This window comes from Aliivibrio fischeri (assembly GCA_038993745.2).
GTDB classification, from domain to species: Bacteria; Pseudomonadota; Gammaproteobacteria; order Enterobacterales; family Vibrionaceae; genus Aliivibrio; species Aliivibrio fischeri_B.
Genome location: CP160629.1, coordinates 2,016,023 through 2,131,365 on the forward strand (window position 1 = coordinate 2,016,023; position 115,343 = coordinate 2,131,365).

At 38.8% G+C, this 115,343-nt stretch carries 97 protein-coding genes, 1 tRNA gene and 13 pseudogenes (2 of these 111 running past the window's edge); 37 read left to right on the top strand and 74 right to left on the bottom strand.

Going from position 1 to position 115,343, the window contains the following annotated elements:
- The 5 genes and pseudogenes from fabD to yceD form a co-directional block, all read right to left on the bottom strand.
- Positions 1 to 58: the beginning of an ACP S-malonyltransferase gene (gene fabD / locus AAFX60_009760; GenBank protein XDF77011.1), read on the bottom strand. 866 nt of this gene lie to the left of the window's left edge; 58 of the gene's 924 nt are visible here — the first part of the coding sequence; its start codon is at positions 56 to 58; its stop codon lies beyond the left edge, outside the window.
- A 66-nt stretch (positions 59 to 124) separates the two neighbouring features.
- Positions 125 to 1,078: a beta-ketoacyl-ACP synthase III gene (locus AAFX60_009765; GenBank protein ID XDF77012.1), complete on the bottom strand. Its 954-nt coding sequence runs from the start codon at positions 1,076 to 1,078 to the stop codon at positions 125 to 127.
- Between the two features lie 5 nt (positions 1,079 to 1,083).
- Positions 1,084 to 2,108 (bottom strand): annotated as a pseudogene (plsX, locus tag AAFX60_009770) (phosphate acyltransferase PlsX).
- A gap of 10 nt (positions 2,109 to 2,118) precedes the next feature.
- Entirely contained in the window at positions 2,119 to 2,289 is a 171-nt protein-coding gene (gene rpmF, locus AAFX60_009775) for a 50S ribosomal protein L32 (GenBank protein ID XDF77013.1), read from the bottom strand.
- Between the two features lie 16 nt (positions 2,290 to 2,305).
- Positions 2,306 to 2,827 carry a 23S rRNA accumulation protein YceD gene (gene yceD / locus AAFX60_009780; protein ID XDF77014.1) on the bottom strand — a complete coding sequence of 174 codons (522 nt, stop codon included), beginning with the start codon at positions 2,825 to 2,827 and terminating at the stop codon, positions 2,306 to 2,308.
- Positions 2,828 to 2,961: 134 nt separating this feature from the next.
- Between yceD and AAFX60_009785 the strand changes: the two genes are divergently transcribed.
- Entirely contained in the window at positions 2,962 to 3,543 is a 582-nt protein-coding gene (locus tag AAFX60_009785; GenBank protein XDF77015.1) for a Maf family protein, read from the top strand.
- Positions 3,544 to 3,623: 80 nt separating this feature from the next.
- On the opposite strand, the gene rluC is transcribed toward AAFX60_009785, so the two are convergent.
- Entirely contained in the window at positions 3,624 to 4,571 is a 948-nt protein-coding gene (rluC, locus tag AAFX60_009790; GenBank protein XDF77016.1) for a 23S rRNA pseudouridine(955/2504/2580) synthase RluC, read from the bottom strand.
- Between the two features lie 443 nt (positions 4,572 to 5,014).
- Between rluC and rne the strand changes: the two are divergent.
- The 3 genes and pseudogenes from rne (at position 5,015) to cobO (ending at position 10,429) form a co-directional block, all read left to right on the top strand.
- A pseudogene (gene rne / locus AAFX60_009795) lies at positions 5,015 to 8,001 on the top strand (ribonuclease E).
- Between the two features lie 176 nt (positions 8,002 to 8,177).
- Positions 8,178 to 9,725 (top strand): SulP family inorganic anion transporter, encoded by a 1,548-nt coding sequence (locus AAFX60_009800; protein XDF77017.1) that lies wholly within the window; start codon positions 8,178 to 8,180, stop codon positions 9,723 to 9,725.
- Between the two features lie 99 nt (positions 9,726 to 9,824).
- A pseudogene (gene cobO, locus AAFX60_009805) lies at positions 9,825 to 10,429 on the top strand (cob(I)yrinic acid a,c-diamide adenosyltransferase).
- A gap of 71 nt (positions 10,430 to 10,500) precedes the next feature.
- Here the strand turns inward: cobO and AAFX60_009810 are convergent.
- The 3 genes and pseudogenes from AAFX60_009810 to apbC form a co-directional block, all read right to left on the bottom strand.
- Positions 10,501 to 12,634, bottom strand: a pseudogene (locus AAFX60_009810) (AsmA family protein).
- Between the two features lie 174 nt (positions 12,635 to 12,808).
- Positions 12,809 to 13,456, bottom strand: a complete 648-nt coding sequence (gene udk / locus AAFX60_009815; protein XDF77018.1) for a uridine kinase — start codon at positions 13,454 to 13,456, stop codon at positions 12,809 to 12,811.
- A 104-nt stretch (positions 13,457 to 13,560) separates the two neighbouring features.
- Positions 13,561 to 14,627 (bottom strand): annotated as a pseudogene (apbC, locus tag AAFX60_009820) (iron-sulfur cluster carrier protein ApbC).
- 132 nt (positions 14,628 to 14,759) lie between these two features.
- Here apbC and metG point away from each other — a divergent pair.
- A complete protein-coding gene (gene metG / locus AAFX60_009825; GenBank protein ID XDF77019.1) occupies positions 14,760 to 16,820 on the top strand; it encodes a methionine--tRNA ligase in 2,061 nt (686 codons plus the stop codon).
- A gap of 124 nt (positions 16,821 to 16,944) precedes the next feature.
- Here the strand turns inward: metG and pyrF are convergent, their stop codons facing one another.
- The 7 genes and pseudogenes from pyrF to aroA all read right to left on the bottom strand — a co-directional run bounded on the left by pyrF (position 16,945) and on the right by aroA (position 23,580).
- The gene (pyrF, locus tag AAFX60_009830) at positions 16,945 to 17,649 is read right to left on the bottom strand and encodes an orotidine-5'-phosphate decarboxylase (GenBank protein ID XDF77020.1); all 705 of its coding nucleotides are present in this window, start codon (positions 17,647 to 17,649) and stop codon (positions 16,945 to 16,947) included.
- Between the two features lie 111 nt (positions 17,650 to 17,760).
- The gene (gene lapB / locus AAFX60_009835; GenBank protein ID XDF77021.1) at positions 17,761 to 18,930 is read right to left on the bottom strand and encodes a lipopolysaccharide assembly protein LapB; all 1,170 of its coding nucleotides are present in this window, start codon (positions 18,928 to 18,930) and stop codon (positions 17,761 to 17,763) included.
- A gap of 7 nt (positions 18,931 to 18,937) precedes the next feature.
- On the bottom strand, positions 18,938 to 19,222 hold the full coding sequence (locus AAFX60_009840; protein XDF77022.1) for a lipopolysaccharide assembly protein LapA domain-containing protein: 285 nt from the start codon (positions 19,220 to 19,222) through the stop codon (positions 18,938 to 18,940).
- 134 nt (positions 19,223 to 19,356) lie between these two features.
- Positions 19,357 to 19,638: an integration host factor subunit beta gene (gene ihfB, locus AAFX60_009845; protein ID XDF77023.1), complete on the bottom strand. Its 282-nt coding sequence runs from the start codon at positions 19,636 to 19,638 to the stop codon at positions 19,357 to 19,359.
- A 60-nt stretch (positions 19,639 to 19,698) separates the two neighbouring features.
- On the bottom strand, positions 19,699 to 21,372 hold the full coding sequence (gene rpsA, locus AAFX60_009850) for a 30S ribosomal protein S1 (GenBank protein ID XDF77024.1): 1,674 nt from the start codon (positions 21,370 to 21,372) through the stop codon (positions 19,699 to 19,701).
- A 95-nt stretch (positions 21,373 to 21,467) separates the two neighbouring features.
- Positions 21,468 to 22,141, bottom strand: a pseudogene (gene cmk / locus AAFX60_009855) ((d)CMP kinase).
- Between the two features lie 158 nt (positions 22,142 to 22,299).
- Positions 22,300 to 23,580: a 3-phosphoshikimate 1-carboxyvinyltransferase gene (gene aroA / locus AAFX60_009860; protein XDF77025.1), complete on the bottom strand. Its 1,281-nt coding sequence runs from the start codon at positions 23,578 to 23,580 to the stop codon at positions 22,300 to 22,302.
- Positions 23,581 to 23,766: 186 nt separating this feature from the next.
- Between aroA and aat the strand changes: the two genes are divergently transcribed.
- The 3 genes from aat to infA all read left to right on the top strand — a co-directional run bounded on the left by aat (position 23,767) and on the right by infA (position 25,483).
- On the top strand, positions 23,767 to 24,486 hold the full coding sequence (gene aat, locus AAFX60_009865; GenBank protein ID XDF77026.1) for a leucyl/phenylalanyl-tRNA--protein transferase: 720 nt from the start codon (positions 23,767 to 23,769) through the stop codon (positions 24,484 to 24,486).
- Positions 24,483 to 25,175 (top strand): arginyltransferase, encoded by a 693-nt coding sequence (locus AAFX60_009870; protein XDF77027.1) that lies wholly within the window; start codon positions 24,483 to 24,485, stop codon positions 25,173 to 25,175. The genes aat and AAFX60_009870 overlap by 4 nt, the downstream gene beginning before the upstream one ends.
- 89 nt (positions 25,176 to 25,264) lie before the next feature.
- Positions 25,265 to 25,483: a translation initiation factor IF-1 gene (infA, locus tag AAFX60_009875; protein ID XDF77028.1), complete on the top strand. Its 219-nt coding sequence runs from the start codon at positions 25,265 to 25,267 to the stop codon at positions 25,481 to 25,483.
- A 121-nt stretch (positions 25,484 to 25,604) separates the two neighbouring features.
- Here the strand turns inward: infA and clpA are convergent.
- A pseudogene (clpA, locus tag AAFX60_009880) lies at positions 25,605 to 27,855 on the bottom strand (ATP-dependent Clp protease ATP-binding subunit ClpA).
- Between the two features lie 42 nt (positions 27,856 to 27,897).
- Positions 27,898 to 28,216: pseudogene (gene clpS, locus AAFX60_009885) on the bottom strand (ATP-dependent Clp protease adapter ClpS).
- Positions 28,217 to 28,614: 398 nt separating this feature from the next.
- Between clpS and cspD the strand changes: the two are divergent.
- Positions 28,615 to 28,836: a cold shock domain-containing protein CspD gene (cspD, locus tag AAFX60_009890; protein XDF77029.1), complete on the top strand. Its 222-nt coding sequence runs from the start codon at positions 28,615 to 28,617 to the stop codon at positions 28,834 to 28,836.
- Positions 28,837 to 28,945: 109 nt separating this feature from the next.
- Positions 28,946 to 29,488: a DUF4136 domain-containing protein gene (locus AAFX60_009895; protein ID XDF77030.1), complete on the top strand. Its 543-nt coding sequence runs from the start codon at positions 28,946 to 28,948 to the stop codon at positions 29,486 to 29,488.
- Between the two features lie 52 nt (positions 29,489 to 29,540).
- On the opposite strand, the gene AAFX60_009900 is transcribed toward AAFX60_009895, so the two are convergent.
- Positions 29,541 to 30,998, bottom strand: a complete 1,458-nt coding sequence (locus AAFX60_009900; protein ID XDF77031.1) for a protein adenylyltransferase SelO — start codon at positions 30,996 to 30,998, stop codon at positions 29,541 to 29,543.
- A 111-nt stretch (positions 30,999 to 31,109) separates the two neighbouring features.
- Positions 31,110 to 31,186 (bottom strand) — tRNA-Arg (locus tag AAFX60_009905).
- 266 nt (positions 31,187 to 31,452) lie between these two features.
- Here AAFX60_009905 and folD point away from each other — a divergent pair.
- From folD to AAFX60_009925, 4 genes are all read left to right on the top strand, one after another.
- Positions 31,453 to 32,310: a bifunctional methylenetetrahydrofolate dehydrogenase/methenyltetrahydrofolate cyclohydrolase FolD gene (folD, locus tag AAFX60_009910; GenBank protein ID XDF77032.1), complete on the top strand. Its 858-nt coding sequence runs from the start codon at positions 31,453 to 31,455 to the stop codon at positions 32,308 to 32,310.
- 185 nt (positions 32,311 to 32,495) lie between these two features.
- Positions 32,496 to 34,430 (top strand): PrkA family serine protein kinase, encoded by a 1,935-nt coding sequence (locus tag AAFX60_009915; GenBank protein XDF77033.1) that lies wholly within the window; start codon positions 32,496 to 32,498, stop codon positions 34,428 to 34,430.
- A gap of 130 nt (positions 34,431 to 34,560) precedes the next feature.
- On the top strand, positions 34,561 to 35,832 hold the full coding sequence (locus tag AAFX60_009920) for a YeaH/YhbH family protein (protein ID XDF77034.1): 1,272 nt from the start codon (positions 34,561 to 34,563) through the stop codon (positions 35,830 to 35,832).
- Positions 35,833 to 35,842: 10 nt separating this feature from the next.
- Positions 35,843 to 37,360, top strand: a complete 1,518-nt coding sequence (locus AAFX60_009925; GenBank protein ID XDF78919.1) for a SpoVR family protein — start codon at positions 35,843 to 35,845, stop codon at positions 37,358 to 37,360.
- An 80-nt stretch (positions 37,361 to 37,440) separates the two neighbouring features.
- Here the strand turns inward: AAFX60_009925 and AAFX60_009930 are convergent, their stop codons facing one another.
- Positions 37,441 to 39,669 (bottom strand): NADP-dependent isocitrate dehydrogenase, encoded by a 2,229-nt coding sequence (locus AAFX60_009930; protein ID XDF77035.1) that lies wholly within the window; start codon positions 39,667 to 39,669, stop codon positions 37,441 to 37,443.
- A gap of 204 nt (positions 39,670 to 39,873) precedes the next feature.
- Here AAFX60_009930 and AAFX60_009935 point away from each other — a divergent pair, with 204 nt between their 5' ends.
- Together AAFX60_009935 and AAFX60_009940 are read left to right on the top strand one after the other, a co-directional pair.
- A complete protein-coding gene (locus AAFX60_009935; GenBank protein XDF77036.1) occupies positions 39,874 to 40,494 on the top strand; it encodes a pseudouridine synthase in 621 nt (206 codons plus the stop codon).
- Positions 40,495 to 40,596: 102 nt separating this feature from the next.
- Complete coding sequence (locus AAFX60_009940) at positions 40,597 to 40,770, top strand: lipoprotein (protein ID XDF77037.1); 174 nt, start codon at positions 40,597 to 40,599, stop codon at positions 40,768 to 40,770.
- Between the two features lie 92 nt (positions 40,771 to 40,862).
- Here AAFX60_009940 and AAFX60_009945 read toward each other — a convergent pair whose 3' ends face one another.
- A complete protein-coding gene (locus tag AAFX60_009945) occupies positions 40,863 to 41,135 on the bottom strand; it encodes a hypothetical protein (GenBank protein ID XDF77038.1) in 273 nt (90 codons plus the stop codon).
- A 287-nt stretch (positions 41,136 to 41,422) separates the two neighbouring features.
- Here AAFX60_009945 and AAFX60_009950 point away from each other — a divergent pair, with 287 nt between their 5' ends.
- Positions 41,423 to 43,042, top strand: coding sequence for a methyl-accepting chemotaxis protein (locus AAFX60_009950; protein XDF77039.1), 1,620 nt, complete (start codon positions 41,423 to 41,425; stop codon positions 43,040 to 43,042).
- 75 nt (positions 43,043 to 43,117) lie between these two features.
- Here the strand turns inward: AAFX60_009950 and AAFX60_009955 are convergent, their stop codons facing one another.
- Genes AAFX60_009955 through norV form a run of 4 tightly spaced genes read right to left on the bottom strand, consistent with a single transcriptional unit; the run spans position 43,118 to position 46,933 of the window.
- Complete coding sequence (locus AAFX60_009955; protein XDF77040.1) at positions 43,118 to 43,453, bottom strand: DUF1971 domain-containing protein; 336 nt, start codon at positions 43,451 to 43,453, stop codon at positions 43,118 to 43,120.
- Positions 43,454 to 43,498: 45 nt separating this feature from the next.
- The gene (locus AAFX60_009960; GenBank protein XDF77041.1) at positions 43,499 to 44,272 is read right to left on the bottom strand and encodes a ferredoxin--NADP reductase; all 774 of its coding nucleotides are present in this window, start codon (positions 44,270 to 44,272) and stop codon (positions 43,499 to 43,501) included.
- 13 nt (positions 44,273 to 44,285) lie between these two features.
- Positions 44,286 to 45,431 carry an NADH:flavorubredoxin reductase NorW gene (gene norW / locus AAFX60_009965; GenBank protein ID XDF77042.1) on the bottom strand — a complete coding sequence of 382 codons (1,146 nt, stop codon included), beginning with the start codon at positions 45,429 to 45,431 and terminating at the stop codon, positions 44,286 to 44,288.
- Positions 45,432 to 45,442: 11 nt separating this feature from the next.
- Positions 45,443 to 46,933 carry an anaerobic nitric oxide reductase flavorubredoxin gene (gene norV / locus AAFX60_009970; protein ID XDF77043.1) on the bottom strand — a complete coding sequence of 497 codons (1,491 nt, stop codon included), beginning with the start codon at positions 46,931 to 46,933 and terminating at the stop codon, positions 45,443 to 45,445.
- Between the two features lie 188 nt (positions 46,934 to 47,121).
- Between norV and norR the strand changes: the two genes are divergently transcribed.
- From norR to purB, 4 genes are all read left to right on the top strand, one after another.
- Positions 47,122 to 48,660 carry a nitric oxide reductase transcriptional regulator NorR gene (gene norR / locus AAFX60_009975; GenBank protein ID XDF77044.1) on the top strand — a complete coding sequence of 513 codons (1,539 nt, stop codon included), beginning with the start codon at positions 47,122 to 47,124 and terminating at the stop codon, positions 48,658 to 48,660.
- Between the two features lie 115 nt (positions 48,661 to 48,775).
- Positions 48,776 to 49,900, top strand: coding sequence for a tRNA 2-thiouridine(34) synthase MnmA (gene mnmA / locus AAFX60_009980; GenBank protein ID XDF77045.1), 1,125 nt, complete (start codon positions 48,776 to 48,778; stop codon positions 49,898 to 49,900).
- A gap of 11 nt (positions 49,901 to 49,911) precedes the next feature.
- Positions 49,912 to 50,529 (top strand): high frequency lysogenization protein HflD, encoded by a 618-nt coding sequence (gene hflD, locus AAFX60_009985; protein XDF77046.1) that lies wholly within the window; start codon positions 49,912 to 49,914, stop codon positions 50,527 to 50,529.
- Positions 50,530 to 50,598: 69 nt separating this feature from the next.
- Entirely contained in the window at positions 50,599 to 51,969 is a 1,371-nt protein-coding gene (gene purB, locus AAFX60_009990; GenBank protein ID XDF77047.1) for an adenylosuccinate lyase, read from the top strand.
- Positions 51,970 to 52,036: 67 nt separating this feature from the next.
- Here the strand turns inward: purB and AAFX60_009995 are convergent, their stop codons facing one another.
- The gene (locus AAFX60_009995) at positions 52,037 to 52,891 is read right to left on the bottom strand and encodes an AraC family transcriptional regulator (GenBank protein ID XDF77048.1); all 855 of its coding nucleotides are present in this window, start codon (positions 52,889 to 52,891) and stop codon (positions 52,037 to 52,039) included.
- A gap of 165 nt (positions 52,892 to 53,056) precedes the next feature.
- Here AAFX60_009995 and AAFX60_010000 point away from each other — a divergent pair, with 165 nt between their 5' ends.
- A complete protein-coding gene (locus AAFX60_010000; protein ID XDF77049.1) occupies positions 53,057 to 53,251 on the top strand; it encodes a hypothetical protein in 195 nt (64 codons plus the stop codon).
- A gap of 65 nt (positions 53,252 to 53,316) precedes the next feature.
- Here the strand turns inward: AAFX60_010000 and AAFX60_010005 are convergent, their stop codons facing one another.
- Entirely contained in the window at positions 53,317 to 53,745 is a 429-nt protein-coding gene (locus AAFX60_010005; protein ID XDF77050.1) for a hypothetical protein, read from the bottom strand.
- 240 nt (positions 53,746 to 53,985) lie between these two features.
- Here AAFX60_010005 and AAFX60_010010 point away from each other — a divergent pair, with 240 nt between their 5' ends.
- Positions 53,986 to 56,079: a methyl-accepting chemotaxis protein gene (locus tag AAFX60_010010; protein ID XDF77051.1), complete on the top strand. Its 2,094-nt coding sequence runs from the start codon at positions 53,986 to 53,988 to the stop codon at positions 56,077 to 56,079.
- A 125-nt stretch (positions 56,080 to 56,204) separates the two neighbouring features.
- Positions 56,205 to 57,401, top strand: coding sequence for a DEAD/DEAH box helicase (locus AAFX60_010015; GenBank protein XDF77052.1), 1,197 nt, complete (start codon positions 56,205 to 56,207; stop codon positions 57,399 to 57,401).
- Between the two features lie 86 nt (positions 57,402 to 57,487).
- On the opposite strand, the gene AAFX60_010020 is transcribed toward AAFX60_010015, so the two are convergent.
- Positions 57,488 to 58,375, bottom strand: a complete 888-nt coding sequence (locus AAFX60_010020; GenBank protein ID XDF77053.1) for a patatin-like phospholipase family protein — start codon at positions 58,373 to 58,375, stop codon at positions 57,488 to 57,490.
- 26 nt (positions 58,376 to 58,401) lie between these two features.
- Complete coding sequence (gene ybaK / locus AAFX60_010025; GenBank protein XDF77054.1) at positions 58,402 to 58,872, bottom strand: Cys-tRNA(Pro) deacylase; 471 nt, start codon at positions 58,870 to 58,872, stop codon at positions 58,402 to 58,404.
- A gap of 508 nt (positions 58,873 to 59,380) precedes the next feature.
- Here ybaK and AAFX60_010030 point away from each other — a divergent pair.
- Complete coding sequence (locus tag AAFX60_010030) at positions 59,381 to 61,129, top strand: formate--tetrahydrofolate ligase (GenBank protein ID XDF77055.1); 1,749 nt, start codon at positions 59,381 to 59,383, stop codon at positions 61,127 to 61,129.
- A gap of 104 nt (positions 61,130 to 61,233) precedes the next feature.
- A complete protein-coding gene (locus AAFX60_010035) occupies positions 61,234 to 61,734 on the top strand; it encodes a YfbU family protein (protein ID XDF77056.1) in 501 nt (166 codons plus the stop codon).
- 191 nt (positions 61,735 to 61,925) lie between these two features.
- On the opposite strand, the gene AAFX60_010040 is transcribed toward AAFX60_010035, so the two are convergent.
- Complete coding sequence (locus AAFX60_010040; GenBank protein XDF77057.1) at positions 61,926 to 62,987, bottom strand: porin; 1,062 nt, start codon at positions 62,985 to 62,987, stop codon at positions 61,926 to 61,928.
- A 496-nt stretch (positions 62,988 to 63,483) separates the two neighbouring features.
- On the opposite strand from AAFX60_010040, the gene rlmA reads away from it, so the two are divergent.
- Both rlmA and AAFX60_010050 read left to right on the top strand, forming a co-directional pair.
- The gene (rlmA, locus tag AAFX60_010045; GenBank protein ID XDF77058.1) at positions 63,484 to 64,293 is read left to right on the top strand and encodes a 23S rRNA (guanine(745)-N(1))-methyltransferase; all 810 of its coding nucleotides are present in this window, start codon (positions 63,484 to 63,486) and stop codon (positions 64,291 to 64,293) included.
- Between the two features lie 260 nt (positions 64,294 to 64,553).
- The gene (locus AAFX60_010050; GenBank protein ID XDF77059.1) at positions 64,554 to 65,156 is read left to right on the top strand and encodes an outer membrane beta-barrel protein; all 603 of its coding nucleotides are present in this window, start codon (positions 64,554 to 64,556) and stop codon (positions 65,154 to 65,156) included.
- On the opposite strand, the gene clcA is transcribed toward AAFX60_010050, so the two are convergent.
- Complete coding sequence (gene clcA / locus AAFX60_010055) at positions 65,139 to 66,545, bottom strand: H(+)/Cl(-) exchange transporter ClcA (protein ID XDF77060.1); 1,407 nt, start codon at positions 66,543 to 66,545, stop codon at positions 65,139 to 65,141. The genes AAFX60_010050 and clcA overlap by 18 nt on opposite strands.
- A 271-nt stretch (positions 66,546 to 66,816) precedes the next feature.
- Positions 66,817 to 67,758 (bottom strand): lauroyl-Kdo(2)-lipid IV(A) myristoyltransferase, encoded by a 942-nt coding sequence (gene lpxM / locus AAFX60_010060; GenBank protein XDF77061.1) that lies wholly within the window; start codon positions 67,756 to 67,758, stop codon positions 66,817 to 66,819.
- A gap of 78 nt (positions 67,759 to 67,836) precedes the next feature.
- Between lpxM and AAFX60_010065 the strand changes: the two genes are divergently transcribed.
- Entirely contained in the window at positions 67,837 to 68,262 is a 426-nt protein-coding gene (locus AAFX60_010065) for an HIT family protein (GenBank protein XDF77062.1), read from the top strand.
- Between the two features lie 79 nt (positions 68,263 to 68,341).
- Here the strand turns inward: AAFX60_010065 and AAFX60_010070 are convergent, their stop codons facing one another.
- Both AAFX60_010070 and AAFX60_010075 read right to left on the bottom strand, forming a co-directional pair.
- Positions 68,342 to 68,602: a YfcL family protein gene (locus tag AAFX60_010070; protein XDF77063.1), complete on the bottom strand. Its 261-nt coding sequence runs from the start codon at positions 68,600 to 68,602 to the stop codon at positions 68,342 to 68,344.
- A gap of 7 nt (positions 68,603 to 68,609) precedes the next feature.
- Positions 68,610 to 69,140, bottom strand: coding sequence for an elongation factor P hydroxylase (locus tag AAFX60_010075; GenBank protein XDF77064.1), 531 nt, complete (start codon positions 69,138 to 69,140; stop codon positions 68,610 to 68,612).
- A gap of 198 nt (positions 69,141 to 69,338) precedes the next feature.
- Between AAFX60_010075 and AAFX60_010080 the strand changes: the two genes are divergently transcribed.
- Together AAFX60_010080 and AAFX60_010085 are read left to right on the top strand one after the other, a co-directional pair.
- Positions 69,339 to 69,863, top strand: a complete 525-nt coding sequence (locus AAFX60_010080; GenBank protein XDF78920.1) for an MgtC/SapB family protein — start codon at positions 69,339 to 69,341, stop codon at positions 69,861 to 69,863.
- A gap of 105 nt (positions 69,864 to 69,968) precedes the next feature.
- The gene (locus tag AAFX60_010085) at positions 69,969 to 70,610 is read left to right on the top strand and encodes a trimeric intracellular cation channel family protein (protein XDF77065.1); all 642 of its coding nucleotides are present in this window, start codon (positions 69,969 to 69,971) and stop codon (positions 70,608 to 70,610) included.
- Positions 70,611 to 70,771: 161 nt separating this feature from the next.
- Here the strand turns inward: AAFX60_010085 and aroC are convergent, their stop codons facing one another.
- Both aroC and prmB read right to left on the bottom strand, forming a co-directional pair.
- Entirely contained in the window at positions 70,772 to 71,857 is a 1,086-nt protein-coding gene (aroC, locus tag AAFX60_010090) for a chorismate synthase (protein XDF77066.1), read from the bottom strand.
- A 559-nt stretch (positions 71,858 to 72,416) separates the two neighbouring features.
- Positions 72,417 to 73,349, bottom strand: coding sequence for a 50S ribosomal protein L3 N(5)-glutamine methyltransferase (gene prmB / locus AAFX60_010095; protein ID XDF77067.1), 933 nt, complete (start codon positions 73,347 to 73,349; stop codon positions 72,417 to 72,419).
- A gap of 52 nt (positions 73,350 to 73,401) precedes the next feature.
- On the opposite strand from prmB, the gene smrB reads away from it, so the two are divergent.
- Complete coding sequence (smrB, locus tag AAFX60_010100) at positions 73,402 to 73,935, top strand: endonuclease SmrB (GenBank protein ID XDF77068.1); 534 nt, start codon at positions 73,402 to 73,404, stop codon at positions 73,933 to 73,935.
- 63 nt (positions 73,936 to 73,998) lie between these two features.
- Here smrB and sixA read toward each other — a convergent pair whose 3' ends face one another.
- Positions 73,999 to 74,469 (bottom strand): phosphohistidine phosphatase SixA, encoded by a 471-nt coding sequence (gene sixA / locus AAFX60_010105; protein XDF77069.1) that lies wholly within the window; start codon positions 74,467 to 74,469, stop codon positions 73,999 to 74,001.
- 244 nt (positions 74,470 to 74,713) lie between these two features.
- Between sixA and AAFX60_010110 the strand changes: the two genes are divergently transcribed.
- On the top strand, positions 74,714 to 77,491 hold the full coding sequence (locus AAFX60_010110) for an insulinase family protein (protein ID XDF77070.1): 2,778 nt from the start codon (positions 74,714 to 74,716) through the stop codon (positions 77,489 to 77,491).
- Between the two features lie 67 nt (positions 77,492 to 77,558).
- Here AAFX60_010110 and fadJ read toward each other — a convergent pair whose 3' ends face one another.
- Positions 77,559 to 79,658 (bottom strand): fatty acid oxidation complex subunit alpha FadJ, encoded by a 2,100-nt coding sequence (gene fadJ, locus AAFX60_010115; GenBank protein ID XDF77071.1) that lies wholly within the window; start codon positions 79,656 to 79,658, stop codon positions 77,559 to 77,561.
- Positions 79,658 to 80,986: pseudogene (fadI, locus tag AAFX60_010120) on the bottom strand (acetyl-CoA C-acyltransferase FadI). Before fadI ends, fadJ begins: the two are co-directional and overlap by 1 nt.
- A gap of 880 nt (positions 80,987 to 81,866) precedes the next feature.
- Here fadI and AAFX60_010125 point away from each other — a divergent pair.
- The 3 genes and pseudogenes from AAFX60_010125 to AAFX60_010135 all read left to right on the top strand — a co-directional run bounded on the left by AAFX60_010125 (position 81,867) and on the right by AAFX60_010135 (position 85,743).
- Positions 81,867 to 83,128: pseudogene (locus AAFX60_010125) on the top strand (OmpP1/FadL family transporter).
- Positions 83,129 to 83,650: 522 nt separating this feature from the next.
- Positions 83,651 to 84,976: an outer membrane protein transport protein gene (locus AAFX60_010130; GenBank protein XDF77072.1), complete on the top strand. Its 1,326-nt coding sequence runs from the start codon at positions 83,651 to 83,653 to the stop codon at positions 84,974 to 84,976.
- A 161-nt stretch (positions 84,977 to 85,137) separates the two neighbouring features.
- A complete protein-coding gene (locus AAFX60_010135; GenBank protein ID XDF77073.1) occupies positions 85,138 to 85,743 on the top strand; it encodes a DUF2238 domain-containing protein in 606 nt (201 codons plus the stop codon).
- 75 nt (positions 85,744 to 85,818) lie between these two features.
- Here AAFX60_010135 and AAFX60_010140 read toward each other — a convergent pair whose 3' ends face one another.
- The 22 genes and pseudogenes from AAFX60_010140 to flhA all read right to left on the bottom strand — a co-directional run bounded on the left by AAFX60_010140 (position 85,819) and on the right by flhA (position 106,629).
- Positions 85,819 to 86,601 (bottom strand): MlaA family lipoprotein, encoded by a 783-nt coding sequence (locus AAFX60_010140; protein XDF77074.1) that lies wholly within the window; start codon positions 86,599 to 86,601, stop codon positions 85,819 to 85,821.
- Between the two features lie 158 nt (positions 86,602 to 86,759).
- Positions 86,760 to 87,976, bottom strand: a pseudogene (gene ccmI / locus AAFX60_010145) (c-type cytochrome biogenesis protein CcmI).
- Positions 87,973 to 88,488 carry a cytochrome c-type biogenesis protein gene (locus tag AAFX60_010150; protein XDF77075.1) on the bottom strand — a complete coding sequence of 172 codons (516 nt, stop codon included), beginning with the start codon at positions 88,486 to 88,488 and terminating at the stop codon, positions 87,973 to 87,975. Before AAFX60_010150 ends, ccmI begins: the two are co-directional and overlap by 4 nt.
- Positions 88,488 to 89,039: a DsbE family thiol:disulfide interchange protein gene (locus AAFX60_010155; GenBank protein XDF77076.1), complete on the bottom strand. Its 552-nt coding sequence runs from the start codon at positions 89,037 to 89,039 to the stop codon at positions 88,488 to 88,490. Before AAFX60_010155 ends, AAFX60_010150 begins: the two co-directional genes overlap by 1 nt.
- Before the next feature lie 3 nt (positions 89,040 to 89,042).
- Entirely contained in the window at positions 89,043 to 91,001 is a 1,959-nt protein-coding gene (locus AAFX60_010160; protein XDF77077.1) for a heme lyase CcmF/NrfE family subunit, read from the bottom strand.
- Positions 90,998 to 91,483: a cytochrome c maturation protein CcmE gene (ccmE, locus tag AAFX60_010165; protein ID XDF77078.1), complete on the bottom strand. Its 486-nt coding sequence runs from the start codon at positions 91,481 to 91,483 to the stop codon at positions 90,998 to 91,000. The genes AAFX60_010160 and ccmE overlap by 4 nt, the downstream gene beginning before the upstream one ends.
- On the bottom strand, positions 91,480 to 91,686 hold the full coding sequence (gene ccmD / locus AAFX60_010170; GenBank protein XDF77079.1) for a heme exporter protein CcmD: 207 nt from the start codon (positions 91,684 to 91,686) through the stop codon (positions 91,480 to 91,482). Before ccmD ends, ccmE begins: the two co-directional genes overlap by 4 nt.
- Positions 91,687 to 91,709: 23 nt before the next feature.
- The gene (locus tag AAFX60_010175; GenBank protein ID XDF77080.1) at positions 91,710 to 92,462 is read right to left on the bottom strand and encodes a heme ABC transporter permease; all 753 of its coding nucleotides are present in this window, start codon (positions 92,460 to 92,462) and stop codon (positions 91,710 to 91,712) included.
- A gap of 43 nt (positions 92,463 to 92,505) precedes the next feature.
- Positions 92,506 to 93,174, bottom strand: a complete 669-nt coding sequence (gene ccmB, locus AAFX60_010180) for a heme exporter protein CcmB (protein ID XDF77081.1) — start codon at positions 93,172 to 93,174, stop codon at positions 92,506 to 92,508.
- Complete coding sequence (gene ccmA, locus AAFX60_010185) at positions 93,175 to 93,789, bottom strand: cytochrome c biogenesis heme-transporting ATPase CcmA (GenBank protein XDF77082.1); 615 nt, start codon at positions 93,787 to 93,789, stop codon at positions 93,175 to 93,177.
- A 280-nt stretch (positions 93,790 to 94,069) separates the two neighbouring features.
- Entirely contained in the window at positions 94,070 to 94,531 is a 462-nt protein-coding gene (locus AAFX60_010190; protein XDF77083.1) for a DUF2802 domain-containing protein, read from the bottom strand.
- Positions 94,531 to 95,025, bottom strand: a complete 495-nt coding sequence (locus AAFX60_010195; protein XDF77084.1) for a chemotaxis protein CheW — start codon at positions 95,023 to 95,025, stop codon at positions 94,531 to 94,533. Before AAFX60_010195 ends, AAFX60_010190 begins: the two co-directional genes overlap by 1 nt.
- A 28-nt stretch (positions 95,026 to 95,053) precedes the next feature.
- Positions 95,054 to 96,112, bottom strand: coding sequence for a chemotaxis protein CheW (locus AAFX60_010200; GenBank protein ID XDF77085.1), 1,059 nt, complete (start codon positions 96,110 to 96,112; stop codon positions 95,054 to 95,056).
- Positions 96,112 to 96,878 (bottom strand): annotated as a pseudogene (locus AAFX60_010205) (ParA family protein). The gene AAFX60_010200 and the pseudogene AAFX60_010205 overlap by 1 nt, the downstream one beginning before the upstream one ends.
- A gap of 8 nt (positions 96,879 to 96,886) precedes the next feature.
- The gene (locus AAFX60_010210; protein XDF77086.1) at positions 96,887 to 98,017 is read right to left on the bottom strand and encodes a chemotaxis response regulator protein-glutamate methylesterase; all 1,131 of its coding nucleotides are present in this window, start codon (positions 98,015 to 98,017) and stop codon (positions 96,887 to 96,889) included.
- Between the two features lie 15 nt (positions 98,018 to 98,032).
- Complete coding sequence (locus tag AAFX60_010215) at positions 98,033 to 100,240, bottom strand: chemotaxis protein CheA (protein ID XDF77087.1); 2,208 nt, start codon at positions 100,238 to 100,240, stop codon at positions 98,033 to 98,035.
- Positions 100,241 to 100,249: 9 nt separating this feature from the next.
- A complete protein-coding gene (locus AAFX60_010220) occupies positions 100,250 to 100,966 on the bottom strand; it encodes a protein phosphatase CheZ (protein XDF77088.1) in 717 nt (238 codons plus the stop codon).
- 31 nt (positions 100,967 to 100,997) lie between these two features.
- Positions 100,998 to 101,378, bottom strand: coding sequence for a chemotaxis response regulator CheY (gene cheY, locus AAFX60_010225; protein ID XDF77089.1), 381 nt, complete (start codon positions 101,376 to 101,378; stop codon positions 100,998 to 101,000).
- 36 nt (positions 101,379 to 101,414) lie between these two features.
- Positions 101,415 to 102,146, bottom strand: coding sequence for an RNA polymerase sigma factor FliA (locus AAFX60_010230; protein ID XDF77090.1), 732 nt, complete (start codon positions 102,144 to 102,146; stop codon positions 101,415 to 101,417).
- Positions 102,139 to 103,029: a MinD/ParA family protein gene (locus AAFX60_010235; protein ID XDF77091.1), complete on the bottom strand. Its 891-nt coding sequence runs from the start codon at positions 103,027 to 103,029 to the stop codon at positions 102,139 to 102,141. The genes AAFX60_010230 and AAFX60_010235 overlap by 8 nt, the downstream gene beginning before the upstream one ends.
- On the bottom strand, positions 103,026 to 104,504 hold the full coding sequence (flhF, locus tag AAFX60_010240; GenBank protein ID XDF77092.1) for a flagellar biosynthesis protein FlhF: 1,479 nt from the start codon (positions 104,502 to 104,504) through the stop codon (positions 103,026 to 103,028). Before flhF ends, AAFX60_010235 begins: the two co-directional genes overlap by 4 nt.
- A gap of 33 nt (positions 104,505 to 104,537) precedes the next feature.
- Positions 104,538 to 106,629 (bottom strand): annotated as a pseudogene (gene flhA, locus AAFX60_010245) (flagellar biosynthesis protein FlhA).
- 268 nt (positions 106,630 to 106,897) lie between these two features.
- Between flhA and AAFX60_010250 the strand changes: the two are divergent.
- Complete coding sequence (locus AAFX60_010250) at positions 106,898 to 107,575, top strand: flagellar brake protein (protein ID XDF77093.1); 678 nt, start codon at positions 106,898 to 106,900, stop codon at positions 107,573 to 107,575.
- Between the two features lie 13 nt (positions 107,576 to 107,588).
- Here the strand turns inward: AAFX60_010250 and flhB are convergent, their stop codons facing one another.
- The 12 genes from flhB to fliI all read right to left on the bottom strand — a co-directional run.
- Positions 107,589 to 108,719, bottom strand: coding sequence for a flagellar biosynthesis protein FlhB (flhB, locus tag AAFX60_010255; protein ID XDF77094.1), 1,131 nt, complete (start codon positions 108,717 to 108,719; stop codon positions 107,589 to 107,591).
- 45 nt (positions 108,720 to 108,764) lie between these two features.
- Positions 108,765 to 109,547, bottom strand: coding sequence for a flagellar biosynthetic protein FliR (gene fliR / locus AAFX60_010260; protein ID XDF77095.1), 783 nt, complete (start codon positions 109,545 to 109,547; stop codon positions 108,765 to 108,767).
- A gap of 37 nt (positions 109,548 to 109,584) precedes the next feature.
- Positions 109,585 to 109,854 (bottom strand): flagellar biosynthesis protein FliQ, encoded by a 270-nt coding sequence (fliQ, locus tag AAFX60_010265; GenBank protein ID XDF77096.1) that lies wholly within the window; start codon positions 109,852 to 109,854, stop codon positions 109,585 to 109,587.
- A 9-nt stretch (positions 109,855 to 109,863) separates the two neighbouring features.
- A complete protein-coding gene (gene fliP / locus AAFX60_010270; GenBank protein XDF78921.1) occupies positions 109,864 to 110,679 on the bottom strand; it encodes a flagellar type III secretion system pore protein FliP in 816 nt (271 codons plus the stop codon).
- 40 nt (positions 110,680 to 110,719) lie between these two features.
- The gene (gene fliO, locus AAFX60_010275; protein XDF77097.1) at positions 110,720 to 111,106 is read right to left on the bottom strand and encodes a flagellar biosynthetic protein FliO; all 387 of its coding nucleotides are present in this window, start codon (positions 111,104 to 111,106) and stop codon (positions 110,720 to 110,722) included.
- A gap of 23 nt (positions 111,107 to 111,129) precedes the next feature.
- Positions 111,130 to 111,522 carry a flagellar motor switch protein FliN gene (fliN, locus tag AAFX60_010280; GenBank protein ID XDF78922.1) on the bottom strand — a complete coding sequence of 131 codons (393 nt, stop codon included), beginning with the start codon at positions 111,520 to 111,522 and terminating at the stop codon, positions 111,130 to 111,132.
- A 19-nt stretch (positions 111,523 to 111,541) separates the two neighbouring features.
- Positions 111,542 to 112,576, bottom strand: coding sequence for a flagellar motor switch protein FliM (gene fliM, locus AAFX60_010285; GenBank protein ID XDF77098.1), 1,035 nt, complete (start codon positions 112,574 to 112,576; stop codon positions 111,542 to 111,544).
- Between the two features lie 7 nt (positions 112,577 to 112,583).
- On the bottom strand, positions 112,584 to 113,069 hold the full coding sequence (gene fliL / locus AAFX60_010290) for a flagellar basal body-associated protein FliL (protein XDF77099.1): 486 nt from the start codon (positions 113,067 to 113,069) through the stop codon (positions 112,584 to 112,586).
- A 64-nt stretch (positions 113,070 to 113,133) separates the two neighbouring features.
- Entirely contained in the window at positions 113,134 to 114,072 is a 939-nt protein-coding gene (locus AAFX60_010295) for a flagellar hook-length control protein FliK (protein ID XDF77100.1), read from the bottom strand.
- A 17-nt stretch (positions 114,073 to 114,089) separates the two neighbouring features.
- A complete protein-coding gene (locus AAFX60_010300) occupies positions 114,090 to 114,383 on the bottom strand; it encodes a hypothetical protein (protein ID XDF77101.1) in 294 nt (97 codons plus the stop codon).
- 171 nt (positions 114,384 to 114,554) lie between these two features.
- Entirely contained in the window at positions 114,555 to 114,938 is a 384-nt protein-coding gene (gene fliJ / locus AAFX60_010305; GenBank protein ID XDF78923.1) for a flagellar export protein FliJ, read from the bottom strand.
- Between the two features lie 69 nt (positions 114,939 to 115,007).
- Positions 115,008 to 115,343: the end of a flagellar protein export ATPase FliI gene (fliI, locus tag AAFX60_010310; GenBank protein XDF77102.1), read on the bottom strand. It continues 984 nt past the right edge of the window; the window shows 336 of its 1,320 coding nt (coding positions 985-1,320); its start codon lies off the right edge, out of view — the gene reads right to left on this strand; the stop codon is at positions 115,008 to 115,010.

Here is a 115,343-nt window from a genome sequence, read left to right on the forward strand (position 1 = left end):
CAAGCATGCCAACAGCTTGAGAGCCTTGGCCTGGAAAAACGATAGCAAAATTGCTCATGAATATTATTTCCTTTAAATAAGCTTATTTAAGAGGGTTAACCACACATAGGGTTAACCTCTAAATTTAAAACTTAACCAGAGCCGAGCCCCAAGTAAACCCACCACCAAATGCTTCAAGTAGTAAAGTTTGACCTCGTTGAATTCGGCCATCACGTACTGCTTCATCTAACGCTGTAGGAACAGTCGCAGCTGAAGTGTTACCGTGGCGGTCTAGAGTTACAACAACTTGATCCATCGACATTGATAGTTTCTTTGCTGTCGCTTTAATAATTCGTAAGTTAGCTTGATGAGGAACCAACCAATCAAGTTCAGATTTATCCATCTGATTTTCTTGAAGTGTTTCTTTTACCAAGTTAGACAGTTGAGTTACTGCTACTTTAAATACTTCATTACCAGCCATATATAGCCACTTGTCTGCTTCTTCATTCTTACGAGAAGGAACAGGTAATGAAAGTAATTCACCAAACTTACCATCAGCATGTAAATGTGTTGAGATAATGCCAGGTTCTTCACTTTGCCCTAAGACAACAGCGCCTGCACCATCACCAAATAAAATGATAGTTGAGCGGTCTTCTGGATCACAAGTATGAGAAACAGCATCAGAACCAATAACAAGCACGTTCTTTGCCATGCCAGTTTTAATGTGTTGGTCTGCAACGCTTAATGCATAAACAAAACCTGAACATGCTGCTGATAAATCAAATGCAGGACAGCCTTGAATACCTAATAAACCTTGAACTTCACACGCTGCAGATGGAAATGAGTACGTAGGCGTACTTGTTGCCAAAATAATAAGATCAATATCGTTCTTATCAATACCAGCCATTTCAATTGCATTTACAGAAGCAAGGTGAGCCATTGTAGCTACCGATTCATCTTCACCAGCAATGCGACGTTCACTAATACCAGTTCGAGCTAAGATCCACTCATCACTAGTATCGACCATTTTTTCTAAATCCGCATTTGAGCGAATTTGTGCTGGTAAATAGCTACCAGTACCTAAAATTTTGCTATACATGAAGACTAATAATGCCTCTCGAGTAAAACTGCCTCCAAGCGATCACTAATACGGTTAGGTATTTGTCGCTTGACCTCATGAACCGCTTCCTTGATGGCATTGTTAAAGGCAGATACATCTGCGCTTCCATGACTTTTAACAACAATGCCGCGCAATCCTATCAGACTTGCGCCGTTATACTGGTCGGGTTCAGCCCTTTTAAGCAAGAAATGACATCACCAAAGAGCCATTTCGCTATAAATTGTTTAAATTTTGATGTGATCAGGTGTGATTTTAGTTGATCTAAAAATAAATGCGCTACACCTTCACTTGTTTTCAAGCAAACATTCCCAACAAAGCCATCACACACTACTACATCTGCAATGCCTTGATAAAGCTTATCACCTTCAATATAGCCGATAAATTCAATATCTTGGCATTGATTTAACATTTCAGCGCAACGTTTAATCTGATCGTTACCCTTAATCTCTTCTTCACCAATATTTAATAATGCGACTTTAGCTTTACGTTTCAATGTTTGCTCAGCTAATTCTGAACCCATTACTGCGAACTGAAAAAGGGTTTCAGCATCGCACGAAACATTAGCACCAAGATCTAACATCCAAGTTCTTTGATTATTTTTAGTTGGTAAAGGGCTAATTAGCGCAGGACGTTCGACACCAGGAAGAAGCTTTAATGTAAATCGAGATAATCCCATCAGCGCACCTGTATTGCCGGCACTAATGCACGCATCAGCTTCTTTATTTGCGACCATGTCAATGGCCATTCGCATTGAGCTTCCGCGACTGTGACGTAGGGCTTTTGAAGGTTGTGTGTTATTGCCTATAACGCTCTCGCTATGAACAATAGAAAATCTTGAGTTGGGGATATAATTTAGATGTGTCAGTTGTGTAGAAATCGCGTCACGATCTCCAATAACTGTAATTTTTAGCTCTGGGAATTGTGACAATGCCTGCACGGCGGCAGGCACTGTAACTTGGGGACCGAAATCCCCACCCATCGCATCAATTGCAATGGTTAGCTGCTGCAAAGCGTCAACCTTACTTGTTGATTACCTTGCGGCCACGGTAGTAACCGTCAGCTGTAACGTTGTGACGAAGGTGAGTTTCGCCACTTGTTGCGTCTACAGATACTGCACTTGTAGTTAGTGCATCGTGTGAACGACGCATGCCACGCATTGAACGTGATTTCTTGCTCTTTTGTACGGCCATGGACCCTACTCCTCAATTACTGTTGTTTTAAAGATTTTAAAACATCAAACGGATTCGGTTTCTCTTCCTCTTCAGGAATTTCGCCAAATACCAAATTGTTAGATTTGACCTGACAATCTTCAATGTCATGCATAGCGACTTGCGGCAACGCTAGAATAAACTCGTCAGTTACCAGCTCAACGAGATCGACTTCACCAAACTCATTTAAATCTACAAGCTCATAGTCCTCAGGAACTAAAGCTGCCTTCTCTTCGCTTAAAAAAGGCGTGTAGGTAAATGATACGCTTAGATGATGTTCGAAATTTTCATTACAGCGTTGACATTCCAACAACACATCGACGTCAGCTTTACCAGAGATAACGGCTAGTCGTTGTTCGTCAACTTTAAATGACAAAGTGACTTCAGCATCACTTTTCACATCTACAGTAGATTCAGCTAAACGCTTTAAAATACTAGACTGGATGATTCCATCGTAGTCCATTCTTTTTTGAGCAGTTCGAGCAGCATCAACTGTTCGTGGTAATTTTACCTTTTGCATAGGGCGCGCATCTTATCTTTCTAAAGCCTTCGAGTCAAAGAAAAATGGCACAAATTTATGCTTTTTTTCTTCCCAGTTGCTATTTCAGCAGAGTTGCTAATAATAAACGAAAAATTTGAGAAGAAGAACCCATTATGCAATCAAAACTTATTCTTGCCTCTACATCCCCATTCCGTAAAGAGATCTTGTCAAAGATCCAACTGGATTTTGATGCAATTTCACCCGTTTGTGATGAAACTCCGCTGAAAAATGAATCACCTATCAATTTAGTGACTCGTTTAGCAGAGACAAAAGCAAATTCATGTGGCATTGAAGATCCAAATTATTTGATAATTGGATCCGACCAAGTTTGTGTCATTAACGAAAAAATTATCGGTAAACCACTTACTCGTGAAAAAGCAGTACAACAACTCGAAGAAGCAAGTGGTCAGAAAATCACATTTTATACAGGCCTTTCCGTATTTAATACCACAACCAAACAAGCAGAAACCATCTGTGAAGAGTTCAATGTTTATTTCAGAAAACTAAGCCGTCAACAAATTGAAAACTATGTAGACAAAGAAGAACCGTTTTATTGTGCTGGCAGTTTTAAATGTGAAGGTTTAGGTATTGCTTTATTTGAGAAGTTAGAAGGAAAAGATCCAAATACGCTAATTGGATTACCGCTAATCTCGCTTATCGATATGTTAGAGAAACAAGGCCTTAACGTTTTGTAATTAATAAAAAAAGCGATAAGTAACAATCTACTTATCGCTTCTAGCATTTCAATTAATTCTATTAAACTTACATCGTTAGATTAATTTTTACTGCGTAAGCCTTTTAATACTCGTTCTAATTTTGCTTCCATTGGTGCACTAATATCCATTAACTCTTCCGTTGCTGGATGAGTGAACTTGATGTTTGCAGCATGCAAAAATAGACGGTCTAAACCAAATTGGCCTGTATACGCATCAAATCGACGATCACCATAACGGTCATCCCAACCAATTGGGTGTCCCGTATATTGCGTATGAACACGAATTTGGTGCGTACGACCTGTAATTGGACTTGCTTGAATAAGTGTTGCTTGTTCGAATTTCTCAAGCACCTTAAATCGAGTCTCAGATGGTTTTCCGTTTGGATTGACACGAACAATACTATTCACTTCGTTTTTTAGTAGTGGAGCATTAACAACCTTGCAGCTGTTCTTCCATTGTCCCATCACTAGTGCAAAGTAATATTTTTGTACCGTTTTATTTCTAAACTGTTCTTGAAGTCGACGTAGAGCTGAGCGTTTCTTCGCAACCAATAAGATACCAGACGTATCACGGTCAATTCGGTGTACTAATTCTAAAAAACGAGCATCAGGTCGCAAAGCTCGTAATGCTTCGATCGCACCAAATTTTAAACCGCTACCACCGTGCACCGCTGTACCTGATGGTTTATTTAAAATTAATACATGATCATCTTCATAAATAATACAATGTTCAAGCTCTGCTACTTTGCCTAATTTTACATTAGGAAGATCTGGTGCAGTTGATTCCGGCACTTTTACTGGAGGGATACGAACTACGTCCCCTTCTTGCAGTTTATATTCAGGCTTAATACGTTTTTTATTTACGCGCACTTCTCCCTTACGCACGATTCGATAAATCATACTTTTAGGGACATTTTTTAAGCGGGCAAGAAGAAAATTATCGATTCGTTGCCCTGCAAAATCGTCATCAATATCGACGAATTGCACTTTTGGTTTATCATCATTCATTGGGGCATTCTACTGCTATATTCTCATTTGATGAAATTTTTTTAACTCAGATCTAAATAATGAAGATTGCTGCGATTTCATCTGACTGTTATAGTTGCACTCTGAAATTAGCCCAGATGGCTATTTCTTCACCTTGGTGAGCATAAAAGCACCAACACGAACTAAAAATATACTGCTCAAACGCAGTGATGCAGCAATTGGCGTAAGACATCTGTACTGCTTTGAGTTTTTTTGCTTGTTATGCCTAAACCATTTTTGATGTTTTAACGACCGTGAATTATTGCGGATCAGCACTGTTAATTAATGGTGTTGATGTGGATTGTGCCCTAGAGCATCCCTGAGTTCCAGCCGTGAGGCTGCACATGTAATCAGCCTTGGGATCTGGCACCATTTAAAATGGATTAAGATACACAAGCTCGACAATTTGTAATGAGTATTCACTAATGAAAAGAATGTTGATTAACGCAACCCAAAAGGAAGAGTTGCGCGTCGCATTAGTTGATGGCCAACGCCTTTTCGATCTCGATATCGAAAGTCCTGGTCACGAATCTAAAAAAGCTAATATTTATAAAGGCAAAATCACACGTATCGAACCAAGCTTGGAAGCAGCTTTTGTTGATTACGGCGCTGATCGCCATGGTTTCCTTCCCCTTAAGGAAATCGCAAAAGAATATTTCCCACAAGGCTACACATATCAAGGTCGTCCAAACATTAAGGACGTTTTGAAAGAAGGCCAAGAAGTTATTGTTCAAGTTGAAAAAGAAGAGCGCGGAAACAAAGGCGCAGCTTTAACAACGTTCATCTCTCTTGCTGGTAGTTACCTTGTTCTTATGCCAAACAACCCTCGTGCAGGCGGTATTTCTCGTCGTATCGAAGGTGAAGAGCGCACTCAATTAAAAGCAGCATTAAGCACATTAGAACTACCTCAAGGTATGGGACTAATTGTACGTACTGCAGGTGTTGGCAAATCAGCTGAAGAACTTGAGTGGGATTTAAATGTTCTACTGAACCACTGGGAAGCGGTTAAACACGCTTCTGAATCAAACCAAGCTCCATTCCTAATTCACCAAGAAAGTAACGTAATTGTTCGCGCAATTCGTGATTACTTACGTCGTGATATTGGTGAAATCTTAATTGATAGCCCGAAAATCTTTGATCGTGCTCGTCAACATATTCAACTTATTCGTCCAGATTTCTTATCTCGCGTTAAGCTGTATGAAGGCGAAGTTCCTCTGTTTAGTCACTACCAAATCGAAAGCCAAATTGAATCGGCATTTGAGCGTGAAGTTCGCCTTCCATCTGGTGGCTCTATTGTTATTGACCCAACAGAAGCTTTAACATCAATTGATATCAACTCTGCTCGTGCAACGAAAGGCGGTGATATTGAAGAAACGGCACTAAATACTAACCTTGAAGCTGCTGACGAAATCGCACGTCAATTACGTTTACGTGACTTAGGTGGTTTAGTAGTTATCGACTTTATCGACATGACGCCAGTTCGTCACCAACGTGAAGTTGAAAACCGTATGCGTGAAGCCGTTCGTATGGATCGTGCTCGTGTTCAAATTGGTCGTATTTCTCGTTTCGGTCTTCTAGAAATGTCTCGCCAACGCTTAAGCCCGTCTTTAGCAGAAGCAAGCCACCATATTTGTCCTCGTTGTACGGGTACTGGTGTGGTTCGTGATAACGAATCTCTAGCACTGTCTGTTCTACGTTTAATTGAAGAAGAATCATTAAAAGACAATACAACACAAGTTCTTGCTGTTGTGCCTGTTTCTATTGCTTCTTATTTATTAAATGAAAAACGTCGTTCAGTTCAACACATTGAAAAATTCCATGATGTTCGCGTAATTATTGTTCCTAACTCTGATATGGAAACGCCTCACTTTGAAGTGATCCGTATCCGTGATGGTGAAGAGCAAGAGATGCTGTCTTACCTTCTTCCTAAGAAGCTAGAAGCGCTACGTGAAGCTGAATCAAAAGAAGCTCCAGTTGTAAATATTGCTCCTAAGAAACGTGAAGAACCTGTTCTTCAAGGTTTCAGTGCACCAACTCAGGCTGCGCCAGTTGCTAAAGCACAACCAGAGAAAAAAGCAGAAGCAAAAACTGAAGAAAAACCTGGCATTATTAGCCGTTTCTTCAAAGCAATTGCTAACTTCTTCTCAGCTCCTGAAGTATCAGAGAAAACTGAAAAGAAAGTTGAAGAAGAGAAACCAGCTCAACCTCAACGTCGTAATCAAAATCGCAATAATGACCGTCGCCGTAATAACGAAAATGGTCGTAATAACCGCAACAATCGTCGTAATGGTAACGATAACCGTAACGAAAACCGTCGTGGTAAAAAGCAAGACGATGCGAATGCAACAACAACAGGTAAGCAAGCTAAAGCAAATGATAATAAGCCAACTAAACAGCCTAAAGTACGCAAAGAAATTGCAGAACAAGGTCTTAAATTAGCGGCTGATGCTCAACAAGCTCCTGCACAAAACACTGAAAAGCAAACTGAAAAACGTGAAAAAACGGCTCAAGTAAAACAGCGTCGTCAACGTCGTCAATTGCAGAAAAAGTACGTACAGGTAAAGCGGTTGAAGCTGAAAATGATGCAGTTGTAGCAGCACAAGTTGAAGCTCAACAATCAAACACTGAAGTAAATACTGAGAAAAACACTGAGCGTAAAGAAGGCCAACGTCGTAACCGTCGTTCACCTCGTCACCTTCGTGCAAGCGGTCAACGTCGCCGTCGTCGCGATCGTCGCCCTGTAAACCCTTCTCGTTTATCTTCTGGTGTTGCATCACCTGAAATGGCAATGGGCAAAGCTTATCCTGATTTCGCGCGTATTCTGGAAATGAAGCAAGCGAAACAACGCCAACAAGAGAAATTCGTAGATAACGAAACTCAAGCGGCTCAAGATAAAGCACCAAAAGTTAACGTTCAAATCGGTGGCGTTGCTTTCCCTGAAATGGCCATGGGTAAAGTATTACTTCCTTATGTTGAAGCATCTGTTGCTCCGATTAAAGAAGCGGTACAAGCACCTGTTGTTGAAGAAGTGAAAGAGACAACTCCAGCACCAGTTGAAGTTGCTGTGACTGAAGCTCCAATTGCTACTCCTGTAGTAAACGTCGTAGCAGAAACACCTGTTGAACCAGCGGTAGCAGAAGTAAATGAAGTTGCTGTTGCTGAAGCTGCTGTAAAACCCGTTGTTGAAGTTGAAGAAGTACAACCTATTGTTGAAACTAAGGTTGCTCCAAAAACTCAATACAAGGGACATGCTTCTTCTGGTATGACAAAAGCAACAGGTCCAACAGAGATTAAAGAAATCACTGTGACTGCTGCTGAGTTCAGAGCAGAACGCTTTACTCCAAAACAAGCGGGTAGCCAAACAGCCACTTCTCAAGCAAGTGCTGCGATGGCAAAAACTGCCGGTTTATAATTTTTTAGGCAAACGCCTTTAAAACAAATAACCAATAAAATTAAGCAAGTTACGTTTCGACGTAACTTGCTTTTTTTATATCTAATTCCGAATAAACATTGAAGTTCATCACGCTTTTCTGTACGATTCGCCGCACACTATGCTTGAAAAACAACCAAAGAAGATATCTAAAAAACATGTTTGAATTTCCAAAATTTTCTAATCATTCTGTAAAGAATGATGTCTTATCAGGTCTAACCGTTGCGCTAGCCTTGGTACCTGAAGCTGTAGCTTTTGCCTTTGTTGCAGGTGTTGACCCAATGGTAGGCTTATATGCTGCCTTCATCGTAGGTTTAATTACTTCTCTTATTGGCGGTCGTCCAGGTATGATCTCTGGTGCAACGGGTGCTATGGCTGTGGTAATGGTTAGCTTAGTTTCTGTTCACGGCGTTCAATACCTTTTTGCAGCCATTATGCTCGCCGGTATTCTTCAAATTTCAGCTGGTTTATTTAAGCTTGGTAAATTCATTCGTATCGTGCCTCACCCTGTAATGATCGGATTTGTAAACGGCCTTGCTATTGTTATCTTCCTTGCTCAACTTGGTCAGTTTAAAGCGCCCGATGCATTAGGTAATCTGGATTGGCTTCAAGGCGATCAAATGATGTTAATGCTTGGTCTTGTTGCTGTAACTATGGCTATCATTCATTTCTTACCAAAGTTAACAACTGCAGTTCCATCTTCATTGGTTGCTATTATTGTTGTTACAGGCTTAGTGCAAGGTTTAGATTTAGACACTCGTACTGTAGTAGATTTTCTACGTACAATGAGTGGTAATGATTCAGCAACACTAGCAGGCTCTTTACCAACATTTGCATTACCGGTTGTTCCTCTGTCATTAGAAACACTTTACATCATCTTCCCATATGCGCTTATCTTAGCGGCAATTGGTCTTATCGAATCCCTTCTAACACTAACGGTAATTGATGAGATGACAGGTACTCGTGGTCAATCAAATCGTGAGTGTGTTGGTCAAGGTGTTGCAAACGTAACATGTTCTGTATTTGGCGCTATGGGCGGCTGTGCAATGATTGGTCAATCAATGATTAACGTAAACTCTGGTGGTCGTGGTCGTTTATCTGGCATCGTAGCTGCTGTAATGCTGTTAGTCTTCATCCTATTTGCTTCTTCACTAATTGAGATGATCCCTCTAGCTGCTCTTGTTGGTGTTATGTTCATGGTAGTTATTGGTACATTTGAATGGGCAACATTCAAACTGGCACGTCGTGTACCAAAACAAGACTTCTTCGTGATTGTACTTGTAACCGTTGTTACTGTGTTTACTGACCTTGCTGTAGCAGTAGCTGTTGGTGTTATTGCATCAGCACTTATGTTTGCATGGCAACACGCTAAACACATCTTCTCTACAAACTCTGTAAACGAAGAAGGTTCTAAAGTTTATGAGATTAATGGTCCAATTTTCTTTGGTTCAGCAGCAAACTTCTTAGAGTTATTCGACGTTGAAAATGATCCTCAAGATATCATTATTGACTTCGCAGCATCACGTGTTGTTGACCATTCAGCTATTGAAGCCGTTGATACTATCGCTGAGCGTTACTCTAAAGCAGGTAAAAAAGTACATCTTCGTCACTTAAGCCAAGATTGCCATGCTCTTCTAAACAAAGCAGGTAGCTTAGTTGAAATCAATGTACAAGAAGACCCTATCTATAAAGTTGTGAGCCAATAAATAGGCACATAGCTCAAATTTATTGATAGACTTTAAAAATCCCGATATGGTTCTCCTGTCGGGATTTTTATATTCACCTTTCTTTTAATGGAATAAAACATGACTGAACAAGATAAAAAAGACGAACGTTATAAACAGCGACAAGAAAAAATTAAAAACAACGTTGATAAACGTGTGGCCGAGGCTCAAGAAGAAAAAGGTCTACTCTTGATCATTACAGGGAATGGTAAAGGAAAAACCACATCAGGCTTTGGTACTGTCGCTAGAGCGGTTGGTCATGGACTTAATTGCATAGTTGCTCAATTTATCAAAGGCACTTGGGATTGCGGTGAACGAAACTTATTAGAAATGCATAACGTGCCATTCTATGTAATGAAAACTGGCTTTACTTGGAATACTCAAGATAAAGAATCAGATACAAAAGCAGCTCAAGCCGTATGGGCAGAATGTAAAAAAGCGCTCGAAGATGAGTCTATCGATTTAGTCTTGCTTGATGAAATGACGTATATGGTCACCTATGGCTATATTGATTTGGAAGAAGTAAAAACAGCGCTATCTAATCGCCCTAAAATGCAATCTGTCGTAATTACAGGCGAGCAGCCCATCGTGAGTTAATTGAAATGGCAGATACCGTTTCTGAAGTGCGAAGTGTTAAACATGCATTCGATTCAGGTATTAAGGCGTTAAAAGGCATTGATTGGTAATGCCTAAAACAAAAATGGCCTACTCTCTTAATGATGTAGGCCATTTCTTTATATGATGCTATAAATCAAACTTAATTAAAAAGTCCTTTAAGTAATTTATTTGCCGCATCTTTTACTTTTTCATCTTTAATCTTATCGCCATATTTTTCTTCTAGCTTCTCAATACCACGATCAATTTCTTTTTGTGCTTTTTGTTTCATCACATCATCGAATTCAAGTTTATATTTAGGGTTTGTCCAAGATCCCGTTACTCGAATTGGTATCGTCACATCTTTTAGATCGTCAATATCCTTACCGCCCTGCCCCTTTAATGTGCCCACAATAGACGTTTTAATCAGCATATTTGCTGTTTCATTCACATAATGTGCAGAACCTTCACCATGAATTCGAAGTAAAGGAGAGACCATCTTGATATTTTTAGTTGTTGCATTACCGTTTGCTAGATAAAAGTCAGCAGTAAGGGCACTAAAATCTGTTTTTTCAGCTTCTTCGCTTCCTTTAACTTTTCACCTTTAACCTTTGCATAAGTCGTACGGATTAATAACGGAATGTTAATACCATTTACAGCACCATCAGCAAAGTTAATCGAAACTTTCCTTTAAGGTTCTGCTTAAGTGCTGTTGGTTTTAAACTTTTCCCTGATGCATTAATCGCTATATTACCTGTACCTTCTACAAGACTTTCACCCATAACATCGGTTAATAAAGGGGCAACTTTTACTCCTTTAATCGTCTGTTTAACACTATAAGTCGGTACTGATTTTCGAGCATCAAGTGTTGCTGTCATATCAATTCCACCACTGTATAAATCAGAATGAAATTTCGTTAATTTCAGTACACCACGATTAACAGAGAACACAGACGTCACATTCTGCATTTTTGCGTTATTAGCTTTAAATTTATCAATAATGATTGAACCCGCAACATCTAATGTTTTCAATGCACTTAAGTCAGGTTCCACTTCTTTTACTGGTGTAGATGACGCTTTTGTTGATGTCGTTGAATCTACTGTTTTAGATGACTCATCTTTTGGTAACGTTGCTAGTAAAGCATCAACATCAATACTTGGGCTACGTAGATCAAAGCGAACTTTAGGAATATCATTTAATTGAACGCTTAGCTTACCAGTAAAATCGGTATCGACCGCTGATAAAGCAAGCTTGTCTATCTTCAAGAACGATTTGTTTAGATCAAAGGAACTATTAAATCCAATAACAGCAGTCACATCTTCATTTGGAATGCCTTTTCCCTTCACATTGTTAGTACTTGTGAATTCCTTGATTTTAATTAGGTCTAACGCTTTTGGTACATAAAGAGCAAATGTTGAATTCGAATTAACCTCTAAATTATTTGCTTTACCTTTTGCTTTTAAAACTAAATTAGCCCATTTATCAAAAGAAAATTGATCAATAGTAAAGGTAATATCATTAAATTTATTTACGGCATCTGCATACGATGCATTAAATTCAACATTCTTAAATGAAGCATCATCTAGCGTTTCAGCTATATTAAGCTCTGTTTTCCCTTTTAGTGCGACTTTTTGCTTACCTAAGTCCCCTTTTAAATCAAAATTTAATTCGGCCCACTGCCCTGGAATGAACTGTGAAAGGGATAAATTCATATCACTAAAGTGAATTTTTGAACCTGCTTTATCATCTTGGATAAGCACTTCAGCATTAGTTAAAGCAATACCTTGTAAAGAGACTTTCCAACCATTGAACTCTGTACTTGTTGCTGATGATGCTTCTGGATTAACGTCAGTCTCTTCTGCTGGAGCCGTTGGATTATTATTTTCTACTGTTGATGTTTCTTTTTTAGCGACAAGACCATCTAAATTAGTAACTCCATTTTTTAATGTGTGTAACGTAAATGAAGCACCATCTAACGTGATAAGACCAATACTGACTTCCTGTTGAAATAACGGGCGTACATTAAGATCAAGTATTGCATTATCAAATGACACTAAATTAGGCTCAACAAACCCTTCAGGGTTACTTAATGCCATTTTTCCGATCGAAAAGCCTATTGATGGAAAAAAGCGCCATTCAATATCACCATCTATCGTTAATTGACGACCAGTTTGAGCTTCAACTTGCTCTGTGATTAACGGTTTAAATTCATTAGGGTTAACAAGTAACACTAATACCAATACAGCACCGATTACTGCAATAAACGGTATACTAATTAATAGGGCTATTTTCTTCACGGCCAAAATCCATCTAATTGTTCTTAAATAGTAACGATAGTGTTAAGTATGCCATCAGTTAAGCATAATAAACATGAGCTTATCGATAGTTATATATTGGAGTATAGCGAAATTATACGATATGAGACAAAAAAAAGGCCGACATAATTGTCGGCCCTTTTAAAGATAAATTTCTTACGCTTTTAATAAGCGTGAGATATGTGCTTTTAGTACATCAATCGCAATGCGGTTTTTACCACCACGTGGAACGATAATGTCAGCGTGCTGTTTTGATGGGTCAATAAATTGCATGAACATTGGACGTACTGTTTTTTGGTATTGCTCAAAAACAGATTCCATTGTACGGCCACGCTCTTCGACATCACGTCGAGCACGACGTAATAGGCAGATATCTAAAGGAGTATCCATAAATACACTTGCATGCATTAAATTACGTAAACGTGGATCTGTTAGTAATAAAATACCTTCAAGAATAATTACTTTCTTTGGAGTCATTACATCAACTTCAGAAGTACGAGTATGCTCTGTATAGCTGTAAGTTGGAATATTAACCGCTTCACCACGCATAAGTTGCTCTAAATGCTCACAAAGCAATTCATGATCCAATGCATTTGGGTGATCGTAATTTGTTTTGACTCTTTCTTCCATGGTCAGGTGGCTTTGGTCCTTGTAGTAACTGTCTTCAGTTATTACACCAATCTGATGATCGCCAACTTTTGCTCGTAGTTCATTATAAATTGTTGAAGCAATCAAGCTTTTACCTGAAGCTGATGCGCCTGCAATACCTACGATAATACAGTGATGATTACTGTTCTCTGACATAAAAGATACCTAAAAGTGTGCGATATACGGATATTTAATAAAACCGCCTGATTATAGGGATTACTAGTGATACTTTCCAGCTCAAATTTCACTTAAGTGTGATCCTACAATGACTTGAACATTATTTGGTCAGGAATCACCTCTCCTTGCCAGTATAGTCGACTTGATACTTGTTCTGCCAAGTTAATATACAATTTACTGTGAGGACTTATTGGATTAATAGCCACGCTAGGCGTCCCAGAATCCGTTTCACTTCGTATATCGATATGTAATGGTAATTGAGATAATAATGGATCGAGTAACGTTGAGCCATAGTTAATGCGCCACCAGTTCCAAAAATCGCTTCTTGATGCCCACAATTAGAGCAAATATGAATACTCATGTTTTCGACCACACCAATAACAGGCACATCTACTTTCGTAAACATATTCACACCTTTAATCGCATCAGTTAATGCTAGATCTTGTGGTGTCGTAACAATTACAGCTCCTGTCGTCGGCACTTGTTGAGACAATGTAAGTTGAATATCACCAGTACCTGGTGGCATATCAATAATAAGATAATCCAAATCTGGCCACCATGTTTCATTAAGAAGCTGAGATAAAGCTTTAGATGCCATAGGGCCGCGCCACACTGCCGCTTCGCCTTTTTCGACTAAGTAACCAATTGAATTACTGTATAGTCCATGCGCCTCGATTGGCATCATTCTATTATTATCAACAATCGCTGGTTTCTTATCTTCAACACCCAGCATCAAAGGTACAGAAGGACCGTATATATCTGCATCCAATATACCAACACGTGCACCTAAATGGTGTAGAGCTAATGCTAAATTCACAGCCGTCGTTGATTTACCGACTCCACCTTTACCTGAACTCACCGCAATGATATTTTTTACGCCTTTAACTGCTGGCTGATTTGTTTTTAAAGACGAGGTTTTAGATGAGACGGATACAGAGAGATCGGGCAACGCCAACTCAAGTTTTTGTCCTTCTAACCAGTGGTTAAAATCAGTTTGTAGGCTCTTTGATACAAAAGGAAAAACAACATTAATATTTCCTGTAGCTTCAATCGATACCACATTTGAAATATCAGCCCAACCTTCACAAAGTTGCGAATGCGTAAACGTATTTAACCAATTTTTAATCTCTACCATCGTTTGAAATGCCATCTTCAATGCTCCACGGTTATTTTTACTCATCCTATCACTAATTGAACCATTGATCCTCTATGCTTTCTAACTTGGTTCAGGTACTATTTATCTCTTAAATTTTCACCCATCACATTAAGCGAAAGAGAAGATATGGCTACAGATCCAAGAAAAATTCTGGTTACATGTGCCCTACCGTATGCAAACGGTTCCATCCACTTAGGCCACATGCTTGAGCATATCCAAGCGGATATCTGGGTTCGTTACCAACGTTTACGCGGCAACGACGTTAACTTTATTTGTGCAGATGATGCTCACGGCACACCAATCATGCTTAAAGCTCAACAGATGGGTATTTCTCCAGAAGAAATGATCGCAGCCGTTAGCGAAGAGCACCAAAAAGATTTCGCTGGCTTTGATATCAGCTTTGATAACTATCACAGCACGCACAGTGATGAAAACCGCGAATTAGCTTCTCACATCTACCTTGAGCTAAAGAAAAACGGCTTTATTACAAGTCGCACAATTTCTCAGCTGTTCGATCCAGAAAAAGAGATGTTCTTACCTGATCGTTTCGTAAAAGGTACTTGTCCTAAATGTAAAGCAGAAGACCAATACGGTGATAACTGCGACAACTGTGGCGAAACATACAGCCCAACAGATTTAATTAATCCAAAATCAGCAGTTTCTGGTGCGACTCCAGTAATGAAAGATTCTGAGCATTTCTTCTTTGACCTGCCTCAGTTTGAAAGCATGCTTAAAGAGTGGACTCGTTCTGGTTCTCTACAATCAGAAACAGCAAACAAGATGCAAGAGTGGTTTGAATCAGGCCTACAGCAATGGGATATCTCTCGTGATGCACCATACTTTGGCTTTGAGATCCCAGGCGAAACGAATAAATTCTTCTACGTTTGGCTAGATGCTCCGATTGGTTATATGGGCTCATTCAAAAACCTATGTAATAAGCGTGACGATTTAAACTTTGATGAATACTGGAAGAAAGACAGTACAACAGAGCTTTATCATTTCATTGGTAAAGACATTGTTTACTTCCACAGCCTATTCTGGCCTGCAATGCTTGATGGCGCAGGTTTCCGTAAGCCAAATAACGTATTCGTTCACGGTTACGTAACGGTTAACGGTGCGAAAATGTCTAAATCTAAAGGCACTTTCATTAAAGCTGGTACTTACTTAAATCACTTAGATCCTGAGTGTCTACGTTACTACTATGCAGCGAAACTAAACAGCCGTATTGATGATCTTGATTTAAACCTTGAAGATTTCACTCAACGTGTAAACTCTGATGTAGTTAACAAGATTGTTAACTTAGCTTCTCGTAACGCTGGTTTCATTACTAAACGCTTTGATGGCAAACTTGCAGATAACTTTGCAGAGCCTGAGCTTTACAATGAATTTATTGCGGCTGCAGATCGTATTGCTGAGCTATATGAAACTCGTGAATTTGGTCGTGCTATCCGTGAAATTACAGCACTAGCTGATAAAGCAAACCAATACATTGATGAGAAAGCACCTTGGGTTCTTGCAAAAGAAGAAGGTAAAGAACAAGAACTACAAGAAGTGTCTTCTGTAGGCATTAACTTGTTCCGTGTATTAATGGCTTACTTAAAACCTGTAATGCCAGAACTTGCAGCTCGTACTGAAGCGTTCTTAAATGAAACACTAACGTGGGAAGGCGTTGCACAACCACTAGTTGCTCATGAGATCACTAAGTTTAAAGCATTATTCGCGCGTATTGATCCTAAGAAAGTTGAAGCTATGATTGAAGCGTCTAAAGAAGACGCAGCAATCGAAATGGCAGCAAAAGAAAAGGCAGAAGCGGAAAAAGAAAAAGCAAGTCAAACTGAGCTAGATAAAGATCCAATCGCAGATGAGATTGAGTTCGATGCATTCGAAGCGGTTGATATGCGTATTGCACGTATTATCTCTTGTGAGGAAGTACCAAAGGCAAACAAACTGCTTAAATTCCAACTAGACATCGGTGGCGAAACTCGTCAAGTATTCTCTGGTATTAAATCAGCATACAAACCTGAAGAGCTAGAAGGCAAACTAACTGTTATGGTTGCCAACCTAAAACCTCGTAAAATGAAGTTTGGTATGTCTGAAGGTATGATCCTAGCTGCAGGCCCTGGTGGTAAAGAGCTTTGGATTTTAGAACCACACGAAGGCGCTCAACCTGGTATGCGTGTAATGTAATTCTTCTTTTTAGAAGATAATACCAATCGTAGTAAATCACTTACTTACTGTGATTGGTATAACTTACAAACAAAAATAGAGACCAAATGGTCTCTATTTTTTTATGTATTAATGATATTACCCGTTATAAAACTGAAGCGAGAGAAAGATTAATCTCATTAAGGACCTGTGATGGATTCTCCGCTTGTGTAATCGGACGACCTATAACTAGGTAGTCAGAACCTGCTGTAATCGCATCTACTGGCGTCATAATACGCTTTTGGTCACCAACATCAGCACCTACTGGACGAATTCCTGGTGTTACTAGCTGGAACTCTTTACCTAAATCAGCTTTTAGCATTGATGCCTCTTGAGCTGAACATACGACACCATCTAAACCGCTGTTTTTCGTTAATGCTGCTAAACGTTTTACTTGTTCTTGTGGTGCAATGTCTAAACCAATGCCAGCTAAGTCTTGCTGCTCCATGCTCGTTAACACCGTCACACCAATTAATAATGGACGGTCACTACCATAAGGTTCTAATATTTCACGCGAGGCACTCATCATACGCTCACCACCACTCGCATGAACGTTAACCATCCATACACCCATTTCTGCTGCCGCTCTTACCGCTTTTGAACAGGTATTTGGAATATCATGAAACTTTAAATCTAGAAAAACAGAAAAACCACGTTTATGAAGTTCTTTAACAAACTCAGGGCCAAATAAAGTAAACATCTCTTTGCCTACTTTTAAACGACATGAACTTGGATCAATTTTATCAACAAACGTTAACGCATCTGCTTGATTATCATAATCCAGTGCCACGATCACCTTTTGGTCTTTCATTTTCTCTCCTTTAAAAATTTATACCAATCTCATCAATTCATCATGAGGATTAGTCGTACTCACGGTCTTTTCTTACATTCAAAAAAAGAGGCACTCAGAGCGCCTCTTCAATTATTCACCATCTAAGCCTCTAATAGGCTTAATCACTCCCCATCCTTTACAAGATGGACATTGCCAAAACAATCGATGAGCAGAGAAACCACACTTACTGCAGCGGTAATTAGGTTTCATTTTCAATTGCTCGCCTACTAGGGTTTGCAAACTAGTTAAACTGGCTTTCGCCCTACCATCTTCAGCTTCATCGGTATGGTAGCCCATCAGACGATAAAAGCCCTTCATTGTCGGGTTCTTAAGAAGCTGTTTAGTCATATACCCTTGTGCTAAAGCGACACCTTCATGCTTGGCAATCAAATTTGAAAGCATCAATTCCGCACTAGCACCTGCTCCTTTTGAAATAGCTTCTTTTAAAAATTGAAGTAATGCGCCTTCTCTGTCTAGTTTTTCATAACATTCAGCAAGCAATGGTAATGCTTCACTGACAAAATCAATGTCTTGATCCAGTACTGACTCAAGGTGAGCAAGAGCACTTTTATAATTCTCTTCCTCCATAAGAAGTTTCGCCATCATAATAGAGGCTCGTACACATTGATTATCAGAAGATAAGGCTTTTTTAAGATTCTGTTTTGCTTTATTCAAATTCTCATCTGCAAGCTCTTGCATTGCGAGTTCACAATAATAGTGAGCAATATCAAGCTTGAGTTTTTTACGCCCCATACGAACCAAACTATTCGCAAATTGAATCGCTTGCTCCCACTCTCGAGTCTGTTGATGAATAGCAACTAATTGCAGTAAAGCGGCTTCTCTGTGATCAGGCTCTTCAAGCAGCTGCTCAAATATTTTTTCAGCACGATCAAGAATACCTGAGACCATATAATCTTTTGCTAACTGCTGTAAGGCTATATTTCGTTGGTCTATCGTAAGGTTCGGACGTGCGATGAGGTTTTGATGAATTTTGATGGCGCGATCGACTTCACCTCTTCGTCTAAAAAGATTACCTAATGCAAGGTGGGTGTCTATGGTATCGCTATCTACTTGAAGTAATTCTATGAAATGATCGACTGCTTTATCTGATTGATCAGACAGCAATAGATTCAAACCCGCCACGTATTGACGTGACAGGTGATTCGTTTCTTTTTGGCGTTGTTGTCTCGCACTCCTATTACCCATATACCAGCCATAACCGGCAGCAATAGGTAATAATAGGAATAGCAGTTCTAACATTCAGTCACTACCCTTTCGTTGACTCAATTCGCAACTTATCAAGCTCAGCCGTTTTTTTATCTAAGCGTTTGCGAAGGCGGCGTTGAGTCATGCTCGCTTTTAGATACATGCTGCCACAAATTAACCAGCCTAAACCAAAGCCAGTTGCAAAGAAAATACCCAATAATGTGGACAGTTGAAAATCACCTTGAGCTAACAGGTAATTAAAATTAACAATAGCTTGATTCTGTGCACCAATAGCCAGTGAGATCAAAAATAAAACAAGTAATAAAATGGCAACGATAATTTTCACTGGTATTCCCTCCAGTTAATTGAGTATCTAAAAGTTTTTATTTTACAGCTCTAAAGATACACCTAAATGCATTGAAAATGAACATAAAAAAACGGCATACTCAAAAGTATGCCGTTTTTGTATGCCAATTAGCATTAGCTATAATTCACACGTTCACGCAGTTCTTTACCTGGTTTAAAGTGTGGAACGAACTTACCGTCCAGCTCTACCTTATCACCAGTTTTAGGATTACGACCTAAACGTGGCTCTCGATAGTGTAGAGAAAAACTACCAAAACCACGAATCTCTATACGATCACCGCCTTCTAGCGTTGTTGCCATCTGCTCAAGGATTTCCTTGACTGTATCTTCCACCTGCTTAGCAGAAAGTTGAGGCTTTTTACTACACAGTTGTTCAATCAGTTCAGATTTTGTCATAAATGACCTCTCTTACGTTATCGAAAGAAAAGGGAGCAATGTTGCTCCCTTCTAATTTACTTATTCGCCTTTAGCTGCTTTGAAAGCGTCAGCCATTGCGTTACCGAAACCACCGTCTTCAGACTTAGTGTTCAGTGAAGCCATTGCTTCTTGCTCGTCAGCTTCATCTTTAGCTTTGATAGATAGGTTAACTACGCGGTTCTTACGGTCTACACCAGTGAACTTCGCTTCAACGCTATCGCCAACGCTTAGGATTAGAGATGCATCTTCAACACGGTCACGAGATAGCTCAGAAGTACGGATGTAACCTTCTACGCTGTCTGCAAGAGTGATTGTAGCGCCTTTAGCGTCAACAGCTGAAACAGTACCGTTTACTAGAGTACCTTTCTTGTTGTCTGCTAGGTAGTTGTTAAATGGGTCTTCTTCCATTTGTTTAACACCTAGAGAAATACGCTCACGCTCTGCATCTACTGCTAGAACAACAGCAGAGATTTCGTCGCCTTTCTTGTACTCACGTACCGCGTCTTCACCTGTAGCATTCCAAGAAATGTCAGATAGGTGAACTAGACCGTCGATGCCGCCGTCAAGACCGATGAAGATACCAAAGTCAGTGATAGATTTGATCTTACCAGTAACTTTGTCGCCTTTAGCTTGCGCTTCAGCGAATGTCTGCCATGGGTTAGCTTTACATTGTTTTAGACCTAGAGAGATACGACGACGTTCTTCGTCAATCTCAAGAACCATAACCTCAACTTCGTCGCCTACATTAACAACTTTAGAAGGGTGGATGTTCTTGTTAGTCCAATCCATTTCAGAAACGTGTACTAGACCTTCAACGCCTTCTTCGATTTCAACGAAGCAGCCGTAGTCAGTTAGGTTAGTAACACGACCAGAAAGCTTGTGACCTTCTGGGTAACGCTTAGCGATAGCTACCCATGGATCTTCGCCTAGTTGCTTAAGACCTAGAGAAACACGAGTGCGCTCACGATCGAACTTAAGAACTTTAACGTTGATCTCGTCACCAACATTTACGATCTCAGATGGGTGTTTAACACGTTTCCAAGCCATATCTGTGATGTGTAGTAGACCGTCTACGCCACCTAGGTCAACGAATGCACCGTAGTCAGTAAGGTTCTTAACGATACCTTTAACTTCCATGCCTTCTTGTAGAGAAGCAAGTAGCTCATCACGTTCAACACTGTTTTCAGATTCGATAACAGCACGACGTGAAACAACAACGTTGTTACGTTTTTGGTCAAGCTTGATTACTTTGAACTCTAGCTCTTTGCCTTCAAGGTGAAGAGTGTCACGTACTGGACGTACATCAACAAGAGAACCAGGTAGGAATGCACGGATACCGTTAAGTTCAACTGTGAAGCCGCCTTTAACTTTACCGTTGATAACACCCATAACTGTTTCAGCATCTTCGTATGCTTTTTCAAGTTGGATCCACGCTTCGTGACGCTTCGCTTTCTCACGAGAAAGTTGAGTTTCACCGAAACCGTCTTCAACAGCGTCAAGAGCAACGTCTACTTCAGAACCAACTTCAACTTCAAGTTCGCCAGCAGCGTTCTTGAATTGTTCAGCTGGGATAGCTGCTTCAGACTTAAGGCCAGCGTCAACAAGAACGAAACCGTTCTCGATAGCTACTACAGTACCTTTAACGATGCTGCCTTGTTGGAATTCAGTTTCATTTAGAAACTCTTCAAAGAGTTGAGCAAAAGATTCAGTCATTATTTGATCTTCAAATTTAAACGTCCATGGGTATCCTACCGCATGGGGTTGATAGTAAGGTTAGTTATCATCCTTGCAACTAACTAAGTTTAATATTATAGCTTAGATTCAATAAAAGTAATGGCTTGCGCGACAACTTCATCAATATTCATTGACGTTGAATCTAAAACTAAAGCGTCTTCCGCAGGACGTAATGGTGCGACAGCGCGATTGCGATCTCGATCATCACGTTCTTGAATTTCGCTTAAAAGACGGTCAAATTTAACATCTAACCCTTCTGTTGCAACTGCTTCATTCGGCGATTCGCACGTTCTTCAGCACTTGCATCTAAAAATATCTTAACTTCAGCGTTAGGGAACACAACCGTTCCCATATCTCGACCATCAGCAATCAAGCCAGGTTGAGCAGAAAATGCACGCTGGCGACGTAATAACGCTTCACGAACTTGAGGTAACGCCGCTACTTTCGATGCAGCCATGCCAGTTTCTTCTTTACGAAGCTCTGCAGATACGTCTTCACCTTCAAGGATTACTTTAACCAATTCACCTTCAGCTTTGAATTGCACATCCAAATTAGCAGCTAAAGGAACAAGTGCATCTTCTGAATTAAGATCAACACCATGGTGAATAGCAGCCAATGCTAGCACTCGGTAAATAGCGCCAGAGTCTAATAAATTATAACCTAGCTTTTCTGCAAGTAACATGCACAGCGTGCCTTTACCTGCTCCACTTGGACCATCAACAGTAACGACTGGTGAATGAGTAGTCATGGAGTTCTCCAATTAATTATTGTGATTGGTTTCTACGGGCAGCATTATACCCAAGTAAGATTATTTATATACTCTTGATTATGAAAAACTAAAAAAGCTCTGAATTTTGATACAGAGCTTTCATTGAATAGTAAGGTAATAATTTAAAATACAATAAATTAGCAGCTTAATTCTTTTAATTTATCAAAATAATCAGGGAATGTTTTCGATGTACAACCTGGATCATTAATCGTTACAGGAGTATCACTCAATGCAACTAAAGAAAAACACATCGCCATGCGGTGGTCATCATAAGTGTCAATCGATGCATGCTGTAATGAAGCAGGCGGTGTAATTGTAATATAATCTTCCCCTTCCTCCACTACTGCACCCACTTTTCTTAACTCGGTTGCCATCGCAGCCAAACGATCAGTTTCTTTTACACGCCAATTGTATACGTTACGAATCGAGGTCGTTCCTTTTGCAAATAATGCAGTGGTTGCAATTGTCATTGCAGCATCAGGAATATGGTTGAAATCCATATCAATGGCATTAAGTTCACCTTTACGAGCGATAACATAATCATCGCCCCATTCAATTTCAGTCCCCATTGCAGCTAATGCATCTGCAAATTGAACATCGCCTTGAATACTCTTTTTACCAATACCCGTTACTTTTACTTCTCCACCCTTAATTGCAGCGGCAGCAAGAAAATATGATGCCGATGAAGCATCACCTTCTACAAGAAAATCCCCAGGAGCTACATAAGTTTGATTCGCAGGAACGACAAACGTTTGATAGTTCTGATTCTCAATTTTTACACCAAATGTTGCCATGATATCTAATGTGATATCAATGTATGGTTTTGATACTAAATCACCAACAATCTTAATCGTTGTTTCTTGTGTAGATAATGGCGCTGCCATTAAAAATGCAGTAAGAAATTGGCTAGAAATCGAGCCATCAATTTCCACTGTTCCACCATGTAGGCCAGTACCTTTAATTTTCAGCGGTGGATAATTTTCATTTTCTAAATATTCTACATCTGCTCCAGCAGCTTTAAGAGCAGTTACAAGGTGACCGATTGGGCGCTCTTTCATGCGAGGTTCGCCTGTTAGAACAAACTCACCTTGGCCTAAACATAGTGCCGCAGCCAATGGGCGCATCGCCGTTCCAGCATTACCTAAAAAAAGCTCTAATGCTTCATTAGGTTCAAACGCTCGTCCTAATCCTGTTACTTCACATTCTGTTTTATCTGCTGATAATTTATATTCAACGCCCAATGCTTTAAGTGCATTCAACATATGACGAATATCATCGCTATCTAGTAGATTCGTTAATTTTGTAGTTCCTGAAGCTAATGCAGCTAAAAGTAGCGCTCGGTTAGATACACTTTTTGAACCCGGCAAATTGATTTGCCCATTAATTTTTGAGATAGGTTGAAGAGTTAAGCTTTCCATGTTTGCGTAAAAATTCCTGTACAAATAAATAATAATGTCATGATCAATATTTCATGACTGCTTCAGCTTTAATTGTTATTTTTTGTTATTCTTCATACTTTCAGAGTAACGAAAACCAACGCGATGTGCCAGAGGCAATATCGTCTCTATTGACCTAAAAATAATGAATAGTGATTTCTTTTATCTATGACTATCTACTTACCTGAGCTTATTCCATCTCATTCGACAGTTTTTCCTGATATAGAGAACGCATTAAATAACCCAGATGGATTACTCATTATGGGAGGGGACTTATCTTCCAAACAACTAATTAGTGCATATCAACACGGTATTTTCCCTTGGTACAGTAATGGAGATCCTATACTTTGGTGGAGTCCAAGCGTTCGAGGCGTCTTTTTTCCTGAGCAATTTTCACCATCTAAAAGCTTAAAAAAGTTCTTCAGAAAATCGAACTACAACGTAACCCTTAATAAAGCCACTTACCAAGTTATTGACCTCTGTGCATCTACCAGACCAAAAGAAGAAACATGGATCATGCCAGAAATGATCAATGCCTATAAGAAACTGGCTGATCTTGGCTATTGTCACTCTGTTGAGGTATGGAATGAGGATGAATTAATTGGTGGTTTATATGGATTACAAATCGGTCAAATTTTTTGTGGTGAGTCTATGTTTTCATTGCAAACAAACGCATCCAAAATTGCATTATGGAAATTTTGCGAACATTTTGTATCATTCAATGGAAAGCTTATTGACTGCCAAATGATGAATCCTCATTTAGAGAGTCTTGGGGCCAAAGAAATGAAACGCTGTGATTTCAAAACATTACTTGAAGAACTCAGCACTAAATCAACAATAGCAAACTGTTACTTACCTCAAATATTAGGGGATAATTCACTTTCATGAGTCAGTATTCACTTCAAGTTGGTTTAACACCCGAAGGGCCTTGTAGCTACCTACCTAAACAAAAAGAAAGACTCGCTGTTGTAATGGAACAAGAATTACACACAGCACTAGGCTATCAAGCATTAATTTGCCTCGGCTTTCGTCGTAGTGGTGAGACGATTTATAAACCGATGTGTGAGCATTGTGATGCTTGTAAACCACTAAGAATTAACGCAAATCAATTTAAACCAAGTAAAAGTCAAAAAAGATTATTAAATAAACTTTCCTCTTTTAGGTGGGAACTAAAATCAGAAATGGATGGAAATTGGTTCGATTTGTATGAGCGTTACATCAATACTCGCCATAAGACTGGAAGCATGTATCCTGCAAATCAAAAACAATTTTTTGAATTTTCACACAGTCATTGGTTAACGAATCAATTTTTACATATTTATGAAAACGAAACTCTAGTAGCCATTGCTGTTAGTGATGTTCTATCTGACTCTATCAGTGCTATGTATACATTTTTTGAACCAGAACATCCTTTATCTCTAGGAACGATCTCCGTTCTCATTCAGCTAAAATTATGCAAAGAGTTATCTAAAGAGTGGCTTTATCCTGGTTATCAAATAGACGATTGCCCAGCAATGAAGTATAAAGATCAATATAAACCGAACCAAAAGCTAGTAAATATGGTCTGGCAGGGTTAAAATGCAGCCCAAACTTTACATACATCATTTTTAAGGGCATTATTAGCCGCTTAAAAATCAGCCAAAGCTATCTATATAAAGAGGATTCAATGGCAAAAGAAGACGCAATTGAACTGCAAGGCACAGTTCTAGATACACTACCAAACACAATGTTTCGCGTAGAATTAGAAAACGGTCACGTTGTTACTGCTCATATCTCAGGTAAAATGCGTAAAAACTACATCCGTATTCTTACTGGTGACAAAGTAACAGTTGAAATGACTCCTTATGATTTATCTAAAGGCCGTATCGTCTTCCGTGCGCGTTAATTTGTCATTCTATTAGTTTAACGCTTTAAACTAATAAAAAAACAATAACAAAAACCCAGTCAATGACTGGGTTTTTTATTAGCTTTTAAAACAAGCTAGCTATAGCAATAGAATTGGTTTATTAATGAACCGCTTCAGTTTCACTTGTGAATTCAAATACAAGCTCATCTTTTTTAAGCTTCACTCGTACTGTGCCACCATCAACCAAATCACCAAATAGTAATTCATTTGCCATTGGTTTTTTAAGGTTTTCTTGAATAACTCGAGCCATTGGGCGTGCACCCATCGCTTTGTCATAGCCTTTTTCAGCAAGCCATGCTTTAGCTTCTTTGGATACTTCCATTGATACACCACGAGCATCTAACTGTGCTTGTAGCTCTGCAATGAATTTCTCAACAACAAGTGAAATCACATCTTTACTTAGATGTTCAAACCAAATGATATTATCCAAACGGTTTCTAAATTCTGGAGTAAATACTTTCTTAATTGCCGCCATTGCATCAGTAGAGTGATCTTGTTGGATTAAACCAATCGATTTTTTAACCGTCTCTTGAACACCTGCATTGGTCGTCATAACAAAAATTACGTTACGGAAATCCGCTTTACGTCCATTGTTATCTGTCAACGTACCATTATCCATTACTTGTAACAGCAGGTTAAAGATATCTGGATGTGCTTTTTCAAGTTCATCAAGAAGAACAACAGAATGTGGATGTTTAATTACCGCATCAGTTAATAAACCACCTTGCTCGTAACCAACATAACCCGGAGGCGCACCAATTAAGCGACTAACGGTATGCTGCTCACCATATTCAGACATATCAAAGCGCAGTAATTCAATACCTAATGCTTTTGCTAATTGAACAGTAACTTCTGTTTTACCAACCCTGTCGGCCCAGCAAATAAGAATGAACCAACTGGTTTATTCTCTGCACCAAGACCAGCACGACTTAATTTAATTGCTTCACATAGTGCATCGATCCCTGATCTTGCCCAAATACCAGCATTTTCAATTTGTCATCGAGTTTTTTCAGAACATCTTTATCACTTGAGGATACAGATTTTTCTGGAATTCGAGCCATTTTAGCGACCATAGATTCAATATCAGCAACATTGATGGTCTTTTTACGGCGACTCGCAGGTGTTAGACGGCAACGAGCACCGGCTTCATCAATTACATCAATCGCTTTATCTGGAAGATGACGTTCATTAATATATTTAGCTGATAGCTCTACCGCAGCACGAAGCGCTTTATTGGTATAACGCACTTCATGATGTTCTTCATACTTACTTTTCAAACCGATCAGAATTTTTGTCGTATCGTCTAAAGATGGTTCTAAAATATCAATCTTTTGGAAACGACGAGCTAATGCACGCTCTTTTTCAAAAATAGTACTGTGCTCTTGATAAGTAGTAGAACCAATACAGCGTAATTTACCACTACTTAATAACGGTTTGATTAAGTTAGCTGCATCAACTTGACCACCAGAAGCAGCACCCGCTCCTATAATCGTGTGAATTTCATCAATAAATAAAACCGCATGTTCTTCTTTTTCAAGCTGTTTTAAAATCGCTTTAAAACGTTTTTCAAAATCACCACGGTATTTAGTGCCAGCAAGTAATGAACCAATATCCAGTGAATAAATAACACAATCTTTAATTACATCTGGTACTTGCTCTTCAACAATACGCCAAGCAAGGCCTTCTGCAATCGCCGTTTTACCAACACCAGCTTCACCCACTAATAGAGGGTTATTTTTGCGACGACGACATAGTACTTGAATGGTTCGCTCAAGCTCTTGATCACGTCCAATAAGCGGATCGATACCACCATTTTTAGCAACTTGGTTTAAGTTAGTAGCAAAACTCTCTAACTTATCTTCAGCATTAGCCTCAACAGCTGCTTCAACATTATTTGGTTCACTATTCTCATCTCGATTTTCTGGTGCACCATGAGAGATGAAATTAACAATATCTAGACGGCTAATATCATTCTTTTTAAGGAGATATGCTGCATGTGATTCTTGCTCGCTAAAAATAGCGACCAATACGTTGGCACCAGTAACTTCACTTCGACCTGATGATTGAACATGAAAAACTGCCCGTTGTAATACACGCTGAAAGCTAAGCGTAGGCTGAGTTTCACGACTTTCATCGTCCAGAGGAATTAATGGGGTTGTCTGTGTAATAAATTCGTCGATTTCAGTTGCCAAGGCATCTAAATCAGTATGACAAGCAATAAGCGCTTCGTGAGCTGATGGGTTCTCCAGCAGAGCGAATAGCAAGTGCTCCACTGTCATGAATTCATGACGCTTTTCTCGCGCACGAGCAAACGCAGTGTTCAAACTCGCTTCTAATTCTTTATTTAGCATAGGAACCTCCCAAAACACCAAATTATGGTGTAACGAACAAACTTACGCTTGCTCCATTGTACACAGTAGTGGGTGCTCATTATCACGCGAGTAAGTATTCACCTGCGCAACTTTAGTTTCTGCAACTTCAGCAGTGAACGTCCCACATACTGCTTTCCCTTCATAATGCACTGTTAGCATTAATTGTGTTGCTTTTCCAAGTCCATGGAAAAAATTTATCTAAAACTTCGACAACAAACTCCATTGGAGTGTAATCATCGTTATTTAAAACCACTTTATACATAGATGGTGGTCTTAACTCTGTTTTCTCTCGTTCCAAAACATCTGAATCAGGAGAAATCCATTCATATAGTTTACTCATGTCGACAACTAAATTAGTAAAAAAATAATCTGATACTTCAAGGTATCCCCTTACTATTCAGACTAATCTAGACGAGAGATTACATCAAACAAAAGATACTATTTTAAAGTCTTTATCACTTATTTTTTTGCTAATTGGATAGAAATTCATCGAAACAATAAATAAAGAATAGGGCCTTTTGTTCAAGTTCTCCACTATATTTATCAATCTGATATTATTGATAAATATGTTAATCTTAAATGTGATATTGGGTATAAATGTTAAAAAAGTGACAACTTTGTACTTGACTCACATTTTATATTTAATAGAGTGTACTTGTAGTGGTTATCAATTGAACAGATAAATGATTAATTCATAACCATTGTGCTAGGTAATTAAAATGCAGAGGGATGTATAGCATGGCAACAGGTACAGTAAAGTGGTTCAATAACGCCAAAGGGTTTGGCTTCATTTGTCCTGAAGGAGAGGATGGTGATATTTTTGCTCATTACTCCACCATTGAAATGGAAGGGTATCGAACTCTAAAAGCAGGACAAGCCGTCACTTACGAAATCCACGAAGGCCCAAAAGGTTTTCACGCAAGTGAAATTAAATTACTCGAAGGTGAAAACGCAAAATAGCTGCTTTATTTTCAAGTTTATAAAAAAGGTGAGTCGACATGCTCACCTTTTTTGAACCAATCGTTTCAAAACCACTCCAATCTTAATTCACTTCTGTTAGGTCTCTATTTTGAAATATCTATTTACTTTCGTTCTACTTTTGACGCTAAACGGTTGTGTTACTGAAACACATCAAGAGAAAAGCACAGTAAACCTTGTGACAACAGGCGATATCAATACGGTAATAACGGGAAGAACTTTCTTTAGTTGGCATCCTGATATTAACGCCAACTACCTTAATAAAAAGTTAAATAAAAATGATACTGAAGAAAAATTCATTCTTGCTTTAAAAAATGAATTAAAGAAAAAAGGGTTTACTTACACGGATGATCTACAAAAAGCCGATTTTTATATTGGTTATGGTTTAGGTGTAGATACTAAGATCAGTGATGATCAAATTCTAAATAAAACAGGATTATCTGCGGGTATAGAACCACATGGCATCGATGAAAATGACAGTGATAAAGCCAGTGTTTTTATTGCAATCTATTTACCAACCCAACTGACGCCGCAATGGACAATATTAGCCCAAGGCTATACAGATAGTGAGCAAACAGATGCAATGGACGAATTACTTCAGCTCATGTTTCACAGCTTAGAAGAAAAAAACTAAGTGTAAAAAGCAGCAATCATTGCCGCTTTACTGCATCATAAATTTCTTTGCTCTATGATGAACAACTGATTTCCATTCTCTTCCCCCACTCTGGTGGTAATTCAGCATAACGCTCAAAGTCAGGATGTTCATCAAATGGCGATGCCAATAGCGTAGATAAAATTTTAACATCACTAAAATCCCCCTCATTTGCTTTAACAATTGCTTGCTGAGCTAAATAGTTTCTTAAAACATATTTCGGGTTCATTTTTCTCATTTTTGAGCAACGCATATCGAAGCTATCTGCTTCTAACTTACATCGTGTTAGATACAAGTCTATCCATAATGTTGCGGCTTCTCTATCAACAAATAAGTCAACTACCGTTTGTTTATCTTGAGAATCTAGGTAAGACAACGCCCTCATAAATCGAGTGTAATCCACCACATTTTGCGACAGTAACTCAAACATAGATTCAAATAGACGGGTATCCCCTTCTTGTTTAGAAAGCAGCCCCAATTTTTTTCGCATCAATTGACTAAAATAATCATGCAATTTTATTTCATATTGCTCTAATGCTTTTTCTAAATCTGACTTATCAATTAATGGAGAAAGCGAATGTGCCAAGGCCGATAAGTTCCATAAGCCAATTCTAGGTTGTTGATTAAAGGCATAACGCCCTTGATAGTCAGAATGGTTACAGATATAACCAGGTTCATAATCATCAAGAAAGCCAAAAGGACCATAATCGAACGTTTGGCCAATAATCGACATATTATCGGTATTCATAACACCATGGGCAAATCCCACAGCCTGCCATTGCGCAATCATATAAGCAGTTCTATCGACAATATTATTAAACATTGCGAGATATGGCTTATCTTCACCTAAACAACAAGGGAAATGCCATTCAATCACTTTATCCGCTAATAACTTTAGCTCTTCCAATAAATTTGAATAAAACAGATGCTCAAAATGACCAAATCGAATATGAGTTTCAGCCATTCTAATGAGTAGAGCCCCAGTCTCATAGCCTTCTCTAAATACCGGAGTATCACTCGTCATCATTCCTAATGCTCGTGTAGTAGGAATACCAAGCCCAGCCATCGCTTCACTACATAAATACTCACGAATTGTAGAGCGTAATACAGCTCGGCCATCACCAGAACGCGAGTAAGGCGTTAAACCAGCTCCTTTTAAATGAAGATCAAAACTATTCCCTTTTTTATCTTTTATTTCTGCTAGTAAAAGTCCTCTTCCATCACCAAGGTCTGGGTTATAACTACCAAATTGATGCCCTGCATATTTCATGGCTAGTGGAGCAAAGACGGGCGGCACTGTTTCACCCGAAAACACATCTAACAGCTCAGAATGATTATGTACGTTCTCAGGTAAATCAAACTGTTTAGCTAATTCACTGTTCCATATAAGCCAACGAGAATTATCTAAGGGGGTCGGTTGTACATACGTGAAAAAACAGCGAGGCAATCTTGAATAGCGAGTAGTAATTGAAAGTGAATTCCAAAAAGACATAAGAGTAATCCATTAACTATGCAATGAACTAACGCTAGCATATTGATAAATAATATGACAGAAATGAAAAAAGCCGCACTAACCATAAGGTTAATGCGGCTTTTCCAATTTTGGCGCGCCCTGTAGGATTCGAACCTACGACCACATCCTTAGAAGGGACGTGCTCTATCCAGCTGAGCTAAGGGCGCTTTGTGTGGTAGGATTATACGAATATCCGAAATCAGATCAATCCTTTTCTTATCATTATCTTACTGAGTGATGAAAAATGAGTCACTTTGCTCACTTTATAGCAACAAGAAAACCATTCTGAGTAAAAAACCTACAAATATCATTGATATTACGATGTTTTGGTACTTAAAAAACCTCGAACGCAAACGTTTGCTCTATAGCTATTATGAATTAATTCTGCGACAATACTTAGGTCAACCAGTAACTGCCCTTTAGAAGGATCACTATGACCGCTCAAATTATCGATGGAAAACTCATTTCTCAAACCGTTCGCTCTGAAGTCGGGGCTCGTGTTAAAGCTCGTGTAGAAGCAGGATTACGTGCTCCAGGCCTTGCAGTTGTATTAGTTGGACAAGACCCAGCATCTCAAGTTTATGTAGGTAGTAAGCGTCGTGCCTGTGAAGAAGTCGGTTTCGTTTCAAAGTCATATGACCTTCCAACGACCACATCTGAATCAGAACTTCTTAACCTAATTGATGAACTAAACCAAGATCCGGAAATTGATGGTATTTTGGTTCAATTGCCTCTTCCTGCTGGAATGGATAGCACTAAAATTTTAGAGCATATCGATCCTGAAAAAGACGTTGATGGTTTCCACCCATATAACGTAGGTCGATTATCACAACGTATTCCAAAACTGCGTTCTTGTACACCAAAAGGGATCATCACTCTACTTGACCGCTACAACATTCAAGTTCGTGGTATGCATGCCGTTGTTGTTGGTGCTTCAAATATTGTTGGTCGACCAATGACACTTGAATTACTTCTTGCTGGTTGTACAACCACCACTTGTCATCGCTTTACAAAAGATTTGGAAAGCCATATTCGTCAAGCTGATTTGGTTGTGGTCGCCGTCGGTAAACCAAATTTCATTCCAGGTGAATGGATTAAAGAAGGTGCTGTCGTTGTTGATGTAGGTATTAATCGACTGGATTCAGGTAAGTTAATTGGCGATGTCGAGTATGACGTAGCCAAAACAAAAGCAAGTTATATTACTCCAGTACCAGGTGGAGTTGGTCCAATGACAGTAGCGACACTTATCGAAAACACCCTACTTGCCTGTGAGCAATACCACAGCAAATAACTTTTAATAGTTACAAAACTATCAATTAGCGAGCAATTTTACTGCTCGCTTTTTTATATCTGCGCTTCCCCACACTTCTTGACCAAATTTCACTCTATTTTCAGTTTTTTCTTGGACAAAATAAGCATTTAGTTACTAGGCTTAGTATGCGTAATTTAAAAAACGGATGACAAGAGGAAATGGATATGAGTATTTTTGACCACTATCAAGCCCGTTATGAAGCGGCAAAAGATGAAGAGATGTCACTGCAAGATTTCTTATCACTATGTAGTAATGACAAAAGTGCTTATGCTAATGCAGCAGAAAGACTACTGCTAGCCATTGGAGAGCCTGAGGTCATCGATACTGCACTTGATCCGCAACTCAGTCGCATTTTCTCTAATCGTGTTATTTCTCGCTATGAAACCTTCAAAGATTTCTATGGTATGGAAGAGCCAATAGAACAAATTGTTTCTTACTTAAAGCATGCTGCTCAAGGTCTTGAAGAGCGTAAGCAAGTGCTTTATTTATTAGGCCCAGTAGGCGGTGGTAAGTCTTCACTTGCTGAAAAACTAAAAAGCTTAATGCAAAAATTACCTATTTATGTACTTAGCGCAAATGGGGAACGCAGCCCAGTTAACGATCACCCTTTCTGTTTATTTGATGTCAATGAAGATGGTGAACTACTCAAAAACGAATACGGTATTGAACCACGTAACCTACGTTCCATTATGTCTCCTTGGGCAGCAAAACGACTGCATGAATTTGGTGGTGACATAACAAAATTTAAAGTCATTAAAGTTCACCCATCGATTCTTGACCAAATCGGTATCGCAAAAACAGAACCGGGCGATGAAAATAATCAAGACATTTCCTCTCTTGTAGGTAAGGTCGATATTCGTCAATTAGAGCATTTCGCCCAAGATGATCCTGATGCTTATAGCTATTCGGGGTCATTATGTAAAGCGAACCAAGGCCTAATGGAATTCGTAGAGATGTTTAAGGCGCCGATTAAAGTGCTCCATCCTCTTTTAACTGCAACCCAAGAAGGTAACTTTAATGGGACAGAAGGACTGTCAGCGTTACCATTTGATGGGATGATCCTTGCTCACTCAAACGAATCAGAATGGCAAACATTCCGAAATAACAAAAACAACGAAGCCTTTTTAGATAGGGTTTATATCGTAAAAGTCCCTTATTGTTTACGTGTATCGGAAGAAATGAAGATATACCAAAAACTACTAGAACACAGTGAATTGTCTCATGCACCTTGCTCTCCTAGTACATTAGATATTCTAGCGCAATTCTCAATATTATCGCGTCTAAAAGAACCAGAGAATTCATCTCTCTTCTCTAAAATGCGAGTTTATGACGGTGAAACCCTAAAAGACACCGATCCAAAAGCTAAAAGTTACCAAGAGTATCGAGATTTTGCTGGTGTTGATGAAGGTATGTCAGGCTTATCAACTCGATTCGCCTTTAAGATCCTCTCTCGTGTATTTAACTTTGATCAAACCGAAGTCGCAGCCAACCCTGTTCATCTTTTTTATGTAATAGAACAACAAATAGAAAGAGAACAATTTGCGCAAGACATTGCAGATAAATACACCGAGTTCTTAAAAGGGTTCCTAATCCCTAAATATGTCGAGTTTATCGGAAAAGAAATTCAAACCGCTTATCTTGAATCTTATTCAGAATATGGTCAGAACATTTTCGACCGTTACGTAACCTATGCTGATTTTTGGATTCAAGATCAAGAGTATCGTGACCCTGAAACTGGCCAATTATTTGACCGTTCAGCACTTAACGATGAATTAGAAAAAATAGAAAAAACAGCCGGGATCAGCAATCCAAAAGATTTCCGTAATGAAATCGTGAATTTTGTTCTTAGAGCAAAAGCAAACAACAACGGACAAAACCCAACCTGGACCAGTTACGAAAAACTGCGTGTAGTTATTGAGAAGAAAATGTTCTCCAATACAGAAGATCTTCTTCCAGTTATCTCCTTTAACGGAAAAACCTCAACCGACGATCAGAAAAAACATGATGATTTTGTAGCTCGAATGATGGAAAAAGGCTACACCAAAAAACAAGTAAGACTATTAGCAGAATGGTACTTACGTGTTCGTAAATCATCATAAAAATAAACAGGACGTTACAGCCCATAGCTGATTATGGGCTGATCTAATAACATTTTAGCTAATTTGTTGTCTATATAAGTAAGTTCCTTTAGACAATCGCTAAGGTGATATGAATCAGGAGGGCAATATTATGGCTCAATTTATTGACCGAAGGTTGAATGGTAAAAAGAAAAGTACCGTCAATAGACAGCGCTTTATTCGTCGCCATAAAGACCAAATAAAACGTGCGGTTTCTGATGCTGTAAATCAACGTTCAGTAACCAATACAGAAAGTGGTGAAAGTATCTCTATTCCAAAGGGAGATATATCTGAGCCTGTTTTTCATCAAGGTCAAGGTGGTATTCGTGAACGTGTATTACCCGGCAATGACCAATTTATTAAAGGTGATAAAATTGAACGTCCTCAAGGAGGAAATGGTGGCGGAGGTGCTGGTGATGGAGATGCCAGTGCGGATGGCGAAGGTCAAGACGACTTTATTTTTCAAATTTCGAAAGATGAATACCTTGATATTCTTTTTGAAGAGCTTGAATTGCCTAACCTTGAGAAAAACCAAGTTCAAAAAATAACAGAATGGGAAACCCATCGAGCAGGTTATCAAACCGCCGGTGTCCCTTCTAATATTGATATCGTCCGTTCTCTACAGCAATCACTTGCTCGTAGAACTGCCATGACAGCGGGTAAAAAACGATTACTCTCCGAATTAGAACAAGAATTAGAAACCATTAAAAACAGCGAACCAAGTCAACCGCTTGCTGTTCGTAAAATGCAGGAACAAATAGAAGAACTTCGAGAAAGAATTAAACATGTTCCTTATATTGACTCATTTGATTTGCGTTATAAAAACTACGAGCGAACCCCTATCCCATCCAGTCAAGCGGTAATGTTTTGCTTAATGGATGTATCTGGGTCTATGGATCAAGCAACCAAAGACATCGCAAAACGTTTTTATGTCCTGCTTTATCTCTTTTTAACTCGAACTTATGAAAACGTAGAAGTCGTTTTTATTCGCCACCATACTCAGGCGAAAGAAGTAAATGAACACGATTTCTTCTACTCTCAAGAAACCGGTGGGACCATGGTTTCAAGCGCATTGAAACTCATGAGAGACATCGTTGCTGAACGTTTTCCTGCAAATGAGTGGAATATTTATGCCGCACAAGCCTCTGATGGTGATAATTGGGCTGATGACTCACCAAAATGTAAAGAGTTGCTGACGTCATCCATTCTTCCAACTTGCCAATATTACTCATATATCGAAATCACAAAACGTCATCACCAAACATTGTGGACTGAGTACGACAAGTTGGCACAAGGCTTTGATAATTTTGCCATGAAAAATATTCGTTCCGTTGAAGATATTTACCCAATATTCAGAGAATTATTTCAAAAGCAGCTGGCTTAAGGAGGCAATGATGAAAAGGACGACAAAGCTACCTGATGGGCCAGATTGGACCTTTCAAATGCTTGAAGAATATCATGTAGAAATTAAGCGTGTTGCCGAGCATTACCGTTTGGATACTTACCCAAACCAAATCGAGATCATCACAGCTGAACAAATGATGGATGCTTACTCTAGTGTTGGTATGCCTATTAATTATCATCACTGGTCATTTGGTAAAAAATTCATCCAAACAGAACAAAACTATAAGCACGGTCAAATGGGACTCGCTTATGAAATCGTTATTAACTCCTCCCCCTGTATTGCCTATTTAATGGAAGAGAACACTATTACAATGCAAGCCTTAGTCATGGCACATGCTTGCTATGGTCATAACTCATTTTTTAAAGGTAATTACCTATTTCAAACTTGGACTGACGCCAGTTCGATTGTCGATTATTTATTGTTTGCTCAACAATACTTAACCAAGTGTGAAGAAAAATACGGTGTTGATGAAGTAGAAAAAATTCTCGATTCTTGTCATGCCTTAATGAACTATGGCGTAGATAGATATAAACGCCCTGAAAAAATCTCAATAGCAGAAGAAAAAATTCGTCAAGAAGACAGAGAAGCCTATCTTCAATCTCAAGTAAATGACCTATGGCGAACCGTTCCAAAATCAAAAGAAGAAAGTAGCGAAGAAAAAATTCGCTTCCCATCTGAACCACAAGAAAACATTCTTTATTTTATTGAGAAGCACGCCCCACTCCTTGAGTCATGGCAACGAGAAATTGTTCGGATTGTACGAAAAATTAGCCAGTACTTTTATCCACAAAAACAAACCCAAGTAATGAATGAGGGTTGGGCAACCTTTTGGCACTATACGATCCTTAACCACCTTTATGACGAAGGGTTAGTGTCTGAAAAGTTTATTCTAGAGTTCTTACACAGCCATACAAATGTTGTTGCTCAACCGAGTTATAACAGTCCTTATTACAGCGGAATTAATCCTTATGCTCTTGGTTTCGCTATGTTTCAAGATATTCGTAGAATATGTGAAGAACCGACAGATGAAGACAGAGAGTGGTTTCCTGATTTAGCAGGAACCGATTGGTTAGATGCCGTACATTTTGCTATGCATAATTTTAAAGATGAGAGTTTCATTAGCCAATACTTATCACCCAAGTTAATACGAGAGTTTAAACTGTTCTCCATCTTAGATAATGATAAAAACAAACATATTGAAGTCAGCGCAATTCATGATGATACAGGCTATCGTGAAATCAGAGAGAAGCTTGCTGCTCAATATAACTTAAGTAACCTAGAGCCGAATATACAAGTATGGAATGTAGATGTACGAGGTGATCGTTCGATGATTCTACGCCATATCCCTCATAATCGTATTCCTTTAGATAAAAGCCATGAAGAAGTAATGAAGCATCTTCATCGTTTGTGGGGATTTGATGTGATTTTGGAAGAAGTGATTTCATTTAATCGAGCAGAAATAATATCTTCTTGTCCGAAGCGTAATTACTACAATACGAGTATTTAAATACTGAAATAGACATAACAAAAAGCCTTGAGGTATCACTACCTCAAGGCTTTATTATATCAATCTAATGCGTTAATCAATTAAAGTGACGACAATGCTGCATTCAATGTTGCACTTGGACGCATCTCTTTTGCTGCTAACTCTGCGACAGGTTGAAAGTAACCGCCAACGTTACCAGCGACACCTTGTGCCGCATTAAGCTCATCAACAATTTTTGCTTCATTTGATGTTAATGTCTCAGCCAGTGAGCCAAAATAAGTTTGAAGCTCTGCATCTTTTGTTTGCGCAGCAAGTTCTTGAGCCCAGTACATCGCTAAGTAGAAATGGCTACCACGGTTGTCTAACTCACCGACACGACGTGATGGTGATTTATTGGTTTCTAAGAATTTCGATGTTGCTGCATCTAATGTATCTGCCAGAATTTGTGCTTTTGCATTACCTGTTGTCACACTTAAATGCTCAAACGAAGCAGCAAGCGCTAAAAATTCACCTAAAGAATCCCAACGTAAATGATTTTCTTTTTCAAACTGTTGAACGTGTTTTGGTGCTGAACCACCCGCTCCAGTTTCAAATAGACCACCACCATTCATAAGAGGAACAATCGACAGCATTTTTGCTGATGTACCTAGCTCAAGAATTGGGAATAAATCAGTCAGATAATCACGTAATACATTACCTGTTACCGAAATAGTATCTTCGCCTTTAACAATGCGCTCTAATGAGAACTGAGTCGCCTCTACTGGCGCTAAAATACGAATATCTAGCCCCGTTGTATCGTGATCTGCAAGGTAAATATTTACCTTTTTAATCAGCTCCGCATCATGCGAACGATTAGCGTCAAGCCAAAAAACAGCAGGTGTTCCAGTTGCACGCGCACGATTTACCGCTAATTTCACCCAATCTTGAATTGGTGCATCCTTAGCTTGGCACATACGCCAAATGTCACCTTCAGCAACAGCATGCTCAATAAGCGCATGACCTGCACCATCAATCACTCGAACTGTACCTGCAGCAGGAAGAATGAATGTTTTATCATGAGAGCCATACTCTTCTGCTTTTTGTGCCATTAAACCAACATTAGGTACTGAACCCATTGTTGTTGGATCAAATGCACCATTTGCTTTACAGAAATCAATTACCGCTTGGTAAACACCCGCATAACAACGATCTGGGATCATCGCTTTCGTGTCTTTGAGTTGACCATCAGGTCCCCACATTTGACCAGAAGTTCGCAACGCTGCTGGCATAGAAGCATCAATAATCACATCACTAGGAACATGAAGGTTTGTAATTCCACGATCTGAATCCACCATCGCAAGCTCAGGTTGGTATTCATATACCGCAGCTAAATCAGCTTCAATTTGTGATTTTTCAACTTCAGGTAAAGAGGCAATTTTAGAATAAACATCGCCAATGCCATTATTCGCATCAACACCCAGTTTTTCAAAAGTCGCTGCGTGCTTTTCAAATACATCTTTGTAGAATACTTTTACGGCATGACCAAAGATCACTGGATCAGACACTTTCATCATAGTTGCTTTCATATGTAGCGAAAGTAACACATCTTCTTCTTTTGCTTTTTTAGTCTCAGCGTCAAAGAATTCAACCAGTGCTTTTTTACTTAAGCGAGAACCATCAATGATCTCTTTATCTTGCAATGCAAGACCTTCTTTAAGCACTGTGATATCGCCATTTTCAGCCACAAACTCAATACTAACATTCGTTGCACCATCAATAGTTACTGATTGTTCACTTGAATAAAAATCACCGTCACTCATGCTTGCTACGTGTGATTTTGAATCCGAAGACCACGCCCCCATTGAATGAGGATTATTACGAGCGTATTGCTTAACAGCTCCAGGAGCACGACGATCAGAGTTACCTTCACGTAATACTGGGTTTACTGCAGACCCTTTAATTTTATCATAAACCGCTTTAACGGCTTTTTCTTCATCCGTTTTTGCTTCTTCTGGGTAGTTAGGCAAAGCATAGCCTTTCGCTTGAAGCTCTTTAATTACAGCATGAAGTTGAGGTATAGATGCACTGATATTTGGAAGTTTAATGATGTTTGCTTCTGGTGTTTTTGCTAGTTCACCAAGCTCTGCTAATGCATCACCAATGCGCTGCTCTTCAGTTAAATATTCAGGAAAGTTAGCAATTACACGGCCAGCAAGAGAAATGTCGCGTGTATCAACATCAATGTCTGATGATGCTGCAAATGCTTGAATAATTGGAAGAAGTGAATGTGTCGCCAATGCTGGCGCTTCATCAGTGATAGTATAGATAATCTTAGATTTTTGCGTTGTCATTTAATTTCCCTATTTAATCCACAAAACCCACAACAAAACGTATAATAGGTTCTGTAATTTACCGACTTTGATACCAATTCTAATCATTCATTACATTGGTATTATTTTTATTAGTCTCTTGTTTCACGCGCACACTATAGCGAAAAGCGGTGAACTTTAAAACTAAACACCACAAAAGCTTTACAAATCTGCAAGGTAGTTAACATGACATTCAAACGCTCCCCTAATTGGAAAAAACCGGCTTTTAAGAAAAAAAACACACAAAAGCCACGCCCTGCACCTAAAGATCGTAAAGTTATTATCTTTAATAAACCTTTTGATGTATTGAGTCAATTTACTGATGACCAACATCGCCAGACCCTCGCAGATTTTATTTCTGTTAAAGACGTTTATGCTGCAGGCCGTCTTGATCGCGATAGCGAAGGTTTATTAATTTTAACTAATGATGGAGTGTTACAAGCTCGATTAACTCAACCAGAATCTAAATCACCAAAAACTTATTGGGTACAAGTTGAAGGCGCACCTACTGAAGATGATTTAGATAAATTACGTCAAGGGGTTGAGCTAAAAGATGGCATGACGTTGCCAGCAAAAGTAGAAATCATACCGGAACCAAACGTGTGGGAACGCAATCCACCTGTTCGTTTTCGTGCCGCTATTCCAACAACATGGATTTCAATTACGATCATTGAAGGTCGTAACCGACAAGTTCGCCGTATGACAGCAAACATTGGTTTCCCTACCTTACGCTTAATACGCTATTCAATGGGAGATTGGACAATAAAAGATGTGGCTCACGGCACTTGGAAAGAAGTATCACTTTAAAAACAATAAATTAAATTGTAATAAAAACGTTAATTTTACTATCTGTTTACTGCTTTTTAAATTAGACTGACTACATTAATTATAAAAAATAAAGGGATCATTATGAACACTATGATTAAAGCAGTAGGACTCACTAGCGTACTCTTGCTTAGTGCTTGTGCTCCAGCAGATAGAGCTGATATTAACTCAACAGAATTGACTAATGAGCATTATAAAAATCAAGAAAAGCAGCAGCAAAACTGTATGCTAACTGGTGAAATTGGCTGTGCTGACTAACGTATGACTTTATAAAAAGGCCTGATAGTTCTAACACTATCAGGCCTTTTTATTTCAATATCAAAGACAATTACTGCCTACAAATATTGGAATTATTCATCACCCATGAAGCTCATATCTGGCAATGATTCTAAGTTTTCTTTATAACGCTTTTGATTAAACTCCGCGCCATTTTTCATTACATCAAAGACTTCAATTGCAAGCGCACACGCCATCATTTCAATCGCTTCTTCACGTGGGTTACCCGTCATAACTAAGCGCATTAATGTTTCTTTAACTGCAATTGGGTTACCGTCTTCAATTTGATTTTTTACGGTTTCAATCAGTGTTTCTTCCGTCATGAAATCGTCTAGTTGTTCTGTCATGGATACTACTCACTTAATAATTTTGTCTACTATGCCATAGAAAAAGTAAAAAAACGCATTCATTTGGAAAATATTAACAGTAGAAAAATCGATTTTAACATCAAGTATCCATATAAAAACAAAATGCAACAGAAGTTAGACATGCAAAAAAAATATCGGAAAAAATCTCAGAAAATAAAAACGCTCACTTTTAGTGCAAACACTCTAAATAATTAAAGGGTGAATATTCCCTTTTCATTTTTTATAAATACAATCCGCATCTCATTTTTCAGCCTCTGACATTTTATATGTTTACTTTTCTAAAAGACGTTAAATTAAAAACACAATTACTAGGTTTAAGTTGGATCACTATTAGCTTTTTCTTTTTAGTCATTTATATCTCATTTAAATATTTTGAAACTGCACAAAAAGAATCAAGTCTTCAAATATCAAATGCAGTAAATACAATCAATTTTGTAAATGACCAAGAAGTAACTCAACTGTGGGTTATACGTGTTCATTATTTTCGTTCACTTCAAGATAATAAATACCGTCAAACCTATACAAACGCATTAAATACTTGGTATGCCGACGTTAACAAATCATTTAAAGATGACGGTCAACAATCAACTAAAGAACGAAAAATGGCGTTTGATGCTTACTATCAACACATGACACAAACAGAAACCGTACTAGACAATTACGCTAATGGCTTAATATCAAAAAACGAACTTAGACAATGGCAAGACAAAGCAAGTATGTTAGGCATGGATGTGGTCGATAAATTAAATTTATTTACTACTGAGCTTTCTAATCGTGTTGATGATTCGATATCAAATTCTGAAGAAAAGTTTTCTTCCTTAATTACCATGTTCAGTATGATTAGTTTTCTTTTCTCTGTATTAATGCTTGCTATTTCATTTGTATTATCAAACTCAATTGTTAATCCAATTATTTCTATAAAAGATGCAATGCTGAAAATTGCAGAGGGTGATTTATCATCAAAGCAACCAGAAGATAATGGTTCAAATGAACTCGCTCAATTGACTTATAGTATAAATCAAACAGTTGATAAATTAGCTACCATAGCTCAAGGCTCCCATTCTATTGCAGAAAATGTATCTTCAGCTTCACTAGCATTAACAAACGTGATGGAAGAATCAACAGTCAATGTCCAAATTGAATTAGAGCAAATTGAGCAAGTTGCGACAGCCGTAAATGAATTATCTCAAACCGCAACAGAAGTTAGCCTTAATGCTTCTAATGCAGAAAAAGCAACCGTCAATGCAAATAATAGCATTTCAGAAGGTTACGATGCATTAGAGCGTTCAAAACACATTGCTGAAAAAATTAATGATTCGGTAAAAGAATCAGCAACGATAGTAAATCAATTGCGTGAATATTCTTCTGATATTGGTTCAGTCGTTGAAGTGATTAATAACATTTCTGAACAAACGAATTTATTAGCACTTAATGCAGCTATTGAAGCAGCGAGAGCTGGTGAACAAGGAAGAGGATTTGCGGTTGTTGCAGATGAAGTTCGAGCATTAGCGGCAAAAACTCAACATTCAACGGTTAGTATTCAAGAGATTATTTCCAAATTACAAGAACAAGCTGAGAAGGCAGATCAGCATATGACTGAAAATTCACATTTAGTCGGAGAATCTCAATTCATCGCAGAAGAAGTGAATACAACGTTCAATCAAATCTCGAACGCTGTACTTCATATTTCAGAAATGAATACACTTGTTGCAACAGCTTCTGAAGAGCAGGCGTGTGTAACTCAAGAAATAACAAAAAATATCATGTTAACTTCAGAAATGGTTAATCAAAATGCTGAGAGCATCAAAAAGAATGCTCAGGAAAGTGAAATATTAGCTCGACAGTCTGAAGAACAAAAACACCTTCTATCTTTCTTTAAAATCTAATACTAAGTATTTCTCACCATCAATGCTCACAGGAGCATTGATGGCTGAAATACATACTCGATGCAAAAGTATAAACTATTTCGTATTGAACATTTTTTTACCGCTTTTATCTTGATCAGACCAAAAATTAATATTGAATTGAGCATCGTCACTTAACTCAATACGATGCCAATATTGAGGTGGGCTTGTAGCAAACTGTCCTGCATTAATAACAACTTTAATCTCAGGTTCTGTTGCTTCTGAATTTGCAAATCCATAATAAGTGACAACCCCTTCCATAACACAGATCTGTCCGAATACATCTACAGCTGTATTATGATGAGTTAGTAGTGCCTCAGGTACATTATCTTTAGTAAAGAATGGCGTTGAACGTTGAATTGTCCAATTTTTTGGGATACGTAAATGACTCATAATATTTCTCCAAATTGTTTTGTATGATTCAAACAAAGCGAATCACTACCAATAATTTTCTGAGCTAAATTGCCCAAGTTTCCGACGTAAATGCTTTTCAAAACCTAATTCTTTTAGTGCATCAGATGTGTCTTTAACCATGTTTGGGTTACCACAAATATATAAGAAGCTAGATGTTTTACTAAGTTGAAGTTCTGCTCTCTTTTCAAGCTCTCCGTTGAGTAATAAAGACGGGATTCGTCCACATAAAGCTCCGCTGACATATTCTCTAGAAACAATTGGTACATAATGAAACCTCTTGTTATATCGTTTAGATAACTGTTCAATTCGTTGTTGATAAATCAGTTCAGACTCTGTTCTTACCGCATGAACTAACACAAAATTGTTAAAGCGTATTTCAAGTTCTGGTGTTTCTAATATCGATATAAATGGGCCAATGGCAGTACCTGTTGAAAGCAACCAAAAATCATCTGCATTTTTAGGAACTTCATCAATAGTCATAAAACCACTGGCGTCTTTACCTACAAAAATCTCGTCACCAGAATTCAGTTTTTGCAAACAAGGAGATAACTCTCCCTTCTGATCGGCTATGATCAGAAATTCCATTCGCTCTCGTCCTTCAATATGCTCAGGGTTATTTACGATTGAATAAGCCCTTCTTACCCAGTCACCTTTATCATTTAATAATGCCAACTTGGTAAACTGTCCCGCTTGATAAGCATTGATTGGCGCTTCAACAAACAGACTAAATAATCTATCAGTCCAATCATGGCGTTTTAAGACAACGCCTTTAATTAAGCCATGAGGAATTTCTGTCATAGTTCACCTCTTTTTAATTCGTTGTATTTAACTCTCTAAATAGTGGGAAAGCATTTTTAACTCGCTCATTTGTCACTACAAATCCCGTTAATTGATTATTTATGTTGTAAGCTTTAGCACACAAGCCTTGTGTATCAATATCAACAGACCATCGCTCGATATCAGTGGATGTATTGCCAGCTAACTGTATTGGATAATTAGGTGTTTTCACTTTCACCATCATATTAGGCAGAGAAAGAGCAGTATCTGTACCTAATAGTGTTTTGGCTAATGCATTCGCGCTTAATAAAATAGGTTGAAGATACGCCATAACTTTGCCTTCAATTTCCGCACAGTCACCTAAAGCATAGATATTATTAGCTGATGTTTGTAAATTTAAATCCACCACAATTCCCCGATTAACCATGAGATTTGCTTCTGTTGCTAATTTCGTATTAGGTTTTAATCCTGCTGCCGATATTACACAATCAACATAATATGAATGACCATTACTGGTTGTTACTCTGTAACCTTGTTCTTGCTTATTTACGGCTTGCACACAATCAGATAAATTGACAGTAATTCCCTTTTCTTTACAAGCTTTCTCTAGCGGTAAAGAGATAAAATCAGGCACCATATTGGCTAATAAATGGGTATTTGGTTCAACTAAGGTCACCATTTTTCCTGCATTTGCCAAATCCATTGCGAGCTCTGTACCTATTAAACCACCACCAATAACAAGTACTTTTTTAGACTCCAGTACTTTTTGTTGAATACCAGCAAATTCTTTTAGGCTATTTAACGTCAGGATATCTCCACATCCATCACCATGAAAAGGTGGAATAAATGTTTGAGAGCCTGTCGCTAAGACCAATTTTCCATAAGCATATTGCTCACCATTTGCAGTAATGGCTTGGCTCTCAGTATCTATCGACTCAACCCAAGTGTGCCTATGCAGAATGACATTGTATTGCTCAGCAAAATCCCCTCCAGATAATGTAACTACCTCTTCTGGACTTTGTTGTTTTGAAAATACGTGACTCAAATCTGGCTTGTTATAATCGTCACCGCTGTCATTCGTAAAGACATGAATCGGGCAATCATTGTTAGTTCGACGAATGGTTTTAATTAATTGGTAAGAGGCAAATCCACTACCGATAATCACTATAGGTAAATTCATGATCGTTTCTCCTAAATAATTTCCACAAATACGTCTTTACCTAAATGACATTCAGGGCATAAGAAATCATCAGGAACTGAAGACCACGGTGTATTTGGTTCTACACCTTGATTCGATTCACCAATTTCAGGGTCATAGACCCAATTACAGACCGAGCAAAGCATGCACTGTTTTGCATCTTTTGATGACGTCACTTCTGTCGCCGTTTTTTCTAGTTCGGCACTTGGTTTAACAAGAACAACCGGTTCCTCTATTGTCTGAATTTTTTTATCGACATTAATTGTATTAAATGTCGTTGTTAATGGTGCTAACGCCCACTGTTTTGCAATAAATTGTCCATGTTCTCGACATAACTGCATTGCTTTACCATCTGGACGCCATTTCGCTTTTAAACCTACTGCGGTTTCAAAACCAGCATCGGTTAAACGTGAATGGATTCGATCAACAGCACCACCATTCCAACCGTAACTACCAAATGCTCCAGCTTTTTTTGCTCTAAATCTAAGACCAGTAATCTCTTCTAACATGCCCGCAATTTTAGGCATCATTACATTATTCATGGTTGATGAACCTACAAGGATCCCTTTTGAGCGGAACACACTGGTTAAAATATCATTCTTATCTTGGCGAGAAACATTGAATACTTTGACTGCAACAGCAGGGTCTACATCGTGAATACCTTGGGCAATAGCATCAGCCATCATTCGAGTGTTGTTTGACATAGAATCATAAAAAATCGTAATACGATCTTCTTGATAATTATCAGCCCACTCTAAATATTGATGAATAATTTGAGTAGGGTTATCTCGCCATACACAACCGTGAGAAGTTGCAATCATATCGACAGGTAAATTAAAGCTTAATACTTCTTTAATTTTAGCGGTAACCAAAGCACTGAATGGCGTAAGAATATTCGCGTAATAACGTAAACATTGCTCCATCAATTCTGTTTGATCTACCTCGTCATTAAATAAACGTTCATCGCAATAATGTTGACCAAATGCATCGTTACTAAACAGAATTGCATCACCAGTTAAATAGGTCATCATGCTATCTGGCCAATGAAGCATAGGTGCTTCAACAAAGATCAATTGCTTTCCATTACCAATATCCAATGCATCACCTGTCTTAATTGGATTAAAATTCCACTCTGGGTGATGATGATGTCCGACAATGGAATCAATCGCATTTTCAGTGCAGTAAATTGGAGTACCAGGGATTTTCTCCATTAATGCAGCAAGCGCTCCTGAATGATCTTCTTCAGCATGGTTAATGACAATGTAATCAATGCTCGCAAGATCAATTTCCATTTCTAAATTTTGAATAAATTGATGACTAAAACGATGATCGACCGTATCAATAAGCACGGTTTTTTCTTCTTGAATAAGATAGCTGTTATAACTTGTACCCTTGGTCATTTTGAATTCAGTACCATGGAAATCAGATACTTCCCAATCGCGTTGTCCAACCCAGTTAACATTGTTTTTAATATGAATAGTCATTGTTTTTTCTCATTTAATTATTAGCGTTGCTATACATATTGCATCGCGCATGCCAACTTTTATCTCATTGTTTTACAAGGAAATAAAAATAAAACCACCCACAACAATGTCATTATGACAATTATTTACTTTTGTCAAAACGACACTATAATTGTCAAATTAACACTGTTTATATCTACGAGGTTTCAATGAAAAATATTAAAGATGAATGGGTTCAAATTGCATTGGATCTCACCTCTGGATTATCAAGCAAAGATCGTTTTGAACGTTTGTTATCAACGATCAGAAATGCCTTAAAATGCGATGCTTCCGCTCTTCTATTATTTAAAAATCAGTATTTTTCTCCTCTTGCTACCAATGGCTTAGACGACGATGTCATTGGTCGTCGTTTTGCTATTTCTCAACATCCTCGTTTAGAGGCGATTGCCCGAGCTGGAGACATTGTTCGATTTCCTTCAGATAGTGATTTACCTGATCCTTATGATGGTTTGATTGCTAATGAAAAAAGTCAGTTGCAGGTCCACTCATGTATTGGTTTACCTCTACTGGTTAATGAACGATTAATTGGAGCGGTCACAATAGATGCATTTGACCCTACTCAATTTGATACATTTACAAACAAAGAGTTAAGAATAATCAGTGCATTAGCAGCAACTAGCTTGCATACCGCTTTATTGATGGAAAGATTAGAAAATCAATCGGGAGAAAACTCAAATAACTCATCATTTGAGCGATCATCTGATAATCATGTTGAAATGATTGGTGAATCCCTCGCAATGCAAGAGTTGCAAGCCAACATTAACGCCGTTGCTAATACAGAATTATCCGTATTAATTACGGGCGAAACCGGTGTGGGTAAAGAACTGGTTGCGAGTGCTTTACATCAGAGATCAGCACGAGCGCAACAAAACTTAGTGTATTTAAACTGCGCGGCATTACCTGAATCCGTTGCAGAAAGTGAACTATTTGGACACGTTAAAGGTGCTTTTACAGGGGCGATCAGTAACAGAAAAGGGAAATTTGAATCGGCTGACAATGGTACGCTATTTCTGGATGAGATAGGCGAGTTATCATTGGCTCTGCAGGCTAAATTACTGCGTGTTTTACAATATGGTGATATTCAACGTATTGGTGATGACAACCATATTAAGGTAAATACACGAATTATCGCAGCAACCAACAAAACACTGAGTGATGAGGTAAAAAATGGTGATTTTCGTGCTGACTTATATCATCGATTGAGTGTCTTCCCTATTTTTGTTCCACCGCTTAGAGACAGGGGTAATGACGTCACTTTACTCGTTGGTTACTTTGCAGAAAAAAGTCGTATTAAATTAGGGGCGACAAGTATACGAATCACACCTGAAGCCATCACTTTACTTAATGACTATTCATGGCCTGGGAATATTCGAGAATTAGAGCATGTAATAAGCCGAGCTGCCGTTTTATCAAGAGCTCAAAGTGACGATTCTGATTTAGTATTATCTCCTACTCATTTCTTAATAAAAAAAGAAAACCATGCAGAAAAAAACATAGCGAATCAAATTGTTACACCACATTCAAAAAACACCAAAGATTTACGCTCTGCTACGGATGAATTTCAAACTAATTTAATTAAAAAAACATATCAAGAACAGCAACAAAATTGGGCTGCAACCGCCAGAGCATTGCAACTTGATACAGGAAATTTACATCGTTTAGCAAAACGGTTAAATCTAAAAGAGTAAAAGCAATAATAAACATATTTTTACCGATATAATTATGTGATTTTGCTCTCGGATCTGTCCCACGCATATTCTTTCTGTTAGAATCTGCCTCAAGTTTTATTAGTGGTGTTAAAGAATGTCAGACAACAGCCAAAAGAAAGTCATCGTCGGTATGTCCGGTGGTGTGGATTCTTCAGTATCAGCCTACCTACTTCAGCAACAAGGATACCAAGTTGAAGGTCTTTTCATGAAAAACTGGGAAGAAGATGACAACGAGGAATATTGTACTGCAGCCGAAGATTTAGCAGATGCGCAAGCGGTGTGTGACAAATTAGGTATTCACCTTCACACCATTAACTTTGCTGCTGAATATTGGGATAACGTATTTGAATATTTCCTAGAGGAATACAAAGCGGGTCGTACACCAAACCCAGATATCTTATGTAATAAAGAAATTAAATTTAAAGCCTTCTTAGAGTTTGCTGATGAAGTGCTTGATGCTGACTTTATTGCTATGGGTCACTACGTTCGTCGTACCTTCCCAACAGCTGAAGAAATCGCTAATGGCGTTAAACCACAAATGTTACGTGGTTTAGATTCAAATAAAGATCAAAGTTACTTCCTATACACATTAAGCTCAGAGCAAGTTGCTCGTAGTTTATTCCCTGTTGGTGAACTTGAGAAACCAGAAGTACGCCGCATTGCTGAAGAGCAAGGTTTGATCACAGCGAAGAAAAAAGATTCAACAGGTATCTGCTTTATCGGTGAGCGTAAATTCACTGAATTCTTAGGCAAATACTTACCAGCACAACCAGGTAATATCGAAACACCTGAAGGTAAAGTGATTGGTCAACACCAAGGTTTGATGTATCACACTTTAGGTCAGCGTAAAGGTCTACACATCGGCGGCACCAAAGGCGGTGGCGGTAATGAAGATCCATGGTTCGTTGGTGAAAAAGATCTAAAACGAAACGTATTAATTGCAGTTCAAGGCAAAGATCACCCATTATTGAAATCTCAAGGTCTATTGGCTTCTCAACTTCATTGGGTTGATCGCACACCAATTAAAGCACCATTGAGCTGTACGGTTAAAACACGTTACCGTCAAACTGATATCCCTTGTACTATCATCCCTGTTGATGATGAAAACATTAAAGTGATTTTTGACGAGCCGCAAATTGCAGTGACTCCGGGTCAATCTGCAGTATTCTACCTAGACGAAGTATGTCTAGGCGGCGGTATTATCGAAGAGCGTATTTAAGGAGTTAACGCGTGGCGAACACTTTATTTGACAGAACCATTGCATTTGCTGGCATTTGCCAAGCTGCAAGCTTAGTTCAAAAAATGGCAAAAGATGGTCACTGTGATCAAGAGGCGTTTGACACAGCAATTCAATCAATTCTAGAAACGAACCCAAGCAATACGGTTGCAGTTTATGGAAAAGAATCAAATTTACGAATTGGCCTAGAGTGCTTAGTTCGTGATTTTGATAATACGCCTTCAGGTAGTGAATTAACTCGTTACCTTATTAGCCTTATGGCTCTAGAGCGCAAACTGGCAGGTCATCGTGATGGCATGAGTAAATTAGGTGAACGTATCGGTACTATCGAACGCCAACTTGAGCACTTTGACATTCACGATGAACAAATGTTGAGTAACATTGCGAGCATTTACTTAGACGTGATCAGCCCAATGGGTCCACGAATTCAAGTAACAGGTACTCCATCAGTTCTTCAACAACCGATGACTCAGCATAAAGTACGAGCTCTATTGTTATCAGGTATTCGCTCAGCCGTATTATGGCGTCAGGTGGGAGGCAAACGCCGTCACTTGATCTTTGGCCGAAAGAAAATGGTTGAGCAAGCAAAAATTATTCTCGCTCGAATTTAAAAAATTAAAGCCTACTTGATTTCAGGTAGGCTTTTTCCTTTAACATTTATACATATCTAGGAGATTCACATGGAATTGTCAGCATTAACTGCTGTTTCACCTGTAGATGGTCGCTACGGAAGTAAAACAATTTCTCTACGCAGCATCTTTAGTGAGTATGGCTTACTAAAGTACCGTACTGTTGTTGAAGTTCGTTGGCTTCAAAAACTAGCTGCTACGCAAACGATTGCGGAAGTAGCTACATTAAGCGCAGAAGCGAATCAATTCTTAGATAACATCGCAGCAAACTTCAATGAAGAAGATGCAATGCGTATCAAAGAAATTGAACGCACTACAAACCATGACGTTAAAGCAGTCGAATACTTTCTAAAAGAGAAAGTAGCTGAAGTTCCAGAGCTTCACGCTATTAATGAATTCATTCACTTTGCATGTACTTCAGAAGATATCAACAACACGTCTCACGCTCTAATGCTTAAAGAAGCTCGTGATACGGTAATTCTTCCAGAAATTCGTAACGTTATTGATGCGATTAAAGCATTAGCAAACGAATACCGTGACATTCCACTTCTGTCTCGTACACACGGTCAACCAGCTTCTCCATCGACTATGGGTAAAGAAATGGCTAACGTGGCGTACCGTATGGAACGTCAATATAAGCAAATCGAAAACGTTGAAATCCTAGCTAAAATCAATGGTGCGGTTGGTAACTATAACGCTCACCTTTCTGCTTACCCAGATGTTGATTGGCACAAATTCAGCGAAGAGTTCATCACTGAGTCTCTAGGTGTTACTTGGAACCCATACACAACTCAAATCGAACCTCACGATTACATCGCTGAGCTATTTGATGCGATTGCTCGTTTTAATACTATCCTTCTTGATTTTGACCGTGACGTATGGGGCTACATTGCTCTTGGCCACTTCAAGCAAAAAACAATTGCTGGTGAAATCGGTTCTTCAACAATGCCGCACAAAGTTAACCCAATCGACTTTGAAAACTCAGAAGGTAACCTAGGTCTTGCTAATGCTATCTTTAGCCACCTAGCACAAAAACTGCCTGTATCTCGCTGGCAGCGTGATCTAACTGACTCAACGGTTCTTCGTAACCTAGGTGTTGGTTGTGGCTACGCTATCATTGCATACACATCGACTCTAAAAGGCATTAGCAAATTAGAAGTTAACCGTGATGCTCTACTTGCTGAGCTAGATAAAAACTGGGAAGTTCTTGCTGAACCTGTACAAACAGTAATGCGTCGTTACGGCATCGAAAAGCCATACGAAAAGCTAAAAGAACTGACTCGTGGTAAGCGTGTAGATGGCGAAGGCATGCGTGCATTCATCGACGGTTTAGAAATCCCTGCAGATGAGAAAGCTCGTCTAAAAGAGATGACTCCAGCTAACTACATCGGTCAAGCTATCGAGCTAACTGACAAACTGTAATCGCTACAGTAAACCATTTAAAAGGCTGGCATTTTGTCGGCCTTTTTTATTACCTTTCATATAAAACCTAAAGGCTACTAAACTTCTTCCTGTATTGATTTGGCGTCAGTTGCTTATAATCCTTAAACAAGCGATTAAAATTCGTTTGATTTCTATACCCTACTTGCTCTGCTACAATTCCAATTGGTAAACGACTGTGAGTAAGTAAATTAGCGGCGTGATTGAGTCTCAGTTTTTTCAAATATTGGCTAAAACTTTCACCAAAATGAGACTGAAATAATCGATGAATAGTACTTTCACTGGTGCAAAGATGCTCAGCTACATTCAATAATGTAATTGAGTTTTGGTAATTATCATCAATATACTGGCAAACAAGGTCAATCTTCTCTTTTCCTTCTTTATCCGAGGCCTCTTGCTTTGAAAATAGTTGAAGCGGTCTAGTCTCTTTATCAGAACATAAACAACCTAGAATCTGAATTAAATAGCCAAGATCATCAAGAATAGAATCTTTAAATAGCTTTTCAATAAATTGATAAACCTTTTCAGCTGTCGAAGTTGAAAAGCACAATCCATTACTAGAACGTTTAAATAGTTCCCCCATTCTTCTTAGCTCTGTACAACTGAATATCATATTCTCAACCCACTCCTTTGGTAGCCAAATAATATGAGATTCACATTGCAGTTCCTTTTCTTCTAACAACTCAATAGCGTGTGGCATCTTAGGGGGAATCAGCCATAATGTATTTTTCTCAATGACTCTCTCAAAATGCCCCACCATTCCCTTGGCATTATTTTTCCGAAATAGCACCAATTCATACTCATTATGAAAGTGCCAGTGACAATTTTTTTCAACACCATCAATTTTTTTATATCGCCAAGAAGAACCAATACGAATTGGAACTCGTTCTAAATTCGCTTTCATTTATTGGTACCCATTCACTAAATAATGCTAAAACATGCCTTAATAGTACTGTTTATTTCATAAAAAAGTAGGGCTTGATGGAATAGTATTAAAAGTAGATTAGTTAATGCTCTTTTTCTTACTTTCTCTTTTTACTATAGAGAAACACCAAAAAGGAGAATAATTATGAATCGAATAAAAACAATGCTTAAACAAGCCATTAATAACAATAGAAAAGAATGGCTTGCACTCATTACTTATGGATACAACATTGAGTCTAAATCAGCGTGGCAATACCTTGGCTACCAATCAAAAAATGCATATTTTTATGACCTTAAAGAAAACCTACATCAATTGCCAACAGCACTTAACAATCACTAATACAAAAAATGCCAACGTAATCTACACTACGTTGGCATTCATATATTAAAAAATAAGGGAGTAACTTACATTACGCACTCTTGCATCTCTTTGGCACTCTCTACGCCTTTTTCAATTAGACTTTGTGCATCTTCATTCGTAATTTTAGACATCACTTTGTTTAGCAGCTTCTCCGCATTTGATTCTGATGATGCTTCAACCAAACAGCTATATGCATTTGCAATGTGCTCTTGTATCTCAGTCAACGCCTTTGGATTCGTATAATCTGCATTTAATGCTTCATTAATCGACTCAGCAAACTCAGATGCAGAACCCACAGCGCCATCAAATTGATCTAAATTCAGTTCTTTAAAATCCATACTTTCTAATTTTGATTGCATGCTATCCACGGCTTGGTTTGCTGCATTTTGTGCCTTATCAATGGTTTCACTTGCATCATCACAACCCATTAAAGCAATCGAACACAACAAAGGTAATAGTATTTTTTTATTCATTTTCTTTCACCATTAAAACGTAATATAGATTCAACTACCCCTCTAAGAATAACAGAAAAGCAACAAATAGAGAGAGTTAGCGTGTGTCTAAATATGAATTATCAGTATAAACCTGCAATTGTGAACTTAACGTGAATAACAATAAGAACAAAACTTATAAAACATCCTTTGTTTTATTAAGGATTATTTATTTTCCGCCGATAAGTAAGTCTATAAATAATTATTTGGCATGGAAGGATTATGTTCAAATCAATAAAAACACGCATAGCAGTTAGCGCAGGTCTTGCAATATTCATCACTCTAAGTACAGCAATGTTTTTTACAACGGTGTCGTATAATGGGGTAAATAAAGAGATCACTCAGCAAGTATCAAATCAACTTGCTGCAAATATTGACTATAAATTGTTGTCTATCGCAGACCAACAACGTGCCGAATTAAACGGTCAATTTGCACCTGTAATCAGTAACCTAAAACAGTTACAGTCACTACTAGAACTATCAAACCAACACCAAGCAAGTGCGAGTCTTTTAGTTGAGCAATTCACTTCATCTCTAAAAATTCAAAATGAGAGCGTATTTGCTGGCTACATGGTATGGGAAGAAGAAAACTTCATTAAAGACGATTCTGAACTCACACAAAAAGCGCTCAATAAACAAGGCATATTATCCCCATTTTTCTCTCCTACAGGTTCAAGCTTTGAAGCTTTAGGTATGGATAGCTTTAACAATACGTCTTTAAATAATAATGGTGAACGTATTGATGAATGGCATCTAGCTCCTTTTGAATCTGGTAAAAGCTTTGTAATGGAACCATATTATTACAATGTAAGGGGCAACCAAGAGCTTATTACAACCATCAGCTTACCATTACTTTACAACAATAAAATTGTAGGTTCATTAGGATACGATTGGTCAATCAAAAGCTTCCAAGAGATAAGTAAAAAAGCGGCTCAATCTATTGGCATCCCTGGCGCTGTTGTATCTATCGCATCATGGAACGGTACACTGCTTTCGTTCAGTCAAAATGAAGAATTTGTCGGAAAAAAAGTTAAAGACGATTTCGCCAAAAACTGGGGACAAATCCAACAAGAAGCTCAGAATAAAACGGCTTTCTTAAAAGACATTGGCCAATTTAAAACCGCGATTGCAACGATTGAAACAGGCTCTAAACCGTGGATCGTTATGGTTTCTATACCGTCAAATGTATTACAAAAAGAGATCACCGATTTCAATACACTCAGCAATGAGTTAAGTAATAATGCCCTTTCAAACGGTCTGCTAAGCGGTGTAATTTCATCGATTATTGGTATTGTTATCATCTTTATTCTAGCAAGACAGATCGGTAATACACTCATGAATTTAACCTCTCGCTTTGAGAATATTGCTCAAGGTGACGGTGATTTAACTCAACGTATTGATATTGATTCAAAAGATGAAATTGGTCAATTAGCATTCTGGTTTAATACGTTTATCGAGAAAGTTCAAAATACATTACATAACGCTAAAGACACGGCTGAATTAGTATCTCAATCTTCAATGAACACCATGGCAGAGACTGAGAAATCACAAGTTAAACTTCAAAACCAAGTAAATGAAGTAACTCAGTTGGCAACAGCGATTAATGAAATGAGTGCAACGGCAATGGAAGTGGCTTCATCAGCCCTACAAGCAGCAACAGCAGCAAGCCAGATTCAAACAAGCAGCGAAGATGGTCAGAAGATCATGGATAGAGCTGCGGCTTCTGTTGAAGAACTCGCACAATTTATTAATGAAGCTCAAGAACAAGTGGTTAACCTATCAGCATCAAGCAATGATATTCAAAATATCTTGGCTGAAATTGGAGGTATTGCAGAGCAAACCAACCTACTTGCACTTAATGCCGCTATTGAAGCCGCTCGTGCAGGTGAATATGGTCGTGGTTTTGCTGTTGTTGCGGATGAAGTGAGAAATCTTGCTAGTCGTACGCAAACTTCAACTCAAGAGATCAATAACATGCTTGGGGTTTTACAACAAAATACTCAAAGCATTGTTACTGTAATGGATAACAGCCAAAAACAAGCATTATCAACAAAAGAAGAAACATTAATTGCACAAGAAAATCTCAAAGAGATCAGCAGTGCAATTCTGGTTGCTAATGATATGAACAATCAAATTGCTTCCGCAGCTGAAGAGCAAAGCTCAGTATCAGAAGAAATTAATCGTAATGTTACAAGCATTAATGAAGCAGCTAACGAAGTGCTGTGTGATATGCAAACATCACTAAAAGATACAGAAGAGCTAACCAAAGAAAGTCATTCATTAACTGAAAAATTGAATGAGTTCAAAACCCAGTAACATTTAAGCAATTATCCACTCTAATTAAACACCAATACTAAGAAAGGTATTGGTGTTTATTCCTCTGCTGTCATTTCTTTTTTTCATGCTACAATCCTCTTCTATTCATATATCTGAGATTTCACATGCCATTTTCTAAACTTGGGTTAAGTGACCCAATTTTAAAAGCTATCGACGAGTTGGGTTATAAAGCACCAACACCAATCCAACAAAAAGCGATCCCTGTTGCACTTACAGGTAAAAACCTAATTGCTGCTGCGCAAACAGGTACAGGTAAAACAGCAAGTTTTGTATTACCTATCTTAGAAATTCTCAGTGAAGACCCAACAAAAGTTAGAGCAAAACGTATTCGCGCTTTGATCTTAACGCCAACTCGTGAGCTTGCGATTCAAGTTGAAGAAAATATTCAACAATACAGCAAGCATATCGATATCACTTCTCTGGCTATGTACGGTGGTGTTGACTATAAAGAGCAAAAGCAACGCTTAATTGAAGGGGTTGACGTATTAGTTGCAACGCCTGGCCGTTTGCTTGATATGTACACTCAAAGAGCGATTCACTTTGATGAATTAGATATTCTGGTTCTTGATGAAGCTGACCGTATGCTAGATATGGGCTTTATCGAAGACATTAATAAAATTATCGAACGTTTACCGTTAGATCGTCAAAACATGCTGTTTTCAGCAACGTTATCAGATCAAGTTCGTTATTTAGCAAAAACAGCCATCAATAACCCAATTGAGATTTCAATTTCTCCAAAAACGACATCTTCACCACAAATTGATCAGTGGTTAACGACTGTTGATAAAGATAAGAAATCAGCGCTACTTAGTCATTTAATAAAAGAGAACAATTGGGATCAAGCACTGATCTTTATTGAAACAAAACACGGCGCTGCAAAACTAGTTAGTCAATTAGAAAAACGTGATATCAGAGCCGAAGCGTTCCACAGTGGCCGTAGCCAAGAAGCTCGTGCAAAAGTATTAAACGACTTTAAAGAAGGCAAACTACAATATTTGGTTGCAACAGGGATTGCCGCTCGTGGTATTGATATTGATGAATTAACACGAGTTGTTAACTATGACTTACCTTTCCCTGCTGACGATTATGTTCACCGTATTGGTCGTACAGGTCGTGCGGGAGCAAAAGGTGAGGCGATTTCATTTGTATCTAAAGACGATTTTAAAAACTTATGTATGATTGAAAGTCGTTTAGGTCATCTCATTGTACGTAAAGAAATTGAAGGATTTGCACCACGTAAAGAAGTGCCAATTTCAATTCTAAACTACAAACCAAAAAGAAAACCGACACCGAAAAACTGAGTTATTTAATCAGTAATCATGATACATCTAATTAAAATAAAAAAAGCTCATACAAATAGTATGAGCTTTTTATTGGTTTTTATCCATTACAATAGATGTTTTAAAGCGTGTTCAGCTCTCTCGTAACCTAAATCTATCATTTCCGCAGTACGTTCAAATTCAAATGTTCCACATGCATCTCGTGCAATTTCAACCGTAATATCTGGCGGGTATGATGCTAGCTTTTGTCTCGCAATGGTACTTTGCATCGCATCAAAGGCTTGGTTAGCAATATCATACATCCCTAAATCAATTCTTGATGTTTTTGCTGTTAAAGAACCAAAGTAGTCACTGACTTTTCTATGGAACGGTGTGTCTTCTTCTTTTGAATCTTCAGCTGAAATATTTACTTGGTTGACTTCAAAGTCATCAATACTATGACTGATCTCCCCAGCTAAGTTAACTGCTAACGTTATATCTGAATGATCACCAAACGTTGGAGCAATCGGTACTGGGTTTAGCACACCACCATCAATTAACGTCTTACCATTAAATTCAATCGGCATTAAATACAAAGGCAATGAAATAGACGCTCTAATAGCTTGTAACAAAGAGCCTTTTTGTAACCACACTTCTTTTTCATTACTGATATCAGCGGCAACCGCAGTATAAGGAATAGAAAGGTCTTCAATATGAAGATCGCCTAAAATATCCCCAAGGCGATTCATTACTTTTTCGCCTTTAATTAAACCGCCTTTCCCCCAGTTAAAATCCATTAAAGAAACAATATCTAACTTAGTGATTGTACGCATCCACGCTTCAAACTCATCAAGTTTACCTGCAGCATAAACACCTCCAACGACAGTACCAATTGAGCAACCTGAAACCGATACAATCTCAAAGTTATGCTCTTCTAACCAACGGATAACACCAATATGAGCAAGCCCTCTTGCCCCTCCGCTACCAAGAACAAGCGATACTGTTTTTTTTCTCATGGTTTTTCTCCCTTCCATGATGTGAATTACTCAGCTTTAATATCCAAAAACTGCGCATTTAGCACTTGTTGTAAATCTTTTGGCGCAAGACCAATATCTAAACCTCTTTTGCCACCACTAACATAAATGCTTTCCAGAGATTCAGCTGTAATATCAATGACTGTTTTTAAGCGCTTCTTTTGACCAAGAGGACTGACACCTCCAAGCACATAGCCAGTTGTCTTTTGAACCACAGCAGGATCAGCCATTTTTGCTTTTTTACCTTTAACCGCTTTTGCAATTAGCTTCATACTAAGTTGATCTGCAACTGGAATAATACCTACAACGAGCTCTTTTTCATCCACTTGTACAACTAATGTTTTAAATACTTCTTTTTGATCTAATCCCAACTTTTCCGCTGCCTCAAGACCATATGCTTGAGTTTTAGGATCATGATGATACTCAAGCACCTGATGTTCAATTTTTGCTTTTTTTAATAACTTTGTTGCTGGTGTCATGGTGTTACGCCTTAAAAATAATTCTATATTTTGAAATACGTTCGTTCAGGTCGCTCAAACTGCAATAAGACAGAACAGCACTCAATTCTCCTGAACCAGTTAATATTAGAAACAATGCACCTATTAAGTGCTATCTATCAATACACTTGCAAATCTTATTGTTGAAGTACTAAGGTTAGAATGCAACCTAGCCTCAATGATGGATTGATCAATATCAACTCACTCTGAAAATTGTAACCCACTCATATCCCTAACTGCAGTAATTCATATTACACCAAGAGAATATATTTTTATCCTTGATACTGCTTATAAAACTGACAACAAAGCGTATCACAATCCATTAACCTAATCTTAAAGCCTCCTCATACTCTTGATCACACCTTATGAATAATTCAGTCAATTCTGAGTTATTTTTATGGAATAGATTCTGTATCACCTCAATTATGTGGTATAAAAAGCACGCTTTCTTTTCTGATGTTTTAACTACTTCCTATAGGTTCCCGTTATTATGAAAAGCGATATTGAAATCTGCCAAACTGCGACACTTACACGAATGAAAACGATTGCGTCAAACTTAGGACTGCATGATGATGACATTACTCCGCAAGGTCCATTTAAGGCAAAAGTAAATATCGACGCCTTAAAACGATTAAAATCAGAACCAAATGGTAAATTAATTTTAGTCAGCGCCATCACTCCAACACCACTTGGTGAAGGTAAAACGGTAACCACTATTGGCCTTGCTCAAGGGCTAGCTAAATTAGGTGAATCCGTCAGTGCTTGTATTCGACAGCCATCAATGGGGCCCGTTTTTGGTGTAAAAGGAGGTGCCGCTGGCGGTGGTTATAGCCAAGTAGCTCCAATGGAAGAGTTAAACCTACACTTAACTGGTGACATCCATGCCATCACCGCAGCTCATAACCTAGCTTCTGCTGCCATTGATGCTCGTATCTATCATGAACAGCGTTTAGGTTATGACGTTTTCTCAGAAAAGAATGAGTTACCCGCTTTACGTATTGACCCTCAACGCGTGGTCTGGAAACGTGTAATGGACCACAATGACCGTGCTCTTCGCATGGTTACCATTGGCAAAAATGAAGATGGCAAAACCATTAATGGCTATGAGCGTGAAGATGGGTTTGATATTACTGCGGCTTCAGAATTAATGGCTATCTTAGCACTTGCAACCGATTTACAAGACTTACGCCAACGAATTGGTCGTATTGTTGTTGCTTATAATTTAGATGGTGAACCAGTAACGACTGAAGATTTACAAGTCGCTGGTGCAATGACGGTAACCATGAAGTTTGCGATTAATCCAACATTGATGCAGACATTGGAAGGTGTACCTACCTTTGTTCACTCTGGACCATTTGCAAATATTGCCCACGGTAACTCATCAATCATTGCTGATAACATCGCTTTAAAATTAACGGATTATACCGTTACCGAAGGTGGCTTTGGCTCAGATATGGGATTCGAAAAAGCCTGTAATATCAAAGCACCGTTATCAGAAAAATCACCAGATTGTGCGGTTTTAGTCGCAACATTACGTGGTATTAAAGCCAATTCAGGCCTATTCCCTCTATCACCAGGCCAATCGTTACCTAAAGAATTATTTGCTCCAAATAAAAAAGCATTAGATGCTGGTCTTGATAACTTATTATGGCACATCAATAACTGTGCTAAATACGGCTTGCCTGTCGTTGTCGCTATTAACCGATTCCCGGAAGACACTCAAGAAGAGCTAGATTCATTATTAAATTGGGTTTCTAATTTAGACATGAATGTCGATGTAGCAATTAGCGAAGCGTTTGTTAAAGGCGGTAACGGTACATTAGAGTTAGCTGAAAAAGTAATTAAAGCGTGTCAACAAGAGACACAATTTACTCCTTTATATACTTCTGAGATGAGCTTATTCGATAAACTTAATGCTGTGGCAATAAAAGGTTATGGTGCTGAACGAATCGAATTATCAGAAAAAGCCCAGCAACAATTAGCGGCATTTGAAAAATTAGGTTACCAATCATTATCTGTCTGTATGGCAAAAACACCTGCTTCTATTTCTACTGATGGAAATATCAAAGGTGCACCAACGGATTTTGTTGTGCCTATCAGAGAATTAAAACTCTGTGCAGGTGCTGGCTTTATCTATGCATTATGCGGAAATGTAATGACAATGCCAGGGTTACCAGAAAAACCAGCATTCATGAATTTGGACATTGATGGCGATGGTAACATCGTTGGATTAAGCTAAGATCACATAACTTAATGTAGATCATGTTCTATGTGTTACATTTACTGTTAATCTAGCTTCAACTTTTTATACAATTTTAATTATAATTTTTTGAGGTTATCCTAATGGATATGACAAATGCTCAACGCTTAATCCTTTCAAACCAGTACTACTTAATGTCTCAAATGGACCCTGCAAATGCAGAAAAGTACAAACGCCAACAACTGATTGTTGAACGTGGTTACGAATTACAAATTCGCGAGCTTGATAAAGATTTTGGCTGTATTACAGAAACAGAATGTCGTGAAATTATCGATTTCATGGAGATGTACCATGCAATGCAAGAATCTTACAATATGCTTTCTGAAGAATGCCAAGCAAAAGTAGATGCTCGCCGTCTTCAATTCTTAGGCTTTGATATTGCAACTGAAGCACAACAAGTAAACTATGTTCGTTTCTTAACAAGCTCAGAAGGTTTATACCCTCAGTTTGATAAAGCAGACCACCACTTTAATAGCCAAATGCCAATGCTTGATAAGTACCGTCGTATGCTAACAACATGGCGTAACTGTCCTCGCCAATATCACCTATGTTCAACGGAATTAGCGCAAATTTTTAACGCATAATTCAGCTAACATAAAACCAATTTGAATCCTCGCCTTTGCGGGGATTTTTTATACCCGCTATACACCCACAAAACGAATAAACAAAAAATCCTCACTGACGGATCAGCGAGGATTGAGCTTCTAACCTGATTGATAGTTAACTAAAAATCCACCCTTATAGATTAACAGTTGTATCAATATTATTGGTCAGATTAGAATTCATAGCGAAGACCTAAGTGATAGTAATCTTCTTCAGCGTTATTCCAAGTCATAACAGCTGGAGTTCCTAGTCCTGTACCATTTTCACCGTTACGCATTACGTAGCTTGTGTAAATAGAAGAGCGCTCTGTTAAGTGATATTGAACTTCTAATGTTGTATCTTTGTATTCAGTTTCATCACCACCGGTATTCTCTAATGCACGGTAGCCAGCACGAGCTGTCCAATCATCATTAATGTTATATACAGCGGTTAACTCGTAACTCTTATCTTTAGAAGTACCAGAGATACCTTGCCCTTCAATTTCATCTTGGTTGTACATAGCACCAAGTGTTAATGCATTTAGTTTATATTGAAGACCTGCACCCCAGAACGTGTAATCACGATTTGCATTGCTACCTGTATCGCCAGTGCTGTTCGCTTGATATGCTGCAATTGGAATTAATTGACCTGCATCACCCATATCAAATGTGTAACGAGCCGCAGCATTGTAAGAACCATCTTGATTAGACTCAGAGTTACCTAAAATGTAAGCAACAGACATATCAAAAGCACCAAAGCTGTTTTGATATTGAATTGTACCGTCTTGACGGAAAGTTTGAGCTGCTGAGTTATCAACAAGTTCTAACTGACGACCTAAAACCACATCAGATGCAGCAAATACATCACCTACATCAGAAAGCATGATAATGCCAGAAGCAACACGGCCGAAAGTTACTTTACCCGCTTCAGATGCATCAATACCAGCCCAAACATAACGAGGAGTAAAGCTGTTATCTGTACCACGTTGCTCTGCTGCACCAACTGAATATTCAGCCCAACCAATTACAGAAACTTTATCATTAACTACTTGAGAACCACCAAGACCAATACGTGCATCAAAATTACCAACAGCATCGCCATCTTCACCCATACCTGCACGGTCAGTAATATTGAAACCTAAACGGCTATATACATCGATTGTCGAACCATCTTCTGCTGTATATACAGTTGCAGCTGATGCTGAGCCAGCCATTAATAGTGCTGGTACCGCTAGTGCTAAAAGTGTCTTTTTCATGTTCTATACCCTATATATTTAAATTTATATTGGTTTGATGGCTCTTTTAATGAACACCAAACTCAAGAATTCTTGCATTCCATACATGTTTTCTAAATCCGTTGACAACAATCATGCAATATTAATTCGCCTCACAAAATTAATAGGAGGAATAGTTTGAAGGGGCTCAAAAACACAGCACATAAAAAAACAAAAAACATTTTAAAACATATAGATATAAAGAATTAATAAATTCAACTTTTAGGAAAATTTGCCTCCAACTTGGTTTACGTCACAAAATAACGGTTATAAAAGAGAACTTATAGTGATCAAAATCACTCTATTTTTACAACAAAAAAGGTCTTATTAGCTTCTATTAGGAGGTGTATTTGAAGTGACTCACATTATTAATTTTGAGGGTAAAAATAAATAGACCAGAATTATTTTCACTGATAGTTCTTTTTATTCAATAAACGAACCAGTACACTGCTGCTTCTCTTTAATTCTAGGTATGGTTATGTCTTATCAATGTCCTTTGTGCCAGCATGAGTTGCACTTTTCTAACAATCAATATCGTTGTGAAAACAATCATCAATTTGATAACGCAAAAGAAGGTTATGTAAACCTAATGCCTGCTCATCACAAACGTTCTAAAAATCCAGGTGATAATAAAGAGATGATGCAAGCAAGACGTGCATTTTTAGAAGCAGGGCATTACCAACCAATGCAGCAAAAAGTGGCTGATTTATGTCAACAGTATGTCACCAGCGATTCAGCCTCTTTACTGGATATTGGTTGTGGTGAAGGTTATTACACCTCCAAAATAGCAGCTCAACTGGATGGTAAAGAAGCACAGGTCTTTGGTTTAGATATTTCTAAAGTAGCTATTAAGTATGCAGCTAAAAGATATTTAAACTGTAAATTTAGTGTAGCTTCAAGCCATCGTTTACCTTTTGCAGATCAAAGCTTAGATGGCGTTGTTCGTATCTATGCTCCTTGCAAGGGTGAAGAATTGCATCGTGCAATTAAAGATGGAGGCTACCTATTTACAGTAACACCTGCAGGCCATCATCTATATGAATTACGTGAAGGCGTTTATGGTGATGTTCGCTTACACGATGAAGAACCAGAAAATATAAATGGATTTGAACTTATTGAAGAGCAGAAATTAACTTACCATATGCAATTAAATGGTACAGAAGCATTACAGCTGCTTGATATGACGCCATTCGCTTGGAAAGCAACTTCTGAGTTTAAAATGAACCTAAAAGCGTTAGAAAACTTCAATTGTAAAGCCGATTTCATGATTCGAGTTTACAAAAAATAGCCTTATCTCAAAAATAAGACACCACATAATCCTATGATAAATAAAGATTTATGTGGTGTTTTTTATTTCCCTGTCGAAAAACCCTCAAGCTTGTTCTCATTTTTAAAGCATTCCTGTCTACACTATAAAAACGCAGCGTGAAAACTTGATGTAGATCACAATACATCGATAAAACAAACTTTATCGAACTTCAAAGAGCATTATTTGGAGAGCTATTGTCTGGTCTGATACTTACATAATAATCAATATGGATGAATCTTATGAAGTACTTACTTTCTTGCGCATTGCTGCTTATCTCTTGTAACTGTTTTGCTAAATTTGATGGTCTTTACCTATCATCAGGCTTGGCTAAATCATCACTCACTCTTAACGGTGCTGAAATTGATTTAGATAACGGATTATTTATCAAAGCAGGCTACCCATTCATGCTTGCTCCAGAGTATTACCTTATTGTTGAACTTGAATACAATAAACTGGGTGATTATGAACATCATTATTCAAATGGCGCTAATTACGACAACACAGAGGTCGAAGCGAGCTCTATAGGAGCAAACTTAAAATACCAATCTTATTTGTTTGATACCGAGTTTTACCTAGCAAGTATTTTGGGTGTACATCAATATTCTTTAGATTTAATGGTTGATACGTATTCTCAAAATACGCTAAATGGAAAAACAATTACCACAACCATTACTGGTGAGAATTCAATTAGTGAAGTAGGTTTATCATATGGAGTTGAGTTAGGATACTCGCTGCCCTACTCTCTAAATATTGCAGCGAGTTATACGATGGGACGTATTATAGCTAATGGAATTGGAATCGATTTCATTACCAGTCAGGTTACATTAAGTTACGTCTTTTAAAGGAGCTTGGTGATCTGCTCTTAACTCTTTGTCCTTAACTAATGATTGTTTCAATAAGGCAGAATAAAGGGGTTGACCACCTAAAGCCTGAGCAATAAACGTTGCGCCCAATGTTGTAACCAATAAAGGTAAAATTAATTGATAATTATTGGTCATTTCTACAACAAGAATCACCCCAGTTACTGGCGCTCTAACCGTTGCAGCAAACAATGCGCCCATGCCAGCAATCGCATAAACACCAGGTTCCGCTATCCAACCAGGGAACCAAGCTGACATCACCATACCATAAGATAAGCCAAGCAAAGTGCCTAAAGCTAACATTGGGGCAAAAATCCCTCCTGGAGCACCCGATGAAAAACAAGCAACAGTCACAATCACTCGAAGAACAAAGAAGCCAACCATAAGAATCCAAGCCATTGGGCTATGAAACATTTCAGTAATGATCGCCATGCCACTGCCTGAAAGTTCGGGAGCAACTAAATGTAAGAATGAGAAGGTAGCACCAAAAGCCGCCCCCATAAGAACAATTCGAGATAATTTGTTCTGATGAAATTTCTTAACTTTACTTGTTCCTTTAAGGATCCATTTATTAAAGTTTACTCCAATAATGCCAAAGATAATCCCTAAAATAGCAAACAAGATAAGCGATCTTAGTGGTGGAACTTCAAAACTAGGGATGGTTAAAAAGGCTTCCTGTCCATGCAATGAACGCATAACGATCGTTGCAACCGCTGTTGCTAATGTCACGCATTTAATTGAAGTAATGTTATATCTAAATTGTGGTCGCATCTCTTCTACAATAAAAAGAATACCTGCTAATGGCGCATTAAAGGCAGCAGCCAAGCCAGCAGCAGCACCCGCAGCAGTCAAAATATGAGAAGAGTGACTAAATCGCTTTCCTTTACTCGCAACCATTCGACCTACCGCACCACCAATTTGTATAGAAGGCCCTTCACGCCCCAATACCATTCCAGAGCCAATAGTTAATGTACCTGCAATAAATTTAACAGGTAGAACTCGATGCCAACGAATTTCATGCGTGCCATCCAATGCGCCTTCAATGTGTGGAATACCACTACCTGCCACTTCTGGAGCAAACTTAAACGTTAACCAAAAACCTAACGCAGCCATTGCAGCACCAGCAACTACAGCACCAATTGGAGCAATAAATTCAGAATAAGGAAGTGAATCAAGAAAATGTAAGCGCTGTTCACCAATGAGTCGAATAGACGCTTCAAACATGGCAACAACGGAACCAGCAATACCGCCAACTAAAGCAGATAAAAGCAGCAGTGCATAGTAATCAGTTTGTGTGGTTAAAAATTTTGGAGTTGTGCGATGTTTAAGCATCCCACCTTGAAAGAAACGAAAATTGGGTGATTTTGGCATTTATCGAATCAACTTAGCACGTAAAGAGCATTGGCAACATTTATTAGAATAAGATCACAAATAATTATACGCTTCAGTAGCCGATAGACCCTAACCATTTACAAAAACTTAGATTGATTAAATGACCGAGATCGACCTTTGATATAAATCAAATAAATAACTTCTAGTAATTCTGTTACAAAACGAATAACAAAAATTTCTATGTGACATAAAAAACCCGCAGAATTATATAATTCTACGGGTTTCAAATAAGAGCCGAATAACAAAAAAGTTAATACAAACGGCTACCATCTGGACGAGAGCGTAGTAAGTTTAATACCCACATATATTGTTCAGGACGCTCAGTCACAAGCTGCTCAATGGCAATATTCATCGCGCGAGCATCTGTTTCTTCATCACCAGATGGAAAATCAGCAATAGCGGGTAAGGTAATAATTTCAAACTGACCCGTTTCAGAGTTATAAGATGGCAACATTGGCACTACTTTCGCTTTTGATAAGCGAGCTAATTTACCAAACCCTTTTAGCGTCGCTTTCTGAGTCGCAAAGAAAGGCACAAATACACTATTTTGAGGACCATGATCTTCATCTGGTAGGTAATACGCTAAGTAGCCTTCTTTGATCGCTTTAATTAACGGTTTAATACCCGCACTACGAGCATAGATCTTACCGCCATATTGCATTCGCTGAACGTGCATTAGCCAGTCTGTAATTGGGTTTTTCTGTGGTTTCATCATTGTGGTTACATGATAACCACGAGAAGCTAATAAGATAGCTGGAAAATCAATAGCCCATGCATGAGGTGCTAAAATAATGATGTTTTCTTTCTGCTCAAGAAGAGGAAATAAATTCTCTCCTCCCACAAAAATACCACGTTTTTCATTATGCTTACGGCTACGAACAAGCAACTCAGAAAAGCCAAGCATAACTTGAGCACCCGTAATATAAGTATCTTCAAGCAGTTTCTGTTGCTCTTGTTCTGATTTTTCAGGAAAACAGGTCGCAATATTTAACTTAGCACGCTTAATACCACCACTTGGTTTCTTAAGTACTAATTTAACGATTTTCGCTGCTAATTTGTCACGTAATCGAAATGGAATAAAAGCCAAAATAATAGCAAAACCAATCCCAAGCCACGTTGGCCAGTATCTAGGATGAAGGAATGCCCATTGAAAAGTTGGGTTATAAACGTTTTTATCGATTTTTTCAGTCATGAATTGCTTCACTGTCTCATTATTATAAGTGAGTTATGATATAACAAAGCATTGCTGATAGAAACCTAGGAGATAGGGATGGCTTTCCAATTACACCCACGTTTGCAACAAGACTGTATTGTTTTAGGAAATTTACCTTTATGTAAGGTACTTTTAATTAAAGAAGATATTGGCCCTTGGTTAATTTTGGTACCAAGAATTGAAGAGTTAAAAGAAATTCATCACATGACTGATGAGCAACAAATCCAGTTCATTAAAGAATCAAGTGCGGTTGCTCAATTATTAGAAGATAATTTCTCCCCTGATAAAATCAATATCGGTGCATTAGGTAATTTAGTACCTCAACTGCATATTCATCATATTGCTCGCTTCACTACTGATGTCGCTTGGCCGGGACCAGTATGGGGGAATACAACGGGCGTTATTCGTGTGCAATCTTCTCAAACTCAATTAGTTGATCTGCTAAGAGACAAATTAAGTAATATCTCAGGCTTTAAGCGATAACTTTACATAAGAAACCAATAAAAAAAGGCAGTTATCTATTAACTGCCTTTTACTTACTAACACTAAGCCTTAAAGCTAATTAAGCGTGTTGTAATTCATCCCACAGCTCAGCAACAATAATACGGTCTGCTGGAGATAATTCTGATTTTGCTTTTTCAAGGCTATCATTAATATGATTTTTTAAGATATCGAGATCGTTAATACCTTGCTCTTCGCAATTAGCTACTGATAACGAAATATGACCACGTAAGTAGCCGCCGGCAAATAACTCATCATCAGATGCCGATTCAATTCGAGCATCAATTAATTCAAGCATTTTTTCTTCAAATTCAATGATCATCTTTTTCCTATTGGACAATAAATTGTTCTTTAGTTAATGGGGCTATTTGATAAAACTCACGCAATGCATTAGATAGCATATCAACTCGTGGTGGTAATCCACTATCTAAAATTGTCATTACTTCATTATGTACTTTTGTCATGAATGCTAAACGATCTGGCTCAAAATCGCCATTCAAGTTATCGCAGCTAACGTTAAATTTTAATCCTGCGCTTAATGACAAAATCCATTCATACGCTTGTGGTCGAATTTCAACTTTTTCAAACTCAGCTTGCACTTGCTCTGTACGTCCATCAGGCTCGTACCAATAACCGAAATCTTCCAATAATCGACGTTCAGGTCCAGCAACACACCAATGTGCTATTTCATGCATACCTGATTGATAGAAACCACGAGCAAAAATAATACGATGATAAGTAAATTCATCATCTGCAGGTAAATAGATAGGTTCATCACCACCAAGCTCTAGCTTAGTATTGAAAGAATCATAAAAGGTATTATTAAAAATAGAGATTAAATCTTGGTATTGGTGCGACATGCCACGAGCTTAAAAATTATAAATTGAACGACATTCTACCGCATGAATATTAAAAGACATATGTAGATAAATTTTTTTATCTTCTTTTTCAAAATTATTCATTATGTGTAAAAAGATCGAACTGATACTCTCCGCAAAAATTACCTATGTGAATTATTTTATCCTTTTTTATTTGGAGCTATCAAAGCTGTGAATGACATCACTTTAGATTTAACTCAATTACTCGATTTAGGCCCTTTTTCTTGGACTGCGATTTTTGCTTGTGCATTTAATGGCTTTCTTATTGGCACAGAGCGCCAAACACGTGGAAAACCAGTAGGAATAAGAACTTCTATTTTAATTATTTCAGGCACTTACTTCTTTCTTGCAATGGCGGTATCTCTATCACCAAATACATTAGATCAAGCAAGAGTATTAGGACAAATTATTACTGGAGTTGGCTTTCTTGGCGCAGGTGTAATGATGACTCTTGATGGAAAAATACATGGTGTAACCTCTGCGGCCATTATTTGGGTGCTTGCGGCTTTGGGTATGATGATAGCACTAGGTTATATTCAACAATCCATCATTATTACTTTACTCGCTCTGTTTGTACTCTTAGGAATTGATAAACTTGAAAATTCATTTAAAAGTTTACGTCGTGGTGTACACCAAAAAATTCTAAATATCAGAATACACAAACCAAAAGCTCAAAAAATAGACATTAGACATAACAAAAACTAATCCAAATTAATTCAGAATAGTTTTTTTCATTCGTCATTAGTCGTTTAATTACATAAAATCTGTGGCTTCTTTTTTCGCCTACTTGGCACGTTATGGTATTAGAAAATGTTATTAACAATTCTTTATATTATTGGGATCACCGCTGAAGCTATGACAGGCGCATTAGCTGCCGGTAAGAAAAAAATGGATTGGTTTGGCGTAATGCTGGTTGCAAGTGTAACTGCCATTGGCGGTGGTACTGTACGAGATATCCTTCTTGGACACTACCCTATCGGATGGGTGAAAAATCCACAGTTTCTAGTAATTACGTGCATTGCGGGTGTATTAACTACTTGGATCGGCCCATGGGTGGCTAAGAACCATCGCTTCTTTGTTTTACTTGATGCGATTGGCCTTATCGTATTTAGTATCATCGGCTCTCAAGTTGCGTTAGATATGGGATTACACCCACTAATTTGTGTTGTTGCAGCTATCGTAACTGGTGTATTCGGCGGTTTACTTCGTGATCTTTTCTGCCGCCAACAACCTATGGTATTACATAAAGAGCTATACGCATCCGTCTCTTTATTATCTGCTGTTTTATACATTGGCTTACTTCATTTTGGCGTTGATGAGTTAATTACAACGATTGTCACTATCGTTATTGGTTTCTCTGCACGTATGGCTGCAGTTAAATTTGGTTGGTGTTTACCAGTATTCCACTTGGATATTGGAGAAGAGCAACCAGAAACGGTTGAAAAAAGATAGCGCCTAAAGAGACTCGATTTTTTAGGGACGAATAAGATCAGAAAGAGCCAGATTGAATATAACGTCAATCTGGCTCTTTTTATTTATGTCAGTAGTAGGGGGCTATTCTCCCCGCTTTTAACTCGCTCTTATTCGTCCCTAAAAACTAGTCCCTTAATCACCTAAATCTTAGGCGTCTCAGTTTGAACACCAAAGTTTTGTCCACGATGACGTACTAAGTGATCCATTACAACAATCGCTAGCATCGCTTCTGCGATTGGCACAGCACGAATACCAACACATGGATCATGACGACCTTTAGTTATCAATTCTGTTTTTTCTCCGCTGCGAGTAATGGTTTCACCCGGAACCGTAATGCTTGACGTTGGTTTTAAAGCAATATGAGCCACAATATCTTGGCCAGATGAAATACCACCTAAAATACCACCGGCGTGATTCGAGCTAAAACCTTCAGGCGTCAATGGATCACGATGTTCAGAACCACGCTGATTAACCACTTCAAAGCCATCACCAATCTCAACACCTTTAACAGCATTAATCCCCATAAGAGCATGAGCAACATCTGCATCTAAACGATCAAATACCGGCTCGCCTAAACCAACAGGAACGCCTTGCGCTACAACCGTGATCTTTGCTCCAATAGAGTCACCTTCTTTCTTTAACTTACGAATAAGCTCATCAAAAGCATCAACTTTACTCGCGTCAGGGCAGAAAAAAGCATTATTTTCAATTTCATTCCAATCAACAGAATCAATCGATACATCGCCCATTTGTGATAAATAAGCTCGGATCTCAATACCAAACTCTTGCTTCAAATACTTTTTAGCTACCGCACCTGCAGCAACACGCATAGCAGTTTCACGTGCGGATGAACGACCACCACCACGGTAATCACGTTGCCCATACTTCTGATGGTAAGTGTAATCTGCATGGCCTGGGCGGAATTTATCTTTTATCTCAGAGTAATCTTTTGAGCGTTGATCTGTATTTTCAATTAACAGACCAATAGAAGTACCCGTTGTTTTTCCTTCAAAAACACCAGATAAGATCTTCACTTCATCCGCTTCACGGCGCTGTGTTGTGTATTTTGACGTCCCCGGTTTGCGACGATCAAGATCAACTTGTAAATCAGCTTCGGTTAATTCCAAACCTGGAGGGCAGCCATCAACAATGCAGCCTAACGCTAACCCGTGGCTTTCACCAAACGTCGTTACTCGAAAATGTTGTCCTATAGAATTTCCAGCCATTACTTCCTCTGTAAATATAAGTGATTAGTCATCATTCACCTGACTAACAATCAGTTCTTAATAAAACCATATTGGCTTGAATCGTATTGAGAGTAAACCCCTATCCCAAGGTTTATCTTTCAGTTATTGGTTTTTTTAATTTTAATCCTTTTTTGCCACCTTCACCCAATAACGGCAAAACGTGACCGCCATTCCAAAAATATGATAAGATAACTCTCAGATTAAAGAATAAATAAATTTAAATAACTTAAAACTTGCTATTAAAAATAAAAATTGAACATTTTTGATACAAAAAAGCAAAAGTTTTCAATTTTACTGTCGATATAATTATCAATAGCATGTAATTGGCACTAATCCTGCTATATACAATATGTAGTTAATTTAATGGATATCAATTCAATGAAACTGATTCGTTTAGTTAAAAAAGCATTAAGTAAGAAGCATTCAAGTCAAAAACAACAAGAACTTCGCAAACGACTGGATTTTGCAATGTCACAAAGTAAACAAGCATAAAAAAAGCCCGATGTTTCCATCAGGCTTTCATTTAGATTAATTTGGTTTAGTCGCGATAAAGAGCAAACTCATCTGCGCAATCAAGAAGTTGCTGCTTAGTTAACATGAACACACCATGTCCACCTTCCGCAAACTCAATCCAAGTAAATGGAATGTCTGGGTATTGCTCCATCATATGAACCATTGAGTTACCCACTTCACAGATTAAGAAACCGTTATCCATTAAATAATCTGGTGCATTTGCTAAAATACGGCGAACTAACTTCAATCCATCTGTACCTGCTGCTAAACCTAATTCAGGTTCATGCTCAAACTCTTCCGGTAAGCTGTTCATATCCTCTTCATCCACATAAGGTGGGTTAGAGACAATGAAGTTATACTGATCTTTAGGAATATCACGTAATAGATCTGAGCGGATTGGGAACACTTGTTGCTCCATGCCATGATCTTGAACATTTTGTTCAGCAACCATTAATGCATCCGTCGAAATATCAATCGCATCTACTTCCGCATTTGGGAACGCATGAGCACACGCAATCGCAATACAACCACTCCCCGTACATAAATCCATAATACGTGTAGGCTCTTCGGTTAACCACGGTTCGAATTGTGTTTCAATCAACTCTGCAATTGGTGAACGAGGCACAAGTACACGCTCATCAACAAAGAACTCAAGGCCACAGAACCACGCTTTATTCGTTAAATAAGCCGTAGGAATACGCTCATTAATACGACGTACAACACGCTCAACAATACGTAAACGCTCTGTTGATGTTAAACGTGATTCACGCACATGCGCTGGCACATCAATTGGTAAATACAGTGTTGGAAGCACAAGTTGAACAGCTTCATCCCATGCGTTATCTGTACCGTGACCATAAAAAAGACCCGCAGCATTAAAACGACTTACCGTCCAACGCAGCATATCTTGTAACGTATGAAGCTCAGCGACCGCCTCTTCTACAAAAATCTTATCCAAAATTGCCCCCAAAACAAGTTATAATACTACTGTTAATTATTGGAATTTAAAAATGAGCAAAAACGACCACCTATCAGATGACGAACTTTCGCTGTTCCGTGAAGCAGTACAAGGCTCTAAAAAGTTGCAACAGGATACCATAATCCATCAGCCGAGTAAGAACTTTAGCGACCTACAACAGCAAAGAAAATCATTAAAAGAAGGGAAAAATGAAGAGTTTTTCTTTTCTGATGAATTTGTACCACTTCTGAGTGAAGATGGTCCGATTCGCTATGCCCGTGATGACGTATCAAAATACGAAGTAAAACGCTTACGACGTGGCGTATACGTACCTGATGTATTTTTAGATATGCATGGTATGAAGCAAGATGAAGCCAAGCGTGAATTAGGCTCTATGATCGCTTATTGCCTTAAAGAAAATATCTCTTGTGCGAGTGTTATGCATGGTATTGGCAAGCATATTCTTAAACAAAAAGTGCCTCTATGGTTAGCCCAACATCCCGATGTAATGGCTTTTCACCAAGCCCCTTTAGAGTTTGGTGGTGCAGGTGCAATTCTAGTATTACTCTCAATACCTGATAGATAAAAAAAGATCCCACAGCCGTTAAGCTCTGGGATCTTTTTTATTTCATCTGTTTTCTATATGAATTTATGGTTGCTGCAACCAAAGTAACTCACTTTTCCCTGTTGTATATGAATATTCAACACAAGACATTGCAGATGTTGGGAACATCGGAGGCATAATTCCCGGAACAAAATCAGCAGTAAGGTAGCCAACGAGTGGTAAGTGAGAGACTAGTAAAATATTCTCAATATCCTCAACACTACCCAAAGCTTTTACATACTCAACCACATCATCTGAGTCGCCATAAGGAGTAATATCTTCACATATTTTTACTTTTGCGTCCGCCACATTCAAAATTGGCTTAATCGTATTCCACGTTTGTTGCGCTCGAACATAAGGGCTAACCAAGACATAATCAAACTGTATCTTATGCTCAGCCATCAGCCATTGTGCTATTTTCGCCGATTGGCTTTCGCCATGAGCAGTTAAATTACGCTCTTCATCTGAAGGAGCATAAGCTTCAGCCTCACCGTGACGCATTATGAATACTTTCATTTATTCATTCTCAAATCATTACTAACTTCACAATAGTAGCAAGCAAAAGTAAAAATAGGAAAGAGAGAGTTTGCTAGTCTGTGGTATCAGCGCCATAATTGATAAAATAATTATACAAATAATGTCAAAAGAGTTAGCCATTATATTCAATTGGTTATCTTATTATTGATAACCATTGATAAACTCTGCATTCAATATTTGACTATAAAAATAAAGCCCTTACGCCTTAAAACAGGAGCACCCTGTGCACATCAGTCCGAATGATAAAAAACATTACCGCTTAATTGAGCTTGATAATAAATTACCCGTCTTGCTCATTCAGGATGAAACAGCACCACGCTCAGCCGCCGCCCTTTCTGTTAATGTCGGTCATTTTGACGATCCTGATGATCGTCAAGGCCTTGCTCACTTTTTAGAGCATATGCTGTTTCTCGGTACACAAAAATACCCAAAAGTTGGAGAGTTTCACTCTTTCATTAATCAGCAAGGTGGCTCTAATAACGCATGGACAGGAACCGAAAACACCACCTTCTTTTTTGAAGTATCGCATTCAGCGTTTGAAGAAGGATTGGATCGCTTTGGTCAATTTTTCTATGCCTCATTATTCAATGAGGAAGCTGTAGATAAAGAGCGTAATGCGGTTGATTCAGAGTATAAACTCAAATTAAAAGATGATGTTCGCCGCATTTATCAAGTTCATAAAGAAACGGTTAACCAAGCCCACCCTTTCTCTAAATTCTCCGTTGGTAGCATTGATACATTAGCAGATAAAGAGGACTCATCTATCCGCGATGAAATGCTCACTTTTTATCAAACGCATTATTCTGCTGATTTAATGACAGCCGTTGTACTTGGAAACCGACCTCTTTGTGAGTTAGAACTATTAGCAACTCAATCTTTTGCATCAATCCCTAATCAAAATCTTGGGCATAAAGAAATTAATGTTTCTTATGTCACACCAAAAGAACAAAGTTGTTGGATTAACATTGAACCACTAAAAGAAGTTAGAAAGCTAAGTCTTGCGTTTCATTTACCTAATCAAGATCGTTTTTATAAAACAAAACCGCTTAATTATCTTGGTCACCTTCTTGGCTATGAAGGTGACGGTAGCTTAATGCTTTACCTGAAAAAATTAGGATATATTCACTCATTGACAGCAGGCGGTGGAGTAAGCGGAAGTAACTTCAGAGAATTTACTCTTTCTTTTAATCTAACCGAAAAAGGCATGCTTCATCTTGATGAGATCATTCTCAATACTTATCAGTATATTGAATTGATTAAACAGCAAGGTCTTGATGAGTGGCGCTACAATGAAAAGAAAGCGGTATTAGTATCTGCATTTCAATTCCAAGAAAAAACTAAGCCTCTTGATTTAGTCAGTCACTTAGTCATGAATTTACAGCGCTATCATAAAGAAGATGCCATATACGCTGATTACATGATGGAAGGTTATCATGAACAACACGTTCTCGATCTACTTGAGCAATTTACTCCTGAAAAAATGCGAGTCACTCTCGTAGCTCAAGGTTTACAATATGATCGTAAAGATAAGTGGTATCACACCCCTTACTCTGTTCAGCCATTAAGTGAAGCCCAAATAAAGAGTTGGAGTCATGCTGAACTGCATCCTGAACTTCATTTGCCAGAGAAAAACCCTTATATCTGCTATGATTTAGAGCCTCAAGAATTAAAAGAAACCACCGTTCTTCCAACATTACTTGAAGACCTACCTGGTTTTCGCCTATGGCATAAGCAAGAAGAAGAGTTCCGTGTGCCAAAAGGCATGGTATATATTGCAATAGATAGCCCACATGCCATTTCAGATCCAAGAAAAATAGTAAAAACACGCTTATGCGTTGAAATGCTTATGGACGCACTCAGTGAACAAACTTACCAAGCTGAAATTGCAGGAATGGGGTATAACCTATATTGCCATCAAGGAGGCGTAACATTAACGCTTTCTGGCTTTAGTCAAAAACAACCCTTATTGCTGGATGTGATATTAAAACGTTTTTCTACACGTGAATTCAGCGCTGAACGATTCGAGTTTATAAAAAATCAATTGATCCGTCATTGGGGGAATGCATCAAAAGAGCGACCTATTTCACAGCTTTTCAACGCATTATCTGGAATTTTACAACCAAACAACCCTCCATACCCAGTACTTCTTGAAGCATTAGAAAGTATTGAAGTGGATGATTTACCGAATTTTGTTCAAGCTATGTTCGCTGAATTGCACGTTGAGATGTTTGTCTATGGCGATTGGACGAAAGAACAAGCATTGGAATTAGGTCGTTCTTTAAAAGATACCCTACGAATGCAAAATCAAACTTATGGCGAATCATTCCGTCCATTAGTTATGCTTGGGGAATCAGGAACATTCCAAAGAGAATTAGTATGTGACCATTCTGATTCTGCACTTTTGGTTTATTATCAATCTCCACAAGAAGATCCACGCAGTTTTGCCCTTTATACTCTTGCAAACCATTTAATGTCGGCTTCCTTTTTCCATGAGATCCGTACAAAGCAGCAATTGGGTTATATGGTAGGAACAGGAAACTTACCTCTTAATAAGCATCCTGGATTAATTTTATACGTACAATCACCAATGGCGCCACCCGCTATTTTACTTGATGCTATTGATGAATTTTTAAATGCTTTCTATATGGTCTTATTAGAGTTAAATGAGCACCAATGGCAATCCAGTAAACAAGGTTTAATCGATCAGATATCAGATCCTGATACTAATCTACGAGGTCGAGCTCAACGTTTATGGACATGCATAGGAAATAAAGACACGAATTTTGATCATAAAGAACGTGTCACTGAGGAGCTTAAGAGTTTAACGAGAATTGAAATGATCCGTTTTGTCGTTGGCATATTAAAACCAAGAACAGCGAATCGTTTAATTATGCACTCTCAAGGAACAGAACATCAGCAATATGACCGCTTAGATGTTGGCTTTGAAATTGATTCTATTGACCAATTTCAACTAAGAAAAAAAGACATCAACCTCGGTTAATAATCTAAAATTCACGTCATAAAAATAAGGCCATCACAACGATGGCCTTTTAGTTATATTGGTATTATTACTCAATAAATCGATCACCGTATTTATCGGCATAGTTTCTCATTAAGGTCGCTAATTTCTCTTCCCCTAACGTGTTCATATAAGTAAAAGGTCCCCCTAAAAATGGAGGAAAACCAATGCCAAAAATAGCACCGATATCGCCATCTCTTTCAGAAGCTATTATCCCTTCATCTAAACAACGTTTTGCCTCTGCCAACATTGGTAATACACAACGCATTGCGATTTCATTTTTACTGAGTTGCGACTGTGGTTTGATGTTTAATAAGGTATACACCTCTTGATCAGGTTCTTTCTTTTTCCCTTTATAAACATAAAATCCACGTTTTGTTTTTTTTCCCAATCGCTTATCGTCAATTAAGGTCTGAAATACATCAGGGCTTCGGAATCTATCTCCTAACTCCGCTTCCAATATCGGCATAATTTTCGCGCCAATATCAACTCCAACCTCATCTAATAATGAAATAGGCCCAACAGGAAATCCAAAATCCAATAAGGCTTCATCGAGCACCTCTATTGGCTCTCCGGCAAGTAACAGACGTGCCGCCTCATTCATATAAGGCGCAAGGATACGATTAACATAAAAGCCCGCAGAATCTTTTACAACAATAGGCGTTTTACCCTGTTGCCTAGCCAAAGCCACTACGGTTGAGATGGTTTCATCGCTGGTTGTTGCGTGTGGAATAACCTCAACCAATGGCATTTTTTCAACTGGACTAAAATAATGAAGGCCAACAATATTTTCAGGCTTTTGAGCCCCCTCGGCTATTTGGCCTATGGGAAGCGAAGACGTATTCGTTGCAAAAATAACGTCTTCTTTGCCTTGTTCTTGTACTGCTTTTACCATCTCTTGCTTTAGGTTTAAATCTTCAAATACGGCTTCAACAACCACATCTAACTTTTTAAAACCGTCAAACTCTGTCACTCCAGTTAATTGCAGCATTTGTTGTTGTAATTGCGCTTTTGAAATAATTCGGCGCTTTCTCAACGTATCTAATCGTTGATAGTGATATTGGTAAGCATTAAGTAATCCATCATTATTGATGTCTTTTATCGTTACTTTCTTTTTCGCTTTAGCAATAGAAACATGGGCAATACCTCCTCCCATTAATCCACCACCTAGTACCCCAACATAATCGATGGATTTAGGTTCAGCATCACTGCCTTTTTCTTTTTTCATCTCTGTCATGGCAAAGAATAAAGAGCGTAATGCCGCCGATTCTGGCGTCATGGCCAATCGAGCAAATTGTTCAGCCTCTCGTTGTAATCCTTTTTTCATCCCTTTATCTAAACCATGCTCGATACTATCTAAAATAGCGGCAATGGCAGGATAATTACCACGAGCTTTTTTCTGTGCTTGTTTTTCCGCTTGCGAGAAAATGACATTACGTCCTAATGGATTTCGAGATAACCCCCATTCTTTTGCAGTCAATTTACGTTTCGCTTTTTTCTTTAAAGCAAAGTCCGCAGCTATACGAGACAAAATAGTATGAGGAACAGAAGCATCTACTACACCTAATTTCAGTGCTTTTTTAGGTCTTAGTTGCTTACCCGTTAAGATAATATCCAAACTTGGCAGTAGCCCGATTAATCGTGGTAATCGCTGAGTTCCGCCAGACCCCGGAAGCAACCCTAATTGCACTTCTGGCAAGCCTAATTTTGTTTTATTGTCATCACTGCAAACACGATAATCACATGCTAGAGCTAGCTCTAATCCACCGCCTAGGCATGGACCATGTATCGCGGCAACCGTTGCAAATGGAAGATCTTCAATCCTCTGAAATAATTGCTGTCCTTTTTCAGCCAACGCTTGTGCTTCTGAGGCATTTTGGCAATTAGCTATCATATTAATATCTGCGCCTGCGATAAAATTATCGGGCTTACCTGATTGAATCACTAACCCCTTAATATGAGCTTGTTGCTCTTCAATCTCATCTAAAACTTGAGTCACTTGCTCAGCAAAAGCAGCTTGGAGTGTATTCATTTTTTCATTCGGAACATCGATAGTTAACCATGCAATTTGGTCATCATCTTTAGTCCATGCAAATGCACTGGTATTTTTAACGGCTTCAAGCGTATTATTTTTCGTTTCTAACGTCATTATTCAACCTCCAATACCATTGCTGCACCTAAACCACCAGCGGCACAAGCCGTATTTAATCCTAATCCACCACCACGACGTTTTAATTCTCGTAATGTTTGAATAATCATTCTGGCTCCTGTTGCTGCAAATGGATGCCATAGGCTATTGACCCACCAAGGACATTAAATTTCTCCATATCAATTTCGCCAATGGCTTTATCTCTACCTAAACATTCTTTAGCAAATTTGTTTGAAGCAAACATTTTCACATTTGAAAGGGTTTGTGCTGCAAAAGCTTCATGCATATCAATTAAGGTAAGGTCTGATAATGAAATTCCCGCTTTATCCAAGGCCATTGGTGTCGCATAAGATGGTCCCATTAACATATCGTGATGTACATCTATCGCACTGAACGCAAACGAACGAATATAACCTAATGGTTCATAACCTAATTCTTTTGCTCGTTTTTCACTCATTAATAATAAAGCGGCGCCACCATCCGTTAATGGCGTACTATTAGCTGCAGTGACTGAACCATATTTACGATCAAACGCAGGGCGCAATTTGGCATAACTTGCTAGTTCTGAATCATGACGAATATTATTATCATGATCTAACCACGCGGTATAAGGTTCAGGGAAAGCGGTCATTACTTCATCTTGAATAAGCCCATCTTTCCATGCTTTGGCTGCAAGTGTATGTGAACGATGTGCTAATGCATCTTGTTCTTCACGTGTTATTCCATGACTTTTAGCCATTTGTTCTGCAGTTTGTCCCATAGAAATTCCCGTTGAATACTCAGCTACAGCGGGAGGAACAGGAGCAATGTCTTTTAATGATAAAGTGCGAAGAAGTGATAACTTTTGGTAAACGGTTTTTTGTTTTACTAAGAGCAAGTAAAGTAGAAGCTAACTTTTTAGAGACACCAATAGGCAATACAGAGGAAGAATCTGCACCACCAGCAATACCAATATCAATCGTGCCTGCCATAATACTCTCCACAACATTAGCTGTCGTTTGAAAGCTCGTCGCACAGGCTCTAGTTACACTGTAAGCATCAGTACCTATATTCATCCCCGTACCCAAAACAATTTCGCGAGCAATATTCGGAGCTTCTGGCATTTGTACTACTTGGCCAAACACGACTTGATCAATTAATTTAGGATCAATATCCGTTTTATCCATTAATGCTTTTACCGCTAATTTACCAAGATCTACAGCAGGTGTAGTGCTGAATGCTGTCGATTGTTTAGCAAACGGAGTTCGAATGCCTGATACAACAGCAATACGATCACCTTGTCGTGTCGTTAACGGTTGATACTTACTTGAATTTACGCTGTTTGACATTGCTTCTCCTTGCATACATCAAAGGTGGTCAGACCTCAAATTGTAACCAAGTTGTTAATAAGATATAGTGATGATAATCACAGGCTCATCATAGAATAATGAATTTGGTCATGGGCTTAATTAAACGATAAATAGCAATGCTTTTATTGGTATATAAATTTCGAGGTTATAGATAGGTATTAAGGAGGTTTTTGATCTAATTCTGTTTTTTGGTAAAAAAAAACCACATCAGTCGATGTGGTCAGAATAAAAAACAATTAACGAGTAGCCAATTGTAAAAATCAGTTTCACCTGATAAGGAGAAAGTAAAGTCAGCCTTCAAAAGGAAATGTTATCTTGCTCAACGGGTTGATTACTCAACCAGATAACGAGATCAACTATAACGTTAATCTCAATTCATTTATTGAAATAGATCAATTTTATGTTCTTTTACTACTTTTTGGCTCTATGAATACAAAACCCACCTTCCGTTCATCAAACTGATGCTTTTTCCCTCACCATAAAATTAAAATACAAAAACGGGTTAAAAATCACGATTTTTCATTTAGTTAACCATTTTTTTGACGCTTAGTTAGAGTATAAGCTCCACTTTCACCTAAGTAAGCAATCTATAACTTTAAAATCAATAAGTTACAAACCCAAAAATAAACATTAAAAAGCACAAAAAATAGAGTTAAAGCTCTATTAACATCAATTAGAACGCTATTTACGAACAAATCACGTCCAGATCACGAATTTTAACGATTTTTTAGCAGTGGTCGGATTTGTCGTCTATGCTCAGATCGTTATTATCTCGCCATCGAGATTTAAGTCTCAACTAAATAAATCTTTTCAGTCTTGAGAATTGAAAGGAAATAACAATACACGGAATATAATAATTATGAATAAGAAGCGTCTGTTTTCAAAAACACTTCTAGCAGCAACCATCACTCTTGCAACACAACAAGCTACTGCTGCCGGTTTCCAACTAAACGCACAATCAGCAACAGGCCTAGGCCGTGCATTTGCTGGTGATGCTGTAATCGCTGATAACGCATCAGTAATGTCACGTAACGCCGCTGCAATGGCTCTTTTTGATTCATCACAATTTTCAGCTGGTGTTAATTACATCAAAACGGATATTGACGTTACTGATGTTAACTATGTAACCGGAGCTCCTGTTGACGATGCAAATAATGGCAGCGGTACTCCAGTTCCTAACATTTACTATATCCATAGAATTAATGAAAAATGGGCTGTTGGTGCAGGTATTTACTCTAACTTTGGTACAGAGAATAACTTTGACGATAGCTTTGGTGCAGGCTCTAGTGCTGTAATTCCACCGGCAACTGTTATTCCTGGAGCAACAGCTTTTGGTGGCACGACTGAAATTAAAAGTATCAACTATGCACTAACGGTTTCTTACCGTATCAATGAGCAATTCAGTGTTGGTGGTGGTTTAGATATCGTTCAAGGTAGCGGAAAACTTAAGCGTGAAACAGGGTTAGCGATTCCAGGAACAGAAACAGCTTTAGATGTTGAAGCTGATGGAATTGGACTAGGTTGGAACTTAGGTGCTGTTTACGAATTAGATGAACGTAACCGATTTGGTTTCTCGTATCACTACAGTCCAGAAATTGAAGCTGATGGTGATATGTATATGAACGATATGGCCGGCGGTAATGCGATTCAAGGCCATACGCTTTTAATGCCACTACCAAGCATGGCTGAATTCTCTGGTTATCACGAAATCAAAGACACTAAGTTTGCTGTTCACTACTCTGTACAGTGGATCGGTTGGAGTGCGTTTGACGAGTTAAATACTAAAGAAGGTGTAAACCTAAACTCTTATGAATGGCAAGATGGAATGCACTATGCGATCGGTGGTACTTACTTCCTAAATGATGCATGGACACTGCGTGCTGGTTACATGTATGACACAGCTGCTCAAGATCAACTAACATCAATCTCTGTACCTGACTCTGATCGTCAATGGTTATCTGGTGTTTCAGCTACCACTTTGAGAAAAAACACACTGTTGATTTCGGCTTCACTTACCTAATGGGTGATGATGTAGATGTAAGTGAAAGCAATGGTGCTCTAACAGCAACAACACACGCAGATGCAATTCTTGCTGGTGTTCAATACAGCTACAGCTTCTAAGATTTATTCTTAAAAGTGCAATTCAAAAGGTCAGCGTATGCTGGCCTTTTTTGATCTTGAAAAACAGTATTTAGAACGCTTCGCTTCAAGGGACTAGAGACTAGGGACGAGTAAGAGCAGACAACCCCCTCTAACTCCCCCTTCTATTTACTTTATCGACCCCAATGACTCATCAATCAAGGGGAGAACCTTCTTTGATGCTATACGTTCAGCGTTCTGAATCCAGCTCCTCCTGAATTCTAGTCGCTAAAAACTCGTTCCTGCCCATAACCCCCTAAAAATTTCAGCGTACACATATACCCTCAAATACATATTCAGACCTACACCTGTACGCCCAAATAACACATCCGACCAGATAAATACAGAAAATTTAGCTAATTTTGAAGTTTTTTGCAGAAAAAAGCCCTTAAAACACGAAAATATCGATTTTTTATTTGAAGTTTTTGCTCTAAAACGTATTATCCACCCCAACTAATCACCACCAAATTCAGCGAACACTTGAATTTGATTTTGGAATTTATAATGAACAACAATAAAAATCGTCTATCTATCGCAGTGGCACTTGGCCTATTAGGTTCAGTTGCAAGCTCAAACACTATGGCTGCAGGTTTCCAACTTGCAGAATATTCAGCTACAGGTTTAGGCCGTGCTTACGCAGGTGAAGCGGCAATCGCTGATGGTGCTGACACACAATGGCGTAACCCTGCAATGCTGACATATTTAGAAGGCACTCAAATTTCTGTTGGTGGTATTTATGTTAATCCAAACGTTGATGTAAATGGTTATGTTGATGGTTCTAAATCACTAACTCAAAAAAGTGGACATACCTCATCTAAAGATTTTGCTCACAGTGCAGTAATCCCTAACTTTTACCTATCGCACCGTGTTAATGAAAAACTAGCTCTTGGTGTCGCTCTTGGTACCAACTACGGTATGGAAACCGATCTTGATGATAACTTTGCAGCAAGCCATTTTGGTAACACAGCAAGCATCATCACTAAAGAGTTGAATCTAAACATCGCTTACCAAGTAATGCCACAAGTAAGCATTGGTGGTGGTGTACGTTATGTTATGGGTGAAGGACATTTTGGCGCGAAAACACCAAGCAATATAAACCTTGGTCCTCTTGGAAATATCCCTAAAGGTACCACATTAAAATATATGGAAGGTACGGATGAAGCTTTTGGATGGCAATTGGGGACAGCTTGGCAAATCAACGAAGCTAACCGCATTGGTTTTACTTATAAATCAAAAGTCGATTTAAGCTTAGAAGGTCATGCGGAAGGGTTTGCATTTAACCCTAAAAATCCAACAGAACATTACTCAGGCTCAATGGCTTTAGCTATGCCAGCAACAGCTGAATTAGCTAGTTTTCATCAGCTAACAGATACCATAGCACTTCACGCTAGTTTTAACTGGACAGATTGGAGCAGCTTTGAAAAATTAGAAGCGAATATCCCTTCTCTTAGTACGCCAGTTCAAGATATCAAAGAAGAACATTGGGAAGATAACTACCGTCTAGCTATCGGTGGTACTTACCAATTAGATCAAAAACTAACTCTACGTTCTGGTATTGCTTACGATACTTCAGCGGTTAGTGATAAAAATCGTACAATTACTATCCCAGAAACCGATCGCTTATGGTTAAGTATTGGTGCCGGTTACGACTGGTCTAAAAACTTAAGCTTAGATGCTGGTTTTACTTACATCGTAGCTAAAGACGCACCGATCACTGAATCTCGTGGTTATGAGTCGGATGATGCAGCTCAAGCAATTGGCGGTCAATTCACTGGCGAAACAACTGGTAACGTATGGCTAGTTGGTGTTCAAGCGAACTACCGTTTCTAATCTGAAAACCATTTATATTGAGGCCTCTAATTTTAGAGGCCTTTTTTATTGAACTTTACAACTCAAACACTCAATTCTAAATAAATCAACTTGATAGAAACGACTTTCAAGTTACACTTTTTATATTCATTCTTTAAGTGTGCAACTCGGAGTATTGATTTATGTCTATACCTCAATCCATAAAACAGCAACCTATGCTACTGGCTCTCACATCTCTTTATTCTGTGATATTTCTTTTTTCTGCTTTTGAGCCTGTATCACGAGCGGTATGGTTTGCTGAAATTATTCCTGCATTATTAATTTTAGCTGGCATTTTTTACATGGCGACACGCTTTCAGTTCAGCAAAACTGCCTTGGTATTCATGTTTATTTGGCTATTTCTTCATACTATTGGCGCTAAATATACTTTTGCCGACGTTCCTTTTGATTGGTTTAATAACTTGATTGGGTCTGAGCGAAATAACTTCGATCGAGTCGCACACTTCTCAATTGGTTTTTACGCATACCCTATCGCTGAATATCTCATCAAAACAAAGAAATGCTCTACTCCTCTTGCGATGGCTTTTGGCTTATTCACATTAATGAGTGTTGCTGCTGGATATGAGATTATTGAATGGTGGTATGCCGCTATTGCAGGTGGTGATGAAGGGATTGCTTTTTTAGGATCTCAAGGGGATATTTGGGATGCGCAGAAAGATATGTTATGTGATACAACCGGCTCTCTATTTGCTTTATTAATCTTATTTTTCCAGCGGAATAATCGCTAGGTTTCAGGTTTCAGGTTTCAGGTTTCAGGTTTCAGGAGAATACCAACCATGAAACCTGAAAGACTATTACTGTTTTTACTCGTCTATTTCATCTAAATAGTCATCGATATCATCTTCAGCATCTAAATCAACTTCAGGTTCAATCTCAGCTTTAAAGTCTTGACGTTGTAAATAAACATCTCGTGTTAATACGTAAGGATCTGGTGACGCTTCTAGCATAGGTTCTTGCGAAATCAACAGCACACGAGACTCCATGCCTTCTAGTCCCCACTTACCTAAACCTTGCCAGAAATTAAGGTATGACAGCGGCATATATAAACCATCAACAAAGTCCCCAGCTTCTCGCAGTGTCCAAGGCCCGTAACCAGGTAGCATAAAGTAAGGGCCATTACCTACACCATAATGTCCTAAAGCATCACCAAACGATTTACTGTCTGGTTTCTGTATATCTGCAGCACTAGCAATATCAATTAAGCCAACGAGGCCTAATGTTGTATTTAGCCAAAAACGATTAAAGTGAACCATCGCCATATTGCCATTTCCCATGAGTAAATTATTTATCATGCTTGATGGCTCATCTAAATTAGCTAAAAAGTTTGCAATCCCATATCGAATTGGGGTTGGCGTGTATTCGACATAACCAATAGATACAGGGCGAACTAGATATGGGTCTAAATAATCATAATTTAGCCCCCACATTACACGGTTAAATCCTTCAAGAGGATCACTTACGTGCGTTTCTTCATATTCCGTATCAATCTGTTGTGTTGTATCTAACTCTTCTTCTGTTTGTTCTGGTGTTTGTGAGCAAGCACTCACAAAAAGTAGAATACAACAAGAAGTCCATACTCTTTTCACTACTAAAAACCTTTGCCAATAAGTAACTGTACCAATCGATATAAATAATTGTTCACTTAGTATGATTGGTATAACTATATGTATTTTATTATTATAGATGATAAAAACGGGCAGAAGCGCAACGCCTCTGCCCGTTCTAGTATGACACTTGTAATGTATTATTGATATTGCTTATCAATACTTAGTGATACATTTTTACCTAATGTACTCACTTCACTTTCACCATACCAATCACCTGATTTTGTTGCTACATTGCCATCTTGGTCAATACGAGCGCGAACAATAAAGCTCTCCATATCTGACAATTTACGCTGTTCTATCATGTTGTTTTCATCTGACATCATGATTTTAAGCGGGAAGCGACTTAATGGTGCTCTTGCTGCTGCAATCGGCATTGGTGAACCATCTGCGGGTGAATTGATACAATCACAAATCCCTGCTTTGGTAGTTGCACGTTATTACCCAGATTAATAGTAACAGGAACCTGCTTCTCTAATGTTGCTTCAGGGTTTAATTTAGATTGTGCACGTTCAATACTACGAACTAACATTTCATAACGAGAATCATCAGGGCCAATCAACATCTGCATTGCTTTCCATGCAGAAATAGCACCTTTATAATCTTGATTCTCAAATGAGTAGAAAGCAAGTAGTGATAAAGCACGTAAATTTGTTGAGTCTTCACGTAGAGCTTCACGAAGTAATTGTTTCGCTTGCTCTGCTTTTGCTTCATTACCACTTAACATTAATGATTGAGCATAGCCCAACTTAATCTCAGTATCTTTTGGTTTAAGTGCATAGGCTTTTTTCATTGCACCAACTGATGTATCAATGTCACGATTCATCATACCAATACGACCAAGTAGCAACCAACCCATTGCATCATCGGGTTCGTGATACAGTTTAGTTCGCAGCGCTAACGTAATATCTCTGATTTCAGAGTCTGTTAAGCCTGCACTTTCTGGATCAAGTAATTGTTGTGATAATTCAGGTAAGCGTGCACTTACTTCTTGCCACTTTTCTACTTTATCGATATTGCCAAATTTAAAATATAAACCGTAAGAAATAGCGACAAGTACAATTATCGACGGAAGAATAAATAATCTTGCGTTTAAACTGTCTTGCTGTGCTTTTTCTTTTACTGGAATATCATCAAGCAGTGATTGCTTAAGCTCTGTGATTAACTCTTCTTGGTTATTCACAAGACCTTCAGCGTCTTCCTCTTCCAATTCAGCTAAGCGATCTTTATAAAACGCTTTATTTAATTCATCTCGACGAGCTTCATCATCTTGCGCTCTTGCTTTCCATAGCGGAAGAATAATAAAAAACACGCCAACAAAAATCAGGGCTAAGGTTGAAATCCAAAACAAAGTCATTTGTTTACCTTCCCATTGTCATTATTGTCTTCATTTAATAAAGCGTTCAAACGTTCTTCATGTTCGTTATCCCACTCTTCAGATTTTGCTTCTTTTTCTGCTGCCGTTTTACGACTGCGAATCACAATAAGACCAAAACCAAACACTAAGACACTTAATGGACCTAACCATAAAACAAGTGTTCCAGCCGTTAAAGGTGGATCATAGGTTACAAAGTTTCCGTAACGATCAATCATGTACGAAATAATTTCATCATCAGATTTACCTTGTTTAGTCATTTCATACACTTTATGGCGCATGTCTTGAGCCAACTCGGCACTTGAATCTGCAATGTTGTTATTTTGACATTTTGGACAACGTAAAGTCTGACCTAACTCTTTAAATTGCTGCTCTTGCTCTGGCGAATCAAACTCATATAAGTCAATCGTTGCGTAGCTTACTTGCACTGCAAATAAACTAAATGCAATCACCGCAAAACTGCGAAGACCTAATTTACGTAGGTTTAATTTCATTATTTCGCCTCCGCAACAAGTTGGTCATACATTGGTTTTAGTGTTTCATTCCAATTACGCTCATTAACATCACCAACATGACGGTAGCGAACAATGCCATTGCTATCAATTAAGAAAGTCTCTGGAGCACCATACACACCAAGATCCATACCTAACATACCATCACCATCAAAAAGAGTAATAAGGTATGGATTACCTAGCTCTTTTAGCCATTGCACAGCACCTGCACGGTCATCTTTGTAGTTCATACCGATGATTTTTACGCCTTCTGTTGCTAGCGTATTTAAATACTGGTGTTCTGCATAACACGTTGGACACCATGTAGCCCATACATTTAGCAGTAAAGGCTCTCCTTTGAAGATGCTTTGATCATAAAGCTTTCCTTCTTGAGCAAGATCTTCTAAGCGGAATTCAGGTACTGGTTTACCTACCAGTACCGATTCAAGTTTAGTTGGATCATCACCATTTGAGTTGCGTGTTAACTGAGTAGCAAACACTGCGACTAAAATTAAAAACAGCGCTAATGGTGCAAATAAAAAGTTCTTATTCATAAATTAAGCTTCCTGTTTTTTAGCATTTTTACGGAAACGATAGCGTTTATCAGACATAGCTAATGCACCACCAAATGCCATAAACAATGAACCAGCCCAGATCCAACGAACGAATGGTTTGTAGTAAATACGTACAGCCCATGAACGGTTGTCATCTAAACGCTCACCCATTGCGATGTATAGGTCACGAGTAAAGCCACGATCAATTGCCGCTTCAGTCATCATAGAACCTGCTGTTTCATAGAAACGTTTTTCAGCGTGCAATGTATTAATCGCTTTACCATCTAATGTAATGTCAAAATCAGCGGTATAACCATCATAGTTAGGACCATCTGTATCTCTAACACCTGCGAAATAGAACTGGTAGCCATTCATTTCAATGTGCTCACCTGGCGCTAAACGTACATCTTTTTCAATACTGTAGTTTTGCACCATAGCAATACCGATAATCGTAACGGCAAGACCAATATGAGCAAAAATCATCGCCCAGTGACTGCGTCCTAGCTTAGTAATACCTACAGAGAATGAGTGACGGTGCGTAGCACGTTCATACAACTCAAATCCATGTAAAATCACAATCCAAATCGCCATCATCCAGCCTAAATACGGCATGAATTGGAATTTATCAGCAAACATAACCATCATTAACGCTGCAAGCGGTACAGTTATCGCACCAGAAATCACAAGACGTTTTGATAGATTGCTTAGTTTGTCTTTCTTCCAACGAATTAGTGGACCAATACCTAATAGGAAAGCAAATGGGATCATCAACCATGCAAATAGCATGTCGAAGAATGGAGCACCAATTGATACTGAGCCTAAGCCTAGTTGCTTATGAACCAGTGGTAATAAAGTGCCAACAAGTACCACAACTAATGCTGTAACTAATAAAATGTTATTTGCTAATAACGCATTCTCACGAGAGAACAGAGAGAAATTACCTCGAACACGAACTGATGCACCTTTTAAGGCAAACAGTAATAGTGAACCACCAATAACCATCACCAAGAAACCGAGAATAAACATGCCTCGAGAAGGATCTGATGCAAAGGCGTGAACTGATACTAAAATACCAGAACGAACTAAGAATGTGCCTAATAAGCTTAATGAGAATGCTGAAATCGCCAGTAATACAGTCCATGCTTTAAACGTACCGCGCTTTTCTGTTACTGCTAATGAGTGCATTAATGCAGTACCAACAAGCCAAGGCATAAATGATGCGTTTTCTACTGGATCCCAGAACCACCAGCCGCCCCAGCCAAGTTCATAGTACGCCCACCAAGAACCTAGAGAGATACCAACAGTTAGGAATGACCATGCAGCAATAGTCCAAGGACGAGACCAACGAGCCCAAGCTGTATCTAAACGCCCCGTCATTAATGAAGCAATTGCAAAAGAGAATGCAACAGAGAAACCAACATAACCCATGTAAAGCATTGGAGGGTGAATAATTAAACCTGGATCTTGAAGTAGTGGGTTTAAGTCACGACCATCAATTGGGAAATAAGGCAGAGTACGTAAGAATGGGTTAGACGTTAAAATAATAAACAGTAAGAAACCAACGGTGATCCACCCCATTACTGCTAATACACGCGCAACAGATTCTTGTGGCATACCACGGCTGAATGTCGCTACAGCAACAGTCCAACCAGCTTGGATTAATACCCAAAGTAATAGTGAACCTTCATGCGCACCCCAAACCGCGGTTAAACGATAGTACCAAGGTAATAAACTGTTTGAGTTACTTGCTACATACTGAAGAGTGAAATCATTAACATAGAAAGCCCACATTAAAATTCCAAATGATAAACTTAGGAGTAAAAACATCCCCCAAGCTAATGGTCTTGCACTCTGCATTAATGCCTTATTACCACGGCTTGCGCCATACATAGGTAATATGCTCAAAAGGACGGCAAGCCCTAATGAAGCAATCATTGCAAAGTGACCAAGTTCTGCGATCATTGACCCGTTCCTTGTTTTTGTTGTTCAGTATACTGAAGCGGTTCATGTGTCTTTTTCATCGCTTCTGCAACTTCTGGTGGCATGTATTCTTCATCGTGTTTTGCTAACACTTCGTGAGCTTTAATCGTTGTTGCATCAACTAGGACACCTTGAGCAACAATACCTTGGCCTTCACGGAATAAATCAGGAAGAATCCCATCATAAATTACGGTCACTTGAGGGCCTACATCGGCAACCTTAAATGACACTTCAAGAGAATTATTATCACGTACAACAGAACCGGCTACAACCATCCCACCAATGCGTAGACGTTGTCCAACCTCAGGTTTTGTACCGTCTGGTTTACCGTTAACTAATTCCGTTGGGGTATAAAACAAGTCCATGTTTTGATTTAATGCATACAACATTAATCCCACTGTTGCACTGATCCCTACAAATAGAGCAAGGATCAATCCTAGGCGCTTTTTACGTCTCGGATTCATAGTGTATTCTCCATAGTTTTTGCTTTTTTAATTCGTTCTTCTCGTGCCATTTTTTGCTCAATCTCTTTTAGCAATTGACGACGTTTGCCTAAGCTAGAAAATAGAATCCAAAATAATGAAAGAAAAGTGGCACCAAATGCGCCCCATACATAAGTGGCATACCCACCCATGGCTAAAAAATCACTGAATGTATCAAAATGCATGACAATAATTCCTATTTCTTACATTACTTAGACTCGGTAGATTTAGTCTCTACCAATGCTCTAACCCAAGGTCTGTGGCTCTCTTTTGCTAAAATTTCATTCCTAAAGCGAATAAGAGTCACAGAAGCGAAGAAAGTTGCAAAGCCAAGTATATTTAATAGCAATGGCCACAACATATCTGCTGAAATTGAAGGTTTATCAAACTTTGTGATTGTTGCGCCTTGATGAAGCGTGTTCCACCACTCAACAGAGAAGTGAATAATTGGTAGATTAATCACACCAACAATCGCAAGAATACCTGCTGCTCGTGCCGCCGTTCTTTGATCATCAAATGCGTTATAAAGCGCCATTACACCTAGGTATAAGAATAGAAGGATCAGTTCAGAAGTTAGACGAGCATCCCATACCCACCATGCACCCCACATAGGTTTACCCCATACCGCACCAGTTAATAAAGCGATAAAAGTAAACACTGCGCCAATAGGAGCCATTGCAGCCGCTGCCATATCAGACAATTTTAATTGCCAAACTAGACCAATAAATGCAGCAATAGCCATCGACATATACGCACCCATAGACAAAATAGCAGAAGGTACATGGATGTAGATGATTCTAAAGCTGTCACCTTGCTGATAATCAGATGGAGCAAAAGCAAGACCCCAGATGGTTCCTACTGTTAAGCTGATAATAGAAATCACCGCAAACCACGGTAATAGTGTGGTACTTAGTTGATACGCTTTTTCTGGTTTAGCGTAAGGATGTAGCCATTTCCACATTGGTTTATCTCACTTACTTTCAAATATAAAAATTATAATTATGTTATTGCACACTGACTCGTAATGCCGAACTAATGGCAAACGGAGTCAATGTTGCAGAGCCCATTAGTAAGGCTCCTAAAATCGCTAATTGGCCATTATAAGCCATACCTAAACTTGCAGCATCTATCGCTGATGTTGCAAAAATTAAAACGGGAATATATAGAGGAAGGATCAACAAACTTAATAGCACACCTCCCTTCTGTAAACCTACGGTTAATGCCACTCCAACACCACCAAGAAAGCTCAATGTCGGCGTACCCAACAATAATGTCAGTACAATCGCTAACCAAGTATTAAAATCCAAAGAAAGTAAAATAGCGAGTAATGGACTAATAATAATTAAAGGCAGCCCAGTTAATAGCCAGTGAGCAACCACTTTGGCTAACACCAATACTGAAAGAGGTGTTGGCATTAACATCATTTGTTCTAGTGAACCATCAGAGAAATCATCTCGGAATAGACGCTCTAATGAAAGTAATGCTGATAATAATGCAGCAACCCAAACAATACCTGCTGCAATACGTGCTAACAAATTTGGCTCAGGGCCAATACTTAATGGAAATAGCGTAATAACGATAATAAAGAACCATAATGGATTCAAAATATCGGCTTTACGACGAAAGGCAATCAAAAGCTCACGTCGAATAACAGTTGTCATTGATGTTAACATTTACTCACCTAACCTAATTTTTTTAAGTTCATTACTATCAATGAATAAATCTTGGTGAGTCGTTAATAACACAATTCCACCTTGTTTTGCATGATCCATAAATAACTTTTCGAGCACCTTTACACCCTGCTTATCAATCGCAGTTAAAGGCTCATCCAGTATCCATAATTTATGATTACTTAACCAAAGACGCGCTAAAGCAACTCGTCTTTGTTGTCCTGCAGATAATTGTCCAGCAGCTACATCTTCTCTACCAGCTAACCCAACGCGAGCGAGTGCATCCCATATTGCAGCTTCGTTATAGTTATCATGCATTGACTGGTAAAAGGCTAAATTCTCAAACGCCGTTAGCTCTCGTTTAACACCAGTATGATGCCCAAGAAACAGTAAGTCAGAATGAAACTCTTCACGATTCTGTTTTATTGATTCATTTTTCCAAAAAATATCGCCTTCATCAGCATATCCTAGCCCAGCAATAATTCGGAGTAAGGTTGTTTTACCCGCACCATTTTGTCCTTCTATCTGAATTAGCTCACCATCAGAGATAGTAAAGTTTAAACGCTCAAACAAAACACGTTCATCACGGATACAGGTTACGTTGCGGATTTCTAACATAGACTTCTATTTATTGGAAAATATTGAAAGCATTCTAGCACAGCAAAAAATGGGAAACTTAGATATTAAACAAATCTATTTGGATAGATAAGTAAATAAATATGTCTTTTAGTGATAGTTTTGTAATACCTTGTAATTTGTATGGCTATCATAGAGTTAGTTTACGATTTTACAAATACCACTTTGTAGGTATGAAAATTATTATCCTCAATTTTTGGATAAAAAAAAGCCCCTCAAATAAGGAGCTCTTAAATATTAATTTATCAATAGAAGCAGAAGACTATTCTTCGTCTTCCATTCTCAATGGTGGCATTGATCCTTTACCAGCTGCAATTTTCGCCTGTAAAGACATCATTAACTCTGCTTCTGCTTTTGGAAGTTCACACTCTTCCATCAACTCATTGATCCCAGCGCCAAGTTGAACCAGCTTATTCGCTCTTGAATACAAACGACTATCTGCATCTGTATTTTCTAACTCATTTAAACGATCATCAAAATGTTGATTTAATTGAGTTATATCAGCTACTTTTTGCCCCATATTAATGGAGCCAGCACGAAACTCTACAAATTGCTTTTGCAGTTTTTGTTGTTCATCTTGCAGCTGCTTATATTGCTCTTGTGATTCAGTTAACTGTTGCATTAACTGTTTATTCTTACGGTTTAATACCAAAAAAATCACAAGTACAAGGATCATTGTTGTTATTGCTAGTAGCTCAGGGAGCTGAGTTAAATTATCAACCATTATAGGTTTGCCATGTCATCCCATTCGTCGTCAGACAAAAGTTTGTTAAGGTCTACCAAGATAAGTAGGTTGCCGTCACGGTTGCTAACGCCTTGGATGAACTTAGCGCTTTCTTCCGTGCCAACACTTGGCGTCGTATCAATTTCAGATGAACGTAAGTATACAACTTCCGCTACGCTATCAACAAGGATACCGATAACTTGACGCTCAGATTCGATAACAATAATACGTGTGTTATCTGTAATTTCACCCTGCATTAAACCAAAACGTGAACGAGTATCAATAACTGTTACTACATTACCACGTAGGTTAATGATACCTAAAACGTAATCTGGAGCACCTGGAACTGGAGCAATTTCAGTATGGCGAAGTACTTCACGCACTTGCATTACGTTGATACCGTAAGTTTCTTCTTCTAATTGAAATGTTACCCACTGCAGAACTTCATCGTTCACTTGATCTTTGCGGATCTCTACTTCATTAACCTGAGACATTTTATTTCCTCGTCCTATTAGAGTTATTTTACTCTATTCCCTTAATGTCGAGACCGGCATTAAGCATAGCAATCATCGCCTCAACATGAATTAAGGCACACATCTTTTCTTTTACCATTCCAGATAACCAAGGTCGTTTTCCTGCGGTCTCACGCCATCGAATACGATCACTTGTTAATGTTTCCGTCCCGGCTAACGCATTACACGCTAATCCCCATTTGCTTTCACCAAGCATAACAAGGTATTGGTAATCTTCTTTGTAACTTTCATCCTTGATACTTTGTGGCATCACCCACTTGGCTGTATCAAGTGCATCAATTTTTAATTCTCGGCTGGTTTGTAAGCCAAGATACCAATCAGGACGACCAATTAAATGACTAAACTCTGTAATTTGGTGAATACCACCTAATTCAGCTAATGGTACTGCAAACATCACTCCCATAACTTCAAAGAAAAGTACTTGGAATTCTTCTTGATGCTCTGCATTTTTCCAATCAAGTCCACTTGGCGGTGGTGCTTTGCCTGCTTGGGTTTCTAACGCTTCGCTGTTATCTATATCGGCAGTAACTTCAATCTCTTCAGATTCAGTCTCTTCAATAACAGGAGCAACCTCAATTTTATCCGATAAATCCCATGCAGAAAGATCAAGCTCTTCAGGCTCTTCTTCTGTAATAGGTTGAGGCTCATTAGCATCCGATTCTGTTTTTTCAATTTCACCAGAAACTAAGGCATCAATTTCATCTTGAACGTTTAATTGAGAATTTTCTAACTGGCTTAATAAACGCTGAACATCTTCTAATTGAGGCATCTCAAATGGATAATCATCATATTCATCCACTTGCGAAGATGCTTGCAATTGATACTGAGGCTCGGGAGTATCTAATGTTACTGAATCAGACTGCCAATCAGACACTGACTCAGATTCAACTACATCCTCAAGTTCACTATCAGCGACAGGTTCAGGCTCAACTAATTCTTCACGAACTTCTTCAAGATTAACGCCTTGCTCAATGACATCTTCATCTAACAGTGACGAGAAATAATCATCAAGAGCTTCTTCACTGGTAAATGTTTTAAAATCAGCCATTAAGCTAATCTCTCTAAGTAATTCAGTAATGTTTTATACGCAAAAACGCCACGACTATTTGGAGATACAAATGACGGTGGCATTCTTTTTAAGCTGGCATCTCTAAATTTTGTATCAATAGGTACTGCAGATGCCCACACCTGATCTTGATAGCTATTTTTTAAATCCATCAAGGTTTGTAACGAAGCATTAGTACGCTTATCGTACATAGTAGGAATAATGGTCACATCAAACAAAGAAGGTTTATTTCTTTGCATTATCGTTAATGTTCTCATCATTCGTTCTAAACCTTTCATCGCTAGGAATTCAGTTTGAACAGGAATAAGCACTCGAGTACTTGCCGCTAATGCATTAACCATCATCACACCAAGAATCGGTGGACAATCAATCAATACATAATCGTAATCAGCTTCTAGTGCTTTCAGTGCACGCTTCAATACTAACCCCATCCCATTACGGTTTCCCATAACACGATCAAGTGTCGCAAGTGACATATGAGCAGGAATAATATCAAGCCCTGGATATCACTTTTTAATACAAAAGGAGCTACCGTGGTTTTATTGATTGTAGGTAGTTGAAACAACTCAAATAAGCTGCATGGTAAATCGTCTGAATCATAGCCTAAGTAAGTAGTTAGAGACCCATGAGGATCCGTATCTACCATTAGTACACGTTTACCACGTTGATTTAACAACCCTGCTAATGTGATTGTGGTTGTGGTTTTACCCACGCCACCTTTCTGATTAGCTATGCTCCAGACAATCATGTTATTTCCTACTTCAATCCAACTTCAACAAGCATTCTTTCAGCAATACGATCAAGCGGTAAACTTTCTGAAGATAAACCGGCTTTATCGACAGCTTGAGGCATACCATATACCACACAGCTTTGCTCATCTTGAGACCAAATAGTTGCGCCACCAGCTTTAAGCATTCGACAGCCTTCTCGACCATCTGCGCCCATACCAGTTAAGATCATCGACAGAACTTTATCACCGTATACTTTCGCAGCAGATCCGAAGGTAACATCAACACATGGTTTATAATTCATGCGTTCACCACCATCTAAAATCTTCAAGCGTGAAGCGCCCGGACGGCCATCAACCATCATTTGCAAACCACCTGGAGCCAAATATGCACAACCTGGTTTTAACACATCGCCATCTTCTGCTTCTTTAACTTGAATTTTGCACAAGTTATTTAAACGAGCAGCAAACGCCGCCGTAAAAGTGGCAGGCATATGTTGAACCAAAATAATTGGATGTGGGTAATTCGCCGGAATCGCCGTTAATATCTTTTGCAGTGCAACTGGACCACCCGTTGAAGTCCCAATAGCCGTTAATTGATACTTTTTACCCGTCGCTTTAAAGCGTTGTGCAATTGGAGCTGCTGGTGCTGCTTTTACAGGAGATGCTGTTAATGCAGAAGTCGCAGTTCGTGTTGTTGCTGTACGAGATTCAACAGTACTTGTTGATTGTGAACTCGGTACTGGTCTGCGCATAAATGATTTTTTACGCGCAATTTCAGCAATTCGTTTCTGTAGTAAAGAAACCGCTTCATCACGATTACGAGCAATGTCTTCAAACTTCTTAGGTAAGAAATCAAGAGCACCCGCATCCAAAGCATCAAGTGTTGCTTTTGCGCCATCGTGAGTTAGCGAAGAGAACATTAAGGTTGGTGTTGGACACGCTTTCATGATCTCTCGGACTGCTGAGATGCCGTCCATGACTGGCATCTCAATATCCATTGTTATTACATCTGGCTTTAATGATTTCGCTTTTTCTACCGCTTCTTTACCATTTACAGCCACGTCGATAACTTCAAGACGTGGATCTGAATTGATAATTTCACTTACTCGGCGGCGGAAAAAACTAGAATCATCTACCACTAATACTTTTATAGCCATGTCAATCCTTGTGCATTAACGCATGCGAACGGCGTAACGCTTTAACAAGTTAGGAACGTCAAGGATCAATGCAATATGACCATCAGAAGTAATCGTTGCACCTGCCATACCTGGAGTACCTTGTAATAGCTCATCTAGCGGTTTAATAACCACTTCTTCTTGACCTATTAAGGTATCAACAACAAAACCAACACGTTGAGCGCCAAGTTGAATAATTACAACATGACCTAACCCTGTACGTTCTGTTTGACGACTACCAGGAACCAACCAATCTTGTAAGAAGAACAGTGGGATCGACTTTTCACGAACAATTGTTGTTAATTGACCATCAACGATGTTTGTCTTAGACAGATCAAGATGGAAAATCTCATTTACACTTGCTAATGGAAGTGCAAATGGTTGATTCGCAACACCAACCATTAACGTTGGTAAGATTGCAAGAGTCAGTGGCACTTTGATTACGATCTTAGTACCTTCACCCATGTTTGAATCAATATCAATTGAACCATTTAGTTGGTTGATCGCTGTTTTAACCACGTCCATACCTACACCACGACCTGAAATATCTGAAATTTCAGTCTTAGTTGAGAAACCTGGTGCAAAAATAAGGTTATAACATTCTTTATTTGTTAAGCGTGATGCAGCATCGCTGTCCATCAAACCTCGGTTTACCGCAATACCACGAAGTTTATCTGCATCCATACCGCCGCCATCATCAATGATGCTCAGTAAGATGTGATCCCCTTCTTGAGATGCTGATAAAATCACTTTACCTGTGCGATCTTTACCCGCTTTTAAACGGTCATCAGGCATTTCAATACCATGATCTACAGAGTTACGAACTAAGTGAATCAATGGATCGGCAAGCGCTTCAACCAAGTTTTTATCTAAATCAGTTTCTTCACCGCGCATTTCTAGCACGATGTCTTTCTTCAGTGTACGAGCCAAGTCACGTACAACTCGTGGGAAACGACCAAATACTTTCTTAATTGGTTGCATACGAGTTTTCATTACTGCACCTTGAAGGTCTGCAGTAACCACATCTAGGTTTGATACAGCTTTTGACATTTCTTCGTCATTGCTATTCAAACCTAAACTCACCAAACGGTTTCGAACAAGTACAAGCTCTCCCACCATATTCATGATGTTATCTAGCGTTGATGTATCAACACGTACCGTACTTTCTGATTGTGATTTTGCTGGCGCTTTTGCTGGTGCCTTTGCAACCGCTTTCACATCTTCTTTCGGTGCTTGTGTTCTTGTCGGCGCAGGTGCCGTTGTTCTTGTTGGTGCTTCAACTACAGGTGCTGGTGCACTTGTTGTCTGATTCATCGCAGCAACAGGTTGAACAGCTTGATCAAGCTCTTCTTCCGTTGGACCTTTGCCTGAACCGTGCAGTTGATCAAGTAATTTCTCAAACTCATCATCTGTCATTAAATCTGAATCACCAGAATTTGACAGTATGTCTTCTACCGGTTTAGCAGCAGGAGTTGTCGTTGCATTACTTGGGCTTTTACCTGAACCATGAAGCTCATCAAGCAGACGCTCAAACTCATCATCAGTAATATCGCCATCATCAGCACTTGTTGACGATGCAATAGGCGCAGCAGGAGCTGGTGTTACTGAAGCGGCACTACTTGGAGATGCGCCTTTACCGTGTAATTCATCTAATAATCGTTCAAATTCATCTTCTGTAATATCATCAACAGAATCATGATTATTAGCCGGAACAGAAACCTCTTCTACAGAAGAAGTTACTTCAATTACAGGCTCTTCAATAATGATATCTTCAACAACAGCTTCATTTGCTGCTGATGCAATTTCATCTTCTGATGCAGGTTTGCTTAAACGATGCAGTTCATCAAGCAAGCTTTGTTCTGCCGGCTCTAAAGCTTCACCATTTTGCACTGAACTGAACATAACATTCACGGTATCAAGTGCTTGTAAGATGGTATCCATTAGCTCAGAAGTAACTTTACGTTTACCTGTTCTAAGAATATCAAATACGTTTTCCGCACCATGACAAGCATCAACTAATTCAGTTAATGACAAAAAGCCTGCACCGCCTTTAACGGTATGAAAACCACGGAAAATAGCATTTAATAAATCAGCATCATCAGGGCGTTGCTCTAATTCAACTAATTGTTCAGAAAGTAGCTCGAGAATTTCTCCTGCTTCAATTAAGAAATCTTGCAGGATGTCTTCATCCATTTCAAAGCTCATAGTATTCCTCTAAAATCCTAGACTGGCTAATAGGTCATCAACATCATCTTGAGATGCTACAGCGTCTTCGCGTTCATGCGGGTTGATAATTGGTCCTTCAGCAACAGCAGGTTTCTTCGATTGGTCCGCTGCATCTAACCGCTCTTCCACTTTAAACAACGTCAAGATATCAACCAATCGGTCTTCAACTTCTTGAACTAACGTAATTACTCGTTTAATAATTTGACCAGTAAGGTCTTGGAAGTCTTGTGCCATTAAGATAGTGGTTAGTTCATTACGAAGCTCTGAACTATTACCTTCAACTTGAGTTAATAATCCATCAATGTTGTGGCATAAGGTTTTGAACTGAGCAAGCTCAATTCGACCTTTCATTAAACTGTTCCACTGTGGGCGAACTTGAAGCAAGCCTTCGTGCAATTCGTCTGCAATAGGTAATGAACGATCAACAGCATCCATTGTTTTATTGGCTGCCATTTCCGTTTTATCAATCACATATTGCAAACGATCACGCGCATCTGGAATCTCATCATTAGCAATGGCAACAACTCGATGATCAAGTTTAAAGTTCTTCAAAGACTCATGAAGATCACGAGTTAAAGAACCTATCTCTTTCAACATTGGTTGTTCACTTGGCATTGCTAACGAAGCAACTAATTGATTTGCTTCTTCTTGCTTGCCACCTTCTAATAAAGCGACAAGTTCCTTGGCATCAGTTAATGAAATCATCTTTTACTAATCCTTCCAACGCAACATCGACTTATAAACGTTCAAAAATCTTGTCTAATTTTTCTTTTAATGTTGCAGCTGTGAAAGGCTTAACAATGTAGCCATTTACGCCAGCTTGAGCAGCTTCAATGATTTGTTCACGCTTAGCTTCAGCAGTGATCATTAATACTGGTAAGTGTTTTAATTCGTCATCGGCACGAATTGTCTTTAGCAAGTCGATCCCTTGCATCCCTGGCATGTTCCAATCTGTTACTACAAAATCGAAACCACCTTTTTTAAGCAGTGGCAGTGCTGTTAAACCATCATCCGCTTCTTGGGTGTTATTAAAACCTAAGTCACGTAATAAGTTTTTTACAATACGGCGCATTGTTGAAAAGTCATCAACAATAAGGATCTTCATGTTTTTATTCAAAATCGCCTCCAGTGAGGGCAAAGTAACGGGATTTAATTATTCTACTGTCCAAGATGATAACTTGGCCCGTAGTCGTTGCATCGATTGGCTGTGTATTTGGCTTACGCGAGACTCGCTTACACCAATTACAGCACCAATCTCTTTTAGGTTAAGTTCTTCATCGTAATAAAGAGACAAAACCAAAGCTTCTCTTTCAGGAAGCGTTTTAATCGCTTCCACAAGAGCTACTCGAAAGTGTTCATCGGCAACACCTTGAAACGGAAGATTATCATCAGCTTGCTCTTCAGTTGCGATCACATCATCAGAAACGCCTAAATCTTCCATACCAACTAGTTTACCGCAATTTACATCATTAAGTATCTGATAATATTGATCTAACGGTAATTCTAGATAGTCTGCTATCTCTTTATCGGTCGGATCCCGAGAAAGTTTAGCTTCAAGCTCTCTAATTGCCGAATTAATCATCCGACTGTTCTTATGTACTGAGCGAGGAACCCAATCTCCACGTCGAATTTCATCCAACATTGAGCCTCTAATTCGAATCCCAGCATAGGTTTCAAAACTTGCGCCTTTACTGCCATCATAATTTTGCTGGGCTTCTAATAAACCAATCATGCCAGCTTGAATCAGATCATCTACTAATACACTCGCTGGCAATCTCGCCATTAAATGATGAGCAATACGTTTAACCAGATCAGAATAACGTTCTAAAAACGCCTTCTGACTGTTTACATTGCCTTTATGATCATAAGTTAAGCCATCAGACATAATCGTCCTCAATTTCACTTGTTTTTTCATTGCGTAATAGCTTTTCTACGAAAAACTCTAAGTGACCGCTTGGTGCTTTAGGTACAGGCCAAGTTACCACTTTGTTTGCAAGAGATTTCATTGCTAACGCTGCTGGAGAGCGTGGATATGCATCCACAACGACTTTTTGTTTTCTAACTGACAGACGCACTTTTTCATCTAATGGAATACAAGCCACTAATTCCATATTTGCAGATAAAAAGCGATCCGTTACTAGCGTTAGTTTCGCAAATAATTCACGACCTTCACGGTAACTTCTTACCATGTTGGCAACAATTTTGAATCGTTGAACATTATGCTCACGACTTAAAAGTTTTATTAATGCATATGCATCGGTGATTGACGTTGGTTCATCACACACCACAACTAAAACATCTTGAGCCGCACGAGAAAAACTGGTCACCATATCAGAGATACCAGCAGCAGTGTCGATTAAAAGAATATCTACTTCTTCTTCTAAACTGCTGAATGCTCGAATTAATCCTGCATGTTGTGCTGGTGTTAGTTCTGCCATAGATTTTGTTCCTGACGTTGCAGGAATTAGTCTCACACCATATGGGCCTTCAACGATAATGTCTGCTAATTCGCATTCACCATCCAAAACATGCCCTAGGTTTTTATGTGCTCGAACACCCAGCATAATATCAATATTTGCTAAGCCTAAATCGCCATCTAGCACCATCACTTTTTTCCCTTGCTGTGCAAGTGATAATGCTAAATTTAATGTTACGTTTGTTTTACCTACGCCACCTTTACCACCCGTTACAGCAACCACTTTGGTCAATGTTGGTTTGGTTAAGCGTCGTAATCCACTAGCCTGATCGTATATATTATTATCAATCATAAATTGTCCGCCTCTGGCATATCACTATTCCAGAAATGAGGGTCCTTTTCCGTCGCTTTTTCTAGTAATTCATTTGCCTTTGCAACTAAGTATTTTGGTTGAGCTAAAACAATGTCCTCAGGAACACGCTGCCCATTTGCAATATAAGAGATTGGAAGGCCATTCTCTATAGTTACACTAATTAATTCACCTAAACTTAGAGATTCATCGATTTTACTTAAAATACAACCAGATAATGGAATGCGTTTGAAGTGATCAATGGTTTCTTGCAGTACTCGGCGTTGTGCCGTTGCTGGCATCACAAGATAGCTATTAATTTGTGATCCACTGTTTTCCATAATCGTATCTAATTGTTCTGTTAAACGTACATCACGTTGTCCCATACCTGCAGTATCCACAAGCACTAAACGACGATTACGTAATTGATACAGAACCGATGCTAATTCATCAGCATCTTTAGCAATTCGTACTGGACAGCCCATAATGCGGCCATAAATAGCCAATTGTTCTTGAGCACCAATACGGAATGTATCTGTTGTAACTAATGCTACTTGGTCAGGACCATATTCCATTGCTGCACGGGCAGCTAATTTAGCAATAGTTGTTGTTTTACCAACCCCTGTAGGGCCCAATAATGCAATGATGCCACCACGTGATAACGTATCCACTTTTGAGGTTGGAATTTGTTCAGCAAGTAGTTTCAATAACGCAGGCCATGCATCTTTTGCTGGTACATCTTCTGGAATATAGCAAGCAAGTTGATCAGCAAGCTCTTCTGATAAACCCATTTTCTCTAGGCGCTTAATCAGCATTGCTCGTAGAGGTTCACGACGCTCTACTTCCTGCCACATAAGACCAGATACTTGATGCTCTAATAAACGACGAATAGATGACATTTCAGAACGCATGTTTTCTAATTCTTCGTTCGACTCGTTATGCGAACGACGACCTTTCTCATAACGAGAAGGATCTAATTTCGGTTGCATTCGCTCTGTTGAATGTCGAACTGGCTCATCAGAAATAAGGTGCGCTAATTTTGGATTATTTTGAATCGCACGAGTCATTTCTGATGTATCTAATCTTGGAGTAGATGCAGAGTTTGAATACGAGTTTGCTGATGATTGAGTCTGAAATTTAGACTGACGTTGCAATAACGCAGCTAAACTATCCTCTTCACGCTCAGCTTTTTCTGGCTCAGGCTCTGTAGAACTATTATGTGAGCCATATTGCTTGATCATATTTGCAAAACGACGTGTCATAGAACCTTTACCAACACTCACCTTGTCTTCTTCAACTTGACGCTGTGATACTGCTGGAAATGATTGAGATTGCGCACTCGGATCAATAGCCGCAACAATTTCAATACCACCGGTTACTTTTTTATTTGACATAATGACAGCGTCAACACCTAGCTCTTCTTTTACTTGAACCAGAGCAGAGCGCATGTCTTTTGCAAAAAATCGTTTAATTTTCAATATCGTATTCCTGCGTTAAATAAGTTGACGCGGTTAGTTACCAACAGCTTGAACAATTCTAATTTGTTTCTCATCAGGGATCTCTTGGTAAGAGAGAACTCGTAAGTTTGGAATCGTATTTTTCACAAACTTAGCTAATGTCGAACGTAATACCCCTGATGTTAACAGCACAGCTGCTTCGCCTTTTAACTCTTGCTCTTGAGTCGCTTGAGTTAATGATGCTTGCAGACGCTCTGCTAACCCAGGCTCAATACCAGTGGTTTCACCACCAGACGCCTGCATAGTTTGATGCAAGATTTGTTCCAATTCAGGAATTAGAGTGATAACTGGCATTTCAGCCTCTATCCCATTGATTTCCTGAACAATTAATCGTTTCAACGAAATTCGAACAGCAGCCGTCAAAATGTCAGGTTCTTGACTTTTTGGCGCATATTCAGACAAAGTTTGGACAATGGTTCGAATATCACGAATTGGAATTGCTTCATTCAATAAATTCTGAAGCACTTTTACAACCGCCCCCAAGGTAATTGATCAGGAACCAGACCCTCAACTAACTTAGGCGAACTCTGCGCCAACAACTCAAGTAAGTTCTGAACTTCTTCGTGACCTAACAGCTGAGCCGCATTATTTGTTAATAACTGACTTAAGTGCGTTGCCAGTACTGTTGCTGCATCTACTACAGTATAGCCTAATGCTTGAGCGTGCTCTCTTTGCTCTTCATTGATCCAAACTGCTTCTAATCCAAACGCTGGATCAAATGTTGGTTCACCTTCAATCGAACCATAAACCTGACCAGGGTTGATAGCCAGTTCTTTATCAGGGCGAATTTCTGCTTCACCACCAGCTACGCCCATCAGCGTAATTCGGTATACATTCGGCGGTAATTCTAAGTTATCTCGAATATGTACAGCAGGTACTAAGAAGCCAAAATCTTGAGATAGCTTCTTACGAACCCCTTTCACACGATCAAGTAATTCACCACCTTGCTCTTTATCTACCATAGGGATCAAGCGGTAACCCACTTCTAAACCAATAACATCAACAGGTTGAACGTCATCCCATGATAATTCTTTTGGTTGTGAAGCCGACAGTTCCATTGGTGGTGCAGCTTTCTGCTCTTCGCTTTCTTGCTCTTTTTTCTTAGTTAAATAATACGACCAGCCGCCCGCTAATAACGCTAATAAGATGAATGGGAAATGAGGCATACCAGGGACAATACCCATAACAAACATAATTGCAGCCGTTACCATTAACGCTTTTGGATTATCAACCAGTTGGAAAACTAATTGTTCCCCCATATCTTCATCGGTGTTTTGACGAGTTACCATGATAGCTGCGCCAATCGATAAAAGAAGTGATGGAATTTGTGCAACCAGACCATCACCGATAGTTAACAATGTATAGATTTGAACCGCTTCACCAAACCCAAGATTAAATTGCGCCATACCAATGGCAAGACCACCGATGATGTTGATGAATAGAATAAGGATACCAGCGATAGCATCCCTTTTACGAATTTAGAAGCACCGTCCATTGAACCGTAAAAGTCCGCTTCTTTTGTCACTTCAAAACGACGGGTACGAGCTTGTTCTTGGTCAATCAAACCGGCATTTAAGTCCGCATCGATTGCCATTTGTTTACCTGGTAATGCATCCAAGGTAAAACGCGCACTTACTTCAGAAATACGGCCCGCACCTTTGGTTACAACCATAAAGTTAATGATCATTAAAATGATGAATACGATTAAACCAACTGCGTAGTTACCGCCAATAACCACGTTACCAAAGGCGTCGATAACGTGACCTGCCGCACCCGGACCTTCATGACCGTGCAAAAGTACCACACGAGTTGATGCAACGTTCAAAGCAAGACGAAGTAATGTTGAAACCAGAAGAATGGTTGGGAACGCTGCAAAATCCAACGGACGACGGGTATAAATAGTCACAAGTAACACCACCATGGCTAAAGCGATGTTAAAGGTAAACATTAAGTCGAGTAAGAAAGCCGGAATGGGTAAAATTACCATTGCCAGAGTGGATAGAACTAAAACAGGTACACCAATAGGAGGTATACCTCGCCCTTGAAGAGCTGATAATTTATTCGGCAGCGGAATTTGAAATTTCATTAACTTCTACTTCTTCTTCTTCTAAACTCGTATTTCTTACGAAACCAATAATAAGTGACTAATAGCGCAATAGCTTAGCTACTTAAAGCAAATTTCGAGCCAGATTAATGTCACTTTTTTGGCTGACAATTTCCGGTTTTCTGACAGATTGAAGTAGAGTCACAAAAGCAAGAATAACTCATTAATTTTAAAAGAAAAATAAGAATCACAATTGAAAAAGGTGTCGTAATTTGTATAATTCGTCCTTTATTTATCTCTTGGTGCTGCTATGACTAGTGTATCGCTTAGTACAAATCAAAATGTACTTAATAAAATGGATATTGGTGGTCGTGTTATCATCGAAATTACGTGTCCAAATGGTCAGTCAGCACAAGCAAATTCACAGTTGATAGGATTCAAAAAAGGACATTACGTTTTCATTGAATACCCATCTTCACCTCCTCTTGAGTTTAATAAAATCTACCTAGAAGGTGCCGACGTTACTTTTCGTGCAATAACAAACACGACTCACTGTGATGTTATTGCCTTTAAAACGACGATTCACTCTGTAATTTATCGTCCAATGGAAATGATTTGTCTGCATGCACCAAGTAGCATTACGATGAAACCCATCCGAACCCACCGACGAATTGAAAGTAAATTTTCATGCAATTTATCAGTAAATGAACAAAATTTAACGGGTGTCATGAGAGATTTTTCTTTCGGTGGATGTGCCATTGCCTTACCATCAAAACTCAGTCCTGATAGCTTACTAAATAAAAAAATTGCATTAACAATAGAGATCGAAAGTCTTGAACCGATTTCTGTTCGTGGTGAAATTAAAAATATAGATGTAAAAGAGTCACAATCGAAAATTGGAATCATGTTTGATACTGACGGCATCAGTGAATCCGAATTGCAAACTCTTCATCACCAATGCGTTCTTAAAGGCTGGGATAAACAATAAAGTAAGTTATTGTCTATTTTTTCAATTCATCAGGAATAGTTAGCGTACTTTCATCTAACTCAGGCTTAGTACCACCTTTCTTCTTATACTGCTTCATCTGGAATATATATGCCAAAATCTGTGCAACCGCAGCAAATAAACCATCAGGGATCTGTTGTTCTAATTCCGTTGAATGATATAACGCACGAGCCAATGGTGGAGCAGGTAAAATATCAATATTGTGCTCACGTGCAATCTCACGGATCTTCATCGCTACGTGATCGACCCCTTTAGCAACAACGATCGGCGCCGCATCTTTACTTTGATCATATCGCAAAGCCACTGAGTAGTGCTCTGGGTTCGTCACCACAACATCTGCAGATGGTACATCAGCCATCATTCGACGTTGAGTCATTTCACGTTGAAGCATACGGATACGCCCTTTTACTTCTGGCTTACCTTCCGTTTCTTTATATTCATCTTTTACTTCTTGCTTAGTCATTTTTAACTGATTTGCGTGTTGCCAAATTTGAAAAGGAATATCAATGGCGACAACAATCAGTAAAGTACAACTGATCAACAGTATGAAATTTAATAATATGTCTAGTGAGTGAAAGATATTAGCTGGATACGTATCCAAGCTTAATTGGAACAGATCTTCTTTACTGCCTTCAATTAAATAAAAAGCCATTCCCCCAACAAGAGACACTTTCAAAATAGACTTTAAAAGCTCAACCCAACTCTGCATACCAAACATACGTTTAATGCCCGACATTGGGTTCATTTTTGAAAACTTTGGCATCGCCGCTTCAGATGAAAAACTGATCCCACCAAGGCCAGCAGCACCAGCTAATGCAGCAACAAACAGAGTAATCAAAATAAGAAAGACAGGAAAAACCAATGCAATCAATGCACCACCAACAATTTCAAGCAATTTATTGGTGTCATAAATCTCTTCTCTGGATACAGAGAAAAAGCGTTCCATTACAGAAAATAACGCTCTTGCGACATCTTCACCAAACCACATTAATGCAACAGCACCACATACCAAAACAGAAACAGAGGCGAGCTCTTTTGACCTTGCAACCTGCCCTTTATCTTTGGCCTGTTGCAAGCGTTTGGACGTGGCGTCTTCGGTACGTTCTTGACCGTCACTCTCAGCCATATCTAATGACCTCCACGGTCGTGTTAATTAATAATAATTTCATAATCAACAATCTAATCGGATCATGCTACATATCTGCTCTTCAGCACGAAGCCAATGCAGATCATAGTGATTAAACAAGCCCAAAATAATATAAGACGTCAGTAATAAACCAACGAGCAAGGCAAAAGCAAAACCTAATGAGAAGATATTTAACTGTGGTGCTGCACGAGTCATTACACCAAAAGAAAGGTTAACCGTCAGTAAGGCAATAATGCCCGATAACGACATACTTAACCCGGCCTTCATCATAATACCAAGCCAGCTTGCCATGGATTGATAATCCACACTCGTGAGCTTGCCAACCCCCACCGGTAAGGTTGTAAAACTCATCACCACAAAGTTAATCATTTTTAAATGACCATCGGTTCCTAAAAAAAACAGAATCGATAAGAACATGAATAATTGACCAAGTAGTGGCGTATTCTGACCATTGGCAGGGTCAACCATGGATGCAAAACCTAAACTCGATTGCATACCCAAAATTTGCCCTAAAAGTACGAAGGTTTGAGTAACAAATACAGTAACCATTCCCATTGCTACACCAATAATGATCTGCTCTGCTGTGGTCATAAAACCTTGAAAAGAGACCAATTGGATTTCAGGTGGCATGGCAGGAATAGCTGGCATAACAGCAAAAGTAATGCTCAAACCAAGATAGAGTCGAATTCGAGGCGACACAAAACGAGCCCCAAATACCGACATCACCATTAACATGGCTGAAATACGGGTATAAGGCCAGAAATACGTAGCTATAAAATCTAAAACTATTTGAGTTGGATATTCCATAACATTAGCTCATGTGCATCAATTCAGAGTGCACACGTCAATAGAGTACCGTTGGCATTCGAGCAATAAGTTCATAAAAGTATTCCATCAACATACGCGTCATCCAATGCCCAAATAACATCAGAGCAAGCAAGGTAACAATAAGACGCGGTAAGAAGCTTAATGTTTGTTCGTTGATCGACGTTGCCGCTTGGAATACCGCAACAACTAAACCAATTAACAAACTTGGAATAATGATGGCACATACCATGATTAACACCATGTAAAGCGCACCACGGAATAGATCTATCGCCATTTCAGGGGTCATGATTGCTCCTTAAGTTGCAAAACTGCCTGCGAGAGTGGATAGGATCAAATTCCAACCATCCACTAATACAAACAACATTAACTTAAACGGTAATGATACGATCATTGGAGAAAGCATCATCATACCCATTGCCATTAATACCGATGCCACCACTAAGTCGATGATCAAGAACGGCAAGAAAAGCATGAAACCTATTTGGAAAGCGGTCTTTAGCTCTGAAGTAATAAACGCCGGAATAACCACAGTAATTGGCACATCTTCTGGGTTTTCAGCTTCAACACCCGACATATTTACAAAGGTTTCTAAATCTTTTACTCGTGTTTGAGCTAGCATGAACTCTTTCATAGGAACCTGTGCAACATCAAACGCTTCACGAGCTGTGATTTCTTCATTGATATAAGGTTGAATCGCCGTGTTATTTACTTTATCAAACACCGGAGCCATGATGAAAAACGTCAAAAACATCGCAATACCAATAATAACTTGGTTTGATGGCGTTTGTTGTAAACCCATGGCTTGACGCAAAATCGACATCACAACGACAATACGGGTAAAAGAGGTCATTAAAATAACCATTGCAGGCAAGAAGCCCAGCATGGTCATTAGACCTAAAATCTGTAAGTTTACAGAGTAATCTTCCCCACCATTGGCATTGGTTGTCATGGTAAATGCAGGGATACCACTACCAGAACTGCTGCCTTTTGCTATGGTTTTTGCTGCTCCAGCCTCTTTTTCCATTGCAGTAACCGTCATGCCTTCAGCACTAGCGGCAGTTTGCGGAATAGAAGAAGCGAGATCATCTACCGCCCAAGCAGGAGATGCCATAAAGAAGAGTGAAAATGCCGCCAAAACGGCGGCAATAAAATTAGTTTTTAGCATTTTTTTTCATCAGTTGGCTAAGTTGAGAAGAGAAAGGCGTCATGGTGTTTTCATTTACCTCTAACGGCTTATCTAGCTTACTTAGCATATTGATATTTTGAGAGGTGATCCCGATTAAGAATTGCTCCTCTCCAACTTGAACGACCGCGATTCGCTCTTTTGTTCCAACAGGCAGTTGCTTAACAATACTCATAGCACTGCCTGATGTTCCTGTTACACCAGGAAATCGCATTCTCTTTAATAGCCAAGCAAAAAAGAGAATTAATGCGATAACAAAAATCAGCGAACCTAATGTTGCCGCTAAATCAACATTAGCCTTTTCAGCTGCAAATAGAGGAAAAGGCACTAATGCCAATAACCATAGCTTTTTCATACCCAATCCCTATTCGTGTTTAATTAACGAAGTTTTTTGATGCGTTCAGTTTGGCTGATAACGTCAGTTAAACGGATACCAAACTTGTCATTCACGACAACCACTTCACCATGAGCGATAAGTGTGCCATTAACCATTACATCTAAAGACTCACCAGCAATTCGGTCAAGTTCAACAACAGAACCTTGGTTAAGTTGCAGTAAGTTACGAATGCTAATGTGTGAACGACCTACTTCCATAGAAATCGTTACAGGAATATCTAGAATCGTATCAAGCTTACGACGTTCATCTTCGTTGAACTCTGGCGCTTTTTCTTCTAGATCTTCTAAAGGTGCGGTTACTGCTTGAGCTTCTGCACTTTCACTTAATGCTGCTGCCCATTCGTCAGCCATTTGTTGTTCATTTGAATCCATGATCCACTACCTTCTCTGTTTCTTATTCTTCATCATCTAAATCAAACAATACGTCTTTGCCTAAGAAGGCTAAGTCCGTTTTCACCATATCTGGGCGCTTGATTTTCTCAGTAATCTGTATTGCTAATTTGTCGTTAGATTGACCGACTTTACCGCGGTAAGTTGGTAGGTCTTCTACAAATACGGTTGCTGCTTCTGGCATTTCTACTGGGATGATATCGCCAGCTTCCAGCTCCATTAGATCGCGTAATGAGATTTGGCTTTCTAATAGATTCACTTTCATTTCAACTGGAACATCCATGATTTCGTCACGCAATGCCTTGCTCCAACGAACATCAGTGTCCATCTTGTCACTTTGTACACCGGCATCCAGTAACTCACGAATAGGTTCAACCATTGAATATGGGAAAACAACGTGGAAATCACCACCACCGCCATCCACTTCAATATGGAATGAACTTACAACGATAACCTCTGTCGGGCTCACGATGTTTGCCATGGTTGGGTTAACTTCTGAGTCAAGGTACTCAAACTCAACGCCCATAACTGGTGACCATGCTTCTTTGTAATCTTCAAAAATCACTTTTAGCAATAATTGAATGATACGACGTTCAGTTGGGGTAAATTCACGACCTTCAATCTTAGCGTGGAAACGACCGTCACCACCAAAGAAGTTCTCAACCAAAATAAACACTAATCGAGCTTCCATCGTCACCAAAGCGGTACCTTTAAGTGGACGGAAACGCACCATGTTTAAACTAGTTGGTACATATAAGGTATTTTGATACTCACCAAACTTCACCATTGAAACACCGTTAATCGATACTTCAGCGGTTTTTCTTAACATATTAAATAAGCTAATACGCATATGGCGTGCAAAGCGCTCGTTAATCAATTCCAGTGTTGGCATTCGACCACGAACGATTCGGTCTTGTGATGAGAAATCAAAGCTCTTCATCGAGCCTACATTGTCATCATTACCGACAACATCATCTTCTACATCATCTACACCGTGGAGTAGAGCATCAATTTCGTCTTGGGATAGTAGATCTGTCACATTAAACCTATTGCATTACAAAGTCGGTAAATAATACTTTTTCAACTACAGGCTTAGCTGTAATTTTAGTAAAGGCATCTTGGATATCACGTGTCGCTTGCTCACGTAGCTCAATTCGGCCACGTGGTTCTCTTAACTGTTCAACGGTTGCAGCTGCAAATGTCGATAATAAAGCACTCTCAATAAGCGGAGTATGCTGTTTAGCAACCGCTTCATTATCCGTACCACGCATCATGACTTGTACTTTTAACTGTACTAAGCGATCACGTTTATCTCCGGTCACATTAAAGATAAATGGCTGAGGTAAATTTAAATACAGTGCTGGCATATTCGCTTCTAAAGCGGCAATATCTTGCTCTGTTGGTTCTGGTGCTGGCTCGCTTGACATAAAGAACCAAGCAGCAACGCCTCCACCAATCAGCAATAAAGCAACTAATGCAATAATGATCATTAGTTTCTTCTTACCTTTAGGCACATCACCTTGTTCAGCCATTCTCATTCCTCTTTAAATAACTTATTAATTTTTATTTTAATGTCGCTAATTTGTATTATTGTGTTTATGCGTAAAAACTGATGCCATCATTTGGTTTTGATACTTGAACACTAATTTCACGCTCTTCTGAAGATTCTTCACTAAAGCCAGAACCACGGTTACTGTGCTCTTCTTTTTGATAAGCATATTGTGAAGAATCACCAGAACTTTGTTGCTGTACCGATGTATCGGCCAATTGGATCCCTTGTTGAGCAAACATTTCACGTAAACGTGGCAATGATTGTTCTATCGCATCTCTTGCGTGTTGGTTCGAAACCGTAAATTGCACACCGGCACTATCTGCCCCCATATTCAATCGAATATGCATGCGTCCCATTTCTGGTGGATCTAAGCGTATATCTACATGCTTCAGGTTTTTTGCCATCATCATATTAATGCGCTCTGCCACTTCATCACTCACCATTTCTTGGCGAATATTCAAAGGCACATTCATAGGATCTGTACGTTGCGCTTGAACGGCTGCCGCTTGTTGAGTGGCCGTCGTACCTGACGCATGTGCTAATTGTTGTGCAAAGGTATCTGTGGTTTTAGATTCAGTTAAATTAACCGCTTCACCATTAGCAACTTGAGTCATACCAAGTGCTGAGATATCCATTTTTGCTTTTTTCGCCTCTGCTAACTTTCCGGCTTCAGCTTCTGCCTTACCAATCAGTGCAGTTGACGTTAATAATTCCTTGGTTGATTCTTTATTGCCTGCGGCTTCACCTTTGCTTTGCGTTTCGCCCTCTACTTGAGTTGACGATTTAGCACTACTTCCCCATTGAATTTCTTTTAATGGATCTGTTTTTTCAGCTACGGTTTTGCTGCTGTTTTTCTCGCCTTCAGCGGCAATACTTGCTTGAGTAAGCAACATTTCAGCATCGCTCGAATCTGATGATTCTGATTCATCAGATGACTCTTCTTCACCTAAAGCTTTTTTACTTTCATCTTTTTTATCAACCAACGTGCTATTCGCTTGGTCTAGACGAGATAATAATTCAGAACCTTGGCTAACTTTGTCCTCTGTTGTTTCTTCTTTTGTTTCATCAACAGATTCAGACTCTTTCGATTTTTCGCTCGCTTCGCCTTTTTCAACATCGCCTTTCTCATCAACCGTTGTTTTTTGGCGTCGTCTTTTTCCTTTAATCCCATTACCTCTTTTAGCTCTTCAATAAAGCCTTCAGATTCTGGTTTATCTACAGCAGCCGTTTTAGTATCTGGCTTTACAGGCGCGGTTTTATTAATACCGTTTAATGATAAGTCATGACTGCTCATAGCATGTTCTCTACATTGAGTGTGGATTTTTTGACGAGCACGATAGTGGCTCAGCTTTGCTTATTTTAAAGCAAATATTAAGCCACTTTTATTATTCAATAAGAACTTGAAAGATTATGAAGGGAAAATGCTGATGAATTGAGAAAACCTTGAAGCAATCACTCAATATGATTATTCAGTTTTACTTCGGCGAGCAAATTGAAGGGTTGAGAACTCATCCATCATTTTTTGCTCTTGCTTATCCAGCATTTTTTGTCGCTCTGCTTTTTTCTTATCCATCATCCACTCATAAGATCGTCGCTGCTTACGAGTCTCTTGCCAATAGGTTTGGCAATTATCCACTTGTGATGTGAAATGGGATTCTGCACTTTTTTGCTTGGTCAATGTTTCATCCAACTGAACCAAAAACTTATTTAAATGGCCATATTGGCTTGCAGTTAACCCTTGCTGACCACGCTGCAATAATTGATTACAATAATCAAGACGGTATTTTTCAATCTGCTTTACTTGCTCATAAAAGTCTTCCAATTCAGCTTTGGCTTTGTTCAGCGCCATCACCGCTTGGTTTTCTCTTTCTTGGCTTGCTCTAATAAAAAATCAAAAGTACTTGTCATTTATTATGCCTTAGCCACTAAGCAACATTTTAAGCATGTTTTTACACATATCGTATGGAACACTTTCTTTCATACGCTGCTGTAAATATTCGTCTAATCTTGGTTTTAACGTAAACGCTTGATCAATAGCAGGATCAGTACCCGGTTTATACGCCCCAATCGACACCAAGTCTTGGTTTTTACGGCAAGTAGACAACACTTGTCTCACCGCTTTAGACATAAGCATATGTTCTTCGTCGGTGATTTGTGGCATAACACGACTGACTGATTTCTCTACATCGATAGCAGGGTAATGTCCGGCATCAGCCATTTCACGAGACAATACAATGTGTCCATCCAAAATCGC

What these genes read in the sequence shown, in the direction of transcription:
- AAFX60_009765 (XDF77012.1), bottom strand. Translation starts at nt 1,078, where the DNA reads ATGTATAGCAAAATTTTAGGTACTGGTAGCTATTTACCAGCACAAATT.
- rpmF (XDF77013.1), bottom strand. Translation starts at nt 2,289, where the DNA reads ATGGCCGTACAAAAGAGCAAGAAATCACGTTCAATGCGTGGCATGCGT.
- yceD (XDF77014.1), bottom strand. Translation starts at nt 2,827, where the DNA reads ATGCAAAAGGTAAAATTACCACGAACAGTTGATGCTGCTCGAACTGCT.
- AAFX60_009785 (XDF77015.1), top strand. Translation starts at nt 2,962, where the DNA reads ATGCAATCAAAACTTATTCTTGCCTCTACATCCCCATTCCGTAAAGAG.
- rluC (XDF77016.1), bottom strand. Translation starts at nt 4,571, where the DNA reads ATGAATGATGATAAACCAAAAGTGCAATTCGTCGATATTGATGACGAT.
- AAFX60_009800 (XDF77017.1), top strand. Translation starts at nt 8,178, where the DNA reads ATGTTTGAATTTCCAAAATTTTCTAATCATTCTGTAAAGAATGATGTC.
- udk (XDF77018.1), bottom strand. Translation starts at nt 13,456, where the DNA reads ATGTCAGAGAACAGTAATCATCACTGTATTATCGTAGGTATTGCAGGC.
- metG (XDF77019.1), top strand. Translation starts at nt 14,760, where the DNA reads ATGGCTACAGATCCAAGAAAAATTCTGGTTACATGTGCCCTACCGTAT.
- pyrF (XDF77020.1), bottom strand. Translation starts at nt 17,649, where the DNA reads ATGAAAGACCAAAAGGTGATCGTGGCACTGGATTATGATAATCAAGCA.
- lapB (XDF77021.1), bottom strand. Translation starts at nt 18,930, where the DNA reads ATGTTAGAACTGCTATTCCTATTATTACCTATTGCTGCCGGTTATGGC.
- ihfB (XDF77023.1), bottom strand. Translation starts at nt 19,638, where the DNA reads ATGACAAAATCTGAACTGATTGAACAACTGTGTAGTAAAAAGCCTCAA.
- rpsA (XDF77024.1), bottom strand. Translation starts at nt 21,372, where the DNA reads ATGACTGAATCTTTTGCTCAACTCTTTGAAGAGTTTCTAAATGAAACT.
- aroA (XDF77025.1), bottom strand. Translation starts at nt 23,580, where the DNA reads ATGGAAAGCTTAACTCTTCAACCTATCTCAAAAATTAATGGGCAAATC.
- aat (XDF77026.1), top strand. Translation starts at nt 23,767, where the DNA reads ATGACTATCTACTTACCTGAGCTTATTCCATCTCATTCGACAGTTTTT.
- AAFX60_009870 (XDF77027.1), top strand. Translation starts at nt 24,483, where the DNA reads ATGAGTCAGTATTCACTTCAAGTTGGTTTAACACCCGAAGGGCCTTGT.
- infA (XDF77028.1), top strand. Translation starts at nt 25,265, where the DNA reads ATGGCAAAAGAAGACGCAATTGAACTGCAAGGCACAGTTCTAGATACA.
- cspD (XDF77029.1), top strand. Translation starts at nt 28,615, where the DNA reads ATGGCAACAGGTACAGTAAAGTGGTTCAATAACGCCAAAGGGTTTGGC.
- AAFX60_009900 (XDF77031.1), bottom strand. Translation starts at nt 30,998, where the DNA reads ATGTCTTTTTGGAATTCACTTTCAATTACTACTCGCTATTCAAGATTG.
- folD (XDF77032.1), top strand. Translation starts at nt 31,453, where the DNA reads ATGACCGCTCAAATTATCGATGGAAAACTCATTTCTCAAACCGTTCGC.
- AAFX60_009915 (XDF77033.1), top strand. Translation starts at nt 32,496, where the DNA reads ATGAGTATTTTTGACCACTATCAAGCCCGTTATGAAGCGGCAAAAGAT.
- AAFX60_009920 (XDF77034.1), top strand. Translation starts at nt 34,561, where the DNA reads ATGGCTCAATTTATTGACCGAAGGTTGAATGGTAAAAAGAAAAGTACC.
- AAFX60_009925 (XDF78919.1), top strand. Translation starts at nt 35,843, where the DNA reads ATGAAAAGGACGACAAAGCTACCTGATGGGCCAGATTGGACCTTTCAA.
- AAFX60_009930 (XDF77035.1), bottom strand. Translation starts at nt 39,669, where the DNA reads ATGACAACGCAAAAATCTAAGATTATCTATACTATCACTGATGAAGCG.
- AAFX60_009935 (XDF77036.1), top strand. Translation starts at nt 39,874, where the DNA reads ATGACATTCAAACGCTCCCCTAATTGGAAAAAACCGGCTTTTAAGAAA.
- AAFX60_009940 (XDF77037.1), top strand. Translation starts at nt 40,597, where the DNA reads ATGAACACTATGATTAAAGCAGTAGGACTCACTAGCGTACTCTTGCTT.
- AAFX60_009945 (XDF77038.1), bottom strand. Translation starts at nt 41,135, where the DNA reads ATGACAGAACAACTAGACGATTTCATGACGGAAGAAACACTGATTGAA.
- AAFX60_009950 (XDF77039.1), top strand. Translation starts at nt 41,423, where the DNA reads ATGTTTACTTTTCTAAAAGACGTTAAATTAAAAACACAATTACTAGGT.
- AAFX60_009955 (XDF77040.1), bottom strand. Translation starts at nt 43,453, where the DNA reads ATGAGTCATTTACGTATCCCAAAAAATTGGACAATTCAACGTTCAACG.
- AAFX60_009960 (XDF77041.1), bottom strand. Translation starts at nt 44,272, where the DNA reads ATGACAGAAATTCCTCATGGCTTAATTAAAGGCGTTGTCTTAAAACGC.
- norW (XDF77042.1), bottom strand. Translation starts at nt 45,431, where the DNA reads ATGAATTTACCTATAGTGATTATCGGTAGTGGATTTGCCTCTTACCAA.
- norV (XDF77043.1), bottom strand. Translation starts at nt 46,933, where the DNA reads ATGACTATTCATATTAAAAACAATGTTAACTGGGTTGGACAACGCGAT.
- norR (XDF77044.1), top strand. Translation starts at nt 47,122, where the DNA reads ATGAAAAATATTAAAGATGAATGGGTTCAAATTGCATTGGATCTCACC.
- mnmA (XDF77045.1), top strand. Translation starts at nt 48,776, where the DNA reads ATGTCAGACAACAGCCAAAAGAAAGTCATCGTCGGTATGTCCGGTGGT.
- purB (XDF77047.1), top strand. Translation starts at nt 50,599, where the DNA reads ATGGAATTGTCAGCATTAACTGCTGTTTCACCTGTAGATGGTCGCTAC.
- AAFX60_009995 (XDF77048.1), bottom strand. Translation starts at nt 52,891, where the DNA reads ATGAAAGCGAATTTAGAACGAGTTCCAATTCGTATTGGTTCTTCTTGG.
- AAFX60_010000 (XDF77049.1), top strand. Translation starts at nt 53,057, where the DNA reads ATGAATCGAATAAAAACAATGCTTAAACAAGCCATTAATAACAATAGA.
- AAFX60_010005 (XDF77050.1), bottom strand. Translation starts at nt 53,745, where the DNA reads ATGAATAAAAAAATACTATTACCTTTGTTGTGTTCGATTGCTTTAATG.
- AAFX60_010010 (XDF77051.1), top strand. Translation starts at nt 53,986, where the DNA reads ATGTTCAAATCAATAAAAACACGCATAGCAGTTAGCGCAGGTCTTGCA.
- AAFX60_010015 (XDF77052.1), top strand. Translation starts at nt 56,205, where the DNA reads ATGCCATTTTCTAAACTTGGGTTAAGTGACCCAATTTTAAAAGCTATC.
- AAFX60_010020 (XDF77053.1), bottom strand. Translation starts at nt 58,375, where the DNA reads ATGAGAAAAAAAACAGTATCGCTTGTTCTTGGTAGCGGAGGGGCAAGA.
- ybaK (XDF77054.1), bottom strand. Translation starts at nt 58,872, where the DNA reads ATGACACCAGCAACAAAGTTATTAAAAAAAGCAAAAATTGAACATCAG.
- AAFX60_010030 (XDF77055.1), top strand. Translation starts at nt 59,381, where the DNA reads ATGAAAAGCGATATTGAAATCTGCCAAACTGCGACACTTACACGAATG.
- AAFX60_010035 (XDF77056.1), top strand. Translation starts at nt 61,234, where the DNA reads ATGGATATGACAAATGCTCAACGCTTAATCCTTTCAAACCAGTACTAC.
- AAFX60_010040 (XDF77057.1), bottom strand. Translation starts at nt 62,987, where the DNA reads ATGAAAAAGACACTTTTAGCACTAGCGGTACCAGCACTATTAATGGCT.
- rlmA (XDF77058.1), top strand. Translation starts at nt 63,484, where the DNA reads ATGTCTTATCAATGTCCTTTGTGCCAGCATGAGTTGCACTTTTCTAAC.
- AAFX60_010050 (XDF77059.1), top strand. Translation starts at nt 64,554, where the DNA reads ATGAAGTACTTACTTTCTTGCGCATTGCTGCTTATCTCTTGTAACTGT.
- clcA (XDF77060.1), bottom strand. Translation starts at nt 66,545, where the DNA reads ATGCCAAAATCACCCAATTTTCGTTTCTTTCAAGGTGGGATGCTTAAA.
- lpxM (XDF77061.1), bottom strand. Translation starts at nt 67,758, where the DNA reads ATGACTGAAAAAATCGATAAAAACGTTTATAACCCAACTTTTCAATGG.
- AAFX60_010065 (XDF77062.1), top strand. Translation starts at nt 67,837, where the DNA reads ATGGCTTTCCAATTACACCCACGTTTGCAACAAGACTGTATTGTTTTA.
- AAFX60_010070 (XDF77063.1), bottom strand. Translation starts at nt 68,602, where the DNA reads ATGATCATTGAATTTGAAGAAAAAATGCTTGAATTAATTGATGCTCGA.
- AAFX60_010075 (XDF77064.1), bottom strand. Translation starts at nt 69,140, where the DNA reads ATGTCGCACCAATACCAAGATTTAATCTCTATTTTTAATAATACCTTT.
- AAFX60_010085 (XDF77065.1), top strand. Translation starts at nt 69,969, where the DNA reads ATGTTATTAACAATTCTTTATATTATTGGGATCACCGCTGAAGCTATG.
- aroC (XDF77066.1), bottom strand. Translation starts at nt 71,857, where the DNA reads ATGGCTGGAAATTCTATAGGACAACATTTTCGAGTAACGACGTTTGGT.
- smrB (XDF77068.1), top strand. Translation starts at nt 73,402, where the DNA reads ATGAGCAAAAACGACCACCTATCAGATGACGAACTTTCGCTGTTCCGT.
- sixA (XDF77069.1), bottom strand. Translation starts at nt 74,469, where the DNA reads ATGAAAGTATTCATAATGCGTCACGGTGAGGCTGAAGCTTATGCTCCT.
- fadJ (XDF77071.1), bottom strand. Translation starts at nt 79,658, where the DNA reads ATGACGTTAGAAACGAAAAATAATACGCTTGAAGCCGTTAAAAATACC.
- AAFX60_010130 (XDF77072.1), top strand. Translation starts at nt 83,651, where the DNA reads ATGAACAACAATAAAAATCGTCTATCTATCGCAGTGGCACTTGGCCTA.
- AAFX60_010135 (XDF77073.1), top strand. Translation starts at nt 85,138, where the DNA reads ATGTCTATACCTCAATCCATAAAACAGCAACCTATGCTACTGGCTCTC.
- AAFX60_010150 (XDF77075.1), bottom strand. Translation starts at nt 88,488, where the DNA reads ATGAAATTAAACCTACGTAAATTAGGTCTTCGCAGTTTTGCGGTGATT.
- AAFX60_010155 (XDF77076.1), bottom strand. Translation starts at nt 89,039, where the DNA reads ATGAATAAGAACTTTTTATTTGCACCATTAGCGCTGTTTTTAATTTTA.
- AAFX60_010160 (XDF77077.1), bottom strand. Translation starts at nt 91,001, where the DNA reads ATGATCGCAGAACTTGGTCACTTTGCAATGATTGCTTCATTAGGGCTT.
- ccmE (XDF77078.1), bottom strand. Translation starts at nt 91,483, where the DNA reads ATGAATCCGAGACGTAAAAAGCGCCTAGGATTGATCCTTGCTCTATTT.
- ccmD (XDF77079.1), bottom strand. Translation starts at nt 91,686, where the DNA reads ATGCATTTTGATACATTCAGTGATTTTTTAGCCATGGGTGGGTATGCC.
- AAFX60_010175 (XDF77080.1), bottom strand. Translation starts at nt 92,462, where the DNA reads ATGTGGAAATGGCTACATCCTTACGCTAAACCAGAAAAAGCGTATCAA.
- ccmB (XDF77081.1), bottom strand. Translation starts at nt 93,174, where the DNA reads ATGTTAACATCAATGACAACTGTTATTCGACGTGAGCTTTTGATTGCC.
- ccmA (XDF77082.1), bottom strand. Translation starts at nt 93,789, where the DNA reads ATGTTAGAAATCCGCAACGTAACCTGTATCCGTGATGAACGTGTTTTG.
- AAFX60_010190 (XDF77083.1), bottom strand. Translation starts at nt 94,531, where the DNA reads ATGGTTGATAATTTAACTCAGCTCCCTGAGCTACTAGCAATAACAACA.
- AAFX60_010195 (XDF77084.1), bottom strand. Translation starts at nt 95,025, where the DNA reads ATGTCTCAGGTTAATGAAGTAGAGATCCGCAAAGATCAAGTGAACGAT.
- AAFX60_010200 (XDF77085.1), bottom strand. Translation starts at nt 96,112, where the DNA reads ATGGCTGATTTTAAAACATTTACCAGTGAAGAAGCTCTTGATGATTAT.
- AAFX60_010210 (XDF77086.1), bottom strand. Translation starts at nt 98,017, where the DNA reads ATGGCTATAAAAGTATTAGTGGTAGATGATTCTAGTTTTTTCCGCCGC.
- AAFX60_010215 (XDF77087.1), bottom strand. Translation starts at nt 100,240, where the DNA reads ATGAGCTTTGAAATGGATGAAGACATCCTGCAAGATTTCTTAATTGAA.
- AAFX60_010220 (XDF77088.1), bottom strand. Translation starts at nt 100,966, where the DNA reads ATGATTTCATTAACTGATGCCAAGGAACTTGTCGCTTTATTAGAAGGT.
- AAFX60_010230 (XDF77090.1), bottom strand. Translation starts at nt 102,146, where the DNA reads ATGTCTGATGGCTTAACTTATGATCATAAAGGCAATGTAAACAGTCAG.
- AAFX60_010235 (XDF77091.1), bottom strand. Translation starts at nt 103,029, where the DNA reads ATGATTGATAATAATATATACGATCAGGCTAGTGGATTACGACGCTTA.
- AAFX60_010250 (XDF77093.1), top strand. Translation starts at nt 106,898, where the DNA reads ATGACTAGTGTATCGCTTAGTACAAATCAAAATGTACTTAATAAAATG.
- flhB (XDF77094.1), bottom strand. Translation starts at nt 108,719, where the DNA reads ATGGCTGAGAGTGACGGTCAAGAACGTACCGAAGACGCCACGTCCAAA.
- fliR (XDF77095.1), bottom strand. Translation starts at nt 109,547, where the DNA reads ATGGAATATCCAACTCAAATAGTTTTAGATTTTATAGCTACGTATTTC.
- fliQ (XDF77096.1), bottom strand. Translation starts at nt 109,854, where the DNA reads ATGACCCCTGAAATGGCGATAGATCTATTCCGTGGTGCGCTTTACATG.
- fliP (XDF78921.1), bottom strand. Translation starts at nt 110,679, where the DNA reads ATGGCATCTCCTGCTTGGGCGGTAGATGATCTCGCTTCTTCTATTCCG.
- fliO (XDF77097.1), bottom strand. Translation starts at nt 111,106, where the DNA reads ATGAAAAAGCTATGGTTATTGGCATTAGTGCCTTTTCCTCTATTTGCA.
- fliL (XDF77099.1), bottom strand. Translation starts at nt 113,069, where the DNA reads ATGGCTGAACAAGGTGATGTGCCTAAAGGTAAGAAGAAACTAATGATC.
- AAFX60_010300 (XDF77101.1), bottom strand. Translation starts at nt 114,383, where the DNA reads ATGAGCAGTCATGACTTATCATTAAACGGTATTAATAAAACCGCGCCT.
- fliJ (XDF78923.1), bottom strand. Translation starts at nt 114,938, where the DNA reads ATGGCGCTGAACAAAGCCAAAGCTGAATTGGAAGACTTTTATGAGCAA.